Here is a 115343-nt window from a genome sequence, read left to right as displayed (position 1 = left end):
GAGCGGCGACCGGCACATTCGGGTGAACAGCCAGGCGCTAAATGCCAGCCAGCAATTCCATGTCAGCGCCGGCCAGCAAGTGGTCATCGACGGCGGCGCCAGCGCGACCATTCAGGCCGGTGGGCAGTGGATCAACATTGGCCCCGGCGGGATTTTCAGCAGCGTGCCGATTCAGGTCGGTGGTGCGCCGATGCCGGTCATGGCAGCAGTGGCGAGTTCGTCGGATGTTCCGTTGAAACTCGCCGCAGCCCCGGCGGCGTTGCTCAGCGCGGCGCAGATCATGAGCCTGAAAGGTGATGCTCCGTTCTGTGAAGAGTGTGAGCGTTGCAAGGACGGTATGTGTCCTACGCCGAACACATTGGCTGGTACGCCAAAGGCCTCATCCACTGCATCTGTTTCAACCGTCGAGCCGGGTTTTCACATTGTCGAGCAGGGGGTGTCTCGCTCTGCGCTTGAGTCGATATTGTTTGCGCAGCCGGAGCCCGCGGTGCTGGAGAAATTTAGAAGCCTTAATCCACAACTCTCCAACTTCGCCAAACCCGGTCAATTAATCGTCCTTAGTGATCCGCGCAACACGCAATGCACCCGGGAAGAGGCTTTGCTGATGGAGGCCGCGCAGAAAGTCGATGCGGCGCTTGAGCCATTGAGCGATGCGGAGGCTGAGTTTATGGCGCGGCATCATGGAGGAATTGAGTCTTTTCTTTCGCAGGGTTCGACTGGGGTGGGTATTGGGGCGGCGATGTTTGGTAAGCACTTGGGAAACTTGAAGGACACGCTCTTAGAGTTGGAAAGCCTCCACAAACGCACTTTCGACAAACACGGAAAACTCCAGGGCGCGGACTTCTTTACCGAGCGTAAAAAGCTAATGGGGCGGTTGGATAACAGTCTTGGGCCATTGGTTCGTAAAGGCGTGGGTATTCCAGATCATCCAAAACTGAAAAATGCGCTGGGAATCTCAAGCCGTAGTCTTGTGCATCACTGGAGTAAGGCTGGTACGGCTGGAGGAATTCCTGGGTATGCGACGCATATTGATGGGGTGAGTAAGGCCGGTAAGGTAATTAAGGCAGGTGGTTGGGTGGGTGTTGCGTTAGGGGCTTCTGTTTCGGGGCTTAAGGTTAAGGAGACCTGCCGGGTTGGGGCTGAAGAGGCTTGTAGGAAAGTTAAGTTTTCGGAGGCTGGAAAGTTTTCTGGTGCATTTGCGGGGAGTATGGCCGGGGGTGCTTTGGGATCGCTTGCCTGTGTGGGAATCGGAACTGTTACTGCAGGCGCCGGCTTTGTTGGGTGTTCTTTGATTTTGGTGGGCGTTGGAACTTTGGGCGGAGCGGTGGGCGGGGAGGCGGCAGGAGAAAAGATTGGAGAGATAATTCATGAGGAAATCTATCAATGACGAACGATGATGAAGTTTGGTTCGTTCTGACCTTTGGTGGCTTGTTTTTTGGCTTGGGGTTTATATCTATCTTCGGTCATGTCTATCTTTATTTTTTTCAGATGCAGAAAATCATAGGGTTTCTTAGCAATTCCCATGGGGTTTTGGCGCGGAAGTCTTTTTTAAACGGTGGGCTGTTTGGAATCAACTTTGTTTTGACTGGTGTAGGATCTTTTTTGGTATTTCCGTCTTGGGCGATTAAGTGTGGCGCTTTGGATGAGGAGGATTATCTGAATTTTCCTAGAGGCTTACTGGGGATGATTCGCTTTTTTTACATCGCAGCACTGGGAAGTGGGGGGGCGATGATTGTGTTCTTGGTCGGTTGCAAATATATGGGATGGATTGAGTGACCTAGGTTCGGAGATAAATAAATCTGTCCCCTATGTAGGGCGCTGGGGCGAGCGGGACGGGGAAATTCTGTATGAGGTTGAAAAATGAAAACTGATGCGGAAACAGTATTCCTTTTAAGTGGCCTGGTTTTGATCATTATAATTTTACTGGTTACATTGGCTATGTTGTATGTCGCTTACTTTTACGCGGCGGACATATTGGAGAATCTGAGCAACTCTCCTGCCGTTATGGCTAGGAGAGATCTATTGGGATGGGATCCATTTGGCCACTTTCTATTTATTAGTTGCGTGGGTGCGTTATTTATTTTCTCGCGAAGTTCTTTGGGGAATGGAGATCTCAATTCGAGAGACTATGAATGCTTTCCAATTGGGTTGCGGCGGAAAATTAAGGCCGTCAATGGATTGATGCTTCTGTTAGGCGTAATTTCCATAGTTGGAGTGATCGTAGGTAAGTTTAAAGGCTGGCTAGCGTAGCGGTTTACCTGAATCGCTATGTTTGAAATATTTAACGATCATTTTTAGAGTTGGAGTTTATTGCTCCGAAAATTTTTATTTGAATGTTGTTTTAAATAACAGCGCATTCGAGTCCTTCGAGCGCTGCGAGAGCGTTCGTCATGAATACAGTAACTCCCTGTCATTGGTTGCAACTTCGGCCGTTAGAAAATGATGAAAAACTGTTCGCCATTTTTAGCAGCGCCAGCGCGGCTGAGCCGTTCAAAGCCTGGCGGCGCTCGATCACCGCTCTAGCCCCGAGCCCGATTTGGGCGGAGACGGCGTACGCCGAGTGGGAGCCGGTGATGCCCTATGTAGGAATTGTCGCCGCTGACAGTGAGTTTCTGGAGTGGGTTGCCACCACCGAGTCCCGGGACTGGGGTTGGTTGGCGGTTTCTTCGGCAAGCCTGGATGCGGTGGTTGATCACTTGCGAAGCCTGACGCAAGTGCTGCTACCCAACGACGACAAGGTGTTTTTCCGCTTCTGGGATGGCCGCTATCTGCTGCCGATTCTGCAATCCGCCGAGGTCGAATCCGCGCAATTGCTGCCGGTTATCGCGCGTTGTCTGGTGAATGGTCAGGCGCTCGATATCGGTGGTCGTGCGCTGAAAAGCACTCAAGTTTTCCCTTGGTGGCAAGTCCCCGAATCGCTGCTTGAAGAGCTTGCCGCTCAGTCTGACGCTACCCGGATTAACAACTTGCTGAAGTGGCTAAGCGAAGAGCGCCCGGATCTGTTCGAAGCATTTTCCGACAGGGTTTTACGGCGCAAGGCCGCAAGTTTTCTTGAGGTCCCGGACCTTCCCCAAGCACCGAAACAAGCCTTGGTGGATTACCTGATGGCGGAGCTGAATTGATGGATCAGATTGTGCGCATCGAGCAGGAGCTCGACAGTTTTCCGGCCACGCTTTCCCTCTATCGAGAGCAGTTGAAGCACTGGTTTAACCAGGCGGCGGACAAGGTTAGTCATTCGGCTGATTTGCCTTCGTTGATGGGCATGGAACGGATCATCAGGTTCGGCAATACCAGCACTGCCGTGAGCAGTGGCGACGACGATTTCTTCTCCTCCAAGGTGCAATGCCCGAAGGGTGGGAAGTTAGAGATCGAGAGCAAGTTTGAGTCGGTTTATGACATCCCTGTGGGGAATATTCAGGTCGATGTGATTGCGGTTGAGAGTGGTGAAACGACGCTTGTCACGCTTGATGAAAATGGCAGAGGAACATTCGAGGGCAAGGAGGGCAAGTTCTACCGAATTCACGTCCACAACGAAGTTACGCCGCAGCAAGTTGATGACCTTTTTTCTTCCTACAACGGCCTGACGACGGAACTTGAAAAATGGCTGCGTGATGAATGGAAAGTATTCAAACCGAAGTGGTCGGAATCGTCTTCGGCTGCTGTAGGCAATGGAATGCTCGCGGGAAGTTGGGCCGCGATCGAGGGTGTTTGGGACGGCATCAGCCTGCTGTCAGACATTCTCAAAGATCCCGGAAAGTTTGCTACTGAGTTGGGCGAGAGTGCCGCAGCGCTGGAGGACCTTGCAAAAAGCGCCCCCAGTGTCATGGAAAAAGCCCAACTGCTGGCCAGTGACGAAGCTGCGCTGTGCTTGTTGTTGCGCACCGCCAGCCTCTGGTTGGACATGCTACCGCCCAGCGAAATTGCAGGAAAAACGGCCGAAGCGGTGTCGTCTTTTATCGTGCAGTTGTTAATCGACATCCTGATTGGCGTCGTCCTGACGTTCGCTGCGGCCGGCGCAGGGATCGCCTATTTGACGATGCGCCTGGCTAATCGGGCCGCGCAGTTGCTCAGCGCTGTTCTGCGCCTCGTCAAAGCGATCTTCACGATCATCAATAACTTCATTGGTTACGTCGACCGCTACAAAAAAGTCGCCGCCCGGGGCATCGCGGCCGGCATGAAAAAAGGCCGGATGCAGTTGAGCTGGAGCGCCCGTCGTAACGCCTCGCTAAAGAAAAAAGAACACCACGACGACGAGTCCAAACAAGCGAAAAACCCCAACGGCGACAGCGCCGATTGCGTTCCGCTGACCTGCACCAACAACTGTCCGGTTTCGATGGTCACCGGCGAAGAACTGTTGACCTTGACCGACGGTTCGCTCGACGGAATCCTGCCGTTCGAATTCACCCGGCTCTATCGCACCAGCGCCGCCGAGATCGACAGCGGCCTCGGTTTTGGCTGGAGCCACAGCCTCGCGCATCGCCTGGAAATCGACGGCGACAGCGTCATCTGGATCGACCACGAAAACCGCCGCACCACGTTCCCGCTGCCGAACATCGAGCGCCCGGCGATCCACAACAGCCTGTCGCGAGCGGCGATTTATCTCGGCAATGACCCCGAAGAACTGATCCTCGCCCAGGCCGGCGACGATGCACGTTTCTTCCACTTTCATAACGGTTTTCTGACAGCGATCAGCGACGGATACGACAACCGTCTGCGCATTACCCGCGACCGCCAGGACCGCATCAAACGCCTCGACAACGGCGCCGGCCGCGCCTTGCTGTTGCGCTACGTGCGCAATCATTTGATCGCCGTCGATTACCAGCAATTACGCCCGGCGCCAACCCTCGACGAAGCCTGGCACACCGAACAGACGGTGGTCAGTTACGACTACGACGAGCGCGATCAACTGATCGCCGCCATCAATGCTGCCGGCGAAAGCGAGCGTTACGACTACGACGATCAGCACGTAATTCTCCAGCGGCAATTGACCGGTGGGGCGAGTTTCTTCTGGGAGTGGGAAAGGTCCGGCAAGGCTGCGCGATGTATCCGGCACTGGGCGTCGTTTTCGCAGATGGACACGAAGTACGTCTGGGATGACGAGGGTAGCGTCACCGTCCAGAACATCGATGGTAGCGAAGAGGTTTACGTCCACGACGACCGGGCGCGTTTGGTGCGCAAGGTCGAGCTCGATGGTGGTGAACACCTTAAGTCTTACGACGAACAGGGACGATTGATCGCCGAGCAGGATCCGCTCGGCGCGGTGACTGAATACCGCTACGACGAAATCGGACGCCTCGTTGCACTGATTCCGCCCGAAGACGAGCCAACGGCCTACGAGTACCGCAACGGTTTCCTGCACGCGCGGTATCGCGGCGAAGCGGTGTGGAAATATCAGCGCAATGCACAGGGTGATGTCACCGAAGCGACTGATCCTGATGGGCATGTCACCCATTACCACTACGACGCTCAAGGGCGGCTGCTGTCGATCCGTTATCCGGACGTCAGTCGGCACCTGTTCGTCTGGAATGGTCTGGGGCAACTGGTCGAAGAAACGTTGCCGGATGGCGGGCGGCGGCGCTATTCCTACGACGTGTTGGGCCGGCGGATTACCAGCCAGGACGAACACGGTGCTGTCACGCGTTACCAGTGGGACGCGGTCGGCCGACTGATCCAGACGACTTTACCCACAGGCGCCACCCGAGCTTTCAGCTACAACGCCTACGGCCAGATCACCGCTGAACAGGACGAACTCGGTCGCATCACCCGCTACGAATACGCCGACGAGCTGCATCTGGTCAGCCGCCGAATCAACCCCGACGGCACCCAGTTGAAGTATCGCTACGACAACGCGCAGCTTTTACTGACAGAAATCGAAAACGAATCCGGCGAAAAATATCAGCTGGCCTACACGCCCAACGGCTTGATCCGACAAGAAACCGGATTCGACGGGCAGCGTACGGCGTATGCCTACGACCTCAACGGGCAACTGCTGGAAAAAACCGAGTTCGGCGATGAGGGCTCGCAACTCGTCACGCGTTACGAACGGGATTCGGCCGGGCGCCTGCTGGTCAAAACCCTACCCGACGGCGTCCAGGTCGAATACCGCTACGACAGCCTCGGCCGATTGGTCGGCGTCGATGATGGCAACGACCATCCGCTGGAATTCGAATACGACCGACAAGACCGCCTCATCACCGAGCACCAGGGCTGGGGCACTTTGCGTTATGGCTACGACGCCTGCGGCCAACTCAACCACCTACGCCTGCCGGACAACAGCAAACTTGATTATCACCACACCAAGGGCGGCGCACTCAGCGCCATCGACCTCAACGGTGCGCGACTTACCACTCACCAGTTTCAATTCGGTCGTGAGAAAAATCGCCAACAAGGTCTGCTGCTCAGCGAATATTCCTACGACGACCAAGGACGCCTCAAAGCCCACGCCGTCAGCCAACAGCAACGACCGCTGTACCGCCGCGACTATGCCTACAGCCTCAACGGCAACCTCGACAGCATCGCCGACACCCGCCACGGCCAGCGCAGCTATGTTTACGACGCCCTCAACCGACTGACCCGCGTTCGGCATAGTCGAGACGAGTCACCGGAAAGTTTTGCCCATGATCCGGCGGGCAACTTGTTGATGCAGGATCGGGCCGGTTTGGCGAGTGTTAAGGGCAATCGCCTATTAATGCAGGGTGACCGGCACTACGACTATGACGCCTTCGGCAACCTGATACGCGAACGGCGCGGTACGGAGCAGAAACTCGTCACTGAGTATCGGTACGACTGCCAGCATCGCTTGATTGGCGTCACGTTGCCGGATGGCAGTTGTGCGAATTATCGCTATGACGCCTTCGGTCGCCGCATCGCCAAAACTGTCGACGGTCGGACCACCGAGTTCTTCTGGCAGGGCGATCAGGTCGTTGCGGAAAGTAGCCACGAGCATTACCGCAGCTACATTTATGAGCCAGGCACTTTCCGCCCGCTGGCCATGCTCGACGGCAAAGGCCCGCGTAAGGCCTGCCCGTTCTACTACCAACTCGACCACCTCGGCACGCCGCAGGAACTGACGGATTTCGGTGGTGAGATTGTTTGGGCGGCGAAGTACAACGCTTACGGCAAGGTCACTCGCCTGACCCATGGCGCGGGTGAACAACTCGAACAGCCGTTGCGATTTCAGGGGCAGTACTTTGATGCTGAGTCGGGACTGCATTACAACCGGCATCGGTACTATGATCCGGAGATTGGCCGGTACCTGACGCCGGATCCGATCAAGTTGGCGGGTGGGCTGAACCAGTATCAGTACACGCCGAACCCGACGGGGTGGGTTGATCCGTTGGGGTTGAGCGGGAATTGCCCGACACCCAATAAGTCGGGTTGTAAGGTGCCGGGGGATACGACTGGCGCTAGGGTTGATGAGGGTGAGCCGGCTCTTCCGAAGGCTTATACTCAGTTTCCTGAAGATCCAAACGAGCTTACGGAAGTTTTAGGGGTGCAGCCCAAAGTTTCACAAACTCAACATGGAAGTCAAAGAATGGTGTGGCGACCTAATGCGGATACTATTATTAGATATGAAAGTCATCCAGGAGATGCTGGACCATTTAATGCGAGACACCATGGTGAGCATTACCATTTGGAGATTAAACCTAGTCATTTAAGTTGGAGTCAGGCGGATAAGAAGAAGGCAGTTGTCAAAGTTAAACCTGACGGCTATCAACTCGGTCACGGAACCGGCTTTGTTTCCGGTGAAAAACATCCAGGTACTTCAAAATGACAGAATTTTCAGTTTCAGACGGCACCATTGAAAAAATAATATGTGAGCGAGAGCGTATTTTTATAGAGTTTGTGGATTGGCAGGAAGAACGTTGGTTAATTACATTTGAAAATGTTCTAGGTTTTAAGTCTGTTGGGGCAGTGGGGGCGGAGGTCTCAGAGATGTTTGTGAAGGACATAACCCCCTTGTCACAGGAGCTAACTGTGATAGATCCTTTGGAGGTTGGCGTTAACTATTGCTTTACTTGTGCTCGCGAGTGGAATGTTATTTTGACCATAGTAGCTGACGGATACACGGTTGAAAAACGTTCTTGAAATGTGGGGATAAATAAATCCGTCTCACTTCTTTAAATTTCCGTACATATTTCAATTTTTGGCTGGTTACTTTCATCAGGATTGGAGTTGTGATCACAAAAAAGGGGGCGAGTTTGTTTTTGCTACCAGCTTTTAAGGTGTTGTTGGCATTGATAAGAGCAAAAAATAAACCGGTCCTCCTTCCGTTTCTATTTTTTTTTATTTTGTTATGGTGGGTTTTTGAAGAATGACGTTATTAATAGCTATTAAAAAATGGATTGCTATGGTGCGAGCTACGTATAGGAATCGGGCAGAGAGTTCAGGTTCTGCTGTTCAGCAACAAACCACTAGCTGCGAACTTTATTATGAGAGTAAGGAGTGGAGAGCTGTTCCAAGCTCTAAATTTATAAGCTATAGAGCACAGCTGAATGCTTATAATGAAGCGATGACAAGAGAGACTAGAAAAATGTCTCGTTTTACTGGGGAGGATAGTAAAGGAAATTTGTTAGTAAAAATGGAGGCTGAGAATGTAGGTCAGGGATATGAACCTAATCCTTTAGATCCAGAAAATCCGCGTTTTATTCCTCAGATGGATGCGTTTGAGATGAAGTTCGACTTTGAGACGTTGAAGCCTATAACGCTTTATCCGATAGAGAAAATTTAATGCTGATGCATCCATTTCTTGCTGTTCCATACAATCCCAGTCTAGGGCATTTTCTCGGTGGGTTTGATATATATGACCGCGAGGAGAGTCTTGGTGTCGAATTGTCGGCATACGATCCAGACTGCCCTTTGGATAGAGAATTTTTAATATCTAAATTTATTATCAAGCGCTTCGCTGGGTTGAGTTATCGGCACAAGTTTGTTTTGTTTTTTGTGCTGGGTGAGGCTCTTGACGGTGAGCCGAGTGTTTTCTCTAAAGTTTTTGACCATGATCCGATAGCTCATTCTTTGCTTCCTATTGGATGGAGTGAAATGATAGATCCAAAGGCGTTTTTTGACGATGTTCACATTAAGCTATCCGAAGCCTGGTGTGATGAGCTGTATAAAGCCGGTCAAGAGGATTTTTTGACGTGGTAGGTGAGGAGTATGGCGATAAAGACGGTAGCAATAAGCAGGATGTGAAGCAGGACTTTGAAGAGTTGTTCCAGTTCTTTGGTTGTTATTTTCATCAAGACTGGATGTGCATGCATAATACGGCAGATGAAGTAATACAGTCGTTTTTTATGGAGTCGTACGTCGACTCCATATTAGAGGTGCGGACTCAGATAATGGTACTTTTATCGTCAAATAAAAAAGAAGTCGAACTGCGGCAATTTCTATTGAGCGATATGTACTGCAGCTACTGTTATTGGTTCGAATGGGCGTCCGGTGAATCTTGGTTGTTACATATTTTGGATCTGTTTGATCGTCAGCTCTTGAGCCTGAAAGCCTAGTCGTAAGCGAAATTTCCGGACAAGGTCATCGGAAGTTTCCTTCAAGCTGTGGCGGCTTCCATGAACTGGTGCGTTGTGAGATCGGTGGATAGTCTTTGGCTGTCGCTGCGAATGCAGTGGCAGGGTGTAGGAACCCTGATTGCTCACCGCGCATCAGCGCTGTCGTTTGATTGCGGCACTTAATATGTGTCCGTAAGATCGTTCGCGGCGGCTGTGCGCGGGACACGCTTCGGCGTGGCTGAGGTTCGTGAGCACTCGGTTTCCTACTCCCGCGTACGGCTGCCACCCAAGTCTGTAGGAGGACGGTTGGCAGTTCATATTTACTGCTCACGAGTATGAAAAATGAAAACTCTTCACCCCGATCCACCCTACGAAAAACCAATCCCCCACCCCGACGCCCGCTACATGGCACTCACCAGCAATTGCTGTGAAATGCCCACCCTGTTCGTCGACACCCACGCCCCGATTGATGTTTTATATGACGCTGCCAGCTACCGAATTCGCGCGGTCACTCAGGTGCTTGAGAACCTTTCCATGCGCGGTTCGATTGACTGTGAGTCCTTCATCCTTAGCGATTTTGCCTTGCTCTGCGCCATTCCGTTGCGCGATGGGTGTGATGTGCTGGATGTGATTGGGCGGCGGTTGCGGGCTCGCTCTCCGGAGTAGCAGCGAAGGGCTTTTGTGGCGAGGGAGCTTGCTCCCGTTCGGCTGCGTAGCAGTCGTGAAACCAGGCGCTGCGGTTTACCTGACGAATCCGGAGGGCTGGTTTTGGGGCTGCTGCGCAGCCCAGCGGGAGCAAGCTCCCTCGCCACAGGGTTTTTGGTTGGCCGGGATATCTTGGGGCTGCTGCGCAGCCCGACGGGGGCAAGCCCCCTCGCCACAGGGTTTTGTAGTGGTTGGGGGATTTTGGGGCTGCTGCGCAGCCCAACGGGGGCAAGCCCCCTCGCCACGGGGTTTTGTAGTGGTTGGGGGATTTTGGGGCTGCTGTGCAGCCCAGCGGGAGCAAGCTTCCTCGCCACAGGGTTTTGTAGTGGCTGGGGGATTTTGGGGCTGCTTTGCAGCCCAACGGGGGCAAGCCCCCTCGCCATAAGGGCAAGGTCAAAAGATCGCAGCCTTCGGCAGTTCCTACGGGGTGTGTGATTGCCTGGAATGGCCGCTCAGCCGTGAACTCCTGACGTTCGCCGCCGTACAAGGTAAACTTCCCGGCCTTCGCAGGAGCAATCATGAATTATCGTCACGCCTTCCATGCCGGCAATCACGCCGATGTGTTCAAACACCTGACTTTGACCCGCCTCATCGCCTTGATGTCGCGCAAGGAGCAGCCGTTTGCCTATCTCGACACTCACGCCGGTATTGGTCTGTATGACCTGCAGGGTGATCAGGCGAGCCGTACCGGTGAGTACCTGGAAGGGATCGCGCGGTTGTGGGATCAGCCGGATCTGCCGGAACTGACCGCCGATTACATGAAGGTGCTGCACGACATGAACCCGGATGGCCAGTTGCGCTATTACCCGGGGTCGCCGGAGTTGGCGCGGCGCCTGACGCGGCGGCAGGATCGGGTGATGCTCAATGAGAAGCACCCTGAAGACGGTTTGTTGCTCAAGGACAATATGGCCGGTGATCGTCGGGTGAAGGTTCACCTGGGCGAAGGCTGGCATGTGCCGCGCGCGATGTTGCCGGTGCAGGAGAAGCGGGCGGTGATGTTGATTGATCCGCCGTTCGAGCAGCTCGATGAGATGCAGCGCTGTGCGGCGTCGTTGAAAGAGGCGATTGGGCGGATGCGCCAGACCGTGGCGGCGATTTGGTACCCGGTGAAGGACCAACGCATGTTGCGTCGTTTCTATCAGGACCTGGCCGGCTCGGGCGCGCCGAAGTTGTTGCGGGTGGAGTTGTTGGTGCATCCACTGGATACGCCGAACAGCCTGAACGGCTCGGGGTTGGCGATTGCGAATCCGCCGTGGGGTCTGGAAGAGGAATTGCGGGAGTTGCTGCCGTGGTTGTCCAAGAAGCTTGGGCAGACCCAGGGTGGGTGGCAGATGGATTGGTTGATTGCTGAGAGTTGATCAGCAGGATTAATGGCGTCTGAGAGGACGCCTTCGCGAGCAAGCCCGCTCCCACAGTAGATTTATGTCGATCACAAGAGTGTGGTCAGGCGTAGATCCAATGTGGGAGCGGGCTTGCTCGCGAAGCTTTCGGCGATCTGATATCAGATCGGGCAAGTCACGCCTGTACCGCCAATCCCGCAATACCCTTCAGGATTCTTGGCCAGGTACTGCTGGTGATACGCCTCGGCGAAGTAGACCGTTGGGGCTTCGTCGATTTCGGTGGTGATGGTGCCTTTGCCAGCCTTGGTCAGTTCAACCTGGAACACTTGCGCGCTGTGTTTGGCGGCGGCGAGCTGATCCGGGTTGGTGGCGTAGATCACCGAGCGGTACTGAGTGCCGATGTCGTTGCCCTGGCGCATGCCCTGGGTCGGGTTGTGCAGTTCCCAGAACATCTTCAGCAGCGCTTCGTAGCTGACTTTTGCCGGCTCGTAGACCACCAGTACCACTTCGCTGTGGCCGGTCAGGCCAGAGCAGACTTCTTCATACGTGGGGTTCGGCGTAAAGCCGCCGGCGTAACCCACCACCGTACTGACCACGCCCTCGCGCTGCCAGAATTTGCGTTCCGCGCCCCAGAAGCAGCCCAGGCCGAAGATCGCGAAATCCACGTCGGTCACGAACGGGCCCAGCAGCGGGGAGTCGTGGACGAAGTGTTTTTCCGGCAAGTTCATTGGGGTTTCACGGCCAGGCAGAGCTTGTTCTTTAGTCGGGAGCACGTTTTTGTTCACCAGAATTTCCGAGCGCAAGACCATCATCAGTCCCCTCAGTCAGAGTGTGTAAGTAGTCAGACCGCCAGTGTGCCCAATGATTTCCGGTTGCGCACTATCCCTGTGGGAGCGGGCTTGCTCGCGAAGGCGGCGTGTCAGTCAGAATTCACGTCACTGATACACCACCTTCGCGAGCAAGCCCGCTCCCATAGGGGGTGTATCAATCAGGCAATCGGGCCGCGCGGATAGCGTTTGAGCTTCTCGATCAGCTCGGAACCCGGGATAGGGCGGTCGAACAGGTAGCCCTGGCCGACGTCGCAACGGTGGCGGCGCAGGAAGGCCAACTGCTCGGCGGTTTCGATGCCTTCCGCCACGACCTTGAGTTTCAGGTTGTGGGCCATGGCGATCACTGCGGAGGTGATTTCCATGTCGTCCTGGTTGTCCGGGATTTCGTGGATGAAGCTTCGATCGATCTTAATGATGTCGATCGGGAATTTTTTCAAGTAGCTGAGCGATGAGTAACCGGTGCCGAAGTCGTCCATGGCCAGGGTCAGGCCCAGGCGCTTGAGCTGGTCAAGTTGCAAGTGCGTGTCTTCGGTGGCTTCCAGCAGCAGGCCCTCCGTTAACTCAAGCTCCAGCAGGTTCGACGGCAGCGCTTCTTCCTTGAGGATGCTGGCGATGGACGCCACCAGGTCCGGGTCGGAAAACTGCTTGGGCGACAGGTTGATCGCCACCTGAAGATTGCCCAGGCCGGCGGCGGTCAGTTCCTTGCTCATGCGGCAGGCCTGACGGGCGATCCATTTGCCGATTGGAATGATCAGGCCGGTCTCTTCAGCGACGCTGATGAACTGGTCCGGGCGGATCATGCCTTTTTCCGGATGGTTCCAGCGCAGCAAGGCTTCCATCCCCAGCAAACGACCGCTGCGCAGGCACAGCTTGGGCTGGTAGAACACGTCCAGTTCGTTCTGGGTCAGGGCGCGACGCAGGTTGTTCTCGACGAACAGCTTGTAGCTGGCCTCGGCGTTCAGCGCTTCGGTGAACACCTGAACCTGATGTTTGCCGTTGGCCTTGGCCTTGTGCAAGGCGAGGCCGGCGTTGCGCATCAGCGTCTGCGGGTCGCGACCGTGCAGCGGCGCGCAGGCCAGGCCCACGGAGCCGGTGACGCTAATTAGCTGGTTGTCGACGAACATCGGCTTGTCGAGGGTCGCCAGCAACTGGTTGGCGACTTGCTGGCCGGCCGAGAGGTCGGTGTTGTCCAGCAGCACCGCGAATTCGTTACTGGCGAAGCGCGCCAGGCTGCCGCTCGGGCTCAGGCTATTGCGCAGGCGTCGGGCCAGGCTGATCAGCAATTTGTCGCCGGTCTGGTGGCCGAGGCTGTCGTTGATCCGCTTGAAGTTGTCGATGTCCACCAGCAACAGGCTGATCGGTGTATCGCTGTCTCGGGCGAAACGTTCGTCCAGGTTGCGGATAAACGCCGGGCGGTTGCCGAGGTTGGTCAGGTTGTCGGTGTAGGCCAGGCGCTCGATGCGTTGCTGGGCGAGCTTGGTTTGGGTGATGTCTTCGTAGATGCCGATGTAATGCGTCAGCTCGCGGTTGTCGCCGTAAACCTTGGAGATCGACAACTGGCCCCAGTAGGGTTCGAGGTTTTTGCGGCGGCTCTTGAACTCGCCCTGCCAACTGTTGCTCTTGGCCAGTGCCGAGGGCGCGTCGAACAGCAGTTCGCTGAGGTTTTCCAGCGCCGGCAGTTCCGACAGCCGCTGGCCGTGGACTTCTTCGGTGCTGTACTGAGTGATCGCGGTAAAGCTTGGGTTGACGTATTCGACCACGCCGTCGCAATTGACCAGCAAAAAGGCGTTGGCACTTTGTTCCACTGCGCGCTGGAACAGGTGCAGGGCGCTGGTGGCGGTGCGGCGGTTGTGGTTGTTGATGACTTGGGCGAACTGATCCGCCAGTTCACCGGCAAAGGCGATTTCGTCTGATTGCCAGGCGCGGGTCGCACCGGTCTGCTCCAGGCACAACACGCCGACCACTTGGCCATCGACGCGAATACTGGCGTCGAGCATGGCGTTGACGTCCCGCGGGCGCAGGCTTTCAGCCATGTGCCGGGTACGCGGGTCACGGATCGCGTTATGGGCATCGATGGCGCGACTGGTGTGCAGGGCTTCCAGATAATCCGGAAAACTGCTTGCGTCGATCGGCTCCGGCATCAGGTATTCCTGAGTGGCGCGGTGATAAGCCGAGATCGGCACCAGCGTCGAACCCTCGAGGTTCCACAGGCTGGCGCAGTCGATTTCGTAGATGTCGCAGGCGCAGCGGGTGATCAGTTCGGCGGCTTCTTGCAGGGAATTGCCGGAGCTGTAGCGCTGACGGGTCAGCAGCAGGATCAAGTCTTGCTGGGCACGTACCCGGTCCAGATGCTGCAGTTGTTCCTGTTGGGCACGCTGGTTGAGTTCCAGGGCGATTTGCAGGCGCGAGTTCTGGGTTTCCAGGTCCAGGGCCGGCAGCAACGGCTCGCCCTCGAACAGGCCGTCTACCACCAGCAAGTAGCCGCGCAGCAGGTGTCGATTGTGTTGTTTGTAGGCTTCGCCCAGTTCCAGCAGGCTCAAGGTGCCTGCGGCGGTGTGCAGTGTGTAGCGGATCAGGTAATGCGGGCTGTCGGCGAGTTGCAGCTGGATCGCGTCATGCAGTTGATAGCGCGCTTCGGGCTCCATCAGGCTGGCGTAGGGCGAACCGACCAGTGCGCAGAGCTCCACGGCCGGCAGGCCGAACTGTCGTTCGCAATTGGGATCAAGAAACAGCAGCGCCCAGCTTGCTTCATTCAGCCGTTCGAAACGCAGCATGCCGAGCCGCGAGGGCACAGGCAACTGCGTCACTACCTCGGCCACCATACGGCTGGCGGCATCGGGTTGGCTTTTCATTGGGGGAAACTCGCTTCGAATATGCTGATCGCGCCGGGCTCTCGCCCTCTTTACTGTTGCCTGCGGCAAGGTTGCATCATTGCGGCACCGACTGACAAGAGAGATGAAGGCCAAGTGCTATAAGAATATGTCGGCAGGAGGATGGATTTCTCCAGTGGACGGCCAAAAGTAATGGTTTGGATCGAAGGTTTCTGAGTTGAGCACTGTCCTGTGGCGAGCGAGCTTGCTCGCGCTTGAGTGCGCAGCGCTCACAAAAACCTTGGGGCCGCTGCGCAGCCCAGCGCGAGCAAGCTCGCTCGCCACAGGATTTCGCTTAACGCAATGGAATGTCGATCGTCTGCAAAAGGTTGCCGTCCCGGTCGTGATAATTCACGCGTATTTCCTGCGCCTCAACCACCACATGCGCAAAATTGTCCTGGCTCACCACCTTACTCGTCAGTTCATGCCGATAGTCCCCAGCCGCCGTTTGCGCCAGTGGCTGATCGAGGATGAAGGTCGACTCGCTGGCATACGGCAGCAGCTTGCTGTTGCACAGGGGCGAAGAAACGATGGTGTGAATGTCGAAGTCGAGGTCTTCGCTGTGGGTCAGGCGGCTGGTCAGGGAACCATGCACATCGCCGGAAACGAAAATGACGTTCTTGATGCGATGCGTACGAATAGTTTCCAGCAGTCGCAGGCGCTGTTCCGGGAAGGCCTTCCAGGCATCGTCGCCATGACTTTTGCGGTCGGGGTAGAACATCACGCTGGTGACCACAAACTTGACCCGCGCCGGGCTGTTGACCAGCCATTTAAGCAGGACCTGTTCCTGTTCTTCGTCGAGAATGCGCCGATCATCGGCGGACAGCGTGCGGCTGGTGCGGCTGTCGGTGACAAACCATTCGATATCACCTTCGCTTAGTGGGTACCAGTAATGTTCCAGCCTGGAACGATTCACTAGCCCATTGTCATAAAGCTCATGAGCCGGACTATGGCTCGCCTGATATAACTCATAAGCGTTCATGGCGTTGCGATACAACTCATCGTCGGACTTGCTGGCATTGGCTGGCCAGTTATCTTCTATTTCATGGTCGTCGAGAATCATGTAGGTCGGTGTGCCAGCCATCAACTTGCAGATATTGGGTTGGGAAAATGCCGCTCGGTATTTGCTAAGGATTTCGTTGTATTCGCGGTCGGGGGCAATGATGTTCAGATCATCGACGTAGATCTGATCCCCGGTCATCAACGTGGCGCTGATCGGCGGATCAGCCTGGTCCACCAGTTTCTTGATCGAGTCGAAAATACGATCGCCTCGCAGTGGGGATGATGGTTTGCCCGCGGTCATCCGCAGGTAACGGCAAGAGCCGATGATATAGGCGCGAGGCCGCGTGACCTTGCTGGACTGGGTGCGAAAACGATAGATCTCTCGCGGCCATTGCAGCGGTAGCTCCTGCACCGTTTCCACGGTGTGCACCGGGCTCATGGGGCTGATCCAGCCTGCCTGGTATTCGTACGCGGTATCTTCGCTCAGGTCATTTAACGCAATGACGTCGGACATGTCCCGCAAGGTCGAAAGTTTAGTAAACAGGCCTTTAGTCCAGCGTTCATCGCCCACTGGCCGATAACGGATGCCGGCAAATACCAGTGCGTCATCCTGAGTTTCACCGCGTAAGAAAATTCGTGCGTGGTTAGTTGTAGTGTGGCCAATAATCGGGCCGACAGTCGGTTTGAACATGTTCGAATCCGTTCGAAGTAATGCTAACTAAGCTATTAAGGGTGTCAAAGTCCGTGTTGAACTTTATGGGACTAAGCCTAGTTATTGGCTCGCAAAAAATATCGAGCCGAAGTGGACTCAAGTTGTGGGCGAAGTAAGCCGCAGATGTAGGAAGTTGCCAGGTACTTTCTTTCAGGCAAAAAAAGCCCCGCCAAATTGGCGGGGTTGAGGTACGAGCGTGGCGCTCGGAAATCGTGGAACGCGACAGGCCCTCCGGTGAAGGAGGGCGTGTCAGGTGTTACAGCAAGATGGTGCGGATGTCCGCCAGCAGGTCGCTCAGACGCTTGGTGAAGCGTGCAGCAGCGGCGCCGTTGATCACACGGTGATCGTAGGACAACGACAGCGGCAGCATCAGCTTCGGCTGGAAGGCTTTGCCGTCCCAGACTGGCTGGATGGTTGCCTTGGAAACACCGAGGATCGCCACTTCCGGCGCGTTGACGATCGGCGTGAAGCCGGTGCCGCCAATGTGGCCGAGGCTGGAAATGGTGAAGCAGGCGCCTTGCATGTCGTCAGCGGTAAGCTTTTTGTCGCGGGCTTTGGCGGCCAGCACAGCCGCCTCAGCCGCAAGCTGCAGAAGGCTTTTCTGGTCGACGTTCTTGATGACCGGTACCAGAAGGCCATCCGGGGTGTCGACCGCGAAGCCGATGTTTACGTACTTCTTGCGGATGATCGCCTTGCCGCTAGGTGCCAGCGAACTGTTGAAGTCCGGCAGTTCCTTGAGCAGGTGCGCACACGACTTGAGCAGCAGCGGCAGGATGGTCAGCTTGACGCCAGCCTTCTCTGCAACGGCTTTCTGCGCGATGCGGAACGCTTCCAGGTCGGTGATATCAGCCGAATCGAACTGAGTCACGTGCGGGATGTTCAACCAGCTGCGGTGCAGGCTCGACGCGCCGATTTGCATCAGGCGAGTCATCGGCACTTCTTCGATTTCACCGAAGCGGCTGAAGTCCACGACCGGAATCGGCGGGATGCCCGCGCCGCCGGTTGCGCCAGCTGCGGCGGCCGGTGCTTCCTTGGCCTTCTGCATCATGGCTTTGACGTAAACCTGCACGTCTTCTTTGAGCACACGACCGTGCGGGCCGCTTGGGCTGACCGCGTTCAGTTCGACGCCGAATTCACGGGCCAGTTGGCGTACTGCCGGACCAGCGTGAACCTTGGCACCCGACTTGACTGGTGCAGCAGCAACCGGTGCGGCAGGCGCAGCAGCCGGAGCCGACGCAACAGGAGCAGCGGCAGCCGGAGCAGCAGCGGCTGGAGCCGGGGCAGCTGCCGGAGCAACGCCTTTGACTTTCAATTTCAGGATCAGGTCGCCGGTACCGACTTCGTCATCCAGCTTGATGGAAACGCTTTCCACCACGCCAGCGGCAGGCGATGGAATTTCCATGCTCGCCTTGTCGGATTCCAGAGTGATCAGCGACTGGTCGGCGGTGACGGTGTCGCCAGCCTTGACCAGTACTTCGATGATCTTGGCCTTGCCCGACGAGCCGATGTCCGGGACATGAATGTCCTGAACGGTGTCGGCAACCGGTGCAGCAGGCGCGGCGGCTGGAGCAGCAGCGGCTGCCGGAGCAGGCGCAGCAGCTTGAGCTGGCGCGGCCGCAGCCGGTGCAGCAGCACCTGCCACTTTCAACGCCAGGATCAGGTCGCCGGTACCGACTTCGTCGTTCAACTTGACGCTGATGCTTTCAACCACGCCAGCGGCAGGCGATGGGATTTCCATGCTTGCCTTGTCGGATTCCAGAGTGATCAGCGACTGATCAGCAGCGACGGTGTCGCCGACTTTGACCTGGATCTCGATGATCTGGGCCTTGCCCGACGAACCGATATCCGGCACGTGAATCTGCTGAGTGGTTGCAGCGGCTGGAGCAGCGGCCGGTGCAGCCGCTGCCGGAGCAGGTGCAGCAGCCGGTTTTGCTTCAGCTTTGGCGGCCGGCGCAGCGGCAGCGGTTGCCGCAGGGGCCGCAGCAGCGGCACCTTCGACTTCCAGCTCCAGCAGTTCGTCGCCTTCTTTCAGGCGATCGCCGATTTTTACTTTCAGGCTTTTGACGATGCCGGCCTTCGGGGCAGGAATCTCCATGCTCGCCTTGTCCGACTCAAGCGTCAGGATGCTCTGGTCGGCTTCGATACGGTCGCCGACCTTCACAAATAGTTCGATTACTTCACCTTCACCGCTGCCGATGTCAGGTACTCGAATGAGTTCGCTCACAGAATGTCTCCTCAGCAGTCCAGTGGGTTGCGTTTTTCCGGGTTGATACCGAACTTGACGATGGCTTCAGCCACCACCTTAGGTTCGATGTCACCACGGTCAGCCAAGGCTTCCAGGGCTGCCAACACCACGAAATGACGGTCGACTTCGAAGAAGTGACGCAGCTTCTTACGGCTGTCACTGCGGCCGAAACCATCGGTGCCCAGGACTTTGAATTCCTTGGACGGGACCCACTGACGAATTTGTTCAGCGAACAGCTTCATGTAGTCGGTAGAGGCAATGACCGGACCTTTACGGCCGTTCAGGCATTCTTCGACGTAGCTCAGCTTAGGCTTCTGGCCCGGGTGCAGACGGTTGGTGCGTTCTACGGCCAGGCCATCGCGACGCAGTTCGTTGAAGCTGGTAACGCTCCACACGTCAGCGCCGATGTTGAACTGTTCACGCAGGATCTTCGCCGCTTCACGGACTTCACGCAGGATGGTGCCGGAGCCCATCAGCTGAACGTGGTGCGCCGCTTCGCGGGTGTCTTCCTCGAGCAGGTACATGCCCTTGATGATGCCTTCCTCGACACCGGCCGGCATGGCTGGCTGCTGGTAGGACTCGTTCATCACGGTGATGTAGTAGAAAACGTCCTGCTGCTCTTCGGTCATCTTCTTCATGCCGTCCTGGATGATCACCGCCAGCTCATAGCCGTAGGTTGGATCAAAGGTGCGGCAGTTCGGGATGGTGCCGGCCAGGATGTGGCTGTGACCATCTTCGTGTTGCAGGCCTTCGCCGTTCAGCGTGGTCCGGCCGGCGGTGCCGCCGATCAGGAAGCCACGGGTACGGCTGTCGCCAGCGGCCCAGGCGAGGTCGCCGATACGCTGGAAGCCGAACATCGAGTAGAAGATGTAGAACGGCAGCATTGGCTGGTTGTGGCTGGAGTACGAAGTACCGGCAGCGATGAAGGAGCTCATGGCGCCCGCTTCGTTGATGCCTTCTTCGAGGATCTGGCCCTTCTTGTCTTCGCGGTAGAACATCACCTGGTCTTTATCGACTGGCTCGTAGAGCTGGCCGACGGACGAGTAGATACCCAACTGACGGAACATGCCTTCCATACCGAAGGTACGGGCTTCGTCCGGGATGATCGGAACGATGCGCGGACCGATTTCCTTGTCCTTGACCAATTGCGCGAGGATCCGCACGAAAGCCATGGTGGTGGAAATTTCACGGTCGCCCGAGCCGTCAAGAATAGCCTTGAGGGTATCGAGTGACGGTGTCGGCACGCTGAAGCTCTCGGCGCGACGCTGTGGCACGAAACCGCCCAATGCAGTGCGGCGCTCGCTGAGGTAGCGGGCTTCGGCGCTGTTTGGTTCTGGTTTGAAGAAGGGCAGGTTTTCCAGCTCTTCGTCTTTGACCGGGATGTCGAAACGATCACGGAACAACTTCAGGCTGTCGACATCGACTTTCTTGGTGTTGTGCGCAGTGTTTTTCGCTTCGCCGGCACCGGTGCCATAACCTTTGATGGTCTTGGCCAGGATGACGGTCGGTTGTTCTTTGTGGTTGACCGCTTCGTGGTACGCCGCGTAGACCTTGTACGGGTCGTGGCCGCCACGGTTGAGTTTCCAGATCTCGTCGTCGGACAGATCAGCAACCATCGCCTTGAGTTCTGGCGAGTTGAAGAAGTGTTCACGCACGAACGCGCCGTCTTTGGCTTTGTAGTTCTGGTACTCGCCGTCGATGACTTCGTCCATGCGACGTTGCAGGATACCGTCGACGTCTTTGGCCAGCAGTGGGTCCCAGAAACGGCCCCAGATAACTTTGGTCACGTTCCACTGAGCACCGCGGAACACGCCTTCGAGTTCCTGGATGATCTTGCCGTTGCCGCGAACCGGGCCATCAAGGCGCTGCAGGTTGCAGTTAATGACGAAGATCAGGTTGTCGAGCTTCTCGCGGCCAGCCAGCGAGATCGCGCCCAGGGATTCCGGCTCGTCGCACTCGCCGTCGCCCAGGAAACACCAGACTTTTTGCTTGCCTTCAGGGATGAAGCCACGGGCTTCCAGGTACTTCATGAAGCGTGCCTGATAGATCGCCTGGATCGGGCCCAGACCCATGGATACGGTCGGGAACTGCCAGAAGTCAGGCATCAGCCAAGGGTGCGGATAGGACGACAAGCCCTGACCGTCGACTTCCTGGCGGAAGTTGTTCATTTGTTCTTCGGTGATGCGACCTTCCATAAACGCACGGGCGTAAACGCCTGGCGAGGTGTGGCCCTGGAAGTAGATCAGGTCGCCGCCGTGTTCGTCGGTCGGGGCCTGGAAGAAGTAGTTGAAGCCGATGTCGTACAGGGTTGCACTGGAAGCGAAGCTGGAGATGTGACCGCCCAGGTCAGAATCTTTCAGGTTCGTGCGCATCACCATGGCCATCGCGTTCCAGCGTACCAACGAGCGAATGCGGCGTTCCATGAACAGGTCGCCAGGCATGCGTGCTTCGTGGGTAACTGGAATGGTGTTGCGGTATGGCGTGGTGATGGCGTAAGGCAGTTGCGAACCGCTACGGGTTGCCAATTCGCCCATACGGGTCATCAGATAGTGAGCGCGGTCTTCGCCTTCTTTGTCGAGAACCGATTCCAGGGCGTCCAGCCATTCCTGGGTTTCGACGGGATCGAGGTCTTGCATGGCTTGCTCCAGGGCGGAAAGGCTTCCAGAATCGGTTGCCTGAGTTTGCGACTGGCCTTGTGGGCAGACGATATAAATTCTTGGATTGCCGAGAGGTTGTTCCGGCGGCGTGTAGTTTTACTACAAATCAACGGGCATTTCAGCCTTTCGAATGTATAGACGAGTAGTAAAACTACAGATGAATGGCTTGTGGCCTCCGGCTGCGTGGTGAGAATAATCGTTAAGGTTGGTCTTTTACCAACCAGAAAAGGTGAAAGCTTGATGTTGGCTGCCAAAATAAAAGAAATTTCAGCTATTTCTAACCTTTGTTCGACAGTCGGTCACGTAGCGTGTTTTCAAGAATCACTACATGAGCCCCTTCACACGCCGATCAAGGATAGACCATGACCCTGCCTTCGCTTGCCGAACTGCCCGCCATTCTTGAGCCATTGGTCACCCGTGCCGAACAGTCGTTCCGTGCGTCCGTCGCTTTATTAGAAGACGATCATGGCCTGTCTGCCTGGACGCCTGAACGCTGGGCGCAATTGGCCCGCGTCGTCGGCGCCAGCGACTTCGTGATTGAACAGAGCATTCGTGACCCTTTGATGTTGCTGGCGCTGGTGCAGTCCGGCGAACTGGATCGCAGCTTCGCCCCCGGTGAGCTGTGCGCGCAGATCGCGGCGGCAGTGAATGCAGCGCAAACCGAAGACGAACTCGGCCGCGCCCTGCGCCGCCAGCGCACCCGCCAGCAAGTGCGCATCATCTGGCGCGACCTGACCCGCCAGGCAGATTTGATCCAGACCTGCCGCGACCTCTCGGACATGGCCGATGCGAGCATCGATCAGGCCTATCAGTGGTTGTACTCGCGGAATTGCCAGCAATTCGGCGTGCCCACCGGCCGGCGCAGTGGCGAGCCGCAGCACATGGTCATTCTCGGCATGGGCAAGCTCGGCGCGGTCGAGCTGAACCTCTCGTCAGACATCGACCTGATCTTCGCTTACCCCGAGGGCGGCGAAACCGTCGGGGTGAAGCGCTCGTTGGATAACCAGGAGTTTTTCATTCGCCTCGGTCAGCGGTTGATCAAGGCGCTGGACCCGATGACCGTTGACGGCTTCGTGTTCCGCGTCGACATGCGCCTGCGTCCTTACGGCTCGGCTGGCGCGTTGGTCTTGAGCTTCAACGCCCTCGAACAGTATTACCAGGATCAGGGGCGTGACTGGGAACGCTACGCCATGATCAAGGCCCGGGTGGTGGCCGGCGATCAAGTGGCCGGCGCGCAGTTGCTCGACATGCTGCGACCGTTCGTTTACCGGCGTTACCTGGACTTCTCGGCCATCGAAGCGCTGCGCACCATGAAGCAGCTGATCCAGCAGGAAGTCCGGCGTAAGGGCATGGCCGACAACATCAAGCTTGGTTCCGGCGGCATCCGCGAAGTGGAGTTTATCGCCCAGGCGTTTCAGTTGATTCACGGCGGTCGCGACCTGAGCCTGCAACAACGTCCGCTATTAAAAGTACTGAGCACGCTGGAAGGGCAGGGTTACCTGCCGGAACCTGTGATCAGTGAGTTGCGTAACGGCTACGAATTCTTGCGTTACACCGAACACGCAATCCAGGCGATTGCCGACCGCCAGACCCAGATGCTGCCGGATGGCGCACAGGATCAGGCGCGGATCGCCTTCATGCTCGGCTTTGCCGATTGGCCGGCATTTCATGAGCGGCTGATGTATTGGCGTGGTCGGGTGGCGTGGCACTTCGCTCAGGTGATTGCCGATCCTGACGAAGAGGAAGGCGCTGAAGCCGAAGTGGTGGTCGGGGGTGAGTGGCTGCCGTTGTGGGAAGAGTCCCAGGACGAAGAGGCCGCTTGCCGGCAGTTGGAAGAGGGTGGTTTTGCCGATGCTTCCAAGGCTCTGAAAACCTTGGCCAGCCTGCGCAGCAGTCCGCAATTGCGGGCCATGCAGCGTTTGGGTCGCGAGCGCCTCGATGCCTTTATTCCGCGCTTGCTGGCCCAGGCCGTGGAGCACGCCAATCCTGATCTGGTGCTGGAGCGAGTGCTGCCACTGGTTGAGGCCGTGGCCCGGCGTTCGGCTTATTTAGTGTTGCTGACGGAAAACCCCGGCGCCCTGCGTCGCTTGCTGACCTTGTGCGCTGCGAGCCCGTGGATTGCCGAGCAGATCACCCGCTTCCCGTTATTGCTCGATGAATTGCTCAACGAAGGCCGACTGTTCAAGCCGCCGCTGGCGCCGGAACTGGCCGCTGAATTGCGCGAGCGCCTGACGCGGATTCCCGAGGACGACCTCGAACAACAAATGGAAGCCCTGCGCCATTTCAAACTGGCGCACCGCTTGCGGGTTGCGGCCTCGGAAATCGCCGGCAGCCTGCCGTTGATGAAGGTCAGCGATTACCTGACCTGGCTCGCCGAGGCGATCCTCGAACAAGTGCTGGCCCTGGCCTGGCGTCAAACGGTGGCCAAATACGGCACGCCGCTGCGTACCGACGGTACGTTGTGCGATCCCGGCTTCGTGATTGTCGGTTATGGGAAGGTCGGCGGCCTGGAATTGGGGCATGGTTCGGACCTGGACCTGGTGTTTATTCATGACGGCGATCCGCAAGCGGAAACCGACGGGGCGAAACCGATCGACGGTGCGCAGTTCTTCACCCGGTTGGGGCAGCGGATCATTCACTTGCTGACGGCGCAGACCAACTCCGGTCAGTTGTATGAAGTCGACATGCGGCTGCGACCGTCCGGTGCATCCGGGTTGCTGGTGAGTTCCCTGGGGGCGTTTGCCCGCTACCAGGAAAACGAAGCCTGGACCTGGGAACATCAGGCGTTGGTGCGGGCGCGGGTGCTGGTGGGCAGTCAGGATGTCGGCCAGGCGTTCGAGAGGGTTCGCGCGGCGATTTTGGGCAAGGCCAGGGATTTGCCGACCTTGCGTCAGGAGGTCAGCGAGATGCGCGCCAAGATGCGCGATAACCTCGGCAGCAAGAGCACCGCCGCCGGTACCGCGGCAAATGCCTTCGAAGCCACGGCGCCGTTCGATCTCAAGCAGGACGCCGGAGGTATCGTCGATATTGAATTTATGGTGCAATACGCGACCCTGGCGTGGTCCGAACAGCACCCGTCATTGCTGCGCTGGACCGATAACATCCGCATTCTGGAAGGGTTGGAGCAGGAAGGGCTGATGCCCGCCGAAGACGCCAGCCTGCTGCGCGAGGCCTATAAAGCCTACCGCTCCGCCGCACACCGGCAGGCCTTGCAGAAGGACGCCGGGGTGATACCGGGCGATCAGTTCGTGGACGAACGGCGGCAGGTGTTGCGGATCTGGCGCGAGCTGGGGCTAAGCTGAAACTCGGTAGTTGAAGCGGCGAGATTCAAATGTGGGAGCGGACTTGCTCGCGAAAGCGGAGTGTCAGTCACCACTGATGCTGGATGTGCTGGCCCTTTCGCGAGCAAGCCCGCTCCTACAGTAGATCTTCAGTGTTTGCTAGATTAATGCACCAATACCCCAAGTAGATCTGCGGTGTTTTGTAGATTGAAGCAGCTAAGCTGCACCGCACTGGATGTGCACCAATACCCAATGTGGGAGCGAGCCTGCTCGCGATAGCGGAGTGACAGTCGACAGTCATGTTGAAGGTGATGACCCATCGCAAGCAGCCCTGTTCCCGCAGTGATTCTCGAGGCGGGGAGGCGTATGCCTCCCCGGTTCGTTTTTGGAAACCACATGAAAATTCTGATCGTTGGGCCCAGTTGGGTCGGTGACATGGTGATGGCGCAGACACTGTTTCAGTGTCTCAAGCAACGCCACCCGCAATGCGAAATCGACGTGCTGGCCCCCGAGTGGAGCCGGCCGATTCTTGAGCGTATGCCCGAAGTGCGCCAGGCCTTGAGCTTCCCGCTCGGCCACGGCGCCCTCGAGCTGGCGACCCGTCGCCGCATCGGCAAATCCCTGGCCGGCCAGTACGACCAGGCAATCCTGCTGCCCAACTCCCTGAAGTCGGCGTTGGTGCCGTTCTTCGCCGGTATCCCGAAACGCACGGGCTGGCGTGGCGAGTTCCGCTACGGCCTGCTCAATGACGTGCGCACGCTGGATAAAGAGCGTTACCCGTTGATGATCGAGCGCTTCATGGCCTTGGCCTACGAGCCGGGCGCGGATCTGCCGAAACCCTATCCACGCCCAAGCCTGCAAATCGACCCGGTCACCCGCGAGGCGGCGATGGCCAAGTTCGGTCTCGAGCTGGATCGCCCAGTGTTGGCGCTGTGCCCCGGCGCAGAGTTCGGCGAGTCCAAGCGCTGGCCGTCCGAGCACTACGCCAAAGTCGCCGAAGCGAAGATTCGCGAAGGTTGGCAGGTCTGGTTGTTCGGCTCGAAAAACGATCACGCCGTCGGCGAAGACATCCGCGCGCGGCTGATTCCCGGATTGCGTGAAGAGTCGGTGAACCTCAGCGGAGGCACCTCGCTGGCCGAAGCTATCGACTTGATGTCCTGCGCCGATGCAGTGGTCTCCAACGATTCAGGCCTGATGCACGTTGCTGCGGCGCTGAACCGTCCGCTGGTCGCCGTCTACGGCTCGACCTCGCCGGGCTTCACCCCGCCGCTGGCCGAGCACGTCGAAATTGTGCGCCTGGGCATCGAATGCAGTCCCTGCTTCGATCGCACCTGCCGCTTCGGTCATTACAATTGCCTGCGCCAGTTGATGCCGCAACCGGTGAACGAAGCCTTGCAGCGGTTGCAGGGCACTGTGGTCGAGGTCAATTAGTTTGCGGGTTCTGTTGATCAAGACTTCTTCGCTGGGCGACGTGATTCATGCGTTGCCAGCGTTGACCGACGCGGCGCGGGCAATCCCCGGCATCAAGTTCGACTGGGTGGTGGAAGAAGGCTTCGCCGAGATCCCGACCTGGCACCCGGCCGTGGGCAAGGTGATCCCGGTGGCGATCCGTCGCTGGCGCAAAAACATCTGGCAGACCATCAAAAGTGGCGAGTGGAAACGCTTCAAACAAAGCGTCCGCGCCACTAAATACGACTTGGTGATCGATGCCCAAGGCTTGCTGAAAAGCGCCTGGCTGACCCGCTACGTCAAGGCTCCAGTGGCTGGGCTGGACAAGCACTCCGCCCGTGAGCCGATGGCCGCACGCTTCTACTCCCGGCGCCTGGCCGTGGGCCGTGGGCAACACGCAGTGGAGCGAGTGCGTCAGTTGTTCGCGTTGGCATTGGGTTACGACTTACCCAAAGGTTTGGGCGATTACGGCCTGAACGTCGAACGCATGGTGGAACTGCCGCGCAAGAATCCGTACGTGCTATTTCTCCACGGCACCACTTGGGACACCAAGCACTGGCCGGAATATTACTGGCGTGAACTGGCCGAACGGGTCGGTCACCTTGGCGTCGCGGTGAAACTGCCGTGGGGCAATCCGATTGAAAAGGCCCGTGCCGAGCGCATCGCCGCCGGTTTCCGGCATGTTGAAGTGCTGCCCAAACTGAACCTGGCCGGCGTCGGCAAAGTATTGGCCGGCGCACAGGCGTGCGTGGCCGTGGACACCGGGCTCGGCCATCTGGCCGCGGCGCTGGACGTACCGACCCTGTCGCTGTTCGGCCCGACCAATCCAGGCCTGACCGGCGCTTATGGCAAGGCGCAGATTCACATCGCCAGCGACTTCCCGTGCGCGCCGTGCCTGCAAAAGAAATGCACCTATCAACCGACGGCCGATGATGCCCGTCAGTTTGACCTGAAGCGCGAGTGGCCCCTGTGCTTCACGCGTCTGAATCCCCAGCGTGTCGCCAGCCGACTGAGCACGTTGTTACTGGCTGAGGAGCTGCGCTGATGCAATTGGCTTTTGTCCTTTATAAATACTTTCCGTTTGGCGGTTTGCAGCGCGATTTCATGCGCATCGCCCTGGAGTGTCAGCAGCGAGGTCATCAGATCCGCGTCTACACGCTGATCTGGGAAGGTGATGTTCCGCCGGGTTTCGAAGTGCTGGTGGCGCCCGTCAAGGCGTTCTTCAATCATCGACGTAACGAAAAGCTCACCGAGTGGATGGAGGCCGATCTGGCCAAGCGTCCGGTGGACCGCCTGATCGGTTTCAACAAGATGCCGGGCCTGGACGTCTACTACGCGGCCGACGGCTGCTTTGAGGACAAGGCGCAGAACCTGCGCAATTCGCTGTACCGTCGTTGGGGCCGCTACCGGCACTTCGCCGAGTACGAGCGCGCGGTGTTCGCCAAGGACGCCAAGACTGAAGTGTTGATGATTTCCGAAGTCCAGCAGCCGCTGTTCATCAAGCATTACGACACTCCGCTGGAGCGTTTCCATTTGCTGCCGCCGGGCATTTCCCAGGACCGTCGCGCACCCGCGAATGCGGCTGAAATTCGCGCTGAATTCCGTCGTGAGTTCAACCTCAAGGATGACGATTTGTTGCTGGTGCAGATCGGCTCCGGGTTCAAGACCAAGGGTGTGGATCGCAGCCTCAAGGCGTTGGCAGCATTGCCCGCCGATCTGAAGAAACGCACCCGGCTGTTTGTAATTGGCCAGGACGACCCCAAGTTATTCCAGATGCAGAGCGCCACATTGGGGCTCGGCGACAACGTTTCGTTCCTCAAGGGCCGCAGCGATATCCCGCGTTTCCTGCTCGGTGCCGACCTGTTGATCCACCCGGCGTACAACGAAAACACCGGCACGGTGCTGCTTGAAGCTGTGGTGGCCGGGTTGCCGGTGCTGGTGAGCGCGGTCTGTGGTTACGCCCATTACATTGCCGAGGCCGACGCCGGCCGGGTGCTGGACGAACCCTTCGATCAGGCGCAGCTCACGCAGTACCTGACTGACATGTTGAATGATGCTCAAGCACGGGCGGCCTGGAGCCGCAACGGTCTGGCCTTCGCCGAGACGGCCGACCTCTATAGCATGCCGCAGCACGCGGCCGATGTGATTCTGGCGGAGCACGCTTAATGAAGTTGATGCTGGCTGAACCGTTCAAGAGCCTGTGGGCCGGACGCGACCCGTTCGCCGAAGTCGAGGGCTTGCAGGGCGAGGTGTACCGCGAGCTCGAAGCGCGCCGGACCCTGCGCACTGAAGTGAACGGCAACGGGTTTTTCGTGAAGATCCACCGTGGCATCGGCTGGGGCGAGATTTTCAAGAACCTGCTCACTGCCAAGCTGCCGGTACTCGGCGCGGGCCAGGAGTGGAAAGCCATCCAGCGCCTGCAAGACGTCGGCGTGCCGACCATGACCGCCGTGGCTTACGGCGAGAAGGGCAGCAACCCGGCGGACCAGCACTCGTTCATCGTCACCGAAGAACTGGCCCCGACCGTCAGCCTCGAAGATTTCAGCATCGACTGGGTCAAGAACCCGCCGGAGCCGAAGCTCAAACGTGCACTGATCGCTGAAGTCGCACGCATGACCGGCATGATGCACCGCGCCGGGGTCAACCACCGCGACTGCTACATCTGCCATTTCCTGCTGCACACCGACAAACCGGTAACCGCTGACGACTTCAAACTCTCGGTGATCGACCTGCATCGGGCCCAGACCCGCCCGGCGATCACTCAGCGCTGGCGCAACAAGGATCTGGCTGCGCTGTACTTTTCGGCCCTCGATATCGGCCTGACCCAGCGCGACAAACTGCGTTTCCTCAAGGGCTACTTCCAGCAGCCCTTGCGTCAGATTCTTGCCGAGGAAGCTGCGTTGCTCTCGTGGCTCGAAGGCAAGGCCAACAAACTCTACGACCGTAAACAGCGATACGGGGACGCGCTCTAATGTCGGGTTGGACACTGGAACCTGCGTATAGCGAGCTGAGTGAAGACTTTGGTAGCCTCGAAGCAGTGTTTAACCTCCAGGGCGAGCAACTGACCCACGATCCGTTATCCGAGGTCATCCGCGTCAACCGCAACGGCGTGAACTATTACGTCAAACGTTACGTCGGTGCCGGCAAAGGCCTGCGCCGTTATCTGGGCAAGCCTCGGGTGAAAGCCGAATGGCAGAACCTCAAGCGCTTCGCCAAGTGGGGCATCCCTACCGCCGAAGTGGTGGCCTGGGGCCTGGAACGTCGCGGTGCGGCCTACGACCGTGGGGCGATGATCACCCGCGAGTTGCCGCGCACCGAAGACTTGTCGGCGCTGGCTGATCGGCATGACCCGAAACTGGCAGACCGTGCCTGGGTCGATCACGTCAGTCGGCAGTTGGCGGGATACACCCGGACCATGCACGACAACCGCTTCACCCATAACGATTTGAAGTGGCGCAACCTACTGATCGACGATGACGCCAAGCTGTTCCTGATCGATTGCCCGAATGGCGATTTCTGGCGTGGTTTCTGGCTCAAGTACCGAATCACCAAGGACCTGGCCTGTCTCGACAAGGTGGCCAAGTATCACCTGTCGGCCACCCAGCGCCTGCGCTTCTACCTGCAATACCGCCAACGGACCCGGCTTGACGCGGCCGACAAAAAACGGATCCGGCACGTGGTGAGATTTTTCGAGGGACGCGAATGACCGATTTTCTGGCCGCTGAAGACCGTGCGCTGCTTGAGCGCCACGGCCTCGGCACCTTCGACGCCCTCTGGGCCAAGCAGCTCGATGCGGTGGATGAACCCAACACCACTCGCGGCGGCTGGAGCAGCGTGTATCGGCTGGATCTGGAAGGGCAGGGCTTTTACCTCAAGCGTCAGTGCAACTACCTGACCCGGACCTTACACGCACCGTTGGGCGAGCCGAGTTTCGCCCGCGAGTTTCGCAATATCACCCGCTACCAGAAAATGGGCATCCCGGCACTGCAAGCCGCGTTTTTCGGTGAGCGTAAGGTCGGCGGCGAAGTCCGGGCGATTCTGCTGACCCGCGCCCTGGATGGTTGGGATGACCTGGATTCGCTGTTGCAGCGCTGGTCAGATCTGAGCGACGTGCAGCACTCGGCGATCCTGCACGCCTGCGGGCAACTGGCGCGGCGCCTGCATGGTGTGCGCCAGGTTCACGGTTGCTTCTACCCCAAGCACATTTTCTTGCAGGCCACCGGCGACGGTTACCGGGCGCAGTTGATTGACCTGGAAAAGACCCGGCCCTTGCTGTTCGGTCAGCGTGACCGGATCAAGGATCTGGAACCGTTGCTGCGCCGGGCGCCGGAGTGGGACGAACGTCATTTGCGCGCGTTATTGGCCAGCTATGTGGATCAGTCGAGTGACAGTTCTCTGGTGGGCAACTGGGTCTCGCGATTGACCGCGCGCCGTAGTCACAAGGAGACGCGTTGATGCGTTTGTCCGAACTCAAGAACGCCGGCCGCAGCCCGAGCCTGCCGTTGAACATCCCTTTGGCCGATGCCGCCGGGCCCGCCGAGTTGCAACTGTTGAGCTTGCTCCGGGTGTTGCCGGGCCAACGTTACGTCGGTGCCGGTGTCTGGCGTGGCCGTCCGGTGCTGGCCAAGTTGCTGGTTGGCAGCAAAGCGGCGCGGCATTTTCAGCGTGAACGCGATGGCGTGCGTTTACTCGCTGATCAGGGCCTGACCACGCCGCAATTGCTGGCGGATGGCCTGAAGGACGGCGAGGGCGGCTGGCTGCTGTTCGATTTCCTCGAAGGCGCCGAGAGCTTGGGGGAGACCTGGAAAAAAGTCGAACACTTGCCGGTGCTGGCGGACATGCAAGGCGCCGTGCTCGCCGAGGCGTTGGGCGCGATCGGCCAAATGCATCGCAAGGGTCTGTGGCAGGAAGACCTGCATCTGGACAACCTGTTGCGCCAGCGCGGTCGCTTGTACCTGATCGATGGCGGCGGCGTCTGCGCCGAAACCCCTGGCCAACCGCTGTCACGGCAGAAAGTCCTGGAAAATCTCGGCGTATTTTTCGCCCAGTTGCCGAAGTCGCTGGAACCGTTCACCGAAGAATTGCTGGTGTATTACCTGTTGAGCAACGGCGAGCACGCCTTGCCGATGGAAGCCTTGCAGAAGCAGATCAGCAAAGTGCGCCGTTGGCGCTTAAAGGACTTCCTGATCAAGTGCGGCCGCGAATGCACGCTGTTCAGCGTCCAGCGCGGGGCGTTTGGCTTACGGGCGATTCGCCGCGAGGAAGAAGCGGCGATGCTGCCGGTGCTGGAGCAGGCCGATGCTTTGCTCGATCAGGGCCACTTGTACAAAACCGGCGGCGCGGCGAGTGTTGGCAAGGTCGACGTGGCCGGGCGCACGCTGGTGATCAAGCGCTACAACATCAAGGGCTTTGCCCATTGGCTCAAACGCTTCTGGCGCCCGAGCCGTGCCTGGCATTCCTGGCGTGAAGGCAATCGGCTGGCGTTCCTCGGCATTGCCACACCCAAACCCTTGGCGTTGCTGGAGAAGCGTTTTCTCTGGTTGCGCAGCCGGGCGTACCTGGTGACCGAGTATTTGCCGGGGCCGGACATCATCGAGCGATTTGCGCCCTACGTTGAGAGCGGCGCCGCGCCGGAAGCCGAGCTGCTGGCGCTGGATCATCTGTTTGCAGAGTTGATTCGCGAGCGAATCAGCCATGGCGATTTCAAGGGCCATAACCTGTTCTGGCAGCAGGATCGCTGGGCGCTGATCGACCTCGATTCGATGTGTCAGCACGGCTCGCCGGGCAGCTTTGCCCCGGCGTATGCGCGGGATCGGGCGCGGTTTATGCGTAACTGGCCTGAGAGCAGTGCGCTGTATCAAGTCATTGAGCAGCGTTTGCCCAAAGACATCTCTGGCGCAGCCTGAATCCCTTCGCGAGCAAGCCCGCTCCCACATTTGATCGCATGTTTATCCAACAACTCGGTCTACTGTGGGAGCGGGCTTGCTCGCGAAGAGGCCCTCTCATCCAACACAAAATCCCCGGCCTGTCATATTGGAGGACAAGTTCTTACGAACCGTCCTACATGATCCACAGACGCCGTGAACTGTGCCCTGAATAACCCCAATGCTAGTTTGCCTGACGTTCTCGAAAGGCAGATTCAGATGAAAAAAATAGCGGTTGTACTGGGCGCCTGTTCACTGACCTTATTCGGCTGTGGCACCGCCGTAACGGTGCTGCAAGACGATGCCGATGCCGCCCGCGGCCTCAGAAAACAAAAGACCTACTGCCAATCCATCCCGCGCATCTACAGCGGCCTGGCCTATGACTTTTGCGTACTGAACGCACCACCCGACCCCACCGGTATTCTGGTGCCACTGGTCTTGCTGGATTTGGGCCTGTCGGGTGTTCTGGATACGGTGGTCTTGCCCTACACGATCTATCGGCAGGGGGCCGACGGCAATATTGCGATTTATTGGCGGCCGGGTCGCGGATAAGCCCCGGCAGCAGCCTTTGGCCGCCCCTTCTTCAGCGGCTGATCACCGCAGGGTCATTCCCGTCATGTTTACGCTATAATCCCGCCCTTTAGCTGTCTCTCGCCCCTTGCGAGGGCACATTAATTTTTGAGGCGCTTGTCGCCTGTATGCAGACTAAAGAGGCTAGACCCCTGTGGCATTGACGATTCTTGGCCTGTCCGGCGCCCTTAGCCATGATCCTTCCGCAGCCTTGTACATCGACGGCAAGCTGGTCGCGGCGGCTGAGGAAGAGCGCTTCGTACGCGATAAACATGCAAAGAACCGCATGCCCTACGAATCGGCGAAGTTCTGCCTCGAACAGGCAGGCATCAAGCCGTCCGACGTTGATGTGGTCGCGATCCCGTTCGCCCCGATCAGCCTGTTCGGCAAAGCGCGCTGGCACTACGCCAAGCGTTACTGGTACGCCCCGGACCGCGCCCTCGACGCGATCCTGATGGGCAACCGTCGCTACAAGCGCTATCGCAACAAGATCGTGTTCTGCCTTGAGCAACTGGGCTTCGACCCGAAGAAAATCAAGATCGAACCGGTCGAGCACCACCTGGCTCACGCCTCCAGCGCTTACCACTGCTCCGGTTTCAAAGAGAAGACCGCGATCCTGGGGATCGACGGCAAGGGTGAGTACGCCACGACCTTCTTTGGTTATGGCGAAAACGGCAAGATCCACAAGATCAAGGAATTCTTCGATCCTGACTCCCTCGGCGGCCTGTACGGCGCGATCACCGAGTTCCTCGGTTTCGAGATGCTCGATGGCGAGTTCAAGGTCATGGGTATGGCGCCGTACGGCGATCCAAGCAAATACGATTTCTCGCGCCTGGCTTCGTTTGAAAACGGTGAGCTGGTGATCAATACCGACTACGCCAACGTTATCGGGCTGCGTCGCTACAAAGAGAAGGGCAAAGGCTTCTACTTCTCGCCGAAGCTGATCGAGTGGCTGGGTCCGAAGCGCGAAGGCGATATCGCCGACGAGCCGTACATCCACTATGCCGCCAGCATGCAAGCGCTGTTCGAAAAGATCTCGCTGCAGATGATCGACCACTACTTGGGCGACGTGCTCAAGGAAACCGGCAAACTGGCCTTCGCCGGTGGCTGTGCGTTGAACGTCAAGCTGAACCAGAAAATCATCGCCCGCGACGACGTCAACGAACTGTTCGTGCAACCGGCGTCCGGCGATGCCGGCACCGCGGTCGGTGCGGCGGCTTATGTGTCCCACGCCCGTGGCGTACCGGTCGAGAAGATGGAACACGTCTACCTCGGCCCGTCGTACAGCAACGAAGACGTGATCGCCGCGTGTGCCCGTCACCCGAGCAAGCCAACCTGGCGCAAGCTCGAGAACATGCCGGAAAACATCGCCAAGATCATGGTCGACGGCAACCCGGTGGCCTGGTTCCAGGGCCGCATGGAGTTTGGTCCGCGTGCGTTGGGTGGTCGTTCGATCATCGGTTGCCCGAGTGCGACCGGCGTGGCTGACCGCATCAACCACCAGATCAAGTTCCGCGAGCGCTGGAGGCCTTTCTGCCCGTCGATGCTCGACACCGTGGCCCCGCAGATGATCAAGATCGATCACCCGGCGCCGTTCATGACCTTCACCTTTGAAGTGGCTGAAGAGTGGAAGACCCGCGTGCCGGAAGTCGTCCACGAAGACGGCACCTCCCGGGCCCAGGTGCTCAAGCGCGAATACAACCCGCGCTACTACGACATGATGAAAGCGCTGGAAGTGCTGACCGGCAACGGCGTGTCGCTGAACACCTCGCTCAACCGTCGTGGCGAGCCGATGATCTGCTCGCCGACCGACGCCCTGAACATGTTCTTCGGCTCCGACCTGCAATACCTGATCATGGAAGACATTCTGGTGGTCAAAGAAGGCGCGGACGCTTATGACACGCTCGGCTGAACGCCATGTGTTGCAGTTCTGTCACGGCTATGACGGGCCGTTCCTGGACTGCGCCCGGCAGTACGCCAGCCTGTTCGCGGGGACTGGCTATCGGGTGACTACGGTCTTTTTGACCGGGGCCGCCGATGCCGAGGTCGCCGCGGGCTGCGCTTCCGACGAAGTGCTGTTCATGGAATACAGCTCCAAGGCTATTCGTGGCCTGAAGCTGGGCGCCATCGGCGATCTGCGCAAGATCGCCGCTTCGCGCAATTTCAGCTTCTGTATTGCCCATCGCTTCAAGCCGATCTACATCGCCTTGCTCGGCACTTCGTTGCCGGTGATTGGCGTGCACCACGCGTTTGGCGATTACAAGCGCGGCACCCGCAGACTGTTCGCGCATATTTTCCGCAAGCGCCTGAGCCTGCTCGGGGTGTCCGATGCGGTGCGCGACGACATGCGCAAATGCCTGCCGAAATGGCCGGCGGCGCGGATTCAGACGCTCTACAACCGTATCGATGTGCAGTCCTTGCAGGTCAGCCAGGTATCGGTTCGTGAGGCTCGGGAAACCCTCGGTCTGGCGGCGGATGCCTGGGTGGTCGGCAACGTCGGGCGGCTGCATCCGGACAAGGATCAGGCCACGCTGTTGCACGGTTTTGCTGCGGCGTTGCCGGGTTTGCCAGGTAACAGCCAACTGGTGATTCTCGGTTCCGGTCGCCTGGAACAGGACCTCAAGTCGTTGGCCCGCGAACTCGGGATCGGCGACCGTGTGCTGTTCCTCGGGCAGGTGCCTGACGCCCGGCGCTACTTCCGGGCTTTCGATGTGTTCGCCTTGAGTTCCGATCACGAACCGTTCGGCATGGTGCTGCTCGAAGCCATGGCCGCTGGCGTACCGTTGCTCGCCACCGCGTGCGGTGGGGCGAAGGAAGTGGTTGAAGGTGTGGGCATTCTGTTCCCGCTGGGCGATGCCGAGCACTTGGCTCAAGGGCTGCAACATTTGGCCGCGATGGATGAGCAGCAACGTCGTCAATGCGCCGAGATGATGCTCGACCGTTTGCGAGAGCGCTTCAGCGACCGGGCGGTACGCGACGCTTTCTGGCATTTGCCACACGTTACCGAACTGGCACAGAGGGGCTGATGCTCAACCGATTTCAAGGCTGGCGCGAACGAGGCTGGGCGTCGGTTGACGCCTCGACGTATGCCGATGCCTGGCAGCGTTTTGGCGGCAGCGTCGCCACTCATCCGCTGGTGGTCGAACGCTTGGCGCAGTTGGCCGGGATCCCGGTGCGTTACCTGGCCTGGGAGCAGGATGGCGAAGTCAAAGCCGCGATTGCGACCTGGGGTCGCGACCTGGCGCTGTCCAAGGATGTGCTCAAACGCAGTGGCAAGAAAGGCCTGTTCGACCTTGGCAATGCCGAGCTGATCCTGCCGGCCGCCGCCGATGCCCAGGCACCCTTGCGTCATCGCGGGCGCTATTTATCAGCGCTGAACGAAGGTCGCTTCACCGGCATCAAGTTGCAAACCGAGCAACTGGCCATGGCCCGGACCCCGGAAGAACTGTCGAAGAAGTTTCGCTACAACCAGCGCCGCGAACTGCGTCTGCTGGAAGAGGCGGGCGGAGTGGTGCGGCCGGTGTCCGAGTTTTCCAGTGCCGAATTAGCGGCGATCTACTGCGACTTGTTCCAGCGCCGCTGGGGTTTCCCTGCCACCGGTGCGGCGCGCATGGGCGAGGTGATCGAGTTGCTGCGCGAGCTGCTGATCGGCTCGGTGATTTTCCTCAACGATGCGCCGATTGCGATTCAACTGGTGTACCGGGTTGAAGCGCCTGCGTGGATCAGCGTCGAGTACATCAATGGTGGCGTCGACCCTGAAACCCGCGAATTCAGCCCAGGCAGCGTGCTGAGTTTTCTCAACACCCAAAGCGCCTGGGAACACGCACGAGCCCTGGATAAGCCGCTGAGGTTTTCCTTCGGTCGGGCCGACCGTGAATACAAGGACCGCTGGTGCAATCCTGTGCCGGTCTTCACCGTATGAGCCAACCCATGAGTCGCAAACAACAACTGCTCAAGCGTCACCGTCGCACCAAACGCCTCGGCCTGCTGATAGCGCTGGTGCTGTTGATTGGCATTGGCATGCTGGTGGCCTGGTGGTTGCCGCTGGTGCTCGCGGTTTTGGGCTGGATCGCTCACGAGGCGTGGTTCGCCGACCATTTGTTCTATTCGCCGAAAGACGATTATCAGTACAGCTTCCCGCCCTACACCCAGCGGCCCAAGGTTCATCTGGTGGGCGAGCATTTGCGGCTGGACGAAGGCGTCATGCTGGTCGACGACGCCACGCTGGTGTTGGCGTTGCAGGTAAAAAGCACTTGGTTGGGCCGTTTTATCGACCCGGTGGTTGAGCTGGCTGGGGGCAACAACCCGGATCGGCAAACCTTCGAGCGTGGGGTGAATGGCCTGCGCTACCTGAACCTCACTGGTCAGGCGCACGTTCTATCCCAGGGCCAACTGCGCTTGCGCGGGCGCTTCTGCCGGATTTCTGGCGAGCCGGTGCTCTGGGCTTTTGAACAGCCGGATTATCACCGTCAGCGGGTGATGGTCATCGCGCCACACGCCGACGATGCCGAACTGGCGGCCTACGGTTTGTACAGCCAGGCCAATGAGGCCTGGATTGTCACCCTGACGGCTGGCGAGATCGAAGCCGAGCACTATCAGCAGTTTGGGCTGAACAAGGTCGAAGCGGCGCGTCTCAAGGGCCGTCTGCGCACCTGGGACAGCATCGCGGTACCGCGCTGGGCCGGAGTGCCAGAAGCGCATTGCGTGCAACTGGGTTATTTCTGTCTGCAACTGGCGGCCATGAAAGCGGCGCCGTCGCAGCCGATGGGGTCGCGAGAGGCGGAGTTGAATGACACCCGCCTGTTTCGCCAGTTGAACCCGTTTGCCTTGCCCGGTGATGCCGACTGTGCGCCGACCTGGAACAATTTGCTGGCCGACCTGCGCGAAGTGTTGCTGCGAGCACGCCCGGACGTCATCGTGCTGCCGCATCCGACCCTCGATCCGCATCCCGACCATATCTGCGCTCAAGAGGCGGTACTCGAAGCTTTGAAAGGCCTGGACTGGCAGCCAACCCTGCTCGGCTATGCCAATCATCTGCATGACAATGATCGCTGGCCGATGGGCGATGCCGGCCATGGCATCGCGCTGCCCCCGGCGTTCGATTCGAGTCTGGCAATGCATCCTTGCTGCTTGCCGATGTCCCTGGAGCAACAGCGCGACAAGGCCATGGCATTGGGTATGATGCATGACCTGCAACCGCCCATGCCGTTCAAGCGACGTTTGCGTCGCTGGATACAACGACTGCTGGCCGGGCGGGTCCCGCCAACCTATGGCGAGAACGAGTTCTTCCGAAAAGCCGTCAGGCGCCATGAATTGTTTTGGGTTTTGAAGCATAACGATACATCTACACCGCAAAAATGAAGCACGACGCGGTTTAGCATGTCGGCAATTTAACCAGCCGCAGTGAAGTACCTGTGATGAGTCCATGTCCGCGTATTCTTTTTCTGATTCCTTATTTTGGCCAATGGCCATTTTGGATGCCGTTCTTTCTGGAGAGTTGCAGGCGCAATACGGACATTGACTGGTTGTTGTTCAGTGACTGCGGCATTCCCGAGAACCTGCCGCCCAACGTCACTGTCGAGACCATGAGCTTCGGCGATTACTGTGGGCTGGTGTCCCGGCGCTTGAATATCGACTTTGCGCCCGATGCGGCTTACAAGCTGTGCGACATCAAACCGGCGCTGGGACACATCCACGCCGACCGCCTGCAAGGCTATGATTTCTGGGCGTTCGGCGATATTGATCTGGTGTATGGTGACCTGCGCAGTTATTTCACCCCGGATCGGCTAGCTGCGTGTGACCTGTTTTCCACCCATGAGCGCAGGGTCGCAGGGCATCTGTGCCTGATGCGCAATACCGCGCGCAAGCGCGAGGTGTTCATGCAGATCAAGGGTTGGCAAAAGCGCTTTACCGATCATGAACATCACGCGCTGGACGAGGGGGCCTTCAGCCGCATCTTCCTCTGGCGCAAGAATTTGCCCGAGCCTTTGTTCACGTTTGTGGGCAAGTTCAATCCGTGGCGTCGTCGCAGCGAGTTCATCGAGGCATTCAGCACGCCGGGTGGCTGTATCAAGTGGCACGACGGCACGGATGATTTTCCGCACCAGTGGAATTGGCGCAATGGCTGTTTGAGCAATGATCGCGATGGCGATCGCCGGTTTCCGTATTTCCACTTTGTTTGCTGGAAACGCAACGAGTGGTCACGGTTGCCCCAACCCGATCCGGCCGAGGTCAGGCGCATCGCCGCTGACCCGGCCTGGGTCATCGATGCAACTGGTTTCCACGGGGAGAGTTATGAGTCAACGGTCAAAGGTCCTGCAGCTGCAGCCTGACTACAACGTCAAAGCCCATGATTTTGCCGACCTTGCAGAGCAGATCGTCAAGGCGCTGCCAAGCGATCGCTATGAGGTCACCGCGGCGTTCCTGCGTGGCAAGCCCGGGCCTGGCGAGGCGGTAAGCCGTGCCGGCCGTTCGGTGTATTTCGAGTTTTCCGACAAGTCCCTCAAGGGTATGCGCTTGCGCGCAATGTGGCAGTTGTACAAGTTCTGCCGCGCTGAGAAGTTCGACGTGGTGATCTGCAACCGCTTCAAACCGGTGAACATGATGCTGACGCTCAACCGGTGGCTGAAAGTGCCGCTGTGCATCGGCATCTCCCACGGTTTCGGCGAGTACGATCGGTTCTACCGGCGTCGCCAAACCCAACGCCTGATCGATCGCCACTGGCGCTTCGTCGGCGTCTCGCCGGCGGTCAAACAGTACCTGCTGGACTGCGACTGCGGCTTTACCGACCCGAACACCTACGCCATTACCAACGCCATCGACATCGAGCAGGCCGAAGGCTTGCAACACAGCCGCGAGCGCGCTCGTGAGTTGTTGGGGATCGATCCGTCGGTACGGCTGATCGGCGCGCTGGGCCGTTTGGTGCCGGTCAAGGGGCACACCTACCTGTTGCAGGCTTTTGCTGCGCTCAAGGACAAATACCCGAACAGCCATCTGGCGATCATCGGTGCCGGCCGCGAAGAGTCGAAACTGGCGGCCGAGATCGAACGTCTTGGCCTGACTGGCCGTGCGCACCTGTTGGGCTTCAAGGAAATCGCCTTGCAGTACATTCGCGCGTTCGATATCTGGACCATGCCGTCCCTGGCCGAAGGCCTTGGTCTGGCGCTGCTCGAAGGCATGAGCGGGCACCTGCCGGTCATCGCCTCGAACGTGCCGGCGATGCTGCCTCTGATCGAGGGCGCCGGCGGTCTGACGATTACGCCAAAGGATGTGCCGAGCCTGATCGCGGCGCTGGATAACTACCTCGCCCTGTCGGACGACGACCTCAAGGCCAAGGGCGAACAGGCGTTTCGTTATCTGCAGAAAGAACACGACATCGAGGTGTTCCGTCAGGAGTACCTGAACCTGATCGACTCCGGCCTGGAACAGGCCCGCAAGGAACAAAAATGAACGACGCGCAGCCAATCGTTACCGTCATCATCGCGTCGTACAACCACGCTCCCTATATCGAGGAAAGCATCCTCAGTGTCCTCAATCAGACCTACTCGAACATCGAGTTGCTGGTGGTCGATGACGGCTCCAAGGACGACAGCGTCGAGCGCATCAAGGTGTTACAGGCACAGCACGGCTTCGATTTCCGTGTTCAGCAGAATCAGGGGCTGACCAACACGCTCAATGGTGCGATCGCTCGCTCAAAAGGCAGCCTGATCGTGCCGTTCGGTTCCGATGACATCATGTTGCCGGAGCGCATCGCGACCCAAGTTGCGTACATGGACGGCAAGCCCGAGGTTGGTATTTGTGCCGGCAACATCGAACTGATCGACGCCGACGGCAATCTGTACCCGGAGAAGCGCCAGCGCCGGGATGTGCCGTTTCGTCGTCTGGACTTCGATGACATGTTCCTGGAGCGCAAGCCCTACCCGCCGGCGCCGACCCTGATGATCCGCCGCGAGGCGCTGGACAAGGTGGGCGGGTTTGATCCGAATATCCGTCTGGAAGACCTGCTGATCGAGCTGAAGGTGACTCATGCCGGTTACTTCATCGACGGCCTGAATGTATTGATGGCGCGCTATCGCAAGCACGCCACCAACTCCTACAAGAACCATCGCTTCATGATCGACAACATCCTGCGCTCCTACGCGTTGTTCAACGATCATCCGCTGTACGACGAGGTACGCTACAAGTTCCTCAGTTCGATGTTCCTGAAAACCGCCAATCGCGATCGCAAACTGGCGCGGGAACTGCTGGCGCAGATCCCGCTCAAGGCCTGGAACAAGAAGACTTGGCGTGGGCTGGGCCGACTCTACTTCTCGCCCCTGGAAAAAGACTGACGGCTATCTCAAGGGTCGCTCGTGCTTAACGAGCGATCTTTTCCTTCAGGCTCTTGTCCGCGTTTTTGCCCTGGCGCAGCCACTGCAAGACTTTCTTGCCAGCGGTAATTCCCGGTTTTTCGATGTACAGGAATGTCATGCTGCTGATGATGATCAGCAGGCATGCGCACAGGGCCATCAACGGCAGGAAGGTCCAGGTTTCACGGGTATCGATAGGTAGTAGATGTGGCAGACGCTGCACCAACAGCCAAAGTACGAAACCGTGCAGCAGGTAGGTGCTGTAGCTGATTTCTCCCAGCCAGCGAATGCTGCGTGGTTTCAGGGCGCCGAACAGCGTATTGCCTGACGCGACGATGACGAAAAACGACGAGAGCAGAAGCAGTGGCATCAAGCTGAACGCACGATCGAATGCGATGAACGCAATGATCAACGCCAGCAAGGCAATGATGCCGGCCAGTCGCGTTTGACTCCAGGCCACCAGATGCGGCCGGCGAACCCAGTACGCGGCACCGATGCCGCCGAGGAAGCTGGACAGAAAGTGCTTCTTGAGCGAGTGTTCCCAGCCAACCAACTGGTACAGGGCGTAAATGCCGATCAGGCATAGCACCACTTGCAGCCAGTTACCGCGATAGACGAACACCATGGCGGCCAGCGGCAGCGCCAGATAGAAGAACACCTCGTAACCCAGAGTCCAGGTGACGTTGGAGATCAGCATGCCGGTCTGGTGATACTGGTTGACGTCCGGTCGCTCGAAGGTCAACCAGGACAGAATCTGGCTGACGAGCTGCATGCCAGGCTCCTTCAGCTCCCAGTTCTGCAGATGGAATACCGAGATAAACACAATCAGCATCAGCGGCAAATACAACGGGTAGAGGCGAAACACCCGGGAGACCGCAAACGCCAGCCAGTCGTGTTCACGACCTTGGCTGAGTAACCGGCTCCAGAACAGAAAACCGGTGATCATGAAAAACAGCGCAACGCTGCCCTGGCCGAGCTGTGAATAGAAGTTGCTCGGTGGGAAATCAATCACGCCGGTGCGCAAGAAAATCCAGGTAATGATCGAGTGGTGAATGAACACACCAAAGGCCAGATAGCCACGCAGGCCGTCGATGCTGGCGTAACGACTTTCACCTGAATGTTGCAGGTGTCGGGCGATTTTCGGTACGGCCCGCAACAGCAATGCTGAGGTCGCGATGGCCAGCAAGTAGGCGACCAGCGCAATGAGGGGGTTAGTTTCGGTCATCAATGAGCCTTGGCCGAACTGCTGACGGCCAGCACTTGACGGTGCAGGTTACTTACGGCGGATTTTGACGCCGTCACGGCGTATCCCTGGAGCAGTGCTTCGAAATGATCCTCGAACAACCAGCGCCGGTCCACTGTGTAGCGTTGCATGTGCCGCAAATTGCGTTGGCGCAGCGACAGACTCAAGGATGACGGGTAGATGCGCATATCCGCCAGATCGATCAGGCCGAACTCGCCATCCTCCAGCACCAGTACGTTCCCCAGGTGCAGCGAGCGGAAGTACACGCCTTGTTCATGCAACAGCGCCATGAACTTGCCGAAACGCTCTACCAGCGCCTGACGCACCGCAGGAGCCGTTATCCCTTGCAAGACCTGCCGCAGGGTATTTCCCGACAACGGCGAGTACTGCACTGCACTGCTGCCGTCTTCGAGGCGATACAGGTTCAGGGTCTGTGGGGTGGGAATGCCCATATTGCGCAATTGTTCGCTGTTGACGGCAAAGCGTTCGGAGTAGGGGTTGAAGCTGCCCGAGGTGTACCAGCGACGACGACGAAACAGCTTGAGGAAGCTGCCGTCCGTCAGGCGCAGGACCTTGGGTCCCAGGCCATCTTCCTCGATCACTTGGGCGTTCGCGGTCAGTTGCTGCATCACAGTCGGTGTCAGCGTCTTGACTGGCCTGGCCAGTAAGCGTCGGGCGCGCTGGTTGATGCTCAGTGCGGCGATCAGCGCCAAAGGAATCCACAGCAGGAACCAGTGCTCCTTGGGTCTTGAGATGATCCCGCCGCCTTCTGTCAGGCCGGCACCGATGCCGAATATCAGCCAGGTCGAGGCGACGATAAACAGAGGTTGTACGCGATACCGCCAGCTACTGAACAGGGCCCATGCCTGAAAGAAAAGCCACGGTATAAACCCGAAAATGCCGACGTAATACAGCACGCCCAAGGCAAAGCTATGGGGCTCCTGCAAGGTGTAACCGATGCCGGCATCGATAGTGAGGCTAGCGTTGAAACCATGGCCGATCCATGGATGTTCGGCGATTCTTTGCAGTGCCAACTGCCAGATTTCGAAGCGATAGGAGTCGCCTCGTTGAGTGATCATCTGTAAAAACAACACGGCAACGGCGGTTCCGCTGACGAATAGCAAACTCAGCAGCACGACAGACCGTCGGTTCCAGCAGATAAAACTGAGCCATAGCGCCGCCAGCGTCAGGGCTACAAGTGGGGTTCTGGAGCCAGTGGCAATTACCGCAGCAAACATGATGACCATCGCCGGAAGGCTGAGCCAGAGCATCTGGCGACGCTTGCAGGTCATGCTCATGCTCAACCAGTAAGCGCAGAAGAAGCCGAAGACGTGGGAGCTGAGCAGCGGGTTGTCGAACGCGCCGCCACCGATCAGGCGCATGCCCGGCTGATAGATATGGGCAAACATGAACAGGTTGTAGACCGAAGCGATCAAACCGACCATTGCGGCACTGAACAGCAAGGGCTGGATGATTTCACTGCGGTGGCGCACCAACAAGTAGCACCCGGCAAACAGCAGCAGCGTATGAAGCACTGGTTTGAACTGGCTGGCGGCGCTTTCGTCATCCGGTGGTCCCCAGCCCAGGCTCAGCATGGCCCAGGCGGCGAACAGCAGCAGCGCAATGAAAACCGGCTCGCGCAGCAGCTCCTTGAGCTCCCGTGGACGCAGGCAAAGGGCAATCAGCGATGGAATGCTGAACAAACCGTAAAACAGTTTGTGGCTTATGTTGCGTCCCGGCAGAAAAAACAACGCGCACAGGAGCAAGAAATAGCCGAGTGGAAGAATCCACAGGCAAATGAAATCGAAGATTCGATTGGTCGTGCTATTGAAACCGCTGAGTTGCATGCTGAGAGATTCAATCCTGAAGTTGATCGGCCATTTTTTGGGTGATGGCTATTTGATGCTGAATGCAGTGCCTAACAATAACAGCCTTTATGCGTTTGCCAGAACCCTGAAGAAGCTGTGCTAAAGTCAGCGTCCTTTTTATCGACAAACGCGTGATATGACCGACTCCAGTCTCTCCGCAAGCCCATCGAGCTTGAAAATCTACTTCCGTCTGCTCGGCTATGTACGGCCGTATATCAGTCTGTTCCTGATCAGCATTGTCGGCTTTCTGATTTTCGCTTCGACGCAGCCGATGCTCGGCTACATCCTCAAGTACTTCGTCGATGGCCTGTCCAATCCCGAGGCCGTGCTGTTCCCGACGGTGCCTTACCTGCGCGACCTGCAGCTGCTGCAGGCGGTGCCATTGCTGATCATTCTGATCGCGGCGTGGCAGGGTTTGGGCTCTTATCTGGGCAACTACTTTCTGGCCAAGGTTTCCCTCGGGCTGGTCCATGACCTGCGGGTGCAGTTGTTCAACAACCTGCTGGTTTTGCCTAATCGCTACTTCGACAAGCATAACTCGGGTCATCTGATTTCGCGTATCACCTTCAACGTGACCATGGTGACCGGGGCGGCCACAGATGCGATCAAGGTCGTAATCCGTGAAGGCATGACAGTGATCTTCCTGTTTGCCTCGCTGCTGTTCATGAACTGGCGCCTGACGCTGGTCATGGTCGCCATCCTGCCGCTGATTGCCGTCATGGTGCGCACCGCGAGCAAGAAATTCCGCAAACAAAGCAAGAAGATCCAGGCGGCCATGGGGGACGTGACCCATGTGTCCTCGGAAACGATCCAGGGTTACCGCGTGGTCCGCAGCTTCGGTGGCGAAGTCTACGAACAGAAGCGCTTCCTGGCAGCCAGCCAGGGCAACACCGACAAGCAACTGCGCATGACCCGCACCGGCGCGATCTACACGCCGCTGTTGCAGTTGGTGATTTACACCGCCATGGCTGTGTTGATGTTCCTGGTGCTGTACCTGCGCGGCGATGCGTCGGCCGGTGACATGATTGCCTACATCACCCTGGCCGGCCTACTGCCCAAGCCGATCCGCCAGTTGTCCGAAGTCAGCTCGACCATCCAGAAAGGTGTGGCCGGTGCCGAGAGCATCTTCGAACAATTGGACGTTGAGCCAGAAGTCGATACCGGCACCATCGAGCGCGATGCAGTCAGCGGTCGTCTGGACGTGCGCAACTTGAGCTTCACCTACCCGGACACTGAACGCCAGGTACTCAACGACATCAGCTTTTCGGTCGAACCGGGGCAAATGGTGGCGCTGGTGGGGCGTTCGGGCAGTGGCAAATCGACCCTGGCCAACCTGATTCCTCGCTTCTATCACCACGACAAGGGCGAGATCCTGATCGATGGCGTCGAGGTGGAGCAGTACAAACTGCTGAACCTGCGCAAGCACATCTCCCAGGTGACCCAGCATGTGACGCTGTTCAGCGACACCGTGGCCAACAACATTGCTTATGGCGATCTGGCTGGCGCGCCCCGTGAAGACATCGAGAAAGCGGCGAAAGATGCTTACGCCATGGACTTCATCGCGCAATTGCCAGAAGGCCTGGACACTCAGGTTGGCGAGAACGGCGTGTTGCTGTCCGGTGGCCAGCGCCAGCGTCTGGCGATTGCCCGTGCCTTGCTGAAGAACGCGCCGCTGCTGATTCTCGACGAGGCCACTTCGGCCCTTGATACCGAATCGGAGCGGCACATTCAGGCGGCACTGGATCAGGTCATGAAAGGCCGGACCACGCTGGTGATCGCTCACCGTTTGTCGACCATCGAGAAGGCTGATCTGATTCTGGTCATGGATCAGGGCCGGATCGTCGAGCGCGGCACCCATGCCGAATTACTGGCGCAGAACGGTTATTACGCGCGCTTGAATGCCATGGGCCTCGATGCCCCGCAAGTCGATATCGCCTGACCGGCGGTGAGGGTGAGCCGGTCTCATCCTCACCTTGCTCACCGTACGTGCAATGCGCTCGGTGATTTGTATCAAAATATTTACCTTTCTTGACCAAACCAGAATAAAACTTTGCGCTGCGCTTGCTAAGGTTCCTGAACGAACTTTGATTTCAATCGAGGGGGCCATCCCTTTCGCGCGGGTACTGCGATGTTGCAACGATGTCTTTGGAAACTGTTGCCCAAGCAGCAACGAGCTTTCCTGTTGGGGCGCCTGTCGGTCGTGGATCGTCAGGTGGTGAACAAGTCGATGTCAGGCAATTTACAATTCCCCAAACCCTTCGCACAGCAAAAGTGCCTGTTCATTCACGTCCCCAAATGTGCCGGGAGCAGTGTCTGTGCGGCGTTGTTTGATGACTGGAGCCCCGGGCATTTGCCGTTGTACTGGTACGAGGCGCAGTTCCCCGAGCAGTATCGCACCAGTTTTAAGTTCGCCTTTGTCCGGGATCCGCTGGAAAGGGCCTACTCCGCTTACACTTTTTTACGGGGTAACGAGCTGGGTCGGCGCGATCAGGCTGCGCAAAGACTGGTCAATCAGTACCGAGACTTCGACGATTTTGTTGCGCGCTGGCTGCATGCGGATACGATCAGTCGACAGCTGCATTTTGCCGCGCAAACAGATTTTCTCACTGACGCCCTGGGGCACCTGGACCTGGACTTCATCGGTTATCACGAGCACATGGCGCGGGACTTCGGGCTGGTTTGCGAGCACTTGAAGCGCCCGGTGATGCTGCCCCATGTCAACAGCTCGCAACAGCGACAGCCAATGCTTGCCCGGGATTTCTGTACGGTTCGGACCCGGCGACTGGTGCGTCGGGTGTATCAACGCGATTACGAGATGCTCGGTTATGAATAAATCCCAATCGATGTCCATGGAAATGCCTGCCATCCGCCCCTACGGGCTGGCGCTGTCGAATGAAGCCCGGGCCGCGCTCAAGTCGCAGCGCCCGCGCTGCATTTGGTTGACCGGGTTGTCCGGGGCGGGCAAGTCGACGCTGGCCAATGCCCTGGAAGTGCAGCTGAATCAAAGCGGCTTTCACACCTTTATCCTCGACGGTGACAACCTGCGCGGCGGACTGTGCAGCGACCTGGGAATGGGGGCTGATTGTCGTCGGGAAAACATCCGGCGCATGGCCGAGGTGGCGCGATTGATGGTTGATGCCGGCCTGATTGTAATCGTTGCGGCGATATCGCCGTTTCGCGCCGAACGGGAGACCGCACGGCGGTTGTTCGCCGAGGGCGATTTCATCGAAGTGTATGTGAGCACGCCTTTCTCGGTGTGCGCGCAACGTGACACCAAAGGTTTGTATCAGGCTGCACTGGAAGGACGGATCAAGGATTTCACCGGCATCGACAGCCCTTATGAGGCACCGCTGGCGGCAGAGTGCAGTATTGACACCCAGGATCTGGAACTTGATGACGCCTGTGCCCGGTTGTTGGCGATTTTGCTCAATAAATGATCAGAAAACCCTGCCAATTCATCCTGTTGCAGCCGTCGCACAAGCCTGCGCCAACCCTGTGTTAATATCGCGCCCCGTTCATTTTGTATGTGGGTTGCTCCATGAAGTTGTCCATGCCGCGATTCGATCAAGCCCCTGTCTTGGTGGTCGGCGATGTCATGCTCGACCGTTACTGGCATGGTGGTACCTCACGGATTTCCCCTGAGGCGCCGGTGCCGGTGGTCAAGGTCGAGCAAATCGAGGACCGCCCGGGCGGTGCCGCCAACGTTGCGCTCAACATCGCTGCCCTCGGCGCCCCAGCCTCGCTGGTCGGTGTGACCGGCGACGACGAAGCCGCCGACAGCCTGGCCAACAGCCTGCGTGGCGCTGGCGTGCGGGCGTTGTTCCAGCGCATCAAGCACCAGCCGACCATCGTCAAGTTGCGGGTCATGAGCCGTCACCAGCAACTGCTGCGTATCGACTTCGAAGAACCCTTTGCCACCGACGCCCTGGCGCTGGGCGAACAGGTCGACGAACTGCTCGAAGGCATCAAGGTGCTGGTGTTGTCCGACTACGGCAAAGGCGCGCTGAAAAACCATCAGGTGCTGATCCAGGCCGCCCGCGCCCGTGGCATTCCGGTGCTGGCCGATCCCAAGGGCAAGGATTTCTCGATCTACCGTGGTGCGAGCCTGATCACCCCGAACCTCAGCGAATTCGAAGCCATCGTCGGCGGTTGCGCCGATGAGCACGAATTGGTGAGCAAGGGCGCGACCTTGATGCACGACCTCGACCTCGGCGCCTTGCTGGTGACCCGTGGCGAACACGGTATGACGTTGCTGCGCCCGGATCACCCGGCGCTGCACCTGCCGGCCCGTGCCCGTGAAGTGTTTGACGTGACCGGTGCCGGTGACACGGTGATTTCCACGCTGGCGGCCGCGATTGCCGCTGGCGAAGAACTGCCCCACGCGGTGGCCCTGGCCAACCTGGCGGCGGGCATTGTGGTCGGCAAGCTCGGTACGGCGTGCATCAGCGCACCGGAACTGCGTCGCGCCATCCAGCGTGAAGAAGGCTCCGAGCGCGGTGTGCTCGGTCTTGAGCAACTGTTGCTGGCGGTCGACGATGCGCGTGCGCATAACGAGCGGATCGTCTTCACCAACGGTTGCTTCGACATCCTGCATGCCGGCCACGTGACCTACCTCGAGCAGGCGCGGGCTCAGGGCGATCGTCTGATCGTCGCGGTCAACGACGACGCTTCGGTGAGTCGCTTGAAAGGGCCGGGTCGTCCGATCAACAGCGTTGACCGGCGCATGGCGGTACTGGCCGGTCTGGGCGCGGTGGATTGGGTCATCAGTTTCCCTGAAGGCACCCCGGAAAACCTGCTGCGCGAGGTCAAGCCGGACGTGTTGGTCAAGGGCGGGGACTACGGGATCGACCAAGTGGTCGGCGCGGACATCGTGACCGCTTATGGTGGGACGGTGAAAGTGTTGGGGTTGGTGGAAAACAGCTCAACTACCGCAATTGTCGAGAAGATCCGCAATAACTGATTGGGGCTGAGGGATTGTTGTGGCGAGGGGGCTTGCCCCCGTTCGGCTGCGAAGCAGTCGTAAAACCTGCAAGTGCGGTGTAACTGGCAGAATGCTGGGAGCTGCTGCGCAGCCCAACGGGGGCAAGCCCCCTCGCCACAAAAGCGTCATGACCGGTTAATTGCAACATCAAAAGATCGCAGCCTCCGGCAGCTCCTACAGGTGTACACATAACCCTGTAGGAGCTGCCGGAGGCTGCGATCTTTTGCTTTCAGGAGCTGACTTTTTTACGCGGCACGATTTTCTTCAGCAGTTGCTTGGCCTTGCCACGCAACCGCGCCAACCCCGAATCTTTCCCCGGCGGGGCCAGTCCTTGCTGGCGCACCCAATCCTTCCAGCGAATCCGCTCATCGCGCACCAGCCAGCCTTCCTGTTGGGCAAAGCTCTCGGCCAGGTACAACCCGCGCGTACTCGCCGGGTATAGCTGATCCTTTTTCAATGTGTAGAGCTCGGCCATTGGCTGGCCATCCTGCAACGGCATCAAGTACAAATCCGGACGCTTGCGATCCAGTCGAGCCACCAGTTGATCACCTTCCAGTCGCTCGTCGACATGAAACAGACTCAGCGACTTGGCTTCCTTGGGCACGTCCAGACGCAAGTCATAGATCAATTGCAGGGACGCGGTCGGCAAATGCACGTAGGCCCTTGGCCGCTCGATCAGTTGCATGTTGGCACACCGCACCGGTCGCGCCGCGCCGGACAACGGGGTCAGTCGAAATGGCAGCGCTTCGCGATAATGCAGGGCGGTGGAATAGGGCGCCGGCAGCCAGGTGTCGTTGAAACGCCCGCTGAGCCAGCCTTCCGGGGTTTCCAGCAGGCACTCTTCGGCAATCTCCTGGATCGCCGTGTGCAGTGGCAGGTTCAGTTCATGGGCCGGCACGTAACCGGAAATCAGCTTGAGGACCACATCGCCACGGTCCTGCCGACGCTGACGCACCAGCACCCAATAATCGCGGCTTTGCCAATGCAGGGTCAGGCGCACCGAGACCCCCAGATTGGCCAGCTCAAGCGCAAAGCGCTCGGTGTCGGCCACTGCCACTGGGCGGCGGCGTTGCAGGGTCTGGGAGAAATTCAGCGGCATCCCGACGCTCTGATAGCTCAAGCCTTCGGGAGTCGCTTCGACGTACAACGGCAGGGTCTTGAAGTTGCTCGGGTTCTTTCTAATGAGCGTACGCGGCATGTCGGCTCCTGCTTAAGGCCGCGTGGGCGGCATCAGTTTCTACGAAGGACTTGGGCAACGGTCGCGACGTTGTGGGCGAGGTGCAGCGGATTGATGGTCCCGACAATAGCACTGGCAACACCCGGATGTTCAAACAACAACTCGAAGCTGGCGCGCACCGGGTCGACGCCGGGGCTCAGGCAGACGTGACCGCTGGCGAGGGCTTTTTTCACCAGGATGGCTTTGCCGTGAGCAGCAGCATAGTCAATGACGGCTTTTTCGTTTTGTTCGTTCAAATTGTAGGTGACCATGGCGCAATCACCTTGTTCCAGAGCCTTCAAGCCGCCTTCAACGGTTTTGCCGGAAAAACCGAAACCGCGAATCTTGCCTTCGGCCTTGAGCTCGGCGAGAGTCGCGTAGACCTCGCAGTCGTTGAGGATCGCAAGGTCGTTGCCGTCGGAGTGCACCAGCACCAGGTCGATAAAATCCGTTTCCAGGCGTTGCAGGCTGCGTTCCACCGAACGGCGTGTGTGAGCGGCGCTGAAATCGTGGTTCGACTGGCCGTCGGCAAACTCTTCGCCGACCTTGCTGACAATCACCCAGTCCTGACGCTGACCGCGCAGCAACGGGCCGAGGCGTTCTTCGCTGCGGCCATAGGCCGGGGCGGTGTCGATCAGGTTGATGCCCATGTCGCGGGCGAGTTTGAGCAGCATGCGCGCTTCGTCATCGTCCGGGATCTGGAAGCCGTTGGGGTATTTCACCCCTTGATCGCGACCGAGTTTGACGGTGCCCAGGCCCAGCGGTGAAACCAGCAGGCCGGTGCTGCCCAGCGGGCGATGCAGGTCGTGCAGGGTCGGTTGGCTCATGGCAGCAGTTGCTCCCACGCCGCAACACCCATCGGTGGTTTTGGCAGCTCGGGCAACGGCGCAGCAGGGCCGGGTTGAATGCCGTCGCGGTCAAGGCTGGCGATGACCCGGTCGGCGAAGTCCGGCGCCAGCGCCAGTTTGGTAGGCCAACCGACCAGCAGTCGACCTTGCTCGGCGAGGAAGGCTTTGTCCGGTCGGGTCAGGCCTGTTTGCAACGGCTCGGCGCGATCCACGCGTAAAGTGGCCCATTGCGTGGTGCTCAAGTCGATCCATGGCAGCAACTGGCCGAGTTCTTTCTGCGCCGTGGCGATTTGCTCGGCGGGTTCGCGGGCAACACCTTCGGCTTCGGCAATGTCCCCGCCCAGGTACCAGATCCATTGGCCATCAGCGGCCGGATGGGTGGTCACGGTGATGCGCGGTTTGGTGCCGCCGCCCAGGCAGTGGGCGTACAGCGGTTTGAGGCTCGGGCCTTTGGCGATGATCATGTGCAACGGCCGGCGCTGCATGGCGGGCTGAGTCAGCCCCAGCGCTTCGAGCAGCGCAGCGGTCCCGGCACCGGCGCTAAGGACGATGCGCTGGGCGCGAATCTCGCGGCCGTCGACTTTCAGGCCGACCAGAATTCCACCTTCCAGAAACGGTTCGATTGTCTGCCCGGCGAGCAAACCATCACCCGCCAGATCCGCCAGGCGCTGGATCAGGCTCGGGACGTCGACCACCAGTTCTGCCAGGCGATAAACCTTGCCCTTGAAGCGCTTGTCTTGCAGGGCTGGCGGCAGTTGGTCGCCCTTGACCTGATCGACCCGCCCGCGCACGGCTTTGCTGGCGAAGAAACTGGTGAGGTTGCCGGCAATCGTGCCGGGGGACCACAGGTAGTGGGCTTCGGACAACAGGCGCACGCCGGTCAGGTCCAGTTCGCCGTCACCGGCCAGCGCCTCACGCCAGCGGCGCGGCATGTCGGCGATGGCCTCCGAGGCGCCGGTCAAGGCGCCGTGCAACGCATATTTAGCGCCACCGTGGATGATGCCCTGGGACTTCACGCTTTGCCCGCCACCGAGGCTGGCACTTTCCACCAGCACGGTCGAAAAACCCTGACGGCGCAGGCGCGCATTCAGCCAAAGGCCGGCGACACCAGCGCCGACAATCAGAACGTCGGTGGAAATAACAGATGGCATGCGGCGACCTCAGTGTTCAAGACGAGGGCGCAGTATACAGACTCGAAGATTAGAGGTTTTGCTGGCGATCAATAGATGGCCAGACACCACCGCACCTGTGGCGAGGGAGCTTGCTCCCGCTGGGCTGCGTAGCAGCCCCAAACCCTGAGCATGCGGTCTTTCAGGCAGACCGCATTGTCTGGTTTTACGACTGCTTCGCAGCCGAGCGGGAGCAAGCTCCCTCGCCACAGGGGATTGATGCCGCAGGGATTGATGTGGGCAGTTAGTGCCCGGCGGTTTTGGAGAAAAGCTGGATCACCACAACGCCGAGCACAATCAACCCCATCCCCAGCATCGCCGGTACATCCAGCTTCTGCCCGTAGATAAACAGCGCTGCCACGCTGACCATCACAATTCCCATGCCGGCCCATACCGCGTAAGCGACGCCCACCGGAACACTGCGCACCACCAGGGTCAGCATCCAGAAAGCGATGCTGTAGCCGACGATCACCAGGATCAGTGGCAGGGGCGTGCTGAAGCCTTTGACCGCTTTCATCGAAACAGTGGCGATCACTTCGGCGCAGATGGCGATGGCCAGGTAGTAGTAAGCGGTCATGGGGTAATCCTCGTGTGAAGTGTTGCTTTCTGAGGTCGGCATTCTAGAGATTCTCCAGATGCGGTAAAGTCATTACCTATCTGCCGTGGAGATGGGTTTGGCCATGAACATGCAATGGAATCTTGAGCAACTGCGTTTGTTTGTCAGCGTAGCGGAACAGCGTTCGTTTTCCGCGGTGGCGCGGGATCAGCGCAAGGCGCAGTCGGCAGTCAGCAGTTCGATTGCGTTGCTGGAGGAGGATTTGGGCGTGAGCCTGTTCGACCGCAGCAGCGGCCGCCAGCCGAAGCTGACCGAGGCCGGCAGTGCCTTGCTGGAAGAGGCGCGGGAAGTGCTGCGCCAGTGCGAACGCCTGAACGGACGGGCGTTGGCAATGATGCGTGGTCAGGAGGCGCGTCTGCGCGTAGCGCAGGATGAGGCGATGCCTTATCAGCCCATCATCGAAAGCTTCGAAGCCCTGGCCGAGCAATTCCCCAGCCTTGAAGTGCAACTGACCAGCGCCGCCCAGGGCGATGTCGCGCGCAAACTGGTGGAGCGTCGTGCCGATCTCGGCTTGCTGTTCTATCACGACCAGATCCCCGAAGCGCTGGAGCGTCGGGTGGTGGGTAGCGTCGAAATGGTCACGGTCTGTGGCATAGGACATCCATTGGCAGCGGCAGGTGAAGTGGACTGCCAGCAACTGGCGCAGCATCGACAGTTGCTGATGTCTACGCAGTCCAGTGTCTATCCCGGCAGCGAGCCGGCGAGCCCGCAGGTCTGGCGTGCGGACAGTTTCTACGTGATGGCGGAATGGTTGGTGCGTGGTCTGGGTTGGGCCTGGTTACCGCGCCATGTGGTGCAATACCCGGCCTATCAGGATCTGATGGTCGAACTGGTCAGCGAATGGACCCCGCCGGCACTGGTGGTGGAACTGGTCTGGCGTCGTGACGAACCGCTCGGCCCGGCGGCGCGTTGGTTGGCCGAACGTTTTGCCGTGCACTTGCAGGCGATCGGCTTAAAAACCGATAAACTCCGCCGCCATGAATAGAACTCTCTACACCGCGCTGTTTTACCTGGGGCTGCCACTGGTAGCGATTCGGCTGTGGCTGCGCTCGCGCAAGGCGCCGGCGTATGCCAAACGCATTGGCGAGCGGTTCTCCTACGGGATGCCGGTGATGAAGCCGGGCGGCATTTGGGTGCACGCGGTGTCGGTGGGCGAAAGCATTGCCGCCGCGCCGATGATTCGCGCCTTGCTGCAACGTTATCCAGCGCTGCCGATCACCGTGACCTGCATGACCCCGACCGGTTCGGAGCGTATTCAGGCGTTGTTTGCCAATGAACCGCGCATCCAGCACTGCTATTTGCCGTACGACTTGCCGTGCGCAGCGGCGCGGTTCCTTGATCGGGTTCAGCCGACGCTGGCGGTGATCATGGAAACCGAGCTGTGGCCCAACCACATTCATCAATGCGCCAAGCGCGGGATTCCGGTGGCGCTGGCCAATGCGCGACTGTCCGAACGTTCGGCCAAAGGCTATGGGCGCTTCCATAAGCTGACCGGGCCGATGCTGGCCGAGATGAGCCTGTTTGCGGTGCAGACCGAGGCTGAGGCCGAGCGCTTCCGCTCGCTCGGCGCGCGTCCGGAAACCGTCGAGGTCACCGGTTCCATCAAGTTTGACCTGACCATCGACCCGCAATTGCTCCTGCGCGCCACCGAGTTGCGTGGGCAATGGCAGGCGATGGAGCGTCCGGTGTGGATTGCCGCCAGCACCCACGAAGGTGAAGACGAAGTGGTGCTGGCTGCGCATCAACAGCTGCTGGCCAGTCATCCTGATGCGTTGCTGATTCTGGTGCCGCGGCACCCGGAGCGTTTCAATTCGGTGTTTGAACTGTGCAAGCAGCAGGGTTTTGCCACGGTGCGTCGTTCCAGTGGCGAGCCGGTCACAGCCGCTACTTCGGTGCTGCTGGGCGACACCATGGGCGAGTTGCTGTTTCTCTATGCCTTGGCTGACAGCGCTTTTGTCGGCGGCAGTCTGGTGCCCAATGGCGGGCATAACCTGCTGGAACCGGCGGCGCTGGCCAAGCCGGTTTTGAGTGGTCCGCACCTGTTCAACTTCCTCGAAATCGCCGCGCAGTTGCGCAGCGCTGGCGCGTTGGCCGAGGTCGATGATGCTGAAGGTTTGGCGTTGGCAGTGCAGCGGTTGTTCGAATTGCCGCGCGATGCGCAGCGGATGGCAGAAGCGGGATTGAAAGTGATGCGTACTAATCAGGGCGCGTTGCAGCGGTTGCTTGATGGGTTGGGAAGATTGGTCGACAAAACCTGAATCTGTCACTGATTCATTGTGGCGAGGGAGCTTGCTCCCGTTCGGCTGCGAAGCAGTCGTGAAATCAGCCAATGCGGTCTCCCTGTCAGACCGCATGCTCAGGTTTTAGGGCCGCTTCGCAGCCCAGCGGGAGCAAGCTCCCTCGCCACAGGAAAGCCCTGCGGCGAAATCCCTTATGGGCGGGCCTTGAGTTGTTCCGCCGCAGCCTTCGCCAAATCCGGTGGCAGAAAGTCTTTGTCCGGATTGTAGTCAGCCTTGAGATAGCGCGACAAATCCTGCAAATCCCCCGGGTTTAACGTGCCCGCCGCCTGCTTCAAGCGCAGGTTGTCGAGGATGTAGTCGTAACGGGTGTTGTTGTAGTTACGTACCGAGGTGTACAGCTGACGCTGGGCATCGAGCACGTCGACGATGTTGCGCGTCCCCACCTGATAACCGATTTCGGTCGCTTCCACCGCGCTCTGGTTGGAGATGATCGACTGCTTGCGCGCCTGTACCTGCTCGACGTCGGTGTTCACCGCGCGGTGCAGGTTGCGGGTGTTTTCGACGATTTGCCGGCGTAGGCCTTCACGCTGTTGTTCGGACTGGTCGAGGCGTGAGGAAGACTCGCGCACCTGGGAGCTGGTCAGCCCGCCGCTGTAGATCGGAATGCTCAGCTGCAGGGCCAGCGTGCGTTGCTCGACGTTGCCGCCGTAAGGCGTACCGAAGGCACTCGGGTTGCCGAAGCCCAGCGCATCGTTGTCGCCTTTCTCGTACTTCGCCACGGCGTCCAGGGTCGGTGCGTGACCGGCCTTGCGCTGCTTGAGGGTTTGTTCGGCGGCGCTGACGGCGTAGTTGCTGGCCAACAGGTTGAGGTTCTGTCGGGCGGCGGTGTCGACCCAAGCCTTGGCGTCGTTCGGCGCCGGCGGCAGGATCGGCAAGGTGTGGACGATGCCCTGGATCGAGTTGTACTGACGGTTGGTCAGGGTGATCAGCGCTTCGAACGCATCATCCACCTGACGCTGGGCCAGGATTCGGTTGGCCCGCGCGGTGTCGTAACTGGCCTGGGATTGCAGCACGTCGGTCTTGTCCGACAGGCCCACATCAAAGCGCTCATTGGACTGGTCGAGCTGACGTTTGAACGCCGCTTCTTCAGCCTTGGTCGAGGCCAGGTTGTCCTGGCTGCGCAGCACGTTGAAGTAGTTCTCAGCGGTTTGCAGGATCAGGTTCTGCTCGGTCGCCGAGAGTTGCAGTGCAGCCTGCTCATTGACGTCCTTGGCGGCCTGGAACTGGAACCAGCGATCGGCGCGGAACAGTGGCTGGGACAGGGTCGCCTGATACGAATGAGCACTGCGGTTGGCAGTGGCCGCAGGCTGGTCGAGCTGGGTGCGCACATCGGCCACTTCAGCGCCGCCGGAGATGTTTGGCAGCAACCCGGCGCGGGCCTGGGGCACGACTTCTTTCTGAGCGCCGTACTGGGCGCGCGCGGCGGCCAGGTCGGCGTTGTTATCCACCGCTTCCTGGTAGACGCTGACCAGGTCGGTTTTGGTGGATAAGGGCGCTTCAGCTGCCCAGGCCATTCCATTGGACGCACAAGACACGGCAAGGGCCAGTGAGAGTTTGCGCAGCATTTGGCCATCCCTAAAAATTACGCTGATAATTTGAGCGCCAAAGGTACGGCGCGGCGTCGTACAGCGTCAAGGCGCGGCACGGCGAAGCGAGTGTAGTTGCGCACACGTTTGGCAACAATCCTGTAATTACGCCATTCATCATGGTGTTTACCGCGGTGTTGGCGTTCTTTGCCAGTTGTGTCTAGACTGGCCGGGTTCTTGTCGGGGTGCCTTGCTATGAGGCTGAGATCGAATAATTTCGGATCCCGTTGAACCTGATCAGGTTAGCGCCTGCGTAGGGAACAAGATTTCTCGTCACCCGGCGAGTCCTCTTGTGCTTCGTCCGGGATGTTGTTCGACAATCGAACACCCCTCGAGCACTGAGCACAGCACAGCTGGTATTCCAGCGCCCGTGCGTCCATTCGATTACAGGTTCGCTCCGACAATAAATCCACTGCCTGGATGTGTTCGGAGAGCCCGTGATGACGATAAAACCAAAAAATACGACGAACCTGAGTGACTCGGCCCAAGTCGATCAACAATCGGTTCAGCCGTTTACCCGCTCGCAAAAAATCTATGTCCAGGGTTCCCGCCCGGACATCCTCGTGCCGATGCGCGAAATCAGCCTCGACGTGACCCCGACCGACTTCGGCGGTGAGATCAACGCACCTGTCGTGGTGTACGACACCTCCGGCCCGTACACCGACCCCAACGTCATCATCGACGTGCGCAAAGGCCTGGGCGACATTCGTTCGCCGTGGATCGAGTCCCGTGGCGACACCGAGCGTCTGCCCGGCCTGAGCTCGAACTTCGGCCAGGAACGCCTCGCCGATGCCGAGTTGACCAAGCTGCGTTTCGCCCACGTGAACAACCCGCGCCGCGCCAAGGCCGGGGCCAACGTCAGCCAGATGCACTACGCCCGCAAAGGCATCATCACCGCCGAGATGGAATACGTCGCCATCCGCGAAAACATGAAGCTCGAAGTGGCCCGCGCCGCCGGGCTGCTGGACCAGCAACACGCCGGTCACAGCTTTGGTGCCAGCGTGCCGAAAATCATTACCCCGGAATTTGTCCGTGACGAGATCGCCCGCGGTCGCGCGATCATTCCGGCCAACATCAACCACACCGAACTGGAACCGATGATCATCGGCCGTAACTTCCTGGTGAAGATCAACGGCAACATCGGCAACAGCGCACTGGGTTCGTCCATCGAAGAAGAAGTGGCGAAACTGACGTGGGGCATTCGCTGGGGTTCGGACACGGTCATGGACCTGTCCACCGGCAAGCACATTCACGAAACCCGCGAGTGGATCATCCGCAACTCGCCAGTGCCAATCGGCACCGTGCCGATCTACCAGGCCCTGGAAAAAGTCGGCGGCGCCGCCGAAGACCTGACCTGGGAGCTGTTCCGCGACACGCTGATCGAACAGGCCGAGCAGGGCGTCGATTACTTCACCATCCACGCCGGCGTACTGCTGCGCTACGTGCCGCTGACCGCCAAACGCGTGACCGGCATCGTTTCCCGCGGTGGTTCGATCATGGCCAAGTGGTGCCTGGCGCACCACAAAGAGAACTTCCTCTACACCCATTTCGAAGACATCTGCGAAATCATGAAGGCCTACGACGTCAGCTTCTCGCTGGGCGATGGCCTGCGTCCGGGCTCGATTGCCGACGCCAACGACGCCGCGCAATTCGGTGAGCTGGAAACCCTCGGCGAGCTGACCAAAATCGCCTGGAAGCACGACGTGCAATGCATGATCGAAGGCCCGGGCCACGTGCCGATGCAGTTGATCAAAGAGAACATGGACAAGCAGCTTGAGTGCTGCGACGAGGCGCCGTTCTACACCCTCGGCCCACTGACCACTGACATCGCGCCAGGCTACGACCACATCACTTCCGGTATCGGTGCGGCGATGATCGGCTGGTTTGGTTGCGCGATGCTTTGCTACGTCACGCCGAAGGAACACTTGGGCCTGCCGAACAAGGACGACGTGAAGACCGGGATCATTACTTACAAGATCGCCGCTCATGCCGCCGACCTTGCTAAGGGCCATCCAGGGGCGCAAATTCGTGACAACGCCTTGAGCAAGGCGCGTTTCGAATTCCGTTGGGAAGACCAGTTCAACCTCGGTCTCGATCCGGACACCGCGCGTTCGTATCACGATGAAACCCTGCCGAAGGATTCGGCCAAGGTCGCGCACTTCTGCTCCATGTGCGGGCCAAAATTCTGCTCGATGAAAATCACTCAGGAAGTCCGTGAGTACGCGGCCAACCAACGGATTGAAACCGTCGATGCCGAAGTCGCCCAGGGATTGGCGGACCAGGCAGAGCGGTTCAAGCAGGAAGGCAGTCAGCTTTACAAGAAGGTTTGATCCCGTATTGATCACCCTGTGGCGAGGGGGCTTGCCCCCGTTCGGCTGCGAAGCAGTCGCAAATCCGGCGATGAGTTCTGACTGACAGATCTCGGTTGTCTGTTTTGGGGTTGCTGCGCAATCCAACGGGGGCAAGCCCCCTCGCCACAAGGGATCTGTGGGTCAACACAACAACAAATGTCCCTCTGAGATAACACCCTTGAGCATTCAACCCAGCACTTATTCCCCTGATATCGCGGTGCCGACCGACAAACGTGTGTTCGGCGGCCGCGATCTGTTTTCCCTGTGGTTTTCCCTCGGCATCGGCCTGATGGTCTTGCAGACCGGTGCTTTGCTCGCGCCAGGTCTGGGACTGTCCGGCTCGCTGCTGGCGATCTTTCTCGGCACGTTGGTCGGCGTTTTGCTGCTGGCTGCGGTCGGCGTGATCGGCAGCGACACCGGCCTGTCGTCGATGGCCGCGCTCAAACTCAGCCTCGGCGTGAAAGGCGCGAGCCTGCCGGCGATGCTGAACCTGCTGCAACTGATCGGTTGGGGCTCGTTCGAAATCATCGTCATGCGCGATGCCGCCAGCCTGCTCGGCGCTCGCGCCTTTAGCGAAGGCAGTTTGCTGTCGAACCCTCTGCTCTGGACCCTGGTGTTCGGCGCACTCGCGACCTTGCTCGCGGTCAGCGGCCCGCTGACGTTCGTGCGCAAGATCCTGCGCAAGTGGGGCATCTGGTTGCTGCTGGCGGCATGCATCTGGCTGACCTGGAACCTGTTTGCCAAGGCCGATCTGGCGGCATTGTGGGCGCAGGCGGGTGACGGTTCGATGCCATTCGCCGTGGGTTTTGACATCGCCATCGCGATGCCGCTGTCCTGGCTGCCGCTGATTGCCGACTACTCGCGTTTCGGCAAGCGTGCGAAAAACGTCTTCGGCGGCACCGCGCTGGGCTTCTTTATCGGTAACTTCTGGTTGATGAGCCTCGGCGTGGCTTACACGTTGGCTTTCGCACCGAGCGGTGAAGTGAATGCCTTGCTGTTGGCGCTGGCCGGTGCTGGCCTGGGGATTCCGCTGCTGCTGATTCTGCTGGATGAGTCAGAAAACGCCTTTGCCGATATTCACTCGGCGGCGGTATCGAGCGGGATTCTGTTGCGCTTGAAAGTCGAACATCTGGCCTTGGCCATCGGCGTTATTTGCACGCTGATCGCTTGCCTGGCGCCATTGGCCCAGTACCAGAACTTCCTGTTGTTGATCGGTTCGGTGTTTGCGCCGCTGTTCGGTGTGGTGCTGGTGGATCACTTCATCCTGCGTAAACGCAGCAGCCAGGTGGCGTCAGCCGCGTTGCGCTGGCCGGCGTTGCTCGCCTGGCTGGGCGGCGTGAGCACTTATCATCTGCTGGCCAATCTCTATCCGGACATCGGCGCAACCCTGCCGTCGCTGGTACTGGCAGGGCTGCTGCAGCTTGTGCTCGGTCGAGCCTTCAGTTACGGCCGGGAAACAGCTCGGGCCTGAGAATACCGTTGAGGCGCGGGTAAGGGATCTTCAGTTCAGTGTGGCCCAGGGCGTACGGCGCAATGGTGCTCACGTTGTACTTGAGGATCACCGCGCCGTAGGTCAGTGCCACGAGTGGGGTTTTCACAAACGGCCAGCTCTTGACGAACTCGGGTTCCTGATCGAGCTTGGTGCTGATCAGCCAGCTGTTGTGCGCCACTTGCGCAGCTTTCCAGAATGCATCTTCCTGCCCCGGCAACAACATATCCGACAGGGTCAGCACCTTGTGCTGCTGGCGCGAGTAGTTGATGAAAGCGCGGCCCGGCGTGCCATGTTCGTCGCCGGTGTCCAGGTAACTGGACAATTCAACGATCACCAAGCCGTCATGCTGCTCACGTACCTTGGCTTGCAAGTAGATGCTGGTGTGCGGATCGGCGGTGCGCAAAAACTGTTCGCGGTAGGCGGCCAGGGTCGGTGCAACCGGGGCGCCGGGCGTAGTTTGGGTCAATTGCAGCAGGCGTTTTTCGACGATGCCGTCCAATTGTGGCTCCGCAGAAAAATGCACCGTATCGATGTTCGCCAACGGGCATTCAGGCGTGGAGCAACCTGGCTTCAAGGTTTCCGAGGCATCGCGGGTCGAGTCCAGCGGTGTCCGGTAGTTGGGTTGGAACAGGCTCTGGCAGGCGCCCAACGTCAGGGCGATGGCGGCCACGGAGGCGATTTTAAAAAGCGACATGGGCGTCCTTCATAAAACAGGGAAAGGCGAAAAGTTACCGCTTCGACTGTCAACGAAGCAGTCAGTTCGCCACTAAGCTAATTAGAGTTGGTTTCGCCCTCACCGTCTATCCCGATGACGGTAAAGGGGCTGCATCAAACGTCGCGAGCGCGTTAGGATGGCGCGAAGTCGAGGTTGGAACCTCGTAACGGAAGCAGTAAACGAGGATTGTCATGACTGATTTTGCCAACGCCATTCCAACCACCGTTGATATCGTTCAGCGCGAAAGATGCTACGAGGGCTTCTACAAACTCGATCGTCTGCATTTGCGCCACGAATTGTTCGCCGGTGGCATGAGTCGCGAGATCAATCGTGAAGTGTTCGTTCGCCACGATGCAGTCTGCGTGCTGCCTTACGATCCGCAGCGCGACGAAGTGGTGCTGATCGAGCAGTTTCGGGTCGGCGCCATGGGCAAGACCGACAACCCGTGGCTGATCGAGTTGGTCGCTGGTCTGATCGACAAAGACGAAGTGCCGGAAGAAGTTGCTCACCGTGAAGCGCAGGAGGAAGCTGGGCTTGTGTTCGGGGCGCTTTGGCCGATGACCAAATATTTTCCATCGCCGGGCGGCAGCAACGAATTCGTGCACTTGTTCCTCGGGCGTTGTGAAACAAACGGAGTAGGGGGGCTGCATGGACTGGCAGAAGAAGCGGAAGATATCCGTGTCACGGTCTGGGCCTTCGAAGATGCCCTGCAGGCCGTACGCGATGGACGAATTGCCAACGCGGCCAGCATCATTGCTTTGCAATGGCTTGCTTTGAACCGCGCTGAAGTGAGGGGGTTATGGTCGTAAACAAGCTGCGCGATCGCTATCGGGTGGACCTCGTGGGGCTGCAAGCCTCCTGCGAGGCAAACTACGCGCGTTTGATGCGACTGTTGCCGGACATGCGCAGCGAGCCTGAGGCGCGGCGCATTGCCGTGACTCAGGGCGATCAGATGCTCGGTGTTCTGGCGCTGGAAGTGCTGCAAGTCTGTCCGTACACCACGACGTTGCAAGTGCGCCAGGAACACAGCCTGCCGTGGCTGCCGGTGCCGCAACTGGAAGTTCAGGTCTACCACGATGCGTGCATGGCCGAGGTCGTCAGCGCCGAACATGCAAGACGCTTCCGGGGCATCTATCCTTACCCGAACGCCGCGATGCATCAGCCAGATGAAAAGGCGCAGCTCAATTTGTTCCTGGGGGAATGGCTGAGTCACTGTCTGGCGTGTGGGCACGAGTACGCCGTCGTTCGATAGATGTGAACTGCGTCCGGTTCAGCGGTTTCCTCTTTTGATCTTCCCCCAGCATAATTGCGGCCTATATTTAATCCCGCGATCACGCCCAGGGAGAACGCCTTGCCGAGCGTATCCACATTGACCACCGCCGATTCGGCGTTGCTGGTACAGCTGTCCGACAGTCACCTGTTTGCCGAGGCGGACGGCACGCTGCTGGGCATGAACACGCGCGACAGCCTGCAAAAGGTCATTGATCTGGTCCGGCTGCAACAGCCGCAGATCGATTTGATCATTGCCAGTGGCGACATTTCCCAGGACGGGACGCTGGAGTCCTATCAGCAGTTTCGCGACTTGACCCGACAGCTTGATGCGCCGGCGCGGTGGATTCCTGGCAATCATGATGAACCGATGATCATGGCTGAGGCGGCGGTGCAGAGTTCGCTGCTGGAGCCGGTTGTGGACGTTGGCAATTGGCGGGTGACATTGCTGGATTCGGCGGTGCCGGGTTCGGTGCCGGGGTATTTGCAGGATGAGCAGTTGCAGTTGTTGGCGCGTTCATTGAGTGAGGCGCCGGAGCGGCATCATCTGGTGTGTTTCCATCATCATCCGGTGTCGATTGGTTGTGCCTGGATGGAGCCGATCGGGTTGCGTAATCCTGAGGCTTTGTTTGCGGTGCTGGACCGGTTTCCTCAGGTGCGTGCGGTTTTGTGGGGGCATGTGCATCAAGAGATCGACCAGATGCGCGATGGTGTGCGGCTGATCGCTTCGCCTTCGACGTGTATTCAGTTTGAGCCGGGGAGTGAGGATTTTAAGGTGGGGGAGCAGGCGCCGGGGTATCGGTGGTTGCGGCTTTTGCCTGATGGTCTGATTGAGACTGGGGTTGAGCGTGTTGTCGGGTTCGATTTTACGGTTGATTACGGTTCCAACGGGTACTGAGTTTTGGGTGTATATCCGTTGCTGCGGTAACGGCTTCTTATGGTTTCGCTCTTACAGCGAGTCCCTTTTGGCAAACACCCCAAAAGGAACCAAAAGGTCTCGCCCCGAGCGTCCGGCCCCTCGCTTAGGCTCGGCGTTCCTTCGTTCCGGTATTCATCTGGGGGCATCGCCTCCGGTCGGCTTCGCTTCGACCTCCTCTCGATGTGTGCGGCTTCGCCGCACGGCGCTACGCGCCCACCCCCCAGATGAACACCTCCACTCAGCCTCCCGAAGGGGCGGGCAGAGCAAGATCAAGATCAAGATCAAGAGCAGGCGAGCTAACGCTCGGCCTAATGAGTGGTGAAGAGCGGAGCGGTGTACGCCGCTCTGCTTTTGATTCTGCTTTTGTAGGAGCGAGGCTTGCCCGCGAAGGCGGCCTGCCAGCCGACCCATATCTTTCGGATGTACTCGGTCCAATTGTGGGAGCGAGCCTGCTCGCGATGACGTCCTCGCAAACGACGCTGTTTAATGGTCAGCAAAAATTTCGGAGCCTTCCCACGATGTTTTCAGGTTGCCCGTCGGACGTGGCATCTCTAGCCTTTTGTCTGTCGCTGACACATTCAGCGATCGGGCTTCGCGGCTCGCTTTCTCAGGCATAATCGCCCCGCCTAAACAGCAGCGCTTTCGGGTGTCTGTCGTTTCGTGTCATGGCGGCTGTGCGCGGGATACCTTCGGGTATGCCGAGTTGCCAGAGGATCGGTCCGCGAACCTGCGTACAGCTGCCACCCAAATTGCTTCGCGGTAATTTGTCAGTGGCTCCATTTCTTCCTCTGGAGTACCGCTATGTTCAAACCAACCCCTAATCCGCCCACCCGAAAACCCAGCACGATGTTCATGATCGTCCCTAATGTGGACGCCGAAAGCCTGTTAGCCCACGCCTGTGAGTCCCTTGCCTCTGCCAGTGTCATGGCCAGTGATTTTGCCGCTCGCCTGCAAGGGCCGGACCGGCATACGGCGATGGCGTTTCAGCAAATTGTCATGCTGGCCGAGTTGGCGGTGAATCGGGTGCTGGATACCGTCGATCCGGCGTAGACCGCGTCATCGTTCATCGCGAGCAGGCTCGCTCCCACATTGGATCGCGTCCATCCGGACAACCCTGTCTATTGTGGGAGCTGGCTTGCCTGCGAAGGCGGCCTGACAGCCGACCTATCTCTTCCGGATGGATTCGGTCCAATTGTGGGAGCGAGCCTGCTCGCGAAGGCGTCCTCGAAAACGATGCTGTTTAATGGTCAGCAAAAATTTCGGAACCTTCCCACGATGTTTTCAGGTTGCCCGTCGGACGTGGCATCTCTAGCCTTTTGTCTGTCGCTGACACATTCAGCGATCGGGCTTCGCGGCCCACTGAACTGAGGCATAATCGCCGCGCCTTACAACAGCACTTTTGTGTGCTTGTCGTTTTTTGTCATGGCGGCTGTGCGTGGGATACCTTCGGGTATGCCGATTCTCAGTTCTCGGTCCGCGAACCCGCGTACAGCTGCCACCCTTACATTGCATCGCGGCAATTGGGGGTGGCTCCATATTAATGAACTGAGGTGTCACCATGTTCAAACCAACCCCAAATCCCCCGACCCGCAAACCCAGCACGATGTACATGATCGTCCCCGAAAAAGACACGGAAAGCCTGTTGGCCAATGCCTGTGAGTCCCTGGCGTCGGCGAGTGTCCTGGCCAGCGATTTTGCGGCGCGACTTCAATGGCCGGACCGGCAGACAGCGATGGCGATCCAGCAACTGGTCATGCTGGCTGATCTGGCGGTGAATCGGGCGCTGGATAATGTCGATCCGGCGTAACCATTAGGCCGAGTTATCGTTCTTCGCGAGCAAGCCCGCTCCCACATTGGATCTGCGTCGTTCACAAATCCCCTGTGGGAGCGGGCTTGCTCGCGAAGGCGTTAGAACAGACGCCTCAAATCCCAGGGATATCCCCGATCCTCCCGTCTCCCTGTAAACTGCGCCTCTTTACCCGACGCTCAGGGAGTTCAAATGTCCGGTTCGATCCTTTATATCCACGGTTTCAACAGCGCGCCTTCGTCAAAAAAGGCGACACAGTTGATGGAAGTGATGGACCGTCTGGGCTTGAGCGATCAGTTGCAGGTCCCGGCCTTGCATCACCACCCGCGCGAGGCCATCGGTCAGCTAAACCGGGCGATTGAAGCGCTGGGGCGGCCACTGCTGGTCGGCAGCTCACTCGGCGGCTACTATGCCACTCACTTGGCCGAGCACCATGACCTCAAGGCCCTGCTGATCAACCCTGCCGTCAGTCCGCACCGGATGTTTGACGGGTATCTGGGGACGCAGAAAAACTTGTATACCGATGAAGCCTGGGAATTGACCCACGACCATGTGACGGCCCTGGCCGAGCTGGAAGTGCCGGCGCCCCAGGATCCGCAGCGCTATCAGGTGTGGTTGCAGACCGGCGACGAAACGCTGGACTACCGCCTCGCCCAGCAGTATTACCGAGCCTGTGCCTTGCGCATCCAGGCCGGCGGCGACCATAGTTTCCAGGGCTTTGCCGAACAATTGCCGGCCATGTTGAGTTTTGCCGGTATCGGCGCAGATTTGTATCAGGCGATCGATTTCACCGCTCTATAAAAAACTTCGCCTCTTATTCACGGAACATTGACGACGAGACCCCATGGCCACTCCCAGCGCTAGCTCTTATAACGCAGACGCCATCGAAGTCCTCTCGGGCCTCGACCCGGTGCGTAAACGCCCCGGCATGTACACCGACACCAGTCGGCCGAACCACCTCGCCCAGGAAGTCATCGACAACAGCGTCGACGAAGCCTTGGCCGGGCACGCGACGTCGGTGCAGGTCATCCTGCACGCCGATCACTCCCTGGAAGTCAGCGATGACGGCCGTGGCATGCCGGTGGACATTCACCCGGAAGAGGGCGTGTCGGGTGTCGAGCTGATCCTCACCAAACTCCATGCGGGCGGCAAGTTTTCCAACAAGAACTACCAGTTCTCCGGCGGTTTGCACGGGGTAGGTATTTCCGTGGTCAACGCCTTGTCGAACGAAGTTCGTGTCCGCGTAAAGCGTGACGGCAACGAATACCAGATGACTTTTGCTGACGGTTACAAGAAAACCGAGCTGGAAGTCATTGGCACCGTCGGCAAGCGCAACACCGGCACCAGCGTGTTCTTCGCGCCGGACCCGAAGTATTTCGATTCGCCAAAATTCTCCATCAGCCGCCTCAAGCACGTGCTCAAGGCCAAGGCCGTTCTGTGCCCGGGGCTGCTGGTCAGTTTTGAAGACAAGGCAACCGGCGAAAAAGTCGAATGGCATTACGAAGACGGCCTGCGCTCCTACCTGGTAGACGCGGTCAATGGCTTCGAGCGTCTGCCGGACGAGCCGTTTTGCGGCAGCCTGGCCGGTAATAAAGAAGCGGTTGATTGGGCGCTGCTGTGGTTGCCGGAAGGTGGCGACAGCGTGCAGGAAAGCTACGTCAACCTGATCCCGACGGCCCAGGGCGGTACGCACGTCAACGGTTTGCGTCAGGGCTTGCTCGATGCGATGCGCGAGTTCTGCGAGTTCCGCAGCCTGCTGCCGCGCGGCGTGAAGCTGGCGCCGGAAGACGTCTGGGAGCGCATTGCCTTCGTCCTGTCGATGAAAATGCAGGAGCCGCAATTCTCCGGCCAGACCAAAGAACGCCTGTCGTCCCGTGAAGCGGCGGCTTTCGTCTCTGGCGTGGTCAAGGATGCATTCAGCCTGTGGCTCAACGCCAACCCGGAAACCGGCATGCTGCTGGCGGAGCTGGCGATCAACAACGCCGGCCGTCGTCTGAAGGCGAGCAAAAAGGTCGAGCGTAAGCGCATCACCGCAGGTCCCGCACTGCCGGGCAAACTCGCCGACTGCGCCGGGCAGGACCCGATGCGCTCCGAACTGTTCCTGGTCGAAGGTGATTCCGCTGGCGGTTCGGCCAAGCAGGCGCGTGACAAAGAGTTTCAAGCGATCCTGCCGTTACGCGGCAAGATCCTGAACACCTGGGAAGTCGACGGCAGCGAAGTGCTGGCCAGCCAGGAAGTGCACAACATTGCCGTTGCCATCGGTGTCGATCCGGGCTCGGCAGACATCGCCCAGCTGCGTTACGGCAAGATCTGCATCCTCGCCGACGCCGACTCCGACGGTCTGCACATCGCGACCTTGCTTTGCGCGTTGTTCGTCCAGCATTTCCGCCCGTTGGTGGATGCCGGTCACGTCTACGTCGCGATGCCGCCGCTGTACCGCATCGACCTGGGCAAAGAGATTTACTACGCCCTGGACGAAGCCGAGCGCGATGGCATCCTTGATCGGCTGGTGGCCGAGAAGAAACGCGGCAAGCCGCAGGTCACCCGATTCAAAGGTCTGGGTGAAATGAACCCGCCGCAACTGCGCGAAACCACCATGGACCCGAACACGCGGCGCCTGGTGCAGTTGACGCTGGAGGATTACGAGGCCACCGCCGAAATGATGGACATGCTGCTGGCGAAGAAACGCGCCGGTGACCGCAAGTCCTGGCTGGAATCCAAAGGCAACCTGGCCGAGGTTCTGGGCTGATGCGGCTTGGCTTTGCCCTGGCGTGTGCGTTGCTGCTGGTCTCGGTAACGGCGTCTGCCGAACCGGCGCCGGAGCTGCGCCTGTTGTCCGAACATGCCGTCGATGGCATGCGCGGCGGCAACCTGTCGGGGCTGGCCCAGTGTGGCAAAGAGCTGTGGACCGTTTCGGATCGCGACGATGATCAAATCTACCGTCTCGATACCCGCCAAAAAACCTGGCAAGCCGAAACCGTGCACATCGACGTACCACCCGTGCCGGACAGCGGTTTGCCCTTGGGATTGAGTTCGCGTAATTGGGCGGCGTCTTTCGTGCGCGGTGGGGACCTGGATTTCGAAGGCATCACCTGTGACAGCGCCGGCAATCGCTACATCGTCAGCGAAGGCCACGCGGCCGTGCTGCAAGTGTCGCCGCAGGGCACTGCGTCGTGGCTGAAAATCTCGCCGATGCTGGTTCGCGAAGCGCGGGCCAGCGGCATGCTGCTGCAATTCAATGCGCTGTTCGAAGGCTTGGCGATCAATCCGGCGGGCGATGAAATGTGGCTCGCCGCGGAGCGTCAAAGCCGTGGTTTGCTGCGGATCAAACGTAAGCAGACCGTGTGGGACTGCGACGGTGGCTGTGTGTTGTTGAGCGAAGCGGGCATGGAAATGCAGCCACCGCAGTTTCCCAAGGCCAGACCGGTTAACCGGGATTTTTCCGACCTGTCATTGTTCAACGGCAAGCTGTTTACCCTTGAGCGCAACGCCTATCAGATCTGTCGCCGCGACGCGCAAACGGCCAAAGTCGAGCGCTGCTGGTCGTATGCCGCCGAGTTGTTGCAGGAAAACCGTCGTTACTCACAGAACTATGGGCTGGAAGAGGCGTTGATCATTGACGCCGACGGTGCCTGGATTGGTGTCGACAACAACTTCGGTGCCCGCGCCGATGGTGAAGTCCGCCCGATTGTCTGGCGCTTCGCCGCGCCTGAAGGTGGCTGGAGCGCCAAGCCGTGAGTCAGCAACCGCCGGGCAAACGCGCCGGTCGGGTGTTCATGATCCTGGCCTGGTGCGCGGCATTGTTTTTGGCGACACGGTTTTTCGGGCAGTTGGAAGAGCGTCAGCAAAACCCTAATGCGGTGCTCAGTTCGCAGCAGGGTGAAGGTTTTGTCGAAGTGAAACTGGTCGGTAACAACCAGGGTCATTTTGTCGCCAGCGGCCAGATCAACGGCCAGCCGGTGGATTTTATGCTGGATACCGGGGCGACCGATGTGTCGATCCCGCAGGAATTGGCCGAACGGCTGAAACTGGAGAAAGGCTTCGGGGTGACCCTGAGCACGGCCAACGGTTTGAGCCAGGGTTATCGAACCCGCATCGACCGTTTGCAACTGGGCGATATCGTGCTGCGTGATGTTCGCGCGCTGGTCGCGCCAGGCCTGGAAGGCAATCAAGTGCTGCTCGGTATGAGCGCACTGAACAAACTTGAATTTACCCAGCGCGGTGGCACCATGCTGCTGCGCCAGACAACGAAATGATGAGGCCCGCATGAGCGACTCCCTTGATCTCAGCCTGGACGGTGTAGAGCGCCGGTCACTGGCTGACTTCACCGAAAATGCCTACCTCAACTACTCCATGTACGTGATCATGGACCGTGCCTTGCCGCATATCGGCGACGGCCTGAAACCGGTACAGCGGCGCATCATCTATGCGATGAGCGAGTTGGGGCTGGACGCCGATTCCAAGCACAAGAAATCGGCGCGTACCGTCGGTGACGTACTCGGTAAATTTCACCCGCACGGCGATTCGGCCTGCTACGAAGCCATGGTCCTGATGGCGCAGCCGTTCAGCTATCGCTATACGCTGGTCGACGGTCAGGGTAACTGGGGTGCGCCGGATGATCCCAAGTCCTTCGCCGCCATGCGTTACACCGAAGCGCGGCTGTCGCGCTATTCCGAAGTGCTGCTCAGCGAACTGGGCCAGGGCACGGCGGACTGGGGCCCGAACTTCGACGGCACGCTCGATGAACCGCTGGTGTTGCCGGCACGTTTGCCTAACATCCTGCTCAACGGCACCACCGGCATCGCCGTGGGCATGGCCACCGACGTACCGCCGCACAACCTGCGCGAAGTCGCGACAGCGTGTGTGCGTTTGCTCGATGAGCCCAAAGCCACGGTCGAACAGCTCTGCGAACACATCCAGGGTCCGGATTACCCGACCGAAGCGGAAATCATCACCCCGCGCGCCGACCTGCTGAAAATCTACGAAACCGGCAAGGGCTCGGTGCGCATGCGCGCCGTGTACCACGTCGAAGACGGCGACATTATTGTCACCGCGCTGCCGCATCAGGTTTCCGGTGCCAAGGTGCTGGAGCAGATCGCAGCGATGATGCAGGCCAAGCCTTCCAAGGCCCCGCAAATCGCCGACCTGCGCGACGAGTCCGACCACGAAAACCCGTGCCGGATCGTGATCATTCCTGGCGCCCGCAAGAATTTTGACCACGATGCGTTGATGCAGCACCTGTTCGCCAGCACCGAGCTGGAGTCGAGCTATCGGGTGAACATCAACATCATCGGCCTCGACGGCAAGCCGCAGCTCAAGAATCTGCGTGCGCTGTTGGTTGAATGGCTGGAGTTCCGCGTCAACACCGTGCGCCGACGCCTGCAATTCCGCCTCGACAAGGTCGAGCGTCGCCTGCACCTGTTGGACGGTTTGTTGATCGCCTACCTCAACCTGGATGAAGTGATTCACATCATCCGTACCGAGGAACACCCGAAAGCAGCGCTGATCGCGCGTTTCGCCCTGAGCGAAATCCAGGCCGACTACATTCTCGACACCCGTTTGCGTCAGTTGGCGCGACTGGAAGAAATGAAGCTGCGTGCCGAGCAGGATGAATTGCTCAAGGAACAAGCCAAGCTGCAAGCCCTGCTGGGCAGCGAAGCCAAGCTTAAGAAGCTGGTGCGCACCGAGCTGATCAAAGATGCCGAAACCTATGGCGACGACCGTCGTTCGCCAATCGTCGAGCGCACCGAAGCCAAAGCCCTGACCGAACACGACCTGCTGCCGAACGAGAAAGTGACGGTGGTGCTGTCGGAAAAAGGCTGGATTCGTTCCGCCAAGGGTCATGAAATCGACGCCACCGGGCTGTCCTACAAGGCCGGGGATGGTTTCAAGGCCTTGGCACCGGGTCGCTCAAACCAGTTTGCGGTGTTTATCGACTCCACCGGCCGCAGTTATTCGGTGGCCGCGCATACCTTGCCATCGGCCCGAGGCCAGGGCGAACCGCTGACCGGTCGCCTGACGCCGCCACCAGGCGCGACCTTCGAATGCGTGCTGATGCCGGAAGACGATTCGCTGTACGTGATCGCCTCCGACGCCGGTTACGGTTTTGTGGTCAAGGGTGAAGACTTCCAGGCCAAGAACAAGGCCGGCAAAGCCCTGCTGAGCTTGCCGAACAACTCTAAAGTCATCCTGCCGCGCCCGGTCGCCGATCGCGAGAACAACTGGCTGGCCTCGGTCACGACCGAAGGTCGCCTGCTGATCTTCAAAATCAGCGACCTGCCACAATTAGGCAAGGGCAAAGGCAACAAGATCATCGGGATCTCCGGCGAGCGTGTGGCCAGTCGCGAAGAATATGTCACGGACATCGCGGTTCTGCCGGATGGCGCCACGTTGGTGTTGCAGGCCGGAAAACGTACCTTGTCACTGAAAGCGGACGACCTCGAACACTACAAAGGTGAGCGCGGGCGTCGTGGTAACAAACTGCCACGTGGCTTTCAGAGGGTGGATGCGCTGCTCGTCGAAAACCTCAATTAGGCGTGCTAGAGGCGCTGATCTACGATTTAACGCGTAGATCGGCGCTTTCGCGCTGGAGTCGGAACGCATATTCACGGATGATATGGCCTTTCAAGCGCCGGCGTGGCCGAGCGTTCTTCATATTTATTGAGTATTTTCACTGTGGTTAGCCTTGTGGCAGCCACCTGGATGGGACGATGACTGCTCTGCGCCTTCCTTTTATTTTGATGCTCGCTGGCGTTCTTGGCCTGGCGGGTTGCAGCGTACACCAGCCGGTGTCGTTGTATCAGCTGGACAGCGGAAGCCCGGCTCAGCCTGCGCAAAGCGCCGGCATGGCTGTATTGTTGGGCCCGGTAACGATTGCCGACTACCTGCAACGTGAAACCCTGCTGCAGCGTCAGCCGGATGGCAGCCTTCAGGCGTCGGTCGATGGTCGCTGGGCGGGTAGCTTGTCTTCGGATATCGATCAGTTGCTGCTGCGTCAGGTGGCCGGTCATCTGGACAGCCAGCGCGTAGTGCTGGCGCCGGCGACATTGGGCTTTGCCCCGGATGTTCAGGTGCTGCTGACGATTACTCGCCTGGACTCGGGTGAGTCGCAACCGGCGATCCTCGATGCGCAGTGGCGTCTGATCGACCGTCGTGGCCAGGTTCGCGATAACCGCATCATTCATCTGCAAGAACAGCATGCTGGCGGTACTGCGGCTCAGGTTCAGGCTCAGGGTGTGTTGTTGCAACGTCTGGCGGAGCAGTTGTCGGTAGCGTTGAAGCCGCTGGCCAATCAGCCACCGATTGCTGACGCACCGCGTAAACAGGCGGCCAAGCCTGTGGCGCCTGCTGCCGAGCAGGACAAGCAGCCGAAGATTCCGATGGCTTCGCCGATTCGTACCGATATGGAAGTGTTCAGGTTCTGAGCCTGGATTGATCCAACACAAAGCCCGCAGAGATGTGGGCTTTGTTGTTTCTGCCGGTTGGACATCTCCATTGCCTGTCCTGGCCCCATCGCGAGCAGGCTCGCTCCCACAGGGGACCGCATTCGCAGGGACGGCGCCGATTAAATGTGGGAGCGAGCCTGCTCGCGATGAGGCCCCAACAGGCAACAAAAAACCCGCAGACGATCACTCGTCTGCGGGTTTTTTCATTACAGGGCGATTACGCCCGGCGTTCATGCATCCGCGCCAGTTGCCGCTCCAGCATCGACGGATAAGGCTCCATCAACCGCTCTACACAACATGCGCCTTCAGGGCTAGCGATCGGCCGGATCCGCGCACGTTGGCGAATCAGCGCATCGTCGCCGATCTTGCGCTCGACCAGCAGCAGGTTGCGGCTGTGTTGCGAGAGGGCCAGGGCATCCTGGGCCGCCTCGGTCAGCAGCAGGTCGATCTGGCTCAGGCCGAACAAATCGTCGCCCAAGGTCAGGCCCAGCTGCAATTGCAGGGTGATGCCGCTGTCGGCGACCTCGATCTGCAACTGATGGCCCAGGGCGCGTAGCAACTCACCGCAGCAAATAGCATTGGTCAGGTAGTCGTCGCCGCTGTCTTCGGTGTGGAACAGCATCAGCGTGCTGCCATCGTTCAGGGTGTGCAGTTCGCTCTGATAGAGCGAAGCGGCCTGATCGAGGCAATCACGGTAGCGCTTGAGCAGTTCTTCCAGGCGCGTGCGCGGCAGGCGACGCAACTGATCCTGAGCGCCGAGTTGCACGGCCAATACCGCGCTGTGCTGTGGCACGTTCGAGATAACGGGTTTAGCCACTGGTTTCGGCGCGTTGTCTGCCGACTCATCGCGCAGATCGGCAAATGCGTCATCGTCCTCATCGTCTTCGACGGTACTGACAGTGCGCTTTGGCGCAGGCTTGAGACCGGCCACAGGCTTGGTTTCATCGAAACTCGGATCCCGCAGATTGCGCACTTCAAAGGCTGGATCAGCCTCCTCGTCGTCGTAATCGGCATCGTCGAATTCAGGTTCCGGCAAGGGTTCAGGCTCGGCCGGTTCCGGGGCGAAATTGGCGTGCAGCTGACGGGCCAGGTCGCCGATTTCATCCTGACGCTCGGTGGCCGGGGTGTATTCGTCGATATTGCGCAGCCAGACCCGCAATTGCAGCAACGGCGTGGAGATGTGCCGACCCAGGCGCAGGCTCAAGGCCAGGGACAGGGCCAGCAGAATCGCACTCAAGATGCCCATGCTTTGCAGGCTGATGGTCATCGGCTGCTGGAACTGATCCATGTCCAGGCTGATGCGCAATTGCCCGGCGGTCACGTCCTGGAACGTGATCTTGCTCTCGTACATGCCTTCGGCTTCGCCCAACAGGCTGTGCTTGGGACGCTGACCGGATTCGGCGAGGATGCGGTTATCCACGCTGTAGATGGCGGCGTGGGCCACCAACTTGTTCTTGGTCAGGTTGTTGAGCAGCACGTTGAGGCTGAGGATGTCGTTGGACACCAACAGCTCCGTGGCGGAGGTGGCAGTCTGCGTGGTCAGGCTTTCGCCCAGCGCATCCGCCTGCTCGTGCATGGCCTGCTTGAACTGCAAACCCATCACACAGGCATAGATCACCAGGGCCAGAGCGACCAGGATCACGTTATGGCTGGCGATGCGCAATGCAATCGGTACACGGCGGTGGCGCAGTGCCCGGAAGATCAGCAGGAAGAAGTTATCGGTTTTTACTGGCGTGGGCCGGTTCACTGAGCTCGGCTCTTTTGTCCGTGAAGTTGACGCGCAGTATAGCGACAGGCCCAAGACCGGCAAAGCGCTGACGGTGCCCGATGGTCACTGAAAGTGGGTAGAATGCGGTTTTTTTCCACCTGCGGGGGTGCGCCTTGCGCGAAATCGTCCTGATAAACATCACGGGAGTCGACCGTCCGGGTCTGACTGCGGCCATTACCGGCGTTCTGGCCCAGGGTGGTGTGAACATTCTCGACATTGGTCAGGCAGTGATCCACGACACCTTGTCGTTCGGCATCCTGGTTGAAATTCCTGACACTTTGCAGGGCAAGTCGGTGCTCAAAGACATCCTGTTCAAGGGCTACGAGCTCGATCAGCAGGTGCGCTTCACGCCGGTGTCCGAAGAGGATTACCAGCAGTGGGTCGGCAATCAGGGTAAAAAACGCCACATCGTCACCCTGTTGACCCGCAAAGTGACCGCCGGGCAATTGCAGGCCGTGAGTTCGATTACCGCCAAATACGGGCTGAACATCGACCATATCGATCGTCTGTCCGGGCGCATGCCGCTGGACACCCCGGCCGACAAGGGCAAGGGCTGCATCGAGTTCTCCGTACGTGGCGAAGCGGCCGATCCACAGGCACTGAGGGCTGAATTCCTTAGCGTCGCGCAGGAATTGAACGTCGACATCGCCTTCCAGGAAGATTCGCTGTTCCGTCGCAACCGTCGTCTGGCGGTGTTTGACATGGACTCGACGCTGATCGAAGCCGAAGTCATCGACGAACTGGCGAAGGCGGCGGGCGTGGGTGATCAGGTCTCTGAAATCACCGAGCGGGCAATGGCTGGTGAGCTGGACTTCCGCGAAAGCTTCAAGGAACGCCTGGCCTTGCTCAAAGGGCTGGACGTCAGCGTGCTGGACTCGATTGGCGCCTCGCTGCGTCTGACCGAGGGTGCCGAAACCCTGTTCGCCGAACTCAAGCGTCTGGGCTACAAGACCGCGATCCTGTCTGGTGGCTTCACCTACTTCGCCAAGCAATTGCAGGCCAAACTGGGTATCGACTACGTGTTCGCCAACGAACTGGAAGTGGTGGACGGCAAAGTGACGGGCGTGGCGGTCGAGCCGATTGTCGATGCACAGCGCAAGGCGGATCTGCTGAAAGAGCTGGCCCACAAGGAAGGTTTGCGTCTGGAGCAGACCATCGCTGTGGGCGATGGCGCCAATGACCTGCCGATGCTGGCGATTGCCGGGCTGGGCGTGGCGTTCCGCGCCAAGCCGTTGGTCAAGCAGTCGGCGAAACAGGCGATCTCCACCCTTGGGCTGGATGGTGTGCTGTATTTGCTGGGCTTTCGGGATCGTGACGGGCAGCTCTGAGTACTCGGTTGCCTGAGCTGGCTTCTGTGGCGAGGGGGCTTGCCCCCGTTGGGTCGCGGAGCGGCCCCCTGCATTCGTTCAGTCAGACCGAGTTGTATGGATTTACGACTGCTGCGCAGCCGAACGGGGGCAAGCCCCCTCGCCACAGGTATTGGGCTCGCTCTCAAAGCGATTTCCACAACGAATCAAAATCCTCTTGCGCCCCGACCACGCCGCTCCCCGCGGCGTTTTCGTTTTTACTGGCCTCCAGCGAGCGATAGGCAAACTGGTTAAAGCTGTTGGTGCTCGACACCCGTCGATCCAGCCCGGCGCGCCGTTCATGGCCGTTGGTGTTGATCAGTACCTTGTTACCTTCCTGGAACGGCAAGCGCGGGGCCAGCAGGGTGGCGGGCAAGTCGATGGCGCTGATGGCCGGCAGTAGAAGGCCGCGCAGGTACTGACTGTGATCGTCTCGGGTGCGCACCAATTGCAGGCCACAAGGCTCGGCGTAAGGTGCGACTTGCTCGATACCCATCTGCGTGCCGCCGCCGCGCACTTGGCGAATCCAGCGCACAACGGCGATGCTCCAACCCTGACCGGCAGAATCCTCAATACCGACCATTTCACCGGCCTGTAGCTCGGCGGGCACCGCACCGGGCCACGCCAGGCAATAACCGCCGGGGCTGTGATTGACCACCGGCAGCGCGTAAGTCGGGAAGTGCTGGTTACGGTCGCCAGCCTCGTGGCTGTCGTCGTTTTGCAGTTGCGGGTATTCAATTTCTTCGTAAGGCAGCAGGGCATCGCCGTTGCCACTGGGCGCGGCGTCGAAGGCATGACTCCAATTGTCTTTGCCTCCACCTGCCGGGGACGCCGCCGAAAACTGCGCCAGCCGCCCGGCGGGGTTTTTCAGGATGTCGCTGAAGGAGCGTTGCCCGCCCAGGTAAAAATGTAGCGCGCTCATGCCCACGCACAGGGTCAAGGTGCCATTGCCGACGGTGCGCTGGAAGCTGCGCTCGGCAGCCTGGCCCCACGCCGCGTGCAGGTGTTGCAGCGTATCCGGATTCAAGCCTGTCGGTACGGGCAGCGTGGAGGAATCGTTGCCTGGATTGAGCAGGCGGGCTTCGATGGCCGCCACCAGCGGCTGCGGATCAATCCCGAGCAAACCCTCCTGCTGCTCGGCGCGGAACTTGGCACGATAGCGCGGCCCGGTGTCGAGGTCCGGCGCGACAGCAAACAGCTCATCACCGGGGAGGCCGGGGTGCAGCTTGATCCATTTACTCCAGGGTTCCAGCACCTCGGCGAGCCGGGCGATCTGGTTCTGACGCAGTTGATTGCAGCGCGAGGCGCCCAACAGCAGGGCGGCGACGTAGGTGTTTTCGATGCTCAGGTCTGGCGTCTCACTGGCCAGTTCATCGCGCACACTGATGGTTTGCAGTCGATGCTCACAGCCGATTCGATACAACTGATGCAGCTCCAGCCAGACCCCTTCCGGCACCGGGCAGTAGAGCTGGGTGGCGCGGATCAACGGGCCGTTCAGGCAATGGATCGCCCGTTGCAGCGCCTGAGTGAGCAGCGGCGCGCGGTCCTTGCTGAAACGTGGCGCGATCCGCATGACGATCTGTTTGTAGCCGATCGCCAAATGGCTTTGCAGCGCCTGGCAGAGGTTGGCGATCTTGCGCGAGCGCTCGTCGAGGACAATCGCCTGATGCAGGAAATGCCGTTCCAGGTGCTTGCAGACGTAATACACCTCGGGTCGCAACAACTCGAGCAGTTGCAGGCGATTGTCGCTGGGCGTCAGCAATTGATTGAGTTCGCTCAGGCCCTGATACAACTGGCGAGCGGTTTCGCCAATGTTGGCTTTGGGCAGGTTGGCGATCCAGCGCTTGAGGTCGCGCGGGGTGGCTTCGCAGAACGACAGGCGTGACTGCGTCGGAATCGGTGCTCGCAGTAATAGCGGGGGGCTGGTCTCATTCATGCCGTGGAAAAGCTCCAACCGGGAAATGGGCAGTGAATGACCTGACTGTAGCACTTGCTGTCGCAAGGCGTACGTCGCGATGCCTGTGGCATATGCGCTTGGGTAGGAGCTGCCGAAGGCTGCGATCTTTTTCGCGAGGGCGCCGCAGACAAAGATCAAAAGATCGCAGCCTTCGGCAGCTCCTACGGGGGACGGTGTGGAGCGGGAAGCGCCGAACCCCTCGCGGGGTTCGGCTCAGCGGATCAGGCTTTTGGCAAACCCATGCCCTGGCCCATCTGCACTGGCGTGCCGGCCGCCAGCTCTTCAGCCCACTTCACTTGATCCGGCCCGAACAGCACGACAGCGGTCGAGCCCAGTTTGAAGCGACCCAGTTCCGCACCTTTCTCCAGATGGATCGGCGCACGGGCGGCTTCGTCGTAACGGAAGGTTTTCAGCTCGCGTTTCGGCGGCGTCACCAACCCGGCCCAAACGGTTTCAATCGACGCCACGATCATCGCGCCCACCAGCACCACGGCCATCGGCCCGCGCTCGGTGTCGAAAATGCACGCTACGCGCTCGTTGCGGGCGAACAGTTCCGGAACGTTTTCGGCGGTGGTCTGGTTGACCGAGAAGATCCGGCCCGGGATGTAGACCATTTCGCGCAGGGTGCCGGCCAGCGGCATGTGCACGCGGTGGTAATCCTTCGGCGACAGGTAAATGGTCGCGAAATCACCGCCCATGAATGGCGCGGCATTGGCGGCATCGCCACCCAGCAGTTCCAGAACGCTGAAGCTGTGGCCCTTGGCCTGGAACACGCGACCGTGTTCGATCGGGCCGAGTTGGCTGACCGCACCGTCGGCCGGGCTGAGGATCGCGCCCGGGGTTTCGTCCAGTGGACGCGCGCCGTCTTTCAAGGCGCGGGTGAAGAATGCGTTGAAGTGCTCGTAGGCAGTCAGGTCCTCGACCAGTGCCTGAGACATGTCCACTTGATAACGCTTGGCGAACCACGCAGTGAAGGCGTTCTTGAACCAGCGCACGCGGCATTCGGCAATGCAGCCGGCCAGTCGCGAGAGCAAGTGATGGGGCAGCAGGTATTGGCTGAGGATAAACAAACGCTTATTCATTAACTGTCCTTAAAAACCTTAAATCTCTACGGGGGTGTCGGGATGGTTGCCCCATTCGCCCCAGGAGCCGGCGTAGCCTTTGACCCGCGGATAACCGAGGGACTTGGCCACTAGATAGGTGAAGCCAGAACGGTGGTGAGTCTGGCAGTGGGTAATCACTTCTTTGTCTTTGCTGATGCCGAGTTGTTCGAGGATCTGTGGCATGTCGGTGCGGATGCGCAGGTGGCGCGCCTGATCCATGCCGGCAGTCCATTCGAAATTCACGGCACCCGGGATGTGCCCGGCCTTGGCCGCCAAGACCTTCTCGCCGGAGTACTCCAGCGGCCCACGGGCGTCCCAGATCGCCAGGTCCGCAGCGCCGAGACGGCTTTGCAGGTACTCGCGGGTGGCGGTGGGTTCGTCGTGCAGGGTCAAGGCAACCGGGCCGCCGACCGGGGCCGGAATCTGGATCGACATCGGCAAGCCTTCTGCCAGCCAGGCCGGAAGACCGCCGTCGACATAGTGGTATTTGCTGTGGCCAATGACATCCAGCAGCCAGATAAACCGGCCAGCCCAGCCGCCACCTTCGTCGTCATAAACGACGTAGACCGCATCAGGGTTGTGGCCCAGTTCGCCAAACAATGCTTCAAGGGAGGCGTGGGTCGGCAGCAAACCTGGCGCTGGCGCCTGACCGAGTTGCGTGCGTTTCGGATCGACAAAACGCGCACCGGGCAGGTGCCCTTCGGTGTAGCGGGCGCTGCTGGTCAGGTCCACCAGAATCAGATCGCGGGCGTCGAGACGCGGGAGCAAGTCGCTCGGCTCGATGACCAGCGGCAAGCCAGAGAAGTCAGACATGTGAGGTCTCCAGAGCACAAAGGGGAGGATTGTAGCGCAGCCTATTGGCCACGGGTGCTAAAGCTGTGGAGTGCCTTTTCAATGCACTGCGCGGTTTTGCCGAAGGCTTGCACGGTGATTTCCGAGAACGGCCCGCCGCCCTGATCCGCCACCACAATCATGATCACCCGGCCATTATTGACCAGTGAACGCAGCAACAGGTGTTCGCCGCCAAACTGTGAACGCAGGCCGGCAGGGAGCAGGGCCGAAAACTGGGCATTGTTGTCCGGCGTCAGGCGTACCTGGGCTTGCTGCGAGAGCAAGCGTTGCAGCACGTTGCTTTGGCTAACCGCAAAATTCAGCCCGGCGGCTTCTTTCGCCAGCCCGGCCGTTTGATGCACCCGCAGATTGGCGTGGGTGCGGTCGGCCATCAGGATCATCACCCGACGCATGCCGCAGGCCACCAGCGCATCCCGCGCCGAGGTGGTCAGGTGCATTGCATTGGTAAAACGGCTCGGCTCCACCAACAGTTCGGCGCATTGTTTGCGCCACTTTGTCAGATCTTCGGTGGTCGGTGCCGGGGCCGGCAGCAAACCCGCGTGAATGTGATTCATGCCCCACGGCCACAGTAGCGAAACCGCCGGGTGCCAGAGGTCCGGCATGGCGTGATGTCGGGCGCTGTTGGCGGCCTGTTGGTGCAATTGCTGTTGCACTTCATCCATCGAGATTTGCAGGTAAAGGCTGGTCAGGAACTGCCAGCGTTCACTGTGCGGACTGTCCCAGGCCTGTTGCGCCGACAGCGCCAGACCGTTGGCCAACAGCACGGTGTTAGCCGGTTGGTTGAGCCAGCGGCGCAGGGTTGGATCGTCGTCGAGGCGGTTTTGCTGACGCAACGGATGATCGCTGTCCCGGGCGATGCGTAGGACTTTCACCAGTTCCCGTTGCTCGTTGAGCAGCAGGCGATAGCCCTGTTGCACCCAGATCGGCAGGCGCCAGATATCCACCAGCGCCAGACAGATCTCCAGCAGGCGCACGCCGAACAATTGCTTTTCGACTTTGCGCGCCGACTCACCTTTATGGATGACTCGCAGTTCCCATTCTTCGAGCAACTGTGGATGGGTCAGCGCCATCGGCCACAGCGGCGAGAGAAACAGCAGGCTGCCCCAATGAATGTCCTGCCACAGCCGCGCCAGGCGACTGGCGAAAAAACCGTTGGCCTGTTGGGTCGCGTGCTGGCTGATCAGTTGCAATTGGCGCAGGGCCACCGGGATCTCGGCCTGAGGTACGGCGGGCAGGCGAGCGAGCAACTCTTCGGCACGTTTCAAACCGAGGCGGCTGAGCGCCACTTCAAGGTTTTCCGCTGGCTCGCTCATGCTGCCGTGGGTGTGGCGGTTGGCTTCGCGAATCACGCTCAAGGCCAGGGCCGGGCTGTCCTGGATCCGCTCGGCGATGTCGCGCAATGAGCTGCGACTATCGCGAATGGCTTTGCAGACCCGGTCATGACTCTCTTGCGGAACCGGCAGGCGCACTCCATCGAGAAGCTTGACCCAGCCTTCAAGAGTGGTCGGTTTTGGGGTTGGAACGTTCGTTTCGTTAGCCATGGCTGGACGGGATCATCATTGGCGGTAAACACGCCCGGCGCGGGCTAAATTGGCTTTTCGCCTGAACTGGCTATAGTCTGGCGCAGTTTTGCCGATAAGTAGAAGAAGAGATTTTTTAACTTCCGAATATGACCTTGAACCCGACTCAGTAAGTACTCTCCTACCTATGGCTAAAATTATCGGCATCATCGTCGTATTCGCGAGCGTGCTCGGCGGATACGTGCTTTCCCACGGCAAGATTGCCGCCCTGATCCAGCCTTTCGAGGTGATGATTATCGGTGGTGCGGCCCTTGGCGCATTCCTGCAGGCCAACCCCGGTTACATGACCCTGCACGTGCTCAAGAAATCCTTGGGCATGTTCAGTTCGCGCTTCAGCCACACCTTCTACCTTGAAGTGCTGGGCCTGATCTACGAGATCCTCAACAAGAGCCGCCGCGAAGGCATGATGGCCATCGAAGGCGACATTGAAGATGCCTCTGCCAGCCCGATCTTCGCCAAGTACCCGGCGGTACTGAAAGACGAACGCATGACCGCGTTTATCTGCGACTACTTGCGCATCATGTCGTCCGGCAACATGGCTCCCCATGAGCTTGAAGGCCTGTTCGACATGGAGCTCTACAGCCTTAAAGAAGACCTGGAACACCCATCCCACGCGGTAAACGGCATTGCCGACGCCATGCCGGGTTTCGGTATCGTTGCGGCGGTACTCGGTATCGTGGTGACCATGGCTTCCCTGGGCGAAGGCGACCAGAAAGCCATCGGCATGCACGTTGGTGCGGCGCTGGTCGGTACCTTCTTCGGTATTCTCGCGGCTTACGGTTTCTTCGGCCCGCTGGCTCACTCCCTGGCTCACGACGCCAAGGAAGAACTGAACGTCTACGAAGCCATCAAGGCATCCTTGGTCGCTTCGGCTTCCGGCATGCCGCCATCGCTGGCGGTGGAGTTCGGTCGCAAGGTTCTGTACCCGGCGCACCGTCCTAGCTTTGCCGAGCTGGAACAAGCCGTTCGCGGTCGCTAAGCCATGGAAAATAATCAGCCGATTATCATCAAGCGCGTCAAGCGCATTGCTGGCGGGCATCACGGGGGCGCTTGGAAAATCGCCTTCGCTGACTTCGCGACGGCGATGATGGCGTTCTTCCTGGTGTTGTGGCTGCTGTCCACTGCCACGCCGGAACAGAAGATCGCCATTGCCGGTTACTTCAAAGACCCGGTCGGCTTCTCCGAAAGCGGCACGCCGTACATCATCGATTTGGGCGGCACACCGACCCTGGCGCCGGAGAACACCCTCAACCCTGAGGTGAAATCCCAGCCGCAGCCGGACAAGGTGACGGTCGATACCGACCAGGTCGAAGGCATGGCCGAACAGGTCGAGAAAGAACGCCTGGAATTGCTGCTGCAAGAACTGCAGAACAAGGTCGAAGAGAACCCGCAGTTGCAGAAGTTCAAGGACCAGATCCTGTTCGAGATCACCCCGAACGGCTTGCGCATCCAGATCATGGACGCGGATAACCGGCCGATGTTCGACTCAGGTTCGGCTCGTCTGAAACCGTACTTCGAAGACATCCTGCTGGCCATGGCCGATACCATCAAAGCGGTGCCGAACAAGATCAGCATCAGCGGTCACACCGACGCCAAGCCGTACTCCGGCACTGGTGATTTCGGTAACTGGGAATTGTCGGCCAACCGTGCCAACGCCGCTCGCCGTGCGCTGGTTGCCGGTAGCTATCCGGATTCGCAAGTTGCACGTGTCGTCGGTTATGCCTCGTCGGCGTTGTTCGACCGGGAGCACCCGTTCAACCCGGTCAACCGTCGTATCGACATCGTTGTACTGACGAAGAAGGCTCAGGCCGCGATCGAAGGTTCACAAGGTGCCGAACCAGCGCCGACACCAGGGCAGGGCGCTCCGGGTGAAGCACCGCCGGCACCGGCCACACCGGTCGATCCGAATGCTGTGCCTGCGGACAAGCAACCGGTACCGGCTCATGAACTTCGTGAGCGTTTGAACCTGTTTGAAGATCCGGCGCCGAAGCCGGGTGATCCGGCCAAACCGGCGGAACCGCCCAAGCAGTGACCCACAACAATCAAGCCGACAGAGATGTCGGCTTTTTTGTGCTGCTTTCATTTTCAGCGTGGGCACGGTCCCTGTAGGAGCGAGGCTTGCCCGCGAAGGCGGCTTGGTAGCCGACCTGTCTTTTGCAGATGTACATCGATCAATTGTGGGAGCGAGCTTGCTCGCGATGGCGGCCTTCGAGTCGATCTATTTTTGGATGGTGTACATATCCGTTTCTGCGGTAACGGCTGCCTAAGGTTCCGCCCTTACGGCGGGCTACTTGGAAAAGCGCCAAGTAACCAAGCGCTTTTGCCCCTTTCGTTCGGTGCCTCGCCCAGGCTCGGCATGCCCTCGCTCCGGTCCTGCTCCGTGGGCCCGCCGCCATCGGCCATCCATGGCCGGGGGCGGCTAACCCGGCATCCATGCCGGGTTGCCCACTGCGCAGAACCTCCACTCGGCCTCTCGAGGGGGCGAACACCGCAACAGCACCGCGAGGCGGCCTGATAGCCGACCTGGTTGTCAGGTGGGTCGCGTTTTCCTGTTGGAAGCGGTTTGCTGGTGAGATTAGTAGTTGTAGGCGCGATCTGAAATTTCTTGCCGGGGCTGGACGCTGGAAAAAGCAGAGCCCTGAAACCAGAAAGCCGCGAGATGATCGCGGCTTTTTTTGGAGCACTTAAACCCTGTGGGAGCGGGCTTGCTCGCGAAGGGGCCATCAGCTTCAACATCAATGTTGACTGACATACCGCTTTCGCGAGCAAGCCCGCCTCCACAGGTTTCGTGCCGGTCTAGTAACTAGTCTCCGGCAAACTCGCAATAATCGACCGATAACTATTCATCCGCTGCTGCTGCACACGCCCGTCTTCCAACGCCTTGAGCAACGCGCAACCCGGTTCGCGGTCGTGCTTGCAGTCGCGAAAGCGGCAAGTACCGATCAAGTCGTTGAACTCGATGAAACCGGCTTCGACGTCGGCACGGCTGACGTGGCCGAGGCCGAATTCACGGATGCCCGGAGAGTCGATCAACTCACCGCCGCCGGGGAAGTGGAACAATCGCGCAGTGGTGGTGGTGTGAGTGCCTTGGCCGGACAGCTCGGACAACGGGCCGACGCGGGTTTCGACTTCCGGCAGCAGGCTGTTGACTAGCGACGACTTGCCGACGCCGGACTGGCCGACGAATACGCTGATGCGCCCGTCCAGTTGCTCCTGCAATTGCTCCATGCCGTTGCCGTGGTGGGCCGACACTTCCAGCACCGGGTAACCGAGCGTGCGGTAAACCGCCAGCAAGGCATTCAGCGCTGGGGCGTTCTGCTCGTCGATCAGGTCGAACTTGTTGAGCAGCAGCAGTGGACGAATCCCGGCGTGCTCAGCAGCGACCAGATAACGGTCGATCAGGTTGGCGTGGGGCTCAGGCAGCGGGGCGAAGACAATGACGATCATGTCGACGTTGGCCGCAACCGGCTTGAGCTGACCACGGCTGTCCGGGCGGCAGAGTTCGGTTTTACGCGGCAGTTGCGCCACGATCACCCCGATGCCCTGGTTGCCGGCACGCCAGACCACCTGATCGCCGGTCACCAGCGCCGGCAGGTTGGCACGCAAGTGACAGCGGAACACTTGGCCGGCCAGCTCACCGTCGAGCGCTTCGACTTCGACCTGCACACCGAAGTGCGCGATCACCAGGCCCGTCTGTTCCGGACCCAGGTCGCCGCCCTCAAGTGCCTCGACAGCCGAGGACTCGCGTTTGGCGGCGCGGGCAGCGCGTTCGCCCTGAATCTTTTCGATGCGCCAGTTTTGACGACGATTGAGTTGGCGTTTGGCCATGGGTGTTCCGTATCAAGAATGCAGCGATTAGGTAAAACGGCCGCGAGTTTAGCACGCCCGGCCGGTTGCCTAGGCTAAACTGCGCAGCATTGCCTAGGAGCCGACACATGCAAAACCCGCAGAATCTGATCTGGATCGATCTGGAAATGACCGGTCTGAACCCTGATACCGACGTTATCATCGAGATGGCGACCATTGTCACCGACAGTGATCTGAACACTTTGGCCGAAGGCCCGGTGATCGCCATCCACCACAGCGACGCGATCCTCGCCGGCATGGACGAGTGGAACACCCGTCAACACGGCGGCTCGGGCCTGACCCAACGGGTTCGCGATAGCCGCATCAGCATGGCCGAAGCCGAAGCCGAAACCATCGTCTTCCTGGAAAAATGGGTACCAAAGGGCAAGTCGCCGATCTGTGGCAACAGCATCTGCCAGGACCGTCGCTTCCTTTATACGCACATGAAATCTCTGGAAAGCTACTTCCACTACCGCAACCTCGACGTGTCGACGCTCAAAGAGCTGGCCGCACGCTGGGCGCCGGACGTGCGTGACAGCTTCAAAAAAGGCAGCACTCACTTGGCGCTGGACGATATCCGCGAATCGATTGCCGAGTTGCAGCACTACCGTAAGCATTTCATCAAGTTCTGATGTGGCGGCGTCTTGTGGCGAGGGGGGCTTGCCCCCGTTCGGCTGCGAAGCAGTCGTAAACCTGTGCATGCGGTATGACTGACGGGATGCAGGGGAGCGCTTCGCACTCCAACGGGGGCAAGCCCCCTCGCCACAGGCTTTCTGATTGCCCTCTTTTGGTGCCGCCACGAAATGGCTAGACTGCGCGCCCTCCTGCCAGGACCGCCACCATGTTGCTGATGCTCTACCTGATCGCCATTACCGCCGAAGCCATGACCGGTGCCTTGTCTGCCGGCCGTCGCGGCATGGACTGGTTTGGCGTGGTGCTGATCGCATGCGTCACGGCGTTGGGCGGCGGTTCTGTGCGTGACGTGCTGCTCGGTCACTACCCGCTGACGTGGGTCAAACACCCGGAATACCTGGTGCTGACCTCGGTCGCGGCGATGTTCACCGTCTTCACCGCCCGCTGGATGCGTCACCTGCGCTCGCTGTTTCTGGTGCTCGACGCCGTGGGTTTGGTCGCGTTCACGCTGATCGGCTGCATGACGGCGCTGGAAATGGGCCACGGCATGCTGGTGGCGTCGGTCAGCGGCGTGATCACCGGGGTTTTCGGCGGCATCCTGCGGGACATCTTCTGCAACGACATTCCGCTGATCTTCCGCCGCGAACTCTACGCCAGCGTCTCGTTTGCGGCGGCGTGGTGCTACATGCTTTGCATCTACTTGGAATTACCAGGTGAACAGGCAATTTTGATCACGCTGTTTGGTGGTTTTCTGCTGCGCTTGCTGGCGATTCGGTTTCACTGGGAAATGCCGAAGTTCGTCTACAACGACGAAGCCTGATCTACACACGGTTCCGCGTCCTACGCCAGTCCGTGTTGTTTCAGGGCCCACTCGACATGCTCACGCACCAGTTCTGACGGGTAATCCCTGCGCGCCTTCAACGCTTCCAGCACTGGAATACTCGACGGCGCATTCCCCAGGCCGACCGCCAGATTTCGCAACCAACGCTCATACCCGGCCCGGCGTAAGGGCGAACCCTCGGTACTGCTGAGAAACCGCTCCTCGTCCCACATGAACAGTTCGGCCAGTTCTGCGTTGTCCAGGTTGTGCCGTGGCTTGAAGTCGCTTTCGCCGGACGGACGGGCGAAGCGGTTCCACGGGCAAACGATCTGGCAGTCGTCGCAGCCGAACACCCGATTGCCGATCAGCGGTCGCAAGTCTTCCGGGATCGCGCTCTTCAGTTCGATGGTCAGGTAGGAAATGCAGCGCCGGGCATCCAGCACATACGGGCCGACGAAGGCGTTGGTCGGGCAGATGTCTAGGCACGCGGTGCAGCTGCCGCAATGTTCGGTAGCGTGGGGTGGGTCTTCCGGCAGTGGCAGGTCGACGAACAGTTCGCTGAGAAAGAAATAACTGCCGGCCTTTCGATTCAAGACCAGGGTGTTTTTGCCGATCCAGCCAAGGCCAGCCTTCTCGGCGATGGCTTTTTCCAGCACCGGGGCGCTGTCGACGAAGGCGCGGTAACCGAACGGGCCGATCACGGCCTGAATTTTTTCTGCCAGTTGTTGCACGCGTTTACGGATCAATTTGTGGTAATCGCGGCCCAAGGCATAACGCGATACGTAGGCTTTTTCCGGTTGGGCCAGTAATTGCGCCATTTGCGTGTCGCCGGGCAGGTAGTCCATGCGCAGGGACACTACACGCAACGTGCCGGGCACCAGTTCTTCCGGGTGCGAGCGTTTGCTGCCGTGGGCGCCCATGTATTCCATTTCGCCGTGGTAGCCGGCTTCGAGCCAGCGCTCCAGGTGCTGCTCATGCTCGGCCAGGTCCAGGCCGCTGATGCCGACTTGCTGAAAGCCCAGCTCGCGGCCCCAGTCCTTGATGGATTGGGCCAGGGCGGGGAGGTCTGTAGTAATAGCGGGCATGAGGCGAGAGAAACCGGAGCTGAGATGCGTATAATTCTGCCAGACATCGGAGCCCGAAGACGCATGCCGCACACTAAAGATGATTTACCCGACGCGCTGTACAGCTCCGCGCAAGTGCGTGGGCTCGATGCGAGCCTGATCGCGGCCGGCACGCCGGGCTTCGAATTGATGCAGCGTGCGGCCCGGGCGACCTGGCGTGCGCTGGTCCGCCAGTGGCCAACCGCGAACGAATTGACGGTGCTGGCCGGTCACGGCAACAACGCTGGCGACGGTTATCTAGTCGCAGTGCTGGCCCGGCGAGCCGGATGGACGGTGCGGGTGTTGACGGTCGGTGAACCTCAGCGTTTGCAAGGTGATGCGGCGTTGGCCCATGCCGAAGCCGTTTCTGAAAAAGTAATGATCGACGCCTGGAGCGCCAACGCCGAACTGCGCGGCATCATGCTGGATGCGCTGCTGGGCACTGGCCTGGCCGGTGAAGTGCGTGAGCCTTACGCCAGCGTCATCGCCGCGATCAATGCCAGCGGCCTGCCGGTGGCGGCGGTGGATATCCCGTCGGGGCTGTGTGCCGATACCGGTCGCGTGCTTGGCGCGGCCGTTCGGGCTGATCTGACCGTGACGTTCATCGGTCTGAAACTGGGACTGTTCACCGGTGATGCGGCGGACGTGGTGGGCGAGTTGGTTTTCAATGATCTGCACGCTGACCCGCAATTGATCGAAAGTGCCGCCATCAGCGCCCGTCGCCTGACGGCGAGTAACCTGCCGCGCCTGGCCGCTCGGGCGCCAACCTCGCATAAAGGCAAGTTCGGTCATGTGCTGCTGATCGGCGGTGATCGCGGTTTTGGCGGCGCGATCCTGCTGAGCGCGCAAAGCGCGTTGCGCAGTGGTGCCGGCATGGTGTCCGTGGCCACGCGCAGCGAACACGTTCCGGCCGCGCTGGCGAGAATCCCTGAAGCCATGGTGTTGGGCACTTCGTCGGCTAATCAGCTCATGGGATTGCTTGAAAAGGTGTCCGTGTTAGTCGTCGGTCCAGGCTTGGGTCAGGCGGCTTGGGGCAAAAGCTTGTTGTCTGCTGCTGCCAACGCGCCGTTGCCGCAAGTCTGGGACGCCGATGCGTTGAATATGCTGGCCGAAGAACAGGTGAAGTTGCCCGCAGATTGCATCATCACCCCGCATCCGGGCGAAGCGGCGCGGTTACTGGGCATGACCACCGCCGAAGTTCAGGCGGATCGTCCCGCCGCCGCTCACGCATTGAGCAAAAAATACACAGCTGTAGTGGTTCTAAAAGGTGCCGGCAGTCTGATCGCCAGCTCCGATGGGCGTTTGGCAGTTTGTCATCAGGGCCATCCGGCGATGGCCACCGCCGGTCTGGGCGATGTACTGGCCGGTCTGGTCGGTGCCTTGCTGGCCCAGGGCATGGCGGCGTTCGACGCCGCGTGCCTGGCGGTCTGGCTACACGCCAATGCCGGTGCACAGGAAGGTAAATCGGGCCGTGGGCTGGCGGCCAGTGATCTGATCCCAGCCATTCGTCAGTTGTTGGAGGAGCAAGCACCGTGTCTGAAATAATCCTGTACCTGGCGGATGAAGAAGCGATGACCGCGTTTGGCGCGCGGATTGCGCAAACCACCCAAGGGCATGGCCTGATTTTTCTCGAGGGCGATCTCGGCGCGGGAAAAACCACGCTGTCCCGTGGCATCATCCGTGGCTTGGGGCATGTGGGCGCGGTAAAAAGCCCGACCTTTACCCTGGTCGAACCCTATGAGATTGGCGACATCCGGGCCTTCCATTTTGACCTCTATAGACTGGTCGATCCGGAAGAGTTGGAGTACCTCGGCATCCGCGACTACTTCGACGACGATGCCATGTGTTTGATCGAATGGCCCCAGAAGGGTGCAGGGTTTTTGCCAAAGCCCGACCTGACCATTACCATTAGCCCGCAAGACAGCGGGCGTTCGCTGAAAATTTTGCCACAAGGCTCGCGTGGCGAGTCGTGGTGTGCCGCTTTGGCATTGGAAACCAATTAAATGATGGGGTCAGGTATGCGCTTTCGCGCGATGGTAGCTGCCGTAGGATTGTTGTTTTTGGCGGTGACCGTCGACGCTGTGGCCGATTCGAAGGTCAACAGCGTTCGCCTGTGGCGAGCACCGGATAACACACGACTGGTGTTCGACCTCTCGGGGCCTGTGCAGCACAGCGTGTTCACCCTGACTTCGCCGGATCGGCTGGTCATCGACATCAATGGCGCGACCCTCGGTGCGCCGTTGAAGGTCAACACCTCCAATACTCCGATTACTGCCATGCGTTCGGCCCAGCGCACGCCAACCGACTTGCGGGTGGTCATCGACCTGAAAAAAGCCGTCACGCCGAAAAGCTTCGTCCTGGCGCCGAACGCCCAGTACGGCAATCGCCTGGTGGTCGACCTGTTCGATAGCGCCGAAGCCGCCGCCCCCATTCCGCCGCCGCCGAGCAACGTCGCGACGGTGGCTCCGGTCCCGGTCACCCCAGTCGATCCTCCGGTGAAACTGCCGCCAGCTCCGGCCGGCAAGCGCGACATCGTTGTGGTCATCGATGCTGGTCATGGCGGTGAAGACCCGGGTGCCTCGGGCTCTCGCGGCCAGCATGAGAAAGACGTGGTATTGGCCATCGCCCGTGAGCTGCAGCGCCAGATCAGCGGCATGAAGGGCTACCGCGCCGAACTGACCCGTACCGGCGACTACTTCATCCCGTTGCGTGGCCGTACTGAAATCGCCCGCAAGAAAGGCGCCGACCTGTTCGTCTCGATCCACGCCGACGCCGCGCCTTCCGCCGCAGCCTTTGGTGCATCGGTGTTTGCCCTGTCAGATCGCGGCGCCACTTCGGAGACCGCCCGTTGGCTGGCCGATAGCGAAAACCGTTCTGACTTGATCGGCGGTGCCGGCAGCGTCAGCCTCGACGACAAGGACCGCATGCTCGCTGGCGTGCTGCTCGATCTGTCGATGACCGCTTCCCTGACCTCCAGCCTGGACGTTGGCCAAAAGGTCTTGAGCAACATTAGTCGCGTCACGCCGTTGCACAAACAACGCGTCGAGCAGGCTGGGTTCATGGTCCTGAAGTCGCCGGATATTCCGTCGATCCTGGTGGAAACCGGCTTCATCTCCAACGCTAATGAAGCGACCAAGTTGTCTGGAGCTAGCCATCAGCAGGCGCTTGCACGTTCCATCAGCGCCGGCGTCCGCCAGTTCTTCCAGCAGAACCCACCGCCGGGCACCTACATTGCCTGGCTGCGTGATTCCGGCAAGATCGCCCAAGGGCCGCGAGACCATCGCGTCAGCCCGGGCGAGACGCTGGCGATGATTGCCGTGCGTTATCAGGTGTCCCCGGCGACCCTGCGCAGCGCCAACAATCTGAAAAGCGATGAGCTGAAAATCGGCCAGACCCTGACCATTCCCGGCACTGAACTGGCGGCCAAAGAATGAACCAGGCGCTGACCAATACCGCTCGTATCGAGCTGCTTAGCCCGCGACTGGCGAACCAGATTGCCGCCGGTGAAGTGGTCGAGCGCCCGGCATCGGTGATCAAGGAGTTGCTGGAAAACAGCCTCGACTCCGGCGCCAAGCGCATTGATGTCGATGTCGAGCAGGGCGGCGTCAAGCTGCTGCGAGTGCGCGACGATGGCAGCGGTATTTCCGCCGATGACCTGCCGCTGGCCCTGGCGCGGCACGCCACCAGCAAGATTCGAAACCTCGAAGACCTCGAACAGGTGATGAGCCTCGGGTTTCGCGGTGAAGCCCTGGCGTCGATTAGCTCCGTGGCGCGCCTGACCCTGACGTCCCGCACCAAGGACGCTGATCAGGCCTGGCAAGTCGAAACCGAAGGTCGGGACATGGCACCCCGTGTGCAACCGGCCGCCCATCCAGTGGGCACCTCGGTGGAAGTGCGGGACCTGTTCTTCAACACCCCGGCCCGGCGCAAATTCCTCAAGACTGAAAAAACCGAATTCGATCACCTGCAAGAAGTGATCAAACGCCTGGCCTTGGCGCGATTCGACGTGGCGTTCCATTTGCGCCACAACGGCAAGACCATCCTCAGTCTGCACGAAGCTCATGATGATGCGTCCCGTGCCCGGCGTGTGGCGGCGATTTGCGGCGCGGGGTTCCTGGAGCAGGCGCTGCCGATCGAAATCGAGCGCAATGGCCTGCATTTGTGGGGTTGGGTCGGGTTGCCGACGTTCAACCGCAGCCAGGCAGACTTGCAGTACTTCTTTGTGAATGGCCGTGCCGTGCGCGACAAACTGGTGGCCCACGCGGTGCGCCAGGCCTATCGCGACGTGCTGTTCAACGGCCGGCACCCGACGTTCGTGCTGTTTTTCGAAGTCGATCCGGCGGGCGTTGACGTCAACGTGCACCCGACCAAGCACGAAGTGCGTTTCCGTGACGGGCGCATGGTTCACGATTTCCTCTACGGCACCTTGCACCGCGCCTTGGGCGATGTGCGGCCGGACGATCATCTGGCGGCACCCGTGGCGACGGCCATCGTCCGACCTACCGGCATCGATGCCGGTGAGTTCGGCCCGCAAGGCGAAATGCGTCTGGCGGCCAATGCCTTGCTGGAACAGCCGCAAGCGCAACCGTCGTTCAATACGGCGGCAGGTTCGGGTGCTGGCGCCGGATATCAGTATCAGTACACGCCGCGGCCTCAATCTGGCGTGCCGGTTGCGGAAGCCCAGGCGGCCTACCGCGAGTTCTTCGCGCCATTGCCCGAAGCCAACGCAGTAGCGCTGCCGGCCGGGCAGGACGACATTCCGCCACTGGGTTATGCGCTGGCGCAGCTGAAGGGCATCTATATCCTTTCGGAAAACGCCCAAGGCCTGGTGCTGGTGGACATGCACGCCGCTCACGAGCGGATCATGTACGAACGCCTGAAAGTCGCCATGGCCAGCGAAGGCCTGAGTGGCCAGCCGCTGCTGGTCCCGGAATCCCTGGCCGTGAGCCAGCGCGAAGCCGATTGCGCCGAAGAGAACATCGCCTGGTTCCAGCGGCTGGGCTTTGAATTGCAGCGCCTTGGTCCGGAAACCCTGGCGATCCGGCAGATCCCGGCACTGCTCAAGCAGGCGGAAGCCAACCGCTTGGTCAGCGACGTACTGGCCGACCTGATGGAATACGGCACCAGTGACCGGATTCAGGCGCACCTGAACGAACTGCTCGGCACCATGGCCTGCCACGGCGCGATCCGGGCAAATCGACGCTTGGCTTTGCCTGAAATGAACGGCCTGCTGCGGGACATGGAAAACACCGAACGCAGCGGTCAATGCAACCATGGCCGACCGACCTGGACCCAATTGGGCCTGGACGATCTGGACAAACTGTTCTTGCGCGGTCGTTGATGAGCCAGCTTCCTCCAGCGATTTTTCTGATGGGCCCGACCGCTGCGGGCAAGACCGATCTGGCTATCGAACTGACCAAAGTCCTGCCTTGCGAACTGATCAGCGTCGATTCGGCGCTCGTCTATCGCGGCATGGACATCGGCACTGCCAAGCCCTCCAAAGAACTATTGGCCGAATTCCCACACCGCTTGATCGATATTCTCGACCCGGCGCAGAGCTATTCGGCGGCGGATTTTCGTCGTGATGCTCTGGAGGCTATGGCCGAGATCACCGCGCGAGGCAAAATTCCGCTGCTTGTAGGCGGCACGATGCTCTACTACAAGGCTTTGGTCGAAGGCCTGGCGCAAATGCCGGCGGCCGATCCAGAGGTTCGCGCGCAAATCGAAGAAGAGGCTGCACGCCTTGGCTGGCAGGCCCTGCACGATCAATTGGCTCTGATTGATCCGGTCTCCGCCGCGCGAATTCACCCGAACGATCCCCAGCGTCTCAGTCGGGCACTGGAAGTTTATCGTGTCAGCGGTCAGAGCATGACCGAGCTGCGACTCAGACAATCTGCGCAAAGTACTGAAGCAGCCGCTTCGGGACTGCAACAATTGCCCTATACTGTCGCGAACTTGGCCATCGCTCCGGCTAATCGTCAGGTACTGCACGCCCGTATTAAACAAAGATTCACAAATATGTTGGAACAGGGATTCATCGACGAGGTCGTAGCCCTGCGTACGAGAAGTGACCTGCATTCAGGGTTGCCGTCTATACGCGCTGTAGGGTACCGACAAGTCTGGGATTACCTGGATGGCAAGCTGACGCAAGCCGAGATGCAGGAGCGGGGAATCATTGCCACGCGCCAATTGGCAAAGCGCCAGTTCACCTGGCTACGCAGTTGGGCTGATTTACACTGGTTGGACAGCCTCGATTGCGACAATCTGCCGCGCGCCTTGAAATACCTTGGGACCATCTCCATATTGAGCTGAGTCCTTGCAATTGCCGTCTATCCTTGGGGGTGTGACGGCTCAAGCCATCTGTTTACCTATTTTTTATATTGAATCCTTAAAGGAGTGCGGCACATGTCAAAAGGGCATTCGCTACAAGACCCTTACTTGAATACTTTACGTAAAGAGAAAGTTGGGGTTTCCATCTACCTGGTCAACGGGATCAAACTGCAAGGCACGATCGAGTCTTTCGACCAGTTCGTTATCCTGCTGAAAAACACCGTTAGCCAGATGGTTTACAAACACGCTATCTCTACAGTGGTGCCGGTTCGTCCAATTCGTCTGCCTAGCGCAACCGAATCCGAAGCAGGTGACGCTGAGCCAGGTAACGCCTGATAGGAGTCTCCTTTGTTCTTTGAGCGCCACGGTGGTGGTGAGCGAGTGATCCTCGTTCACTTGGATGGACAGGACCCTGAGGCGCGCGAAGATCCGCAGGAGTTTCAGGAGTTGGCTAATTCGGCCGGCGCCGAGACCGTTGCGTTTTTTAACGTGCCGCGTCATCGGCCAACCGCCAAATTCCTGATTGGCAGCGGCAAGGTCGAGGAGCTGCGCGACCTGGTCCATGCCGAAAAGGCAGATCTGGTCATCTTCAATCACATCCTCACGCCCAGTCAGGAACGTAACCTCGAACGTGTTTTCGAGTGTCGCGTGATCGACCGTACCGGTCTGATTCTCGATATTTTCGCCCAACGTGCCCGTACCCATGAAGGCAAGCTCCAGGTAGAACTGGCCCAGCTTGACCACATGAGCACCCGGCTGGTTCGTGGCTGGACCCACCTTGAGCGTCAAGGTGGCGGTATCGGTATGCGTGGCCCGGGTGAAACCCAGTTGGAAACCGACCGCCGTTTGCTGCGGGTTCGCCTGCGACAGATCAAGGGCCGGCTGGAAAAAGTGCGCAGTCAGCGCGAACAGTCGCGACGCGGCCGTTCGCGTGCGGATATTCCTACCGTGTCCCTGGTGGGGTATACCAACGCCGGCAAATCCACGCTCTTCAATAACGTGACGAAATCCGACGTGTACGCGGCTGACCAGTTGTTCGCCACGCTGGACCCGACCTTGCGCCGTCTGGAACTCGACGACCTGGGGCCGATTGTCCTGGCCGACACTGTGGGTTTCATACGCCACTTGCCCCACAAACTGGTCGAGGCGTTTCGGTCTACGCTCGAAGAGTCAAGCAACTCAGACCTGCTGTTGCACGTGATCGATGCGGCCGAACCGGATCGCATGTTGCAGATTGAGCAGGTGATGGTGGTGCTGGGTGAGATCGGAGCCCAGGACTTGCCGATCCTCGAGGTCTATAACAAACTCGATTTGCTTGAAGGCGTTGAGCCACAAATCCAGCGCGACGAAAACGGCAAGCCCCAACGGGTCTGGCTGTCGGCGCGTGATGGAAGTGGTCTGGAATTGCTTGAGCAAGCCATTGCCGAGTTGCTGGGCGGTGATTTGTTTGTGGGTACCTTACGCTTGCCGCAACGCTTTGCTCGACTGCGTGCGCAGTTTTTCGAGCTCGGCGCGGTACAGAAAGAAGAACACGACGAAGAAGGCATCTGCCTGCTGGCCGTTCGCTTGCCTCGGGTCGAGTTGAATCGACTGGTGAGCCGCGAAGGCCTGCAACCGATGGATTTCCTCGAGCAACACACTTTGCAATAAAAGCCTGAGAAAGCGGTTGTGCCGCGGTGACAGGCATTCTGTAGCATTGGTCGGCGCGCCGTGGGTGCGTCTTTGCTTTATCAGATGGAGAGCGCTATGGCTTGGAATGAGCCGGGTGGCAACTCGAATAATCAGGATCCTTGGGGTGGCAAGCGCCGCAATAACGGCGACCGCAAGGGACCACCGGATCTCGACGAGGCCTTCCGAAAGCTGCAGGAAAGCCTGAACGGGTTGTTCGGTGGTGGTAAGAAACGTGGTGACGACGGCGGTGGTTCGGGCAGGAGTGGCGGCTTCGGCGGCCTGCTCGGCATCGGCCTGGTCGTGCTCGCAGCCGTGTGGCTGTACAGCGCGGTCTACGTGGTCGACGAGCAGGAGCAAGCCGTTGTGCTGCGCTTCGGCAAGTACTACGAAACAGTCGGCCCGGGCCTGAACATCTACTTCCCGCCGATCGATAAAAAGTACATGGAAAACGTGACGCGCGAGCGTTCGTACACCAAGCAAGGCCAGATGCTGACCGAAGACGAGAACATCGTCGAAGTGCCGCTGACCGTGCAGTACAAGATCAGCAACCTGCAGGATTTCGTGCTGAACGTCGATCAGCCGGAAATCAGCCTGCAGCAAGCGACCGACAGCGCCTTGCGCCATGTGGTGGGTTCCACCGCGATGGATCAGGTCCTGACCGAAGGTCGTGAGTTGATGGCCAGCGAAATCAAGGAGCGTCTGCAACGCTTCCTCGATACCTATCGCACCGGTATCACCGTCACCCAGGTCAACGTACAGAACGCAGCGGCACCGCGTGAAGTCCAGGAAGCCTTCGATGACGTGATCCGTGCCCGTGAAGACGAGCAGCGTTCGCGCAACCAGGCTGAAACCTACGCCAACGGCGTCGTGCCGGAAGCCCGTGGTCAGGCCCAGCGTATCCTTGAAGATGCCAACGGTTACCGTGACGAAACGGTATCGCGCGCCAAGGGTGAGGCTGATCGCTTCACCAAACTGGTGGCCGAGTATCGCAAGGCACCCGAAGTTACCCGCCAGCGTCTGTACCTGGACACCATGCAGGAAGTCTTCACCAACACCAGCAAGGTTCTCGTGACCGGCAACAAGAATGGCCAGAGCAATCTGCTGTACTTGCCGCTGGACAAGATGATTCAGAACAGTTCAGGCGGTAATGCGCCGGTAACCGGTTCTGCCGCCGCCAATAGCAACACGGATGTCGCGCCGCATGTCACTGACTTGCCGCAAACGCGCACAAGGGAGACCCGCTGATGAGCAATAAATCGCTGATCGCCCTGATCGTTGGCGTCGTTGTGCTGCTGGTTGGCTGGAACTGCTTCTACATCGTGGCTCAGACCGAGCGTGCGGTGATGCTGCAGTTCGGTCGCGTGGTCCAGACTGATGTTCAGCCAGGCCTGCATGTGAAAGTGCCTTACGTTAACCAGGTGCGCAAATTCGACGCACGCCTGATGACACTGGATGCACCGACACAACGCTTCCTGACGCTGGAAAAGAAAGCCGTCATGGTTGACGCCTTCGCCAAGTGGCGCGTGAAAGATGCCGAGCGCTTCTACACCGCAACGTCCGGCCTCAAGCAGATTGCTGACGAGCGTCTGTCCCGTCGTCTGGAATCGGGCCTGCGTGACCAGTTTGGTAAGCGCACCCTGCACGAAGTGGTTTCCGGTGAACGTGACGCGCTGATGGCTGACATCACCGCTTCGCTGAACAAGATGGCGGAAAAAGAGCTGGGTATCGAAGTTGTCGATGTTCGGGTCAAGGCCATCGATCTGCCGAAAGAAGTAAACCGCAGTGTGTTCGAACGTATGAGCACCGAGCGTGAGCGTGAAGCTCGCGAGCACCGCGCCAAGGGTAACGAGTTGGCTGAAGGCATCCGTGCCGACGCTGATCGTCAACGCCGCGTGTTGCTGGCCGAAGCGTATCGTGAATCCGAAGAGGTTCGCGGTGACGGTGATGCCCAGGCTGCTGCGATCTACTCCAAGGCTTACGGCCAGGATCAGGAGTTCTACGGTTTCTACCGTAGCCTGCGTGCCTACCGTGAAAGCTTCGCGAACAAAACCGACGTCATGGTCCTCGACCCAAGCAGCGACTTCTTCCGTTATCTGGAAAAGTCCAAGCCTTGATACAACGTTGACCTGAATCATCCCCCGCCTGGCAGCTAAAACCTGCGGCGGGGTGATCCTTTGGGAAAACGTGTGTATGATGCGGCAGCCGGGAAATTCCCGGCTTTTTTGCGTCTGCACGTTTGATTGCGGTTTTTTGGCAGGCGTCCGAGTTGAATGACTCGACCGGTTTTTCGAGGAAAGTGATTGGCGAAGCCGGTTTCAGGCTTTTCGCCACGTCGTTCATGCGCGTGGTTTGCACATGAGCCGATCATTTTCTGCTTCACTCAAGGCTCGCCCAACGGCTGGCCGCCCGGATCATAGGGGAATGGCGTAATGGCAACGGTAGACCGCTGGCTGCTGCCAGATGGCATCGAAGAAGTACTGCCACCAGAAGCGGCGCGCATTGAAGTAGCGCGCCGCCAGGTGTTGGATCTGTTCCAGAGCTGGGGTTACGAGTTTGTCGTGACTCCCCATATCGAGTACCTGGAATCCCTGCTGACCGGCGCGGGCCAGGACCTGGATCTGCGTACCTTCAAGGTCATCGACCCGCAATCGGGCCGGCAGATGGGTTTCCGTGCGGACATCACGCCGCAAGTGGCGCGCATCGATGCGCACACCCTGCGTCGCGAAGGCCCGAGCCGTCTGTGCTATGCCGGCAGCGTGCTGCATGCTCAGCCGCGGGCGTTGTCGTCTTCGCGCAGCCCGATCCAGTTGGGCGCCGAGTTGTACGGCGACGCCAGCCCGAGCAGCGACGTGGAAGTTATCAGCCTGATGCTGGCCATGCTGCAACTGGCCGATGTGCCAGACGTGCACATGGACCTCGGTCATGTAGGCATCTACCGTGGCCTGGCCCGCGCCGCCGGTTTGTCCGGTGAAGTCGAGCAACAATTGTTCGACGCATTGCAACGCAAGGCTATCGACGAGGTCATTACCTTGACCGAAGGCCTGCCTGCCGATCTGTCGGGCATGTTGCGAGCGCTGGTCGACCTGTGTGGCGGCCGTGAAGTGTTGAGCGCTGCCCGTGAGCGTCTGGCCAATGCGCCGGCGCCGGTACTGGCTGCGCTGGAAGACTTGCTGGCGATTGCCGACCGTCTGTCCACGCGTTTCCCGGAATTACCGCTTTACTTCGATCTGGGCGAACTGCGCGGCTATCACTACCACACCGGTGTGGTGTTCGCGGTGTTCGTACCGGGTGTTGGCCAATCCATTGCCCAGGGCGGTCGTTACGACGACATCGGCGCCGACTTCGGTCGTGCCCGCCCGGCAACGGGTTTCTCTACCGATTTAAAAACCCTGGTGACCCTGGGGCGTGCTGAGATCGAGCTACCGTCTGGCGGTATCTGGATGCCTGACAGTACGGATGCGGCACTCTGGCAGCAGGTTTGTCAGTTGCGCAGTGAGGGTCAGCGTGTCGTTCAGGCGTTGCCTGGGCAACCATTGGCCGCCGCCCGTGAAGCGGACTGCGACCGGCAATTGATTCAGCAGAACGGGCTTTGGCAAGTATTGCCGCTGGCTTCTTGAGTTTTCCTGCCGGCGGCTGCCGGCACCAAGTTTGCGCGAATGAGGACAAGTGTTATGGGTAAGAATGTCGTAGTCCTGGGCACCCAATGGGGTGATGAGGGCAAAGGCAAGATCGTTGATCTGCTGACCGAACATGCTGCCGCCGTAGTGCGCTACCAAGGTGGCCACAACGCTGGCCACACCCTGGTGATCGACGGCGAAAAAACCGTCTTGCACCTGATCCCGTCGGGCGTGCTGCGCGAAGGCGTGCAGTGCCTGATCGGCAACGGCGTGGTGGTTGCACCGGACGCTCTGCTGCGCGAGATCATCAAGCTGGAAGAGAAAGGTGTACCGGTGCGCGAGCGCCTGCGTATCAGCCCTTCCTGCCCGCTGATCCTGTCCTATCACGTTGCGCTGGACCAGGCGCGTGAAAAGGCCCGCGGCGAGCTGAAGATCGGCACCACCGGTCGCGGCATCGGCCCGGCTTACGAAGACAAGGTTGCCCGTCGCGGTCTGCGCATCGGTGACCTGTTCCACCGTGAGCGTTTCGCCGCCAAGCTGGGCGAGTTGCTGGATTACCACAACTTCGTTCTGGTCAATTACTACAAAGAGCCAGCGATCGACTTCCAGAAAACACTCGACGAGTGCATGGAATACGCCGAGCTGCTCAAGCCGATGATGCTCGACGTCACCGCCGAGCTGCACGAGCTGCGTCGTGCTGGCAAAGACATCATGTTCGAAGGCGCCCAAGGCTCCCTGCTGGACATCGACCACGGGACCTACCCGTACGTCACCAGCTCCAACACCACTGCGGGCGGCATCGCTACCGGTTCGGGTTTTGGTCCGATGTACCTGGATTACATCCTCGGCATCACCAAGGCCTACACCACTCGCGTGGGTTCGGGTCCGTTCCCGACTGAGCTGTTCGACGACGTTGGCGCGTTCCTGGCCAAGCGTGGCCACGAGTTCGGTGCTACCACCGGCCGTGCCCGTCGTTGCGGCTGGTTCGACGCCGTTATCCTGCGTCGCGCTATCGACGTCAACAGCATCTCGGGCCTGTGCCTGACCAAGCTGGACGTGCTGGACGGTCTGGAAACCATCAACATCTGTGTTGGCTACAAGAACCAGGATGGTGCAGTGATCGACGCACCGACCGACGCCGACAGCTACATCGGCCTCGAGCCAGTGTACGAAGAGATGCCAGGCTGGACCGAATCCACCGTCGGTGCCAAGACCCTGGAAGAGCTGCCGCAAGCTGCTCGTAACTACATCAAACGCGTCGAAGAGTTGGTCGGCGCGCCGATTGACATTATTTCGACGGGCCCGGACCGCAACGAGACCATCGTTTTGCGTCACCCGTTCGCTTAATAAGTCGTTGATGTAAAACACAAAGGCCCCTTAATTGGGGCCTTTGTCGTTTATGCCTGCAGGACGGCACAACCTTTGCTGTAATTATCCCTTCTGGCGTGCCATCAATTTAATGGCGTCAAAGCAGAGGGATATTCCCGTGTCAGCCATTCTCTCACTGTTACAAAGCCGTCTTCTGCGGCCCGTGTTCGTTACCCTTGGTATCGCCCTATTGGTGCAAGTGCTGGTCGCCGTCGCTCTGACTCGGAGCACAGTCACCGCATTGGAAGCCGATCTTGGAAATCGCTTGGGGGTCGACAGTCAAAAGCTCTCTGGTGAGCTGGAGCAGGCGGGGCGTGAAGTCACGTCGAGTCTGGACAGCTTGTCCACCAGTACCCGTCAGCGCCTTACCGCCGGTTTGTCCTCGCGTCTGAAGGATGAGCAGGCGCAGTTGCGTACGACATTGGAAAAAGACCTGAAGGACTCCGCCAACGACATGGCGCAGCTTCTGGCCTCGGTCGCACCTCGTGCCATGTGGGACAGCGACGTTCCGACCCTGTCTGAATTCGCTCGTCGGGCCCAGCGCAATCCGAACGTGTTGTTTGTGATCTACGACGACGCCACCGGCCAGCATCTGACGCGCTATTTGAACCGCGAGAACCCGATCAACAAGGCGCTGCTGGAGAAGGGCCAGGGCGAGCGGGCATTGGACAAAGTGCTGGATGCGGCGAAGAACGATCCATCGGTCTACTACCTCGAAGCCTCAATCAGCCCCAATGGCGTGGAAATCGGCAAGGTCTTGATGGGTGTCTCCACAGCGTCGGTGGAAGTCGATTTGGCGGCTCTCGACAAGCGCTTCTCGGCGCTGATCGCCAGCAGTGATCAGTTGGTCGGCGATAGCCTCAAAGGCGCCGCGGCGGATAGCGCGGCGGCGATGGGCGCGCGTCTGAAGTCGGCGCAGTCCACGGCTTCGCAAATGCAGGCCAACACCACCAGCACCGTGCAAGAAGCGGCGGGTACTTTGCGCTGGCGCATCGGCATGGGCTTGGCGATTGTAGGTTTCGGCGTGCTGCTGTTGCTGGCTGTGGTGTTGGGTCGTCGAGTGGTCAATCGCCTGAAAATGCTGATTGCGGCCATGGATGACTTGGCGGCGGGCGAGGGTGACCTGACCAAGCGTGTGCAGATCAACAGCAAGGACGAAATCGGCGACATGGCCGCGGCGGTCAATCGCTTCGTGGATAAGTTGCAGCCAATCGTGCGTGAAGCGGGCGACGTGGCCCAGCGCACTGGTGTGGAAATCGGCGCGATGACCCTGCGCAATGCCGGGGCTGATGCGGCGGCCGGCATGCAGCGTGATGAAGTGGCCGAGAGCTTGCGTGCGTTGTCGCAAATGGCTGATGAGGCTCAGACTGAAAGCCATGCGATGCAAGCGGCTTTGCAGCAAGTGGTGGACATCCGTTCGGCGACCGACGAGAACACTCGGACTTCGGCGAAGGTTGGTAGCTTGATCGAAGCGTTGGCTGGGCAAGTCGACACCGGGGCGAAGGTGATCGAGCGTCTGGCGCAGCAAAGTGAACAGATTGAAGTGGTGCTGACGGTGATTCACGGGATCGCCGAGCAAACCAACCTGCTGGCGCTGAACGCGGCCATCGAAGCGGCGCGTGCCGGTGAGACCGGTCGTGGCTTTGCGGTGGTGGCTGACGAAGTGCGGGCGCTGGCGAGCAAGACCCAAAGCTCTACCGGCGACATCCAGGCGCACATCGTGGCCTTGCAGCAAGGTGCGCGTGAGGCGGTGGCGGCAATTGGTCAGGCCGGGCGTCAGGCCAGCGAAGGTTTGTTGGTATTGCGTGACAGTGCGCGGCTGCAGCAGTCGGTGCAGGTGTCGGTTGAGCAGGTGCATGCGGCGATTGGTCTGGCGACCCAGGCCGCGGCGCATCAGGCGCAAGGCGCGCAAGCCGTGCGTGGACGGGTTGAGACCATTCATGCCCAGGCTGAGAAAGCGGCTCAGGCGGTGGTGGAGACCACGGCCAGTGGGAAGGTGCTGGATGGGTTGGCGGCGCAATTGAAGGCGAGCCTTGGGCAGTTCAGGGCTTAAGCCTTTTGTTTGCAGGTCTGACGCTTTCGCGGGCAAGCCTCGCTCCTACAAGGACCATGCGATCCCTTGTAGGAGCGAGGCTTGCCCGCGAAGCTTTTCAGCGGCTCAAATACATCCGCGTCGTCAACAGATAAACCGGCAGCCCCGACACCAAAATCAACAACGCCGCATAAGGCGCCGCCGCCGCAAACTCCACATTCGCGGTATGCGCCCAAACCTCCGTCGCCAGCGTATTCAGCCCGGTCGGACTCAGCAGCAACGTCGCCGTGAGTTCCTTCATCGCATCCAGAAACACCAGCGCAAACGCTGCGCCGAGTGCCGGAAAAATGATCGGCAATGTCACTCGGCAAAACGCGCTGAATGACGACGCACCCAGTGTGCGAGCGGCCTCTTCCAGTTGCGGCGCAGCCTTGTTCAGCGCCGTGCGAATCGGCGCCTGGGCCAGCGGCAGAAACAGCAGCGCATAGGCGATCAGCAACAGCATCGACGTCTGGTACAGCGCCGGCACATAGTGCAGGGCGAAATACACCAGGGTCAGTGCGATCACCAGGCCTGGCAGCGCATGCAGCAGATACGGCAAGCGCTCGGCCCAGATCGCCAGCTGACCTTTGTAACGCACCACCAGCAACCCCACCGGCACCGCCAGCATCAGGCACAGCGCCGCGCCGCCCAGCGATAGTGCCAGGGACGACAGCAACGCTTCACTGATCGCCGCCACCGGGAACGCTGCCGACGAGCCGACTACCAGCCAGTACGCCAGCATTCCCAGCGGAATGCCGCTGCCGATGATCGCCAGCGCCAGGCAGTAAGCCTGTCCCGCGAAGGTCCAAGGACCGAGTCGAACCTGTTCTGCATGCCGCGCCGCGCCCTGGCCGGTGCGTACATGTCGGCCCTTGCCGCGCACGCGCAACTCAAGCCACAGCAACACCAGGCAAAGCGCCAGAAGCACCGCCGAGAGCATCGCGGCATTGGCGTTGCTGAATTCCAGTTCGAACTGTTGATAGATCGCCGTGGTGAACGTCTGCAGGCCAATGATCGACAGCGCGCCGAACTCCACCAGCATGTGCAGCGCGATCAGCAGCGAACCGGCCAGCAAGGAAGGCCAAAGCAGTGGCAGGGTGATTCTGAAAAACACGCCCCAGCGATTCAGCCCCAGGGTGCGGGCGGACTCTTCCAGCGATGGGTCAAGATTGCGCAGCGTCGCCGCCACCGGCAGAAATACCAGCGGATACTTGGACAAGGTCATCACCAGAATCGCCCCGCCCAAGCCTTCGAAATGAGCGCTGAGGGAAACCCAGGTAAAGCTACTGACAAACGCCGGCACCGCAAATGGCAAGCACAGGATCACGCCCCACAGTCGCCGTCCCTTCAGGTTGCTGCGCTCCAGCAGCCAGGCCAGCGACAGGCCGATCACGCCGCAAGCCAGGGTCACGCCAATCATCAGCGACAGGGTGTTGCGCAGCAGGCCAAACACATACGGCCGCCACAGCAGATGCAGCGCTTCGGCCCAGCCTGCCTGCCAGGTTTTGAGACCGACATAGGCTAGCGGCAGCAAGCTGAGCACAACCAGCAATAACACTGGCAGCAGCAGCCAGATCGACGGCCGTTTACGTCGTGGCACGTAACCCCCAGGCGCGGCGGGGGCGGATAGCGATGCGCACATCAGTTCAAGCCAACGTCACGTTCCAGATCCAGAGCTTCTTCGGCATTGCCGAGGTCGGCTGGCGTGACTTTGGGGGCTTCGAGTTCGCTGAACGGTTTGAGCCCACGATCCGATTCCATGCCTTTGTGCAGCGGGTATTCGGCAGTGGTCTGGGTGATCACGCGCTGACCTTCTTCACTGGCCATGTAGGCGAGCAATTGCTGGGCTTCTTTTGGATGTTTGCTGGATTTCAGCACGGCAGCGCTGGAAACGGTGATCAGTCCGCCGACGTCGCCGCCAGTGAAGTAATGCAGTTTCGAGTCGAGCTGGCCTTTTTCGCGCTGCAAGGCGAACCAGTAATAGTTGTTCACCAGCACGGTCGCGACTTCGCCGTTTTCCACAGCTTTGAGGGCGACCATGTTGTTGCTGTAGACCTTGCCGAACGCGCGCAGGCCGGTCAGCCATTCTTCGGCAGCGTCCATGCCGTGGGTCTTGATGATCGCCACGGCTTGTTCCTGGAAGGCGCCGCTGGAAGGCACGAAACCGACCTTGCCTTGCCATTTTGGATCGGAGAATTCCATGACCGATTTCGGCAGGTCTTTTTCATCGACCAGTTTCGGGTTGAAGGCGACCACGCGGACCCGGGCGGTGATGCCGATCCAGGTGCCGTTGCCCGCGACGTAATCTTTCGGCAGGACGGCGAGGGTGGCGGCATCGGACTGAGCCAGCAGGCCTTGTTCGCCGAGCTTGTTCAGTGGCGGCGATTCTTCGGTGTAGATCACATCGGCCGGGGAGCGATCGCCTTCTTCGACGACCTGGCTGGCGAGCTGGTTGCTGCTGCCTTTACGCACATTGACGTGAATCCCGGTCTTGGCTTCAAAGGCTTTGGCGACAGCGTCGCCGACTTCCTTGTGTTGGCCGTTATAGAGCGTCAGGGATACCGGGTCGGCGGCTTGGGTGAGGGGAGTGGCGAGTGCCAGGCCGAGGAGGGTAAAGGTCAGGCCGCGGCGCAGGGTATTTCGAAACATCATTCGCAGGGTTCCTCACTGTCGCATTGCAAAAACTTGCAACAATGATAAACGATATTGCTTCTCAAGTGCGCCTTGCGGGCTGGTAGAGGGTTGGCCGAAGGTGGCTAGTGCGGGCTTTTGTGGCGAGGGGGCTTGCTCCCGTTCGGCTGCGAAGCAGTCGTAAAACCGGATCATAAGGTTTATCGGGAGGGGGAGGGGGCCGCTTCGCACCCCAGCGGGAGCAAGCACCCTCGCCACAAAAAAGCGGTGCCGAAGGATTTTTTCAGGCCAGAAACGCAAAAACCCGCTTTCGCGGGTTTTTGTGAAATCCCAGAGCGAGCTCTGAAATTTGAATTGGTGCCCAGAAGAAGACTCGAACTTCCACGACCTTGCGGTCACCAGCACCTGAAGCTGGCGTGTCTACCAATTTCACCATCTGGGCATAATCTTCAGCGTTGCCGCTGTTGATGTGGCGCACTATACGGAGAGCTTTTTGATCTGTAAACCCCTGATTTGGTTTTAATAAATCAGAAGCTCAGAATGCAAAAAACCCGCTTTCGCGGGTTTTTGTGTGAGCCTTGAAATTGATCTAATCTCAAGCTCTAAATTGGTGCCCAGAAGAAGACTCGAACTTCCACGACCTTGCGGTCACCAGCACCTGAAGCTGGCGTGTCTACCAATTTCACCATCTGGGCAGTATCGGCAACGCTAGTGCGTCGTCGATGGCGCGCACTATACGGAGCGTCTTTTTAACTGTAAACCCCTGTCATCAAAAAAACTTGGAATATTTCACCAGTGGCATTTAAATCAGCTTCGCGGTGTCGATAAAGGGCTTTAGATGGGCTGTCATAGCCTGAAATTTCCCGTTTCATTACGCCTATGCCAAACTAACCCGCATATAGACAAGGTGAAAACTCTCTAATGGCCGATTGGCAGTCCCTCGATCCCGAGGCCGCTCGTGAAGCGGAAAAATATGAAAACCCTATTCCTAGCCGCGAACTGATCCTTCAGCACCTTGCTGATCGAGGTTCGCCTGCTAACCGCGAGCAGCTGGTCGAAGAGTTTGGTCTGACCACAGAAGACCAGCTCGAAGCCCTGCGCCGCCGCCTGCGCGCCATGGAGCGCGACGCTCAACTCATCTATACCCGTCGCGGCACTTATGCGCCGGTGGACAAGCTCGACCTGATCCTGGGCCGCATCAGCGGTCACCGTGACGGCTTCGGCTTCCTGGTCCCGGACGACGGCAGTGACGACCTGTTCATGAGCCCGGCGCAAATGCGCCTGGTATTCGACGGCGACCGTGCCCTGGCCCGTGTTTCCGGCCTGGACCGTCGCGGTCGCCGCGAAGGCATGATCGTCGAAGTCGTCTCCCGTGCTCACGAGACCATCGTCGGTCGTTACTTCGAAGAGGGCGGTATCGGCTTCGTGGTCGCGGATAACCCGAAGATCCAGCAAGAAGTGCTGGTTACCCCGGGCCGCAACGCCAACGCCCAGATCGGTCAATTCGTTGAAGTGAAGATCACTCACTGGCCGACACCACGCTTCCAGCCGCAAGGCGATGTGGTTGAAGTTGTGGGTAACTACATGGCGCCGGGCATGGAAATCGACGTCGCCCTGCGCGCGTACGATATCCCGCACGTATGGCCTGAGGCGGTGTTGAAAGAAGCCGCCAAGCTCAAGCCGGAAGTCGAAGAGAAAGACAAAGAGAAGCGCATCGACCTGCGCCATCTGCCGTTCGTAACCATCGACGGTGAAGATGCGCGCGACTTCGATGACGCGGTTTACTGCGAATCCAAGCCAGGCAAGCTGCGCCTGTTCTCCGGTGGCTGGAAGTTGTACGTGGCGATTGCCGACGTCTCCAGCTACGTGAAAATCGGTTCGGCGCTGGACAACGAATCCCAGGTTCGTGGCAACTCGGTGTACTTCCCCGAGCGCGTCGTGCCGATGCTGCCAGAGCAACTATCCAACGGCCTGTGCTCGCTGAACCCGCACGTCGATCGCCTGGCCATGGTTTGCGAGATGACCATCTCCAAATCCGGCGAGATGACCGACTACTGCTTCTACGAAGCGGTGATCCACTCCCACGCTCGCCTGACTTACAACAAAGTCAGCGCGATGCTCGAAACGCCGAAACTCACCGAAGCGCGTCAGCTTCGCGGCGAGTACACCGACGTTCTGCCACACCTGAAGCAGCTTTACGCACTGTACAAAGTGCTGCTGGGTGCTCGTCACGTACGTGGTGCGATTGATTTCGAAACCCAGGAAACCCGGATCATCTTCGGCACCGAGCGCAAGATTGCTGAAATCCGTCCGACCGTGCGTAACGATGCGCACAAACTGATCGAGGAGTGCATGCTGGCGGCCAACGTGGCCACGGCTGAATTCCTGAAGAAACACGAAATTCCTGCGCTGTATCGCGTGCACAACGGTCCGCCACCGGAGCGTCTGGAAAAACTGCGCGCCTTCCTTGGCGAGCTCGGCCTGTCCCTGCACAAAGGCAAGGATGGCCCGTCGCCGAAGGATTACCAGGCATTGCTGGCGAGCATCAAGGACCGTCCGGATTTCCACCTGATCCAGACCGTCATGCTGCGCTCGTTGAGCCAAGCGGTTTATAGCGCTGATAACCAGGGCCACTTCGGCCTGAATTACGAAGCCTATACCCACTTCACCTCGCCGATCCGCCGCTACCCGGACTTGCTCACTCACCGGGCGATTCGCAGCGTCATCCATTCGAAAATGGACACCCCGCACGTTCGCCGTGCTGGCGCGATGAGCATTCCGAAAGCGCGCATCTATCCGTACGACGAAGCGACCCTGGAGCAGCTCGGCGAGCAGTGCTCGATGAGTGAACGCCGTGCCGACGAAGCGACCCGTGACGTTGTGAACTGGCTCAAGTGCGAGTTCATGAAAGATCGCGTGGGCGAGTCGTTCCCGGGTGTGATCACCGCCGTGACCGGTTTCGGCCTGTTCGTCGAGCTGACCGACATCTACGTCGAAGGCCTGGTGCACGTCACCGCGCTGCCGGGCGATTACTACCACTTCGATCCTGTGCACCACCGTCTCGCCGGTGAGCGTACCGGTCGTAGCTTCCGCCTGGGTGACACTGTTGAAGTGCGCGTGATGCGCGTTGACCTCGACGAACGCAAGATCGACTTCGAGATGGCTGAAAAGACCATCAGCGCGCCGATCGGTCGCAAGAAGCGCGGTACTGAAGCCACCGCACCTGCTGCCTCTGCTGCAAAAACAGCTGCAGAACCGGCTCCGGCGAAAACCGGTCGTCGTCCTGCCAAGGAAAAGGCTCCAGAAGCCTATCGCCCAAGCGATGCGGCGGCGAAAAACGCCGAGCTGCGCAAAAGCCGTGAAATGAAGCAGGCGTTGCTGTCTGAAGCGAAAAGCGGCGGTAAAGCGGCGTCTGGGGGAAAGACCGGACGGTCGGCGCCTGAAAAGGCTCCCGGCGGCAAGCCAGCGAAACCGAGTAAACACCGTAAAGGCCCGCCAAAAGCGGGTTCGGCTCCAGCTGCCAAAAGCGGCGGGGCGCGTAAACCTAAGGCCAAGTCATGAGTCAGTTGGAAAAAATCTACGGCGTGCATGCGGTAGAAGCGTTGCTGCGTCACCACCCAAAACGCGTCAAGCAGATCTGGCTGGCTGAAGGCCGCAGCGAACCGCGTGTACAGGCGCTGATCGCGCTGGCGAATGAAAATCGCGTGCCTGTCGGCAACGCCGAGCGTCGTGAGCTCGACGCCTGGGTTGATGGCGTGCACCAGGGTGTGGTGGCGGACGTGAGTCCGAGCCAGGTCTGGGGCGAAGCGATGCTCGACGAGCTGCTCGATCGCAGCGAAGGCGCACCGTTGTTGCTGGTGCTCGACGGCGTGACCGACCCGCACAACCTCGGCGCTTGCCTGCGTTCGGCCGATGCGGCCGGTGCGCTGGCGGTGATCGTGCCGAAGGACAAGTCAGCTACCTTGACCCCAACGGTCCGTAAAGTGGCCTGCGGCGCGGCGGAAGTGATTCCGTTGGTGGCGGTGACCAACCTGGCGCGTACCCTGGAAAAACTCAAGCAGCGCGGCTTGTGGGTTGTCGGCACGGCGGGCGAGGCTGAGCAGAGTCTGTATCAGCAAGACATGACCGGCCCGACCATCCTGATCATGGGTGCTGAAGGCAGCGGCATGCGTCGCCTGACTCGCGATCTTTGCGACTACCTGGTGCACTTGCCGATGACCGGCAGCGTCAGCAGTCTCAACGTTTCCGTAGCGACCGGCGTGTGCCTGTTCGAGGCTCAGCGTCAGCGCAGTGTCAAAGCAGCCGGGACCGGCAAAAAGTCCTAAGCCAAGTTGTAATCCCTGTGGGAGCGAGCTTGCTTGCGATAACGGCGTAACATTCAGCATAAATATTGAATGTTGTGCCCTCATCGCGAGCAAGCTCGCTCCCACAGTGGTTTGTGGCGAGGCAAAAATCGGTGTGCGGACGAACTGTTCAAATAATCACCAATTGCCTTGCACCTCTTCTGTCCCTTCTCTACAATTGCGCCCCTTGCTGTGACGGCAGGCACGCATGTGTCTATCGCCGGCAAGTCCATAAGTGTCATTCACTCCTTGTCTGACCGTTTTTGAACGGCAGGCTACAACCCGTAAGGAGCATTCATGCGTCATTACGAAATCATCTTTTTGGTCCACCCGGATCAAAGCGAGCAAGTCGGCGGCATGGTAGAGCGTTACACCAAGCTGATCGAAGAAGACGGCGGCAAAATCCACCGTCTGGAAGATTGGGGCCGTCGTCAACTGGCCTACGCAATCAACAATGTTCACAAGGCTCACTACGTGATGCTGAACGTTGAATGCACTGGCAAGGCCCTGGCCGAGCTGGAAGACAACTTCCGCTACAACGATGCAGTGATCCGTAACCTGGTCATCCGTCGCGAAGAAGCCGTTACTGGCCAATCCGAGATGCTCAAGGCTGAAGAAAACCGCAGTGAGCGCCGTGAGCGTCGCGACCGTCCTGAGCACTCCGACGCTGAAGGCGTTGACAGTGATGACAGCGACAACAGCGATAACGCTGACGAGTAATCCACGGACCTTTTGAGGAGCCTATTACATGGCACGTTTCTTCCGTCGTCGTAAATTCTGCCGCTTCACCGCTGAAGACGTGAAAGAGATCGATTACAAAGATCTCAACACCCTGAAAGCATACGTATCCGAGACCGGCAAAATTGTTCCAAGCCGTATCACCGGTACCAAAGCTCGTTATCAGCGTCAGCTGGCCACCGCTATCAAGCGCGCCCGCTTCCTGGCCCTGCTGGCCTACACCGACAGCCACGGCCGCTGAGACCGGGCAGTCGACACGTAGCAAAGGATTGAATGCATGCGCGCCATAGCTGAGTTCATCATGCGCGGCCGTATGCAGGCCACTCTGGTAGTGGCCGGATGCGCAACGTTGCCGTTGTTGTATTGGTTGGGTGCTGCCGCGGGATGCCTTGTGCTCCTGCGGCGCGGATTGAAGGACGCCATTGGCGTACTTGCTCTGGGATTGCTGCCGGCATTGGTCTGGTGGCTTTACTCCGACGACCCACGGGCACTTCTGGTGCTGCTGGGGTCTTGGAGCCTTGCGTTGGTTTTGCGCGCAAGTGAGTCCTGGAACCGCGTGCTGCTGGTCAGCATAGCGATGGGAGTGGTGTTTTCGGTGGTGCTGGGGACAGCTTTTGCTCCCCAAATCGAGATGCTGGCGCAGGCCTTGATAAAGGTCATGCCGTCGCTACTCGGTGATGTCTACCAGAAGTTGTCGGTAGACGAGCAAGCGCGTTTCGCGTCCCTGATTGCACCGGTCCTGACCGGCCTGATTGCGGCCTTGTTGCAAATCGTCAGTGTGCTGAGCCTGCTTGTCGGGCGCTACTGGCAGGCGTTGTTGTACAACCCGGGTGGTTTTGGTCGCGAGTTTCGCGCCATCCGATTCCCGCTGGGGCTGGCGATGTTACTGCTGGCGTTCATGCTGCTGGGGCCGAACTTCGGTTCTCAGTTGGCGATGTTGACGCCGTTGTGCAGTGTACCGCTGGTGTTCGCCGGGCTGGCCCTGATTCACGGGCTGGTGGCGCAAAAGCGACTGGCCAGGTTCTGGCTGGTGGGGTTGTACGTGACGCTGTTGCTGTTTATGCAACTGATCTATCCGTTGCTGGTGGTCTTGGCCATCGTCGACAGCCTGATTGATTTTCGCGGTCGTCTGGCGCCGAAAGACGCCGATAACGCGAACGGTGAAGGTTAAAAGTTAAGAGGATTTTCACATGCAACTGATCCTTCTGGAAAAAGTCACCAACCTGGGCAACCTGGGTGACAAAGTGAACGTTAAGGCTGGTTACGGTCGTAACTACCTGCTGCCTTACGGCAAAGCTACCGCTGCGACCGCTGCCAACGTGGCTGCGTTCGAAGAGCGTCGCGCTGAGCTGGAAAAAGCCGCAGCAGACCGTAAAACTTCGGCTGAAAACCGCGCCGCCCAACTGGCTGAGCTGGAAGTGACTATCACTGCCACCGCTGGTGACGAAGGCAAGCTGTTCGGTTCGATCGGTACTCACGACATCGCTGATGCACTGACCGCCTCTGGCGTTGAAGTTGCAAAAAGCGAAGTTCGTCTGCCGAACGGCACCATCCGCAACGTAGGCGAATTCGACGTAGCCGTGCACCTGCACGCTGAAGTTGAAGCCACCGTACGCGTTGTCGTGGTAGCAGCTTAAGCAACACTGATCGGCTGGCGGCTTGTCCGTCAGACGGTTAACATCGGGCACGATCCTGTTTACAGGTCGTGCCCTTTGTCTTTCTGCAGTTCCTGATTTTCAAAATACTAATTCAAGTGGCCATGAACGATATCTCCGCTCCCGAGCAATATGATCTGCAAACCGCTTCCCTGAAGGTGCCGCCGCACTCCATCGAGGCCGAACAGGCTGTGCTCGGTGGGTTGATGCTGGACAACAATGCCTGGGAACGCGTGCTCGATCAGGTCTCGGATGGCGATTTCTATCGGCATGACCACCGCCTGATCTTCCGTGCGATCGCCAAACTGGCGGACCAAAACTCGCCCATCGACGTCGTGACCCTGGCCGAGCAATTGGACAAGGAAGGTCAGACCTCGCAAGTCGGTGGCCTCGGTTACCTCGGTGAACTGGCGAAAAACACGCCATCCGTCGCTAACATCAAGGCGTATGCCCAGATTGTCCGTGCACGGGCGACCTTGCGCCAACTGATCGGCATTGCCTCCGAAATTGCCGACAGCGCCTTCAACCCCGAAGGCCGCACGGCAGAAGAGATTCTCGACGAAGCCGAACGACAGATCTTCCAGATCGCTGAGGCCCGGCCAAAAACCGGCGGCCCGGTGAGTGTGAATGACCTGCTGACCAAGGCCATCGACCGCATCGACACCTTGTTTAACACCGACAACGCCATTACCGGCCTGTCGACCGGTTACACCGACCTCGACGGGATGACCAGCGGCCTGCAGCCGTCTGACCTGATCATCGTCGCCGGCCGTCCATCGATGGGTAAAACCACCTTTGCGATGAACCTGGTGGAAAACGCCGTGTTGCGCAGCGACAAGTGCGTACTGGTTTACTCGCTAGAGATGCCAGGCGAATCGCTGATCATGCGTATGTTGTCGTCCCTGGGCCGTATCGACCAGACCAAAGTCCGGGCCGGCCGCCTGGAAGACGACGATTGGCCGCGCCTGACTTCGGCGGTCAACCTGCTCAATGACCGCAAGCTGTTCATCGATGATACCGCTGGTATCAGCCCGTCGGAGATGCGTGCGCGGACTCGACGCCTGGTGCGTGAGCACGGCGATGTCGCTCTGATCATGATCGACTACCTGCAACTGATGCAGATCCCGGGTTCAAGCGGCGACAACCGGACCAACGAGATTTCCGAAATCTCCCGTTCCTTGAAGGCCCTGGCCAAGGAATTCAACTGCCCGGTGGTGGCGCTGTCCCAGCTCAACCGCTCCCTGGAGCAACGGCCGAACAAACGCCCGATCAACTCCGACTTGCGGGAATCCGGAGCGATCGAGCAGGATGCTGACGTCATCATGTTCGTATACCGGGACGAGGTGTACCACCCGGAAACCGAGCACAAGGGCATCGCCGAGATCATCATCGGCAAGCAGCGGAACGGTCCGATCGGCACGTCGCGACTGGCGTTCATCGGTAAGTACACGCGCTTCGAAAACCTTGCGCCGGGCAGCTACAACTTCGACGACGAGTAACCCAGCAGAAAACTGTGGCGAGGGAGCTTGCTCCCGCTCGACTGCGCAGCAGTCGCAAAGCCTGAGAATGCGGTCTATCCGAAAAAATCAGTTGCAGGTTTTGGGGCTGCTTCGCAGCCCGGTGGGAGCAAGCTCCCTAGCCACAGGGGCTGTGCGGGGTCTCAGGCTCTTCGAGCAAATCAGGCTTCACCAATTTCCGACCATAGCCGTCGGAATTGGTTATTTTTTGTGCTATATTCCGCGCCCGCGAAATTCAATGAAAGCCAACACCGGTTATCGACATGATGCAAGCAGCCAAGCCGTTATTTGACTATCCCAAGTACTGGGCCGAATGTTTCGGGCCAGCGCCATTCCTGCCCATGAGCAGGGAGGAGATGGATCAGCTCGGCTGGGATTCCTGCGACATCATCATCGTCACCGGTGATGCGTACGTTGACCATCCGTCGTTCGGCATGGCGATCATCGGCCGGCTGCTGGAGTCCCAGGGCTTCCGCGTCGGGATCATTGCCCAGCCGAACTGGCAGTCCAAAGACGACTTCATGAAGCTCGGTGAGCCGAACCTGTTCTTCGGTGTCGCGGCCGGCAACATGGACTCGATGATCAACCGCTACACCGCCGACAAGAAAGTCCGTTCCGATGACGCCTACACCCCCGGTGGCATGGCGGGCAAACGTCCGGACCGCGCGAGCCTGGTCTACAGCCAGCGCTGTAAAGAAGCCTACAAAAACGTGCCGATCGTCCTCGGTGGCATCGAAGCTTCCCTGCGCCGCATCGCTCATTACGATTACTGGCAGGACCGGGTACGTAACTCGATCCTGATCGACGCCTGCGCCGACATCCTGCTCTACGGCAACGCCGAGCGTGCGATTGTCGAAGTCGCCCAGCGTCTGTCCTACGGTCACAAGATCGAAGACATTACCGACGTGCGCGGCACCGCGTTCATCCGTCGCGATACGCCGAAAGACTGGTACGAAGTCGATTCCACGCGTATCGACCGTCCGGGTAAGGTCGACAAGATCATCAACCCGTACGTGAACACCCAGGACACCCAGGCCTGCGCCATCGAGCAGGAAAAGGGTCCGGTTGAAGACCCGGAAGAAGCCAAGGTCGTGCAGATCCTGGCCAGCCCGAAGATGACTCGCGATAAA

Annotated in this window: 90 protein-coding genes, 2 tRNA genes, 2 pseudogenes and 1 riboswitch (2 of these 95 cut by a window edge); of the genes and pseudogenes, 70 read left to right on the top strand and 24 right to left on the bottom strand. The window is 59.4% G+C overall.

Going from position 1 to position 115343, the window contains the following annotated elements:
* The 10 genes and pseudogenes from AC1MEW_RS00720 to AC1MEW_RS00675 form a co-directional block, all read left to right on the top strand.
* Nucleotides 1-343 (top strand): annotated as a pseudogene (locus tag AC1MEW_RS00720) (type VI secretion system Vgr family protein); its annotated part reaches 1661 nt to the left of the window's first position; the annotation flags it as partial.
* Between the two features lie 1040 nt (nucleotides 344-1383).
* The gene (locus tag AC1MEW_RS00715; RefSeq protein WP_323570352.1) at nucleotides 1384-1776 is read left to right on the top strand and encodes a hypothetical protein; all 393 of its coding nucleotides are present in this window, start codon (nucleotides 1384-1386) and stop codon (nucleotides 1774-1776) included.
* A 614-nt stretch (nucleotides 1777-2390) separates the two neighbouring features.
* Complete coding sequence (locus AC1MEW_RS00710; protein ID WP_480425151.1) at nucleotides 2391-3122, top strand: DUF4123 domain-containing protein; 732 nt, start codon at nucleotides 2391-2393, stop codon at nucleotides 3120-3122.
* Entirely contained in the window at nucleotides 3122-7774 is a 4653-nt protein-coding gene (locus AC1MEW_RS00705; RefSeq protein WP_480425150.1) for an RHS repeat-associated core domain-containing protein, read from the top strand. The genes AC1MEW_RS00710 and AC1MEW_RS00705 overlap by 1 nt, the downstream gene beginning before the upstream one ends.
* Nucleotides 7771-8088, top strand: a complete 318-nt coding sequence (locus AC1MEW_RS00700; RefSeq protein WP_201256494.1) for a hypothetical protein — start codon at nucleotides 7771-7773, stop codon at nucleotides 8086-8088. The genes AC1MEW_RS00705 and AC1MEW_RS00700 overlap by 4 nt, the downstream gene beginning before the upstream one ends.
* A 226-nt stretch (nucleotides 8089-8314) precedes the next feature.
* A complete protein-coding gene (locus tag AC1MEW_RS00695) occupies nucleotides 8315-8731 on the top strand; it encodes a hypothetical protein (protein ID WP_242486340.1) in 417 nt (138 codons plus the stop codon).
* Nucleotides 8731-9147, top strand: a complete 417-nt coding sequence (locus AC1MEW_RS00690; RefSeq protein WP_480425148.1) for a hypothetical protein — start codon at nucleotides 8731-8733, stop codon at nucleotides 9145-9147. The genes AC1MEW_RS00695 and AC1MEW_RS00690 overlap by 1 nt, the downstream gene beginning before the upstream one ends.
* 101 nt (nucleotides 9148-9248) lie before the next feature.
* Nucleotides 9249-9503, top strand: a complete 255-nt coding sequence (locus AC1MEW_RS00685) for a contact-dependent growth inhibition system immunity protein (RefSeq protein WP_480427162.1) — start codon at nucleotides 9249-9251, stop codon at nucleotides 9501-9503.
* 342 nt (nucleotides 9504-9845) lie between these two features.
* On the top strand, nucleotides 9846-10169 hold the full coding sequence (locus AC1MEW_RS00680) for a hypothetical protein (RefSeq protein WP_201256492.1): 324 nt from the start codon (nucleotides 9846-9848) through the stop codon (nucleotides 10167-10169).
* A 557-nt stretch (nucleotides 10170-10726) separates the two neighbouring features.
* The gene (locus AC1MEW_RS00675; RefSeq protein WP_201200022.1) at nucleotides 10727-11566 is read left to right on the top strand and encodes a 23S rRNA (adenine(2030)-N(6))-methyltransferase RlmJ; all 840 of its coding nucleotides are present in this window, start codon (nucleotides 10727-10729) and stop codon (nucleotides 11564-11566) included.
* Nucleotides 11567-11709: 143 nt separating this feature from the next.
* Here the strand turns inward: AC1MEW_RS00675 and msrA are convergent, their stop codons facing one another.
* From msrA to aceE, 5 genes are all read right to left on the bottom strand, one after another.
* Nucleotides 11710-12357 carry a peptide-methionine (S)-S-oxide reductase MsrA gene (gene msrA / locus AC1MEW_RS00670; protein ID WP_201205106.1) on the bottom strand — a complete coding sequence of 216 codons (648 nt, stop codon included), beginning with the start codon at nucleotides 12355-12357 and terminating at the stop codon, nucleotides 11710-11712.
* A gap of 179 nt (nucleotides 12358-12536) precedes the next feature.
* The gene (locus AC1MEW_RS00665) at nucleotides 12537-15230 is read right to left on the bottom strand and encodes a sensor domain-containing phosphodiesterase (protein ID WP_201256491.1); all 2694 of its coding nucleotides are present in this window, start codon (nucleotides 15228-15230) and stop codon (nucleotides 12537-12539) included.
* 313 nt (nucleotides 15231-15543) lie between these two features.
* The gene (locus AC1MEW_RS00660) at nucleotides 15544-16941 is read right to left on the bottom strand and encodes an alkaline phosphatase D family protein (protein WP_480425146.1); all 1398 of its coding nucleotides are present in this window, start codon (nucleotides 16939-16941) and stop codon (nucleotides 15544-15546) included.
* A gap of 277 nt (nucleotides 16942-17218) precedes the next feature.
* Nucleotides 17219-19186 carry a dihydrolipoyllysine-residue acetyltransferase gene (aceF, locus tag AC1MEW_RS00655; protein WP_201256489.1) on the bottom strand — a complete coding sequence of 656 codons (1968 nt, stop codon included), beginning with the start codon at nucleotides 19184-19186 and terminating at the stop codon, nucleotides 17219-17221.
* Between the two features lie 11 nt (nucleotides 19187-19197).
* On the bottom strand, nucleotides 19198-21843 hold the full coding sequence (gene aceE, locus AC1MEW_RS00650) for a pyruvate dehydrogenase (acetyl-transferring), homodimeric type (RefSeq protein WP_201200027.1): 2646 nt from the start codon (nucleotides 21841-21843) through the stop codon (nucleotides 19198-19200).
* Between the two features lie 383 nt (nucleotides 21844-22226).
* Between aceE and glnE the strand changes: the two genes are divergently transcribed.
* The 16 genes from glnE (at nucleotide 22227) to AC1MEW_RS00570 (ending at nucleotide 41418) form a co-directional block, all read left to right on the top strand.
* Entirely contained in the window at nucleotides 22227-25166 is a 2940-nt protein-coding gene (glnE, locus tag AC1MEW_RS00645; RefSeq protein WP_480425144.1) for a bifunctional [glutamate--ammonia ligase]-adenylyl-L-tyrosine phosphorylase/[glutamate--ammonia-ligase] adenylyltransferase, read from the top strand.
* A 375-nt stretch (nucleotides 25167-25541) separates the two neighbouring features.
* Nucleotides 25542-26576, top strand: coding sequence for a lipopolysaccharide heptosyltransferase II (gene waaF, locus AC1MEW_RS00640; protein ID WP_201200032.1), 1035 nt, complete (start codon nucleotides 25542-25544; stop codon nucleotides 26574-26576).
* 1 nt (nucleotide 26577) lies between these two features.
* Nucleotides 26578-27639 carry a lipopolysaccharide heptosyltransferase I gene (gene waaC, locus AC1MEW_RS00635; protein WP_201200033.1) on the top strand — a complete coding sequence of 354 codons (1062 nt, stop codon included), beginning with the start codon at nucleotides 26578-26580 and terminating at the stop codon, nucleotides 27637-27639.
* The gene (locus AC1MEW_RS00630; RefSeq protein ID WP_201200035.1) at nucleotides 27639-28760 is read left to right on the top strand and encodes a glycosyltransferase family 4 protein; all 1122 of its coding nucleotides are present in this window, start codon (nucleotides 27639-27641) and stop codon (nucleotides 28758-28760) included. The genes waaC and AC1MEW_RS00630 overlap by 1 nt, the downstream gene beginning before the upstream one ends.
* Nucleotides 28760-29566, top strand: a complete 807-nt coding sequence (rfaP, locus tag AC1MEW_RS00625) for a lipopolysaccharide core heptose(I) kinase RfaP (protein ID WP_201200037.1) — start codon at nucleotides 28760-28762, stop codon at nucleotides 29564-29566. The genes AC1MEW_RS00630 and rfaP overlap by 1 nt, the downstream gene beginning before the upstream one ends.
* On the top strand, nucleotides 29566-30300 hold the full coding sequence (locus AC1MEW_RS00620) for a lipopolysaccharide kinase InaA family protein (RefSeq protein ID WP_201200039.1): 735 nt from the start codon (nucleotides 29566-29568) through the stop codon (nucleotides 30298-30300). Before rfaP ends, AC1MEW_RS00620 begins: the two co-directional genes overlap by 1 nt.
* Nucleotides 30297-31049, top strand: coding sequence for a lipopolysaccharide kinase InaA family protein (locus AC1MEW_RS00615; protein ID WP_201200041.1), 753 nt, complete (start codon nucleotides 30297-30299; stop codon nucleotides 31047-31049). The genes AC1MEW_RS00620 and AC1MEW_RS00615 overlap by 4 nt, the downstream gene beginning before the upstream one ends.
* Nucleotides 31049-32500, top strand: a complete 1452-nt coding sequence (locus AC1MEW_RS00610) for a lipopolysaccharide kinase InaA family protein (RefSeq protein WP_201254951.1) — start codon at nucleotides 31049-31051, stop codon at nucleotides 32498-32500. The genes AC1MEW_RS00615 and AC1MEW_RS00610 overlap by 1 nt, the downstream gene beginning before the upstream one ends.
* Before the next feature lie 237 nt (nucleotides 32501-32737).
* The gene (locus tag AC1MEW_RS00605; protein WP_201254952.1) at nucleotides 32738-33070 is read left to right on the top strand and encodes a YceK/YidQ family lipoprotein; all 333 of its coding nucleotides are present in this window, start codon (nucleotides 32738-32740) and stop codon (nucleotides 33068-33070) included.
* A 172-nt stretch (nucleotides 33071-33242) separates the two neighbouring features.
* Nucleotides 33243-35000, top strand: a complete 1758-nt coding sequence (locus tag AC1MEW_RS00600) for a carbamoyltransferase family protein (protein WP_201189604.1) — start codon at nucleotides 33243-33245, stop codon at nucleotides 34998-35000.
* A complete protein-coding gene (locus AC1MEW_RS00595; protein ID WP_201200045.1) occupies nucleotides 34984-36114 on the top strand; it encodes a glycosyltransferase in 1131 nt (376 codons plus the stop codon). The genes AC1MEW_RS00600 and AC1MEW_RS00595 overlap by 17 nt, the downstream gene beginning before the upstream one ends.
* On the top strand, nucleotides 36114-37010 hold the full coding sequence (locus AC1MEW_RS00590; RefSeq protein WP_201200046.1) for an antimicrobial resistance protein Mig-14: 897 nt from the start codon (nucleotides 36114-36116) through the stop codon (nucleotides 37008-37010). The genes AC1MEW_RS00595 and AC1MEW_RS00590 overlap by 1 nt, the downstream gene beginning before the upstream one ends.
* Before the next feature lie 8 nt (nucleotides 37011-37018).
* Nucleotides 37019-38449 (top strand): PIG-L deacetylase family protein, encoded by a 1431-nt coding sequence (locus AC1MEW_RS00585; RefSeq protein ID WP_480425142.1) that lies wholly within the window; start codon nucleotides 37019-37021, stop codon nucleotides 38447-38449.
* A gap of 53 nt (nucleotides 38450-38502) precedes the next feature.
* Nucleotides 38503-39420, top strand: a complete 918-nt coding sequence (locus AC1MEW_RS00580; protein ID WP_201254954.1) for a DUF6625 family protein — start codon at nucleotides 38503-38505, stop codon at nucleotides 39418-39420.
* A complete protein-coding gene (locus AC1MEW_RS00575) occupies nucleotides 39383-40537 on the top strand; it encodes a glycosyltransferase family 4 protein (protein ID WP_480425141.1) in 1155 nt (384 codons plus the stop codon). The genes AC1MEW_RS00580 and AC1MEW_RS00575 overlap by 38 nt, the downstream gene beginning before the upstream one ends.
* A complete protein-coding gene (locus AC1MEW_RS00570) occupies nucleotides 40534-41418 on the top strand; it encodes a glycosyltransferase (RefSeq protein WP_201254955.1) in 885 nt (294 codons plus the stop codon). The genes AC1MEW_RS00575 and AC1MEW_RS00570 overlap by 4 nt, the downstream gene beginning before the upstream one ends.
* 25 nt (nucleotides 41419-41443) lie before the next feature.
* On the opposite strand, the gene AC1MEW_RS00565 is transcribed toward AC1MEW_RS00570, so the two are convergent.
* Nucleotides 41444-42661, bottom strand: coding sequence for an acyltransferase family protein (locus AC1MEW_RS00565; RefSeq protein ID WP_201254956.1), 1218 nt, complete (start codon nucleotides 42659-42661; stop codon nucleotides 41444-41446).
* A complete protein-coding gene (locus AC1MEW_RS00560; RefSeq protein WP_201200053.1) occupies nucleotides 42661-44526 on the bottom strand; it encodes a bifunctional O-antigen ligase/aminoglycoside phosphotransferase family protein in 1866 nt (621 codons plus the stop codon). The genes AC1MEW_RS00565 and AC1MEW_RS00560 overlap by 1 nt, the downstream gene beginning before the upstream one ends.
* A 157-nt stretch (nucleotides 44527-44683) precedes the next feature.
* On the opposite strand from AC1MEW_RS00560, the gene msbA reads away from it, so the two are divergent.
* The 4 genes from msbA to hldE all read left to right on the top strand — a co-directional run bounded on the left by msbA (nucleotide 44684) and on the right by hldE (nucleotide 49507).
* Entirely contained in the window at nucleotides 44684-46486 is a 1803-nt protein-coding gene (gene msbA / locus AC1MEW_RS00555) for a lipid A export permease/ATP-binding protein MsbA (protein ID WP_480425138.1), read from the top strand.
* A gap of 189 nt (nucleotides 46487-46675) precedes the next feature.
* Entirely contained in the window at nucleotides 46676-47380 is a 705-nt protein-coding gene (locus tag AC1MEW_RS00550; RefSeq protein WP_480425137.1) for a sulfotransferase family 2 domain-containing protein, read from the top strand.
* Nucleotides 47373-47984, top strand: coding sequence for an adenylyl-sulfate kinase (gene cysC / locus AC1MEW_RS00545; protein ID WP_322270370.1), 612 nt, complete (start codon nucleotides 47373-47375; stop codon nucleotides 47982-47984). The genes AC1MEW_RS00550 and cysC overlap by 8 nt, the downstream gene beginning before the upstream one ends.
* A 101-nt stretch (nucleotides 47985-48085) precedes the next feature.
* On the top strand, nucleotides 48086-49507 hold the full coding sequence (gene hldE, locus AC1MEW_RS00540) for a bifunctional D-glycero-beta-D-manno-heptose-7-phosphate kinase/D-glycero-beta-D-manno-heptose 1-phosphate adenylyltransferase HldE (RefSeq protein ID WP_201200057.1): 1422 nt from the start codon (nucleotides 48086-48088) through the stop codon (nucleotides 49505-49507).
* 250 nt (nucleotides 49508-49757) lie between these two features.
* Here hldE and AC1MEW_RS00535 read toward each other — a convergent pair whose 3' ends face one another.
* From AC1MEW_RS00535 to AC1MEW_RS00520, 4 genes are all read right to left on the bottom strand, one after another.
* Nucleotides 49758-50726 (bottom strand): metal ABC transporter ATPase, encoded by a 969-nt coding sequence (locus tag AC1MEW_RS00535; protein WP_201200059.1) that lies wholly within the window; start codon nucleotides 50724-50726, stop codon nucleotides 49758-49760.
* Between the two features lie 32 nt (nucleotides 50727-50758).
* On the bottom strand, nucleotides 50759-51571 hold the full coding sequence (locus AC1MEW_RS00530; RefSeq protein ID WP_323570354.1) for an aldo/keto reductase: 813 nt from the start codon (nucleotides 51569-51571) through the stop codon (nucleotides 50759-50761).
* Nucleotides 51568-52743: an NAD(P)/FAD-dependent oxidoreductase gene (locus AC1MEW_RS00525; RefSeq protein ID WP_201200063.1), complete on the bottom strand. Its 1176-nt coding sequence runs from the start codon at nucleotides 52741-52743 to the stop codon at nucleotides 51568-51570. The genes AC1MEW_RS00530 and AC1MEW_RS00525 overlap by 4 nt, the downstream gene beginning before the upstream one ends.
* 262 nt (nucleotides 52744-53005) lie before the next feature.
* Nucleotides 53006-53338, bottom strand: coding sequence for a DMT family transporter (locus AC1MEW_RS00520; protein WP_201189584.1), 333 nt, complete (start codon nucleotides 53336-53338; stop codon nucleotides 53006-53008).
* A 103-nt stretch (nucleotides 53339-53441) separates the two neighbouring features.
* Here AC1MEW_RS00520 and AC1MEW_RS00515 point away from each other — a divergent pair, with 103 nt between their 5' ends.
* Both AC1MEW_RS00515 and waaA read left to right on the top strand, forming a co-directional pair.
* Nucleotides 53442-54362, top strand: a complete 921-nt coding sequence (locus tag AC1MEW_RS00515; protein ID WP_480425135.1) for a LysR family transcriptional regulator — start codon at nucleotides 53442-53444, stop codon at nucleotides 54360-54362.
* On the top strand, nucleotides 54355-55635 hold the full coding sequence (gene waaA / locus AC1MEW_RS00510) for a lipid IV(A) 3-deoxy-D-manno-octulosonic acid transferase (protein WP_322270372.1): 1281 nt from the start codon (nucleotides 54355-54357) through the stop codon (nucleotides 55633-55635). Before AC1MEW_RS00515 ends, waaA begins: the two co-directional genes overlap by 8 nt.
* A gap of 173 nt (nucleotides 55636-55808) precedes the next feature.
* Here the strand turns inward: waaA and AC1MEW_RS00505 are convergent, their stop codons facing one another.
* On the bottom strand, nucleotides 55809-57242 hold the full coding sequence (locus tag AC1MEW_RS00505; RefSeq protein ID WP_480425134.1) for a TolC family outer membrane protein: 1434 nt from the start codon (nucleotides 57240-57242) through the stop codon (nucleotides 55809-55811).
* Between the two features lie 192 nt (nucleotides 57243-57434).
* Nucleotides 57435-57540, top strand: a riboswitch (TPP riboswitch).
* A 163-nt stretch (nucleotides 57541-57703) separates the two neighbouring features.
* Here AC1MEW_RS00505 and thiC point away from each other — a divergent pair.
* Nucleotides 57704-59593, top strand: a complete 1890-nt coding sequence (thiC, locus tag AC1MEW_RS00500) for a phosphomethylpyrimidine synthase ThiC (RefSeq protein ID WP_201200070.1) — start codon at nucleotides 57704-57706, stop codon at nucleotides 59591-59593.
* Between the two features lie 199 nt (nucleotides 59594-59792).
* On the top strand, nucleotides 59793-61085 hold the full coding sequence (gene cytX, locus AC1MEW_RS00495) for a putative hydroxymethylpyrimidine transporter CytX (RefSeq protein WP_201200071.1): 1293 nt from the start codon (nucleotides 59793-59795) through the stop codon (nucleotides 61083-61085).
* On the opposite strand, the gene AC1MEW_RS00490 is transcribed toward cytX, so the two are convergent.
* Nucleotides 61054-61800, bottom strand: coding sequence for an RsiV family protein (locus AC1MEW_RS00490; protein ID WP_480425132.1), 747 nt, complete (start codon nucleotides 61798-61800; stop codon nucleotides 61054-61056). The two genes, cytX and AC1MEW_RS00490, sit on opposite strands and share 32 nt — an antisense overlap.
* Nucleotides 61801-62012: 212 nt before the next feature.
* Between AC1MEW_RS00490 and AC1MEW_RS00485 the strand changes: the two genes are divergently transcribed.
* The 11 genes and pseudogenes from AC1MEW_RS00485 (at nucleotide 62013) to AC1MEW_RS00435 (ending at nucleotide 73240) form a co-directional block, all read left to right on the top strand.
* Nucleotides 62013-62630, top strand: a complete 618-nt coding sequence (locus AC1MEW_RS00485; RefSeq protein ID WP_201200073.1) for an NUDIX domain-containing protein — start codon at nucleotides 62013-62015, stop codon at nucleotides 62628-62630.
* Nucleotides 62621-63073: a DUF1249 domain-containing protein gene (locus AC1MEW_RS00480; RefSeq protein ID WP_123510868.1), complete on the top strand. Its 453-nt coding sequence runs from the start codon at nucleotides 62621-62623 to the stop codon at nucleotides 63071-63073. The genes AC1MEW_RS00485 and AC1MEW_RS00480 overlap by 10 nt, the downstream gene beginning before the upstream one ends.
* A gap of 99 nt (nucleotides 63074-63172) precedes the next feature.
* Nucleotides 63173-63988: a 3',5'-cyclic-AMP phosphodiesterase gene (cpdA, locus tag AC1MEW_RS00475; RefSeq protein ID WP_480425131.1), complete on the top strand. Its 816-nt coding sequence runs from the start codon at nucleotides 63173-63175 to the stop codon at nucleotides 63986-63988.
* 822 nt (nucleotides 63989-64810) lie between these two features.
* Nucleotides 64811-65059: a DUF6124 family protein gene (locus AC1MEW_RS00470; RefSeq protein WP_201257198.1), complete on the top strand. Its 249-nt coding sequence runs from the start codon at nucleotides 64811-64813 to the stop codon at nucleotides 65057-65059.
* Between the two features lie 535 nt (nucleotides 65060-65594).
* Nucleotides 65595-65816: pseudogene (locus AC1MEW_RS00465) on the top strand (DUF6124 family protein); the annotation flags it as partial.
* Between the two features lie 192 nt (nucleotides 65817-66008).
* On the top strand, nucleotides 66009-66617 hold the full coding sequence (locus AC1MEW_RS00460; protein ID WP_322270381.1) for a YqiA/YcfP family alpha/beta fold hydrolase: 609 nt from the start codon (nucleotides 66009-66011) through the stop codon (nucleotides 66615-66617).
* Between the two features lie 43 nt (nucleotides 66618-66660).
* Complete coding sequence (gene parE / locus AC1MEW_RS00455; protein WP_201200077.1) at nucleotides 66661-68565, top strand: DNA topoisomerase IV subunit B; 1905 nt, start codon at nucleotides 66661-66663, stop codon at nucleotides 68563-68565.
* Nucleotides 68565-69554 (top strand): esterase-like activity of phytase family protein, encoded by a 990-nt coding sequence (locus AC1MEW_RS00450; RefSeq protein ID WP_201200079.1) that lies wholly within the window; start codon nucleotides 68565-68567, stop codon nucleotides 69552-69554. Before parE ends, AC1MEW_RS00450 begins: the two co-directional genes overlap by 1 nt.
* Nucleotides 69551-70072 carry a retropepsin-like aspartic protease family protein gene (locus AC1MEW_RS00445; RefSeq protein ID WP_201200081.1) on the top strand — a complete coding sequence of 174 codons (522 nt, stop codon included), beginning with the start codon at nucleotides 69551-69553 and terminating at the stop codon, nucleotides 70070-70072. The genes AC1MEW_RS00450 and AC1MEW_RS00445 overlap by 4 nt, the downstream gene beginning before the upstream one ends.
* 10 nt (nucleotides 70073-70082) lie before the next feature.
* Entirely contained in the window at nucleotides 70083-72350 is a 2268-nt protein-coding gene (gene parC, locus AC1MEW_RS00440) for a DNA topoisomerase IV subunit A (protein ID WP_201200084.1), read from the top strand.
* Nucleotides 72351-72526: 176 nt separating this feature from the next.
* The gene (locus tag AC1MEW_RS00435; protein WP_201200093.1) at nucleotides 72527-73240 is read left to right on the top strand and encodes a PqiC family protein; all 714 of its coding nucleotides are present in this window, start codon (nucleotides 72527-72529) and stop codon (nucleotides 73238-73240) included.
* Nucleotides 73241-73478: 238 nt separating this feature from the next.
* Here AC1MEW_RS00435 and AC1MEW_RS00430 read toward each other — a convergent pair whose 3' ends face one another.
* Nucleotides 73479-75008: an AhpA/YtjB family protein gene (locus tag AC1MEW_RS00430; protein WP_201200095.1), complete on the bottom strand. Its 1530-nt coding sequence runs from the start codon at nucleotides 75006-75008 to the stop codon at nucleotides 73479-73481.
* 134 nt (nucleotides 75009-75142) lie between these two features.
* On the opposite strand from AC1MEW_RS00430, the gene serB reads away from it, so the two are divergent.
* Nucleotides 75143-76357 (top strand): phosphoserine phosphatase SerB, encoded by a 1215-nt coding sequence (serB, locus tag AC1MEW_RS00425; RefSeq protein WP_201200097.1) that lies wholly within the window; start codon nucleotides 75143-75145, stop codon nucleotides 76355-76357.
* Between the two features lie 163 nt (nucleotides 76358-76520).
* Here the strand turns inward: serB and AC1MEW_RS00420 are convergent, their stop codons facing one another.
* The 4 genes from AC1MEW_RS00420 to AC1MEW_RS00405 all read right to left on the bottom strand — a co-directional run bounded on the left by AC1MEW_RS00420 (nucleotide 76521) and on the right by AC1MEW_RS00405 (nucleotide 81828).
* The gene (locus tag AC1MEW_RS00420; protein ID WP_323570353.1) at nucleotides 76521-78311 is read right to left on the bottom strand and encodes a molecular chaperone; all 1791 of its coding nucleotides are present in this window, start codon (nucleotides 78309-78311) and stop codon (nucleotides 76521-76523) included.
* Nucleotides 78312-78553: 242 nt separating this feature from the next.
* The gene (asd, locus tag AC1MEW_RS00415) at nucleotides 78554-79414 is read right to left on the bottom strand and encodes an archaetidylserine decarboxylase (RefSeq protein ID WP_480425128.1); all 861 of its coding nucleotides are present in this window, start codon (nucleotides 79412-79414) and stop codon (nucleotides 78554-78556) included.
* 18 nt (nucleotides 79415-79432) lie between these two features.
* On the bottom strand, nucleotides 79433-80248 hold the full coding sequence (gene rhdA / locus AC1MEW_RS00410; RefSeq protein WP_201200109.1) for a thiosulfate sulfurtransferase: 816 nt from the start codon (nucleotides 80246-80248) through the stop codon (nucleotides 79433-79435).
* A gap of 41 nt (nucleotides 80249-80289) precedes the next feature.
* Nucleotides 80290-81828, bottom strand: a complete 1539-nt coding sequence (locus tag AC1MEW_RS00405; RefSeq protein ID WP_201200110.1) for an HDOD domain-containing protein — start codon at nucleotides 81826-81828, stop codon at nucleotides 80290-80292.
* A 166-nt stretch (nucleotides 81829-81994) separates the two neighbouring features.
* Here AC1MEW_RS00405 and motA point away from each other — a divergent pair, with 166 nt between their 5' ends.
* Both motA and motB read left to right on the top strand, forming a co-directional pair.
* Nucleotides 81995-82846 (top strand): flagellar motor stator protein MotA, encoded by an 852-nt coding sequence (gene motA, locus AC1MEW_RS00400; protein WP_201200111.1) that lies wholly within the window; start codon nucleotides 81995-81997, stop codon nucleotides 82844-82846.
* Nucleotides 82847-82849: 3 nt separating this feature from the next.
* On the top strand, nucleotides 82850-83899 hold the full coding sequence (motB, locus tag AC1MEW_RS00395; protein WP_201257196.1) for a flagellar motor protein MotB: 1050 nt from the start codon (nucleotides 82850-82852) through the stop codon (nucleotides 83897-83899).
* A gap of 764 nt (nucleotides 83900-84663) precedes the next feature.
* Here motB and rsgA read toward each other — a convergent pair.
* Nucleotides 84664-85695, bottom strand: coding sequence for a small ribosomal subunit biogenesis GTPase RsgA (gene rsgA, locus AC1MEW_RS00390; RefSeq protein WP_201115147.1), 1032 nt, complete (start codon nucleotides 85693-85695; stop codon nucleotides 84664-84666).
* Nucleotides 85696-85802: 107 nt separating this feature from the next.
* On the opposite strand from rsgA, the gene orn reads away from it, so the two are divergent.
* Nucleotides 85803-86345, top strand: a complete 543-nt coding sequence (gene orn / locus AC1MEW_RS00385) for an oligoribonuclease (protein ID WP_201200115.1) — start codon at nucleotides 85803-85805, stop codon at nucleotides 86343-86345.
* Nucleotides 86346-86554: 209 nt separating this feature from the next.
* Complete coding sequence (locus AC1MEW_RS00380; RefSeq protein ID WP_201200116.1) at nucleotides 86555-87166, top strand: trimeric intracellular cation channel family protein; 612 nt, start codon at nucleotides 86555-86557, stop codon at nucleotides 87164-87166.
* A 20-nt stretch (nucleotides 87167-87186) separates the two neighbouring features.
* On the opposite strand, the gene queG is transcribed toward AC1MEW_RS00380, so the two are convergent.
* Nucleotides 87187-88251, bottom strand: coding sequence for a tRNA epoxyqueuosine(34) reductase QueG (gene queG, locus AC1MEW_RS00375; protein ID WP_480425125.1), 1065 nt, complete (start codon nucleotides 88249-88251; stop codon nucleotides 87187-87189).
* A 63-nt stretch (nucleotides 88252-88314) separates the two neighbouring features.
* Here queG and AC1MEW_RS00370 point away from each other — a divergent pair, with 63 nt between their 5' ends.
* From AC1MEW_RS00370 to AC1MEW_RS00315, 12 genes are all read left to right on the top strand, one after another.
* Nucleotides 88315-89814 carry an NAD(P)H-hydrate dehydratase gene (locus tag AC1MEW_RS00370; protein ID WP_480425124.1) on the top strand — a complete coding sequence of 500 codons (1500 nt, stop codon included), beginning with the start codon at nucleotides 88315-88317 and terminating at the stop codon, nucleotides 89812-89814.
* Nucleotides 89802-90272 (top strand): tRNA (adenosine(37)-N6)-threonylcarbamoyltransferase complex ATPase subunit type 1 TsaE, encoded by a 471-nt coding sequence (gene tsaE, locus AC1MEW_RS00365; protein WP_201200122.1) that lies wholly within the window; start codon nucleotides 89802-89804, stop codon nucleotides 90270-90272. Before AC1MEW_RS00370 ends, tsaE begins: the two co-directional genes overlap by 13 nt.
* Nucleotides 90273-91703: an N-acetylmuramoyl-L-alanine amidase gene (locus tag AC1MEW_RS00360; RefSeq protein WP_274610060.1), complete on the top strand. Its 1431-nt coding sequence runs from the start codon at nucleotides 90273-90275 to the stop codon at nucleotides 91701-91703.
* Complete coding sequence (gene mutL, locus AC1MEW_RS00355; protein ID WP_416195305.1) at nucleotides 91700-93610, top strand: DNA mismatch repair endonuclease MutL; 1911 nt, start codon at nucleotides 91700-91702, stop codon at nucleotides 93608-93610. The genes AC1MEW_RS00360 and mutL overlap by 4 nt, the downstream gene beginning before the upstream one ends.
* Nucleotides 93610-94581, top strand: a complete 972-nt coding sequence (gene miaA, locus AC1MEW_RS00350; RefSeq protein WP_201200123.1) for a tRNA (adenosine(37)-N6)-dimethylallyltransferase MiaA — start codon at nucleotides 93610-93612, stop codon at nucleotides 94579-94581. The genes mutL and miaA overlap by 1 nt, the downstream gene beginning before the upstream one ends.
* A 93-nt stretch (nucleotides 94582-94674) precedes the next feature.
* Nucleotides 94675-94935 carry an RNA chaperone Hfq gene (hfq, locus tag AC1MEW_RS00345; RefSeq protein WP_007902656.1) on the top strand — a complete coding sequence of 87 codons (261 nt, stop codon included), beginning with the start codon at nucleotides 94675-94677 and terminating at the stop codon, nucleotides 94933-94935.
* A 12-nt stretch (nucleotides 94936-94947) separates the two neighbouring features.
* Complete coding sequence (gene hflX / locus AC1MEW_RS00340) at nucleotides 94948-96249, top strand: ribosome rescue GTPase HflX (protein WP_201200127.1); 1302 nt, start codon at nucleotides 94948-94950, stop codon at nucleotides 96247-96249.
* A gap of 96 nt (nucleotides 96250-96345) precedes the next feature.
* Nucleotides 96346-97515 (top strand): FtsH protease activity modulator HflK, encoded by a 1170-nt coding sequence (gene hflK, locus AC1MEW_RS00335; protein ID WP_201200130.1) that lies wholly within the window; start codon nucleotides 96346-96348, stop codon nucleotides 97513-97515.
* On the top strand, nucleotides 97515-98384 hold the full coding sequence (gene hflC / locus AC1MEW_RS00330) for a protease modulator HflC (protein ID WP_201200133.1): 870 nt from the start codon (nucleotides 97515-97517) through the stop codon (nucleotides 98382-98384). The genes hflK and hflC overlap by 1 nt, the downstream gene beginning before the upstream one ends.
* A gap of 315 nt (nucleotides 98385-98699) precedes the next feature.
* Nucleotides 98700-99887 carry an ATP phosphoribosyltransferase regulatory subunit gene (locus AC1MEW_RS00325; RefSeq protein ID WP_201200135.1) on the top strand — a complete coding sequence of 396 codons (1188 nt, stop codon included), beginning with the start codon at nucleotides 98700-98702 and terminating at the stop codon, nucleotides 99885-99887.
* Between the two features lie 54 nt (nucleotides 99888-99941).
* Nucleotides 99942-101234 (top strand): adenylosuccinate synthase, encoded by a 1293-nt coding sequence (locus AC1MEW_RS00320; protein ID WP_010464193.1) that lies wholly within the window; start codon nucleotides 99942-99944, stop codon nucleotides 101232-101234.
* A gap of 139 nt (nucleotides 101235-101373) precedes the next feature.
* Entirely contained in the window at nucleotides 101374-103308 is a 1935-nt protein-coding gene (locus AC1MEW_RS00315; protein ID WP_480425121.1) for a methyl-accepting chemotaxis protein, read from the top strand.
* 97 nt (nucleotides 103309-103405) lie between these two features.
* On the opposite strand, the gene AC1MEW_RS00310 is transcribed toward AC1MEW_RS00315, so the two are convergent.
* From AC1MEW_RS00310 to AC1MEW_RS00295, 4 genes are all read right to left on the bottom strand, one after another.
* Entirely contained in the window at nucleotides 103406-104971 is a 1566-nt protein-coding gene (locus AC1MEW_RS00310) for an ABC transporter permease (protein ID WP_480425119.1), read from the bottom strand.
* Complete coding sequence (locus tag AC1MEW_RS00305) at nucleotides 104971-105981, bottom strand: extracellular solute-binding protein (protein WP_480425117.1); 1011 nt, start codon at nucleotides 105979-105981, stop codon at nucleotides 104971-104973. Before AC1MEW_RS00305 ends, AC1MEW_RS00310 begins: the two co-directional genes overlap by 1 nt.
* 334 nt (nucleotides 105982-106315) lie before the next feature.
* Nucleotides 106316-106402, bottom strand: a tRNA-Leu gene (locus AC1MEW_RS00300).
* 166 nt (nucleotides 106403-106568) lie between these two features.
* A tRNA-Leu gene (locus tag AC1MEW_RS00295) sits at nucleotides 106569-106655 on the bottom strand.
* Nucleotides 106656-106881: 226 nt separating this feature from the next.
* Between AC1MEW_RS00295 and rnr the strand changes: the two genes are divergently transcribed.
* From rnr to AC1MEW_RS00255, 8 genes are all read left to right on the top strand, one after another.
* A complete protein-coding gene (gene rnr, locus AC1MEW_RS00290) occupies nucleotides 106882-109521 on the top strand; it encodes a ribonuclease R (RefSeq protein WP_480425116.1) in 2640 nt (879 codons plus the stop codon).
* A complete protein-coding gene (gene rlmB, locus AC1MEW_RS00285; protein ID WP_201200145.1) occupies nucleotides 109518-110285 on the top strand; it encodes a 23S rRNA (guanosine(2251)-2'-O)-methyltransferase RlmB in 768 nt (255 codons plus the stop codon). The genes rnr and rlmB overlap by 4 nt, the downstream gene beginning before the upstream one ends.
* A gap of 315 nt (nucleotides 110286-110600) precedes the next feature.
* The gene (gene rpsF / locus AC1MEW_RS00280) at nucleotides 110601-111023 is read left to right on the top strand and encodes a 30S ribosomal protein S6 (RefSeq protein ID WP_007939579.1); all 423 of its coding nucleotides are present in this window, start codon (nucleotides 110601-110603) and stop codon (nucleotides 111021-111023) included.
* Nucleotides 111024-111051: 28 nt separating this feature from the next.
* A complete protein-coding gene (rpsR, locus tag AC1MEW_RS00275) occupies nucleotides 111052-111282 on the top strand; it encodes a 30S ribosomal protein S18 (protein ID WP_002551829.1) in 231 nt (76 codons plus the stop codon).
* Between the two features lie 36 nt (nucleotides 111283-111318).
* Nucleotides 111319-112212: a YybS family protein gene (locus AC1MEW_RS00270; RefSeq protein ID WP_201200147.1), complete on the top strand. Its 894-nt coding sequence runs from the start codon at nucleotides 111319-111321 to the stop codon at nucleotides 112210-112212.
* Nucleotides 112213-112231: 19 nt separating this feature from the next.
* Nucleotides 112232-112678 (top strand): 50S ribosomal protein L9, encoded by a 447-nt coding sequence (gene rplI, locus AC1MEW_RS00265; protein WP_054044100.1) that lies wholly within the window; start codon nucleotides 112232-112234, stop codon nucleotides 112676-112678.
* A 122-nt stretch (nucleotides 112679-112800) separates the two neighbouring features.
* The gene (gene dnaB, locus AC1MEW_RS00260; protein WP_201189496.1) at nucleotides 112801-114195 is read left to right on the top strand and encodes a replicative DNA helicase; all 1395 of its coding nucleotides are present in this window, start codon (nucleotides 112801-112803) and stop codon (nucleotides 114193-114195) included.
* A 284-nt stretch (nucleotides 114196-114479) separates the two neighbouring features.
* Nucleotides 114480-115343, top strand: the beginning of a protein-coding gene (locus AC1MEW_RS00255; RefSeq protein WP_201205112.1) for a YgiQ family radical SAM protein. The gene runs 1443 nt beyond the window's last position; only the first 864 of its 2307 coding nucleotides appear in the window; the start codon lies at nucleotides 114480-114482; its stop codon lies off the right edge, out of view.

Source organism: Pseudomonas sp. ASL4, from assembly GCF_056680395.1.
This window is presented reverse-complemented; position numbering and strand designations above follow the sequence as displayed.

Coding starts and splice junctions, on each gene's coding strand:
- AC1MEW_RS00715 (WP_323570352.1), top strand. CDS start 1,384: ATGACGAACGATGATGAAGTTTGGTTCGTTCTGACCTTTGGTGGCTTG.
- AC1MEW_RS00710 (WP_480425151.1), top strand. CDS start 2,391: ATGAATACAGTAACTCCCTGTCATTGGTTGCAACTTCGGCCGTTAGAA.
- AC1MEW_RS00705 (WP_480425150.1), top strand. CDS start 3,122: ATGGATCAGATTGTGCGCATCGAGCAGGAGCTCGACAGTTTTCCGGCC.
- AC1MEW_RS00700 (WP_201256494.1), top strand. CDS start 7,771: ATGACAGAATTTTCAGTTTCAGACGGCACCATTGAAAAAATAATATGT.
- AC1MEW_RS00695 (WP_242486340.1), top strand. CDS start 8,315: ATGACGTTATTAATAGCTATTAAAAAATGGATTGCTATGGTGCGAGCT.
- AC1MEW_RS00690 (WP_480425148.1), top strand. CDS start 8,731: ATGCTGATGCATCCATTTCTTGCTGTTCCATACAATCCCAGTCTAGGG.
- AC1MEW_RS00685 (WP_480427162.1), top strand. CDS start 9,249: ATGTGCATGCATAATACGGCAGATGAAGTAATACAGTCGTTTTTTATG.
- AC1MEW_RS00680 (WP_201256492.1), top strand. CDS start 9,846: ATGAAAACTCTTCACCCCGATCCACCCTACGAAAAACCAATCCCCCAC.
- AC1MEW_RS00675 (WP_201200022.1), top strand. CDS start 10,727: ATGAATTATCGTCACGCCTTCCATGCCGGCAATCACGCCGATGTGTTC.
- msrA (WP_201205106.1), bottom strand. CDS start 12,357: ATGGTCTTGCGCTCGGAAATTCTGGTGAACAAAAACGTGCTCCCGACT.
- AC1MEW_RS00665 (WP_201256491.1), bottom strand. CDS start 15,230: ATGAAAAGCCAACCCGATGCCGCCAGCCGTATGGTGGCCGAGGTAGTG.
- AC1MEW_RS00660 (WP_480425146.1), bottom strand. CDS start 16,941: ATGTTCAAACCGACTGTCGGCCCGATTATTGGCCACACTACAACTAAC.
- aceE (WP_201200027.1), bottom strand. CDS start 21,843: ATGCAAGACCTCGATCCCGTCGAAACCCAGGAATGGCTGGACGCCCTG.
- glnE (WP_480425144.1), top strand. CDS start 22,227: ATGACCCTGCCTTCGCTTGCCGAACTGCCCGCCATTCTTGAGCCATTG.
- waaF (WP_201200032.1), top strand. CDS start 25,542: ATGAAAATTCTGATCGTTGGGCCCAGTTGGGTCGGTGACATGGTGATG.
- AC1MEW_RS00630 (WP_201200035.1), top strand. CDS start 27,639: ATGCAATTGGCTTTTGTCCTTTATAAATACTTTCCGTTTGGCGGTTTG.
- rfaP (WP_201200037.1), top strand. CDS start 28,760: ATGAAGTTGATGCTGGCTGAACCGTTCAAGAGCCTGTGGGCCGGACGC.
- AC1MEW_RS00620 (WP_201200039.1), top strand. CDS start 29,566: ATGTCGGGTTGGACACTGGAACCTGCGTATAGCGAGCTGAGTGAAGAC.
- AC1MEW_RS00615 (WP_201200041.1), top strand. CDS start 30,297: ATGACCGATTTTCTGGCCGCTGAAGACCGTGCGCTGCTTGAGCGCCAC.
- AC1MEW_RS00610 (WP_201254951.1), top strand. CDS start 31,049: ATGCGTTTGTCCGAACTCAAGAACGCCGGCCGCAGCCCGAGCCTGCCG.
- AC1MEW_RS00605 (WP_201254952.1), top strand. CDS start 32,738: ATGAAAAAAATAGCGGTTGTACTGGGCGCCTGTTCACTGACCTTATTC.
- AC1MEW_RS00595 (WP_201200045.1), top strand. CDS start 34,984: ATGACACGCTCGGCTGAACGCCATGTGTTGCAGTTCTGTCACGGCTAT.
- AC1MEW_RS00590 (WP_201200046.1), top strand. CDS start 36,114: ATGCTCAACCGATTTCAAGGCTGGCGCGAACGAGGCTGGGCGTCGGTT.
- AC1MEW_RS00585 (WP_480425142.1), top strand. CDS start 37,019: ATGAGTCGCAAACAACAACTGCTCAAGCGTCACCGTCGCACCAAACGC.
- AC1MEW_RS00575 (WP_480425141.1), top strand. CDS start 39,383: ATGAGTCAACGGTCAAAGGTCCTGCAGCTGCAGCCTGACTACAACGTC.
- AC1MEW_RS00570 (WP_201254955.1), top strand. CDS start 40,534: ATGAACGACGCGCAGCCAATCGTTACCGTCATCATCGCGTCGTACAAC.
- AC1MEW_RS00565 (WP_201254956.1), bottom strand. CDS start 42,661: ATGACCGAAACTAACCCCCTCATTGCGCTGGTCGCCTACTTGCTGGCC.
- AC1MEW_RS00560 (WP_201200053.1), bottom strand. CDS start 44,526: ATGCAACTCAGCGGTTTCAATAGCACGACCAATCGAATCTTCGATTTC.
- msbA (WP_480425138.1), top strand. CDS start 44,684: ATGACCGACTCCAGTCTCTCCGCAAGCCCATCGAGCTTGAAAATCTAC.
- AC1MEW_RS00550 (WP_480425137.1), top strand. CDS start 46,676: ATGTTGCAACGATGTCTTTGGAAACTGTTGCCCAAGCAGCAACGAGCT.
- cysC (WP_322270370.1), top strand. CDS start 47,373: ATGAATAAATCCCAATCGATGTCCATGGAAATGCCTGCCATCCGCCCC.
- hldE (WP_201200057.1), top strand. CDS start 48,086: ATGAAGTTGTCCATGCCGCGATTCGATCAAGCCCCTGTCTTGGTGGTC.
- AC1MEW_RS00535 (WP_201200059.1), bottom strand. CDS start 50,726: ATGCCGCGTACGCTCATTAGAAAGAACCCGAGCAACTTCAAGACCCTG.
- AC1MEW_RS00530 (WP_323570354.1), bottom strand. CDS start 51,571: ATGAGCCAACCGACCCTGCACGACCTGCATCGCCCGCTGGGCAGCACC.
- AC1MEW_RS00525 (WP_201200063.1), bottom strand. CDS start 52,743: ATGCCATCTGTTATTTCCACCGACGTTCTGATTGTCGGCGCTGGTGTC.
- AC1MEW_RS00520 (WP_201189584.1), bottom strand. CDS start 53,338: ATGACCGCTTACTACTACCTGGCCATCGCCATCTGCGCCGAAGTGATC.
- AC1MEW_RS00515 (WP_480425135.1), top strand. CDS start 53,442: ATGAACATGCAATGGAATCTTGAGCAACTGCGTTTGTTTGTCAGCGTA.
- waaA (WP_322270372.1), top strand. CDS start 54,355: ATGAATAGAACTCTCTACACCGCGCTGTTTTACCTGGGGCTGCCACTG.
- AC1MEW_RS00505 (WP_480425134.1), bottom strand. CDS start 57,242: ATGCTGCGCAAACTCTCACTGGCCCTTGCCGTGTCTTGTGCGTCCAAT.
- thiC (WP_201200070.1), top strand. CDS start 57,704: ATGACGATAAAACCAAAAAATACGACGAACCTGAGTGACTCGGCCCAA.
- AC1MEW_RS00490 (WP_480425132.1), bottom strand. CDS start 61,800: ATGTCGCTTTTTAAAATCGCCTCCGTGGCCGCCATCGCCCTGACGTTG.
- AC1MEW_RS00485 (WP_201200073.1), top strand. CDS start 62,013: ATGACTGATTTTGCCAACGCCATTCCAACCACCGTTGATATCGTTCAG.
- AC1MEW_RS00480 (WP_123510868.1), top strand. CDS start 62,621: ATGGTCGTAAACAAGCTGCGCGATCGCTATCGGGTGGACCTCGTGGGG.
- AC1MEW_RS00470 (WP_201257198.1), top strand. CDS start 64,811: ATGTTCAAACCAACCCCTAATCCGCCCACCCGAAAACCCAGCACGATG.
- AC1MEW_RS00460 (WP_322270381.1), top strand. CDS start 66,009: ATGTCCGGTTCGATCCTTTATATCCACGGTTTCAACAGCGCGCCTTCG.
- parE (WP_201200077.1), top strand. CDS start 66,661: ATGGCCACTCCCAGCGCTAGCTCTTATAACGCAGACGCCATCGAAGTC.
- AC1MEW_RS00450 (WP_201200079.1), top strand. CDS start 68,565: ATGCGGCTTGGCTTTGCCCTGGCGTGTGCGTTGCTGCTGGTCTCGGTA.
- parC (WP_201200084.1), top strand. CDS start 70,083: ATGAGCGACTCCCTTGATCTCAGCCTGGACGGTGTAGAGCGCCGGTCA.
- AC1MEW_RS00435 (WP_201200093.1), top strand. CDS start 72,527: ATGACTGCTCTGCGCCTTCCTTTTATTTTGATGCTCGCTGGCGTTCTT.
- AC1MEW_RS00420 (WP_323570353.1), bottom strand. CDS start 78,311: ATGAATGAGACCAGCCCCCCGCTATTACTGCGAGCACCGATTCCGACG.
- asd (WP_480425128.1), bottom strand. CDS start 79,414: ATGAATAAGCGTTTGTTTATCCTCAGCCAATACCTGCTGCCCCATCAC.
- rhdA (WP_201200109.1), bottom strand. CDS start 80,248: ATGTCTGACTTCTCTGGCTTGCCGCTGGTCATCGAGCCGAGCGACTTG.
- AC1MEW_RS00405 (WP_201200110.1), bottom strand. CDS start 81,828: ATGGCTAACGAAACGAACGTTCCAACCCCAAAACCGACCACTCTTGAA.
- motA (WP_201200111.1), top strand. CDS start 81,995: ATGGCTAAAATTATCGGCATCATCGTCGTATTCGCGAGCGTGCTCGGC.
- motB (WP_201257196.1), top strand. CDS start 82,850: ATGGAAAATAATCAGCCGATTATCATCAAGCGCGTCAAGCGCATTGCT.
- rsgA (WP_201115147.1), bottom strand. CDS start 85,695: ATGGCCAAACGCCAACTCAATCGTCGTCAAAACTGGCGCATCGAAAAG.
- orn (WP_201200115.1), top strand. CDS start 85,803: ATGCAAAACCCGCAGAATCTGATCTGGATCGATCTGGAAATGACCGGT.
- AC1MEW_RS00380 (WP_201200116.1), top strand. CDS start 86,555: ATGTTGCTGATGCTCTACCTGATCGCCATTACCGCCGAAGCCATGACC.
- queG (WP_480425125.1), bottom strand. CDS start 88,251: ATGCCCGCTATTACTACAGACCTCCCCGCCCTGGCCCAATCCATCAAG.
- AC1MEW_RS00370 (WP_480425124.1), top strand. CDS start 88,315: ATGCCGCACACTAAAGATGATTTACCCGACGCGCTGTACAGCTCCGCG.
- AC1MEW_RS00360 (WP_274610060.1), top strand. CDS start 90,273: ATGATGGGGTCAGGTATGCGCTTTCGCGCGATGGTAGCTGCCGTAGGA.
- mutL (WP_416195305.1), top strand. CDS start 91,700: ATGAACCAGGCGCTGACCAATACCGCTCGTATCGAGCTGCTTAGCCCG.
- miaA (WP_201200123.1), top strand. CDS start 93,610: ATGAGCCAGCTTCCTCCAGCGATTTTTCTGATGGGCCCGACCGCTGCG.
- hfq (WP_007902656.1), top strand. CDS start 94,675: ATGTCAAAAGGGCATTCGCTACAAGACCCTTACTTGAATACTTTACGT.
- hflK (WP_201200130.1), top strand. CDS start 96,346: ATGGCTTGGAATGAGCCGGGTGGCAACTCGAATAATCAGGATCCTTGG.
- hflC (WP_201200133.1), top strand. CDS start 97,515: ATGAGCAATAAATCGCTGATCGCCCTGATCGTTGGCGTCGTTGTGCTG.
- AC1MEW_RS00325 (WP_201200135.1), top strand. CDS start 98,700: ATGGCAACGGTAGACCGCTGGCTGCTGCCAGATGGCATCGAAGAAGTA.
- AC1MEW_RS00320 (WP_010464193.1), top strand. CDS start 99,942: ATGGGTAAGAATGTCGTAGTCCTGGGCACCCAATGGGGTGATGAGGGC.
- AC1MEW_RS00310 (WP_480425119.1), bottom strand. CDS start 104,971: ATGTGCGCATCGCTATCCGCCCCCGCCGCGCCTGGGGGTTACGTGCCA.
- AC1MEW_RS00305 (WP_480425117.1), bottom strand. CDS start 105,981: ATGATGTTTCGAAATACCCTGCGCCGCGGCCTGACCTTTACCCTCCTC.
- rnr (WP_480425116.1), top strand. CDS start 106,882: ATGGCCGATTGGCAGTCCCTCGATCCCGAGGCCGCTCGTGAAGCGGAA.
- rlmB (WP_201200145.1), top strand. CDS start 109,518: ATGAGTCAGTTGGAAAAAATCTACGGCGTGCATGCGGTAGAAGCGTTG.
- rpsF (WP_007939579.1), top strand. CDS start 110,601: ATGCGTCATTACGAAATCATCTTTTTGGTCCACCCGGATCAAAGCGAG.
- rpsR (WP_002551829.1), top strand. CDS start 111,052: ATGGCACGTTTCTTCCGTCGTCGTAAATTCTGCCGCTTCACCGCTGAA.
- AC1MEW_RS00270 (WP_201200147.1), top strand. CDS start 111,319: ATGCGCGCCATAGCTGAGTTCATCATGCGCGGCCGTATGCAGGCCACT.
- rplI (WP_054044100.1), top strand. CDS start 112,232: ATGCAACTGATCCTTCTGGAAAAAGTCACCAACCTGGGCAACCTGGGT.
- dnaB (WP_201189496.1), top strand. CDS start 112,801: ATGAACGATATCTCCGCTCCCGAGCAATATGATCTGCAAACCGCTTCC.